Source organism: Neotabrizicola paludis, from assembly GCF_044142105.1.
Classification (GTDB): Bacteria; Pseudomonadota; Alphaproteobacteria; order Rhodobacterales; family Rhodobacteraceae; genus Pseudogemmobacter.
Genome location: NZ_JBGTYM010000005.1, coordinates 55,547 through 165,402, shown reverse-complemented (window position 1 = coordinate 165,402; position 109,856 = coordinate 55,547). Strand labels below are relative to the sequence as shown.

Genomic DNA, 109,856 nt, shown 5'->3' with positions numbered 1-109,856 from the left:
AGGCCGAAGTGATTTCCGAGGCCAATGTCGGCTTGATGCAGGCGGTCAAGCGCTTCGATCCCGAAAAGGGCTTCCGTCTGGCGACCTACGCGATGTGGTGGATCCGCGCCTCGATCCAGGAATATATCCTGCGGTCCTGGTCGCTGGTGAAGCTGGGCACGACCTCGGCGCAGAAGAAGCTGTTCTTCAATCTGCGCAAGGCCAAGGCCAAGGTCGGCGCGCTGGAAGAGGGCGATCTGCGGCCCGAAAACGTTGCCCAGATCGCCAAGGACCTTTCGGTGACCGAACAGGAAGTGGTCGAGATGAACCGCCGCCTTGCGGGTTCGGATGCCTCGCTGAACGCCACCGTCGGCGGCGATGGCGAAGGCGCGACCCAATGGCAGGACTGGCTTGAGGATGAAGACAGCGATCAGGCTGCCGACTATGCCGAACGCGACGAGCTGGACACCCGTCGCGCGCTTTTGGCGCAGGCCATGTCGGTCCTGACCGATCGCGAGAAGGATATTCTCGTCCAGCGACGCTTGTCGGACGAGCCGGTGACGCTGGAGGATCTGTCCGAGAATTATGGCGTTTCGCGCGAGCGGATTCGTCAGATCGAGGTGCGGGCCTTCGAGAAATTGCAGGGCAAAATGCGCGAACTGGCCAAGGGCAAGGGGATGGTCGTCCCCGCCTGAGGCCGGGTCCGATTTTTCGTCGAAAAATCGGGCGCCCTCGGTGATCAAAGGTCGCGCTCCTTACTGGGGCGCGGCCTTTTTCATTGCCCGCCGGGGTTGCAGCGTCTATCAGGCGCGGTCAAAGGAAAGGTACCCATGTCCGTCTCGATGCTCTCGACCTTCGTCAAGCCGATGCACCGCGAAGGCATTCCCTTCGTCGCTGGCTTCGCCGCCGCCACGCTGGTGCTGTTCTGGATCTGGGAACCTCTGGGCTGGCTGGGCCTCGGCCTGACCGTCTGGTGCTATTACTTCTTCCGCGACCCCAAGCGCGCGGTGCCGTTGAACCGGGGTCTGGTGGTCAGCCCCGCCGATGGGCTGGTAAGCCTGATCGGCCCCGCGGTGCCGCCGCCCGAGCTGGGCCTTGGCCCCGAGGCGCTGACCCGCGTTTCCGTCTTCATGTCGGTCTTCAACTGCCACGTGAACCGCGCGCCTGTCGCGGGCCGGGTGACCGCCGTGGCGTATCGCCCGGGCAAATTCCTCAACGCCTCGCTCGACAAGGCGTCCGAAGACAATGAGCGCAACGCGCTGGCGATCGAGTTGGACGATGGCCGCAAGCTGGCCGTCGTGCAGATCGCGGGCCTGGTCGCCCGGCGCATCGTCTGCTGGACAAAGCCCGGCCAGACCCTGCGCACCGGGGAACGCTTCGGACTGATCCGCTTCGGCTCGCGTCTTGATGTCTATCTGCCCGCCGGAATCATGCCGCAGGTGGCGCTGGGGCAGACCTGCGTGGCGGGCGAGACTGTGATCGCCGTGCTGGGCCAGGACGCCCCGCAGCGCATGGCAAGCGAAGACTAGGCCGACAGCGAGGGCAAGCGCATGGATGACGACCTGACAGACGAGGGGCGGCGCGATCCGCAGCTTCTGCTGATCCGGCTCTTGCCGAATTTCGTCTCGATCCTCGCGCTCTGCGCCGGGCTGACCGCGATCCGCTTTGCCATCGCCGGCAATATCAGCCTCGCGGTCTTTCTCATCGCGCTGGCCGCCGCGCTTGACGGGGTCGATGGCCGCCTGGCCCGCATGCTGCGCAGTGAAAGCGCCATCGGCGCCGAACTCGACAGCCTGTGCGATTTTGTCAATTTCGGCGTGGTGCCGGGGCTGGTCCTTTACCTCTGGAGCCTCAAGGCCGAGGTCGGCCTTGGCTGGATCGCCGTGCTGATCTATGCGGTCTGCTGCATGTTGCGGCTGGCGCGGTTCAATGTCGGCAACCGCAAGGCCCAGCCGGAAGAGAAGACCAGTTTCACCGGCGTGCCCTCGCCTGCGGGCGCGCTGCTGGCGCTGTTCCCGATCTACCTGACCCATGTGCTGCATTGGGAAATGCCGCCGCTGGCGGTTGCCATGTGGATGGTCGGTGTCGGCGCGCTGATGATAAGCCGGTTGCGCACCCCCAGCCTAAAGCGCATCCGCATCGCGGCAAGCCTTGCGCGCTATGCGCTGGTGCTGGCCGTCGCGGCGGTGGCGGCTTTGATCACCTATCCCTGGCAGACGCTCTTCCTTTTGTCGCTTGCCTATCTCGCGGGCATCGCCGCATTGGCGCTGCGCAACCTCTGGCGCGGGGCCTGATCGCGCTGGCCTTGCGCCAGACCGCCCGCAGGCATAGCCTTTAGCGCAAACATCACCTGAGGAGGGCGGGCATGGCACCGGTGCGTTGGGGCATTCTTGGGGCTTCGAAATTCGCCCGCGACCATATGGGTCCCGCGATCCATGCCGCTCATGGGGCGGAACTCGCAGCGCTGGCCACCTCGTCCGCGGAGAAAGCGGGGGGGTTCCGCGCCTTTTGCCCTGCGCTCCGGGTTCATGACAGCTATGAGGCGCTGCTGGCCGATCCAGAGATCGACGCGCTCTATATCCCGCTGCCGAACCATCTTCATGTCGACTGGACGCTCAAGGCGCTGGCGGCGGGCAAGCCCGTTCTGACTGAAAAACCCATCGCGTTGAAAGCCGAGGAGATCGACCGCATCATCGCCGCCCGCGATGCGGCCGGGCTCTTGGCCGCCGAGGCCTATATGATCGTCCACCACCCGCAATGGCAGCGGGCGCGCGATTGGTGCGCGGCGGGCGAGATCGGCGAGATCGTCCATGCCGATGCCCAGTTCAGCTTTCGCCTGACCGATCTGGAGAATATCCGCAACCGGCCCGAGGCGGGCGGCGGGTCCTTGCGCGACATCGGCGTCTACACTTTCGGATCGGTGCGTTTCGTCACCGGGGCCGAGCCGGTGGAAATGTCGTCCCGGCTGATCCGCGACAACGGGATCGACAGTTTCGCCCATGTCTTCGGCACGATGCGCAATGCGAAGGGCAGCTTCACCTATGCTTCGACCACGTCAATGCGGGCCTATAACCGTCAGGTCGTGACGATCCAGGGCACGACGGGGATGATCCGGGTCGAGGGCGGGCCGTTCAATGCCAATGTCAACGATCTGGCCCGGGTCGAATTGCATCAGAACGGCAATCGCGTGATCACCGACCGCTTCCCCGGCGTGAACCAGTACAAGCTTCAGGTCGAGGCCTTCGGCCGCACGCTTCGCGAGGGGGCCGCCTGGCCCTGCCCGCTGGAATTCGTGCGCGGCACACAGGTGATGATGGACATGGCCTATGCCAACGCGGCCGAGGTCTGACGGCAAGTCTGTGCCGCGCTAGGCTTGCCCCGGAGGGGGCTTGCCCCCCTCCAGACCTCCCCGCAGGATATTCGCGCCTCGGTGAAGGGCCCGGCGGAAGGGCGCGTCAGGTGCCCGCCGCCTTTGCCGGGCCGGTCGCCGGGGCAGGGTCGATTTCGCGCACATGCAGAAGCTTGGGCGCATCCTTTGCACCTGCCGTACCCCGCCCCGAAAGCGAGGGGTTCTTCATGAAGAAGTGGTGGCAGTTGAACGGGATTTCGCCGGCCGCCGGCAATTCGCGCGCATAGCTGCCATCCGCCGCCAGCACCCAGCTCTGCGCCTCGTCGGCAAGGTTCGCCGCCATGATCTGGCTCAGGATCTGAGTCTTGACCGTGGGGTTCAGCGCCTCGACCAGGGTTTCGACCCGGCGGTTGAGATTGCGCCCCATCCAGTCGGCCGAGGAAAAGAAGACCCGTGCCTTCATCGAGGGCAGGGGGTGGCCATTGGCGAAACAGACAATGCGGGAATGTTCCAGGAACCGTCCGACGATGGATTTCACCCGGATGTTCTCGGACAGGCCTTTGATCCCCGGCCGCAACCCGCAGATGCCCCGGATGACAAGGCTGATCTTCACGCCCGCCTGGCTTGCGGCGTACAGCGCGTCGATCACCTCGGGGTCGATGACCGAGTTCATTTTGGCCCAGATTTCGGCGGGCTTGCCCGCACGGGCATGGTCCGCCTCACGCGCGATCAGCTCCAGCAGGCGCGGCTTGAGCGTGGTGGGCGAGATCGCCAGATTCTCCAGCCCCTCGGGCTGCACATAGCCCGACAGGAAGTTGAACACCTTGGTCGCATCGCGGCCAAGCGCTGCATCGCAGGTGAAGAACGAAAGGTCGGTATAGATCCGCGCGGTGATCGGGTGATAGTTGCCGGTGCCGTAATGGGTATAGGTGACCAGCGTATCGCCTTCGCGCCGCACGACCGTGCTGATCTTGGCATGGGTCTTGAGATGCATGAAGCCATAGACGACATGCGCGCCCGAGCGTTCCAGGCGCCGCGATTGGCGGATATTCGCGGCCTCGTCGAAGCGCGCCTTCAATTCGACCAGTGCCGTTACCGACTTGCCGGCTTCGGCCGCCTCGCAGAGCGCGCTGACGATGGGGCTGTCCCAGGACGTGCGGTACAGCGTCTGCTTGATCGCGACGACATTCGGATCGCGTGCCGCCTGTTCCAGATAGCGGATCACCATGTCGAAGGTTTCATAGGGGTGATGCAGAAGGATGTCCTTCTGCTTGATCGAGGCGAACATGTCGCCGTCATTGTCCTGCACCCGTTCCGGCACGCGCGGGGTGAAGGGCGGCCACAAAAGGTCGGGGCGCGAGCTGAGGACCAATTCCTTGAGGTCGGCCACGCCCAACATGCCCTTGACCTCGACCACCTCGTCGGGGGCGATGTGCAGCTCTTCGTTGATCATCGCCTGCAGGTCGTCAGGCGCGCCCGAGGACAGGGTCAGCCGGATCACCTCGCCGCGGCGGCGGCGCTTGAGCGCGGTCTCGAATTCGCGCACCAGGTCTTCGGCTTCCTCTTCCACTTCAAGGTCGCTGTCGCGCAGCACGCGGAAACTGCAATGGCCGCGGTCAGCATAGCCGGGGAACAGCATCTCGAGATGCAGGAGAAGCAGTTCCTCGAGCGGCAGGAAGCGGTGCTCGCCCTCTTTGTCGGGCAGGGGGATGAAGCGGCGGACCTGCTGGGGAATCGGCAGCAGCGCCTTGAGCGGGCGGTGGTCGGCGACGCGCTCCAGCGACAGCGCCAGGCAAAAGCCGAGATTCGGGATGAACGGGAAAGGATGCGCCGGATCGATTGCCAGCGGCGACAGGACCGGGAAGACATTGGACAGGAAATGCTGTTCCAGGAACTTCAGATCCTTCACCCCCAGCTTCGAGCGGGTGAGGATGGTGATGCCCGCCTCTTCCATCTCCTTGCGCAGCGCGTTGAAGGTGGTCTGCTGGCTTTGCATCAGGCGGCGCGCATCGGCATGGATCAGCGTCAGCTGTTCCGCCGGGCTGCGGCCATCTTCGGAATGGCCGGGCGTGCCGTTGCGGATCAGGGCGCGCAGGCCCGCGACGCGCACGGTGTAGAACTCGTCCAGGTTGGTGGCCGAGATCGACAGGAAGCGCAGCCGTTCCAGAAGTGGTACCGCGGGATTGTCGGCCTCTTCCAGAACCCGCCAGTTGAAGGCAAGCCAGGACAGCTCACGGTTGAAGAAGCGACGCGGGCCGGTGATTTCCTCCTGGGAAATCTCGATCGGCGCGGGGAACGGGGATTTAAGGAAATCTGCCTGGGTCATGGTGTCTGGCTTATGCCGCAAGGGGGGTGACTCTTTTGTGACAGATCACCATTCCGGCGCATCCATGTCCAGAATCTCGGCGGCTAGGCGCAGGGTGATCGGGCGGGCCTGGGCCAGAGAGCGCGCATCCAGCTCTGCCACGATGGCCCGCGCGGCGGCAAAGCTGCGCGGCATCCGCGCGACCAGCCAGGGCAGCAGGGCGGGCTGAACCGCAAGCTGGCGGTCAGCGAAGAGTTTGGCCAGCAGTTTGGCCAGCAGCGCGTCGTCCGGCGGATCCAGCCTTGTCAGAGGGGCGGCCTGCATCCGGCTGAGAAGATCGGGCAGGCGCAATCCCCAGTCGCGCGGCGGGGTGCGGGCCGTCAGCAGCAGATGACCGGCCCGCGTCGCGATATTGTGCAGGTGGAACAGGGCTTCCTCGGCGGCAGGATCGCCCGCGACGCGGTCGGCATCCTCGACCACCACGGCCCGCCCTTCATCCAGCCGGGCCAGATCGGTGGCGACAAGATCGGCCCCGGTCAGCGGCAGCGCAGCGGTATCGGCGGCCCAGATCGCCGCCAGATGGGTCTTCCCCGCGCCTTGCGGCCCGACCAGCAGCATCTTGCGCCCCGGCCAGTCCTGCCATTGGTCCAGCGCCGCCAGTGCCAGCGCATTGGCACCGGAAATGGTGAAATCCGCCCGCGTCAGGTTTTCTTGCGCGGGCAGGTCGAAGGTCAGTTGACGGATCACGCCCCGCTGCCCTTTTCTGCTGCTTTGCGCGGCGGCGCGGCCCGTTTGGCCGCAGGCTTGCGGCGCGGAGCCGGCTGCGGCGCGGCCTCGTCGGTCGTCACCGTCGCGCCCTGGGGCGCGACCGAGACGATCACCTTGCCCTCGGGCGGCACGTCAAGTTTCAGCGCCAGATGCGCGGGCGCGGACTGCGACGCCGCGCCGGTGAAGAGCCGGCTCTCGCGATATGTCTCGACGGCGAAGCGGATGAACACGCCAATCGAGGCCGCGACTGGCACCGCGACCAGCATGCCGACAAAGCCGAAAATCGAACCGAAAACCGACAGTGCGAACAATAGCCACACCGGGTGCAGCCCGACCGATTTCCCCACGAGCTTGGGGGTCAGGATATTGCCCTCGATGAACTGCCCGGCGGCGAAGATCGCGCCGACGATGCCGATCGACACCCAGTCGCCCCAGAACTGGAACAGCGCCAGCCCGATGGCCAGAACGCCCCCGACCAGCGCGCCGACATAGGGAATGAAGGTGATCGTGCCCGCGATGGCGCCGACAATCAGGCCGAATTGCAGCCCCGCCAGCATCAGCGCGACCGAGTAATACAGGCCAAGTAGCAGGCAGACCGAGACCTGCCCGCGCACGAAGCCCGCCAGAACCGCGTCTATCTCGCGTGCGAGGCGGCGGATCACCGGCGCATGATCGCGCGGCAACAGGCTGTCGACCCGCTCGATCATCTGGTCCCAGTCAAGCAGCAGGTAGAAGGCCACGACAGGAACGACCAGCAGGAAGACCACGGCCGAGACGACGCTCAGGGCCGAGGAGAAGACGGCATTGACCAGCTCGCCGCCCTTCGACTGCACGGTCGCGCCGATGTCGGACAAGGCTTGCCGCAGGGTCGAGGTGCTGTCGGCCAGCTGCGGGAATTTCTCCAGGACAAAGCCCTGCATCCGCTTGGAGATCTCGGGCGCCGCGTTCACCAGCGCGACCGCCTGGTTGATCAGCGTGGGAATGATCGCCAGCACTGCCAGCACGACGATCAGCGCCGCGCCCAGCGCGATCGCCGCCGTCGCCGCCGTGCGCGACAGGCCCATCCGCTCCAGCCTGTCGGCGACCGGGTCCAGGAAATAGGCCATCGCCCCGCCGACAAGGAAGGGCAGCATCACATTGCCAAGCGCATAGAGCAGCAGCAGCAGGACCACCGCCACCACGCCCCAGTACTTCGCTTGTTCCCGGACCGGCAGGGCCATGACGTCTCCTTTTCCTTTCAGATGGCAGAGCGATGGGCATGGCGCAAGGCCCATGGCCAATGGGCGGCAAACCGCCGTCAGCCCTTGCTTATGCCCCCCGCCGTAATCCCTCCTCGGATCGACGGGCGCGGCAAGGCAGGGCATCTGACCGGCAACCGGGGCGCGGTGCCCCGGTCCCGAGCAGCGACTGATTGAAAGGCTGAACCAGATGACCCGCATGATTGCCCTTGCCCTTGCCCTGACCGCCGCGCCCCTTGCGGCGCTGGCCATGCCCGTGGTGGGCGATGTGGTCGGCACCAACCCGACCGACGCGACCGCCGCCCTGAAGGAAAAGGGCTGCACCGTGACGGAATTCGAGGCCGAGGACGGCAAGATCGAAGCCAAATGCACGGACGACGCCACCGGCAAGGCGATGGAAGTCTATATCGATCCCGCCTCGGGTGCCGTCGCCGAGATCAAGGGCAACGACTGATCCCGTAAGGAGGGTTCAAAGATGACCGTGCTTCCCCTTCGCAAGACCGACGCCCTGCCCGAAACCCAGTCGCCCCCTGCGCTCTGGGACCCCGTGGTGCGGCTCACGCATTGGTCCGTCGCCGTGATCGTGCTGGCCAATGCGCTGTTCACACGGGGGGGAAGCACGCTTCACGTCTCTTTGGGCTGGGCGGGCATGGCGATCCTGGGCCTGCGCCTGATCTGGGGCCTGATCGGCCCCAAAGAGGCGCGGTTTTCCGCCTTTCCGCCCAATCCGGTTGCGGCGCTGCGCCATCTGGGGCAGCTTGCGAAAGGGCAGCCCGAGACGCATCCCTCGCACAACCCGGCAGGGGCGGCGATGGCCTATGCGCTCTGGGCCTGTCTTGCCGTGGTGATCGCCACGGGCCTTGTGATGACCCATGGCCGCACGCCGATGCAGGTGGCGGCGGATCAGGCGGCGGTGGCCAGCGGCGACTGGTCGGCGCTGGTCAAGGACGGCGGCGGGGCGGAGGAAGACGATGGCGCGCTGCGCCATCTTGCATGCGAGGTGCATGAAGTGGCGGCCAATCTGATCCTGTTCCTGGCCTTTCTGCATGTGGCGGGGGTGGCGATGGAAAGCCGTGCGATGCGGCGCAATCTTCTTGCCCCCATGCTCACCGGACTGCGTGGCCGTCACAAATGAGCGCCGATCTTTCCGCGGCCGCGCGGCGGCAAAGCGTTGCGCTGACCGGCTTTCTGGCGGTGCAGTCGCTGGCCGCGGTGTTCTTCATCGGCGACGTCGTGGCCGATTTCCGCGCCGATCCGGCCTCGGTGCATGTCATCTTCGAGGGGCTGGTGACGCTGGCTCTGGCCCTGGGCGTGATCTTCGGTGCCTTCGCGCTGCGCCGCACGCTGGAAACCCTGCGCGCCCAAGAGGCCGCGCTGGACGTGGCGCGCGGCGCGCTGGGCGCGGTGATCGAAACCCAGTTCCAGGCCTGGGGCCTGACCCCGGCCGAGCGCGACGTCGGCCTTCTGGCGCTGAAGGGCCTCGACGTGGCCGAGATCGCCGAACTGCGCGGCGCGGCGCAGGGCACGGTGCGGGCGCAACTGACCCGGATCTATTCCAAGGCGGGAGTGTCCGGCCGCGCCCAGTTCGCCGCCTTCTTCGTCGAGGATCTGCTGGGCGAGGGCTTGCCCAAGGCGCAGGCGGTGTAGGGCGGGGTACGTCCGGTCTCAGCGTGGTCTCAGGCCGGTTTGCCCGCCGCCGCGACCAGCCGCCGGAACGACGGGCATTCCATATGCGACGGCGCTGTGCAGGCGACCATATGCTCCAGCGTGTCGCGCAGCGCCGTCAGCTCCGCGATCTTCGCCCCGATCTCGGCGGCTTTGCGCTGCAACACTGCCCGCGGCAGGTTGGGCAGGCCGTCACAGCCGAACATTCCCCTGATTTCGTCCAGCGTGAAGCCTGCGGTCTTGCACAGGGCGATCACCCGCAATTGCAACAGGACCTCGGGCGGAAACTGCCGGCGCAGCCCCTTGCGCCCGACCGAGGCGATCAGCCCCGCCGCCTCGTAATGCCGCAGCGCTGAGGGCGCGGTGCCTGAGGCGGAGGCGACTTCGCCGATATCCAGATAGCGCATGTTGACCTCAAGTTGGCTTCAAGTGGCACGATGCTGGCGAATCGAACCACAGGCAAGGACCACTTGGATGGACAAGGTCACCCCCGGGGCGCGGGATGCGAGGGCGGCAGGGGCGCAGGATGGCGCGGGGCGCGGCGGCGGCGGGGCAGGACCGATGGCGGCGCTGGCGCTGGCCATGCTGCTGGCGGCACTGGGCACCAGCATCGCCAATGTCGCCCTGCCGGCGCTGGCTCAGGATCTGCACGCCCCCTTCGCCCGGGTTCAGGCGGTTGTCACCGCCTATCTGGCGGCGCTGACCCTGTCGGTGGTGGTGGCGGGGTGGCTGGGCGACCGGCTGGGCATGCGACGGGTGCTGGCCGCGGGCCTGTCGCTCTTCGCGCTGGGCACCTTGGCCGCTGCCCTGGCGCCGGGTCTGGCCGGCCTCGTCGCCGCCCGGGCGGTGCAGGGCATGGGGGCAGCCGTGATGATGGTTCTGGCCATGGCGCTGATGCGCCAGACCGCCGGCGCCGGGGCGGTGGGCCGCGCCATGGGGCTTCTGGGCACCGTCTCGGCCCTTGGCACGGTGCTTGGCCCGGTTCTGGGCGGGGCACTTCTGCCGCTGTCCGGCTGGCGGACGCTGTTCTGGCTTCAGGTGCCGCTGGCGCTGCTGGCGTTGGGCATGACGCTTGGTCTGCTGCCGCGGGGCAGGGGGGTGCCCGCCCGGCCGGGCCAGGGCCTGTTCGCGGGATTCGACCGCGCGCTCCTGCCCAATCTGGCGGTCAACCTTCTGGTCGCAGCGGTGATGATGGCGACCCTGACCGTCGGCCCGTTCTATCTGACTGGTGCGCTGCATCTGACCGCGCCACAGGCCGGTTTGGTGATGGCGGTCGGGCCGGCGCTCTCGATCCTCAGCGGATTTCCCTCGGGCCGGCTGGTGGACCGTCTCGGCCCGGCGCGGGTGCTGACAGCGGGGCTTATGCTTCTGGCCACCGGTGCGGCGGCCCTGGCCTTGCTGCCCGGCCTGGCGGGTGTTGCCGGCTATGTGGTGGCGCTGGCGCTGCTGACTCCGGGCTATCAGTTGTTCCAGGCGGCGAACAACACCAGCGCCCTCGCCGACCTGCCCGAGGGTCGGCGCGGCACCGTCTCGGGCCTGCTCGCGCTGTCGCGCAATCTGGGCCTGATGGCAGGGGCTGCGGGGCTGGGCGCCGTCTTCGCCCTAGCGGCGGGCGATCCGGTCCAGGCCAGCGCCGCAGCGCTGACCCATGGCCTGCGCCTGACGTTCCTGACCGGGGCCGGACTGGCCCTGATCGGCCTAGCGCTGACCCGACCGCCCTGGCACAAGGTCCGCGCCTGACCGGGTGCGGGCGGCAGGGCGGGGTTAAGAAATGATGAATCGCCTAGTGCTAACTCATTGAAATATATCGCACCTACCCGCCGTCCCACCGTGGGACATCGCCGCCTTCTTGCCCGGCGCTCCGCTTCCCGCTAGGAACACCTCCGACCCTCATGCTCATAAGGCCGCGACCCATGCGTCTGACCCGCTACTTCCTGCCCGTCCTCAAGGAAAACCCCGCCGAGGCGCAGATCGTCTCGCACCGCTTCATGCTGCGGGCGGGGATGATCAAGCAGCAGGCGGCCGGCATCTATTCCTGGCTGCCCTTGGGCTACCGCGTGTTGCGCCGGATCGAGCAGATCGTGCACGAGGAACAGCAGCGCGCCGGGCATATCCCGCTTCTGATGCCCACGCTGCAACCCGCCGATCTGTGGCGCGAGTCGGGCCGCTATGACGATTACGGCCAGGAAATGCTGCGCATCAAGGACCGGCACGAGCGCGACATGCTCTACGGCCCGACCAACGAGGAGATGATCACCGACATCTTCCGCGCCAACGTGTCCTCCTACAAGGACCTGCCGCTGACGCTCTACCACATCCAGTGGAAATTCCGCGACGAGATGCGGCCGCGTTTCGGCGTCATGCGCGGGCGCGAGTTCCTGATGAAGGACGGCTACAACTTCGACCTCGACCGCGACGCCGCCCTGCATGCCTACAACCGCCACATGGTCAGCTACCTGCGCACCTATGAACGTATGGGCCTGACCGCGATCCCGATGCGCGCGGCCTCGGGCCCGATCGGCGGGGACAACACCCATGAATTCCTGGTCCTCGCCTCGACCGGCGAGAGCGAGGTCTTCTATGACGACCGCGTCACCGCGCTGAAGCTGGGCGCGCGCGAGATTGACTATGATGACCGCGCGCAGGTGGCGAAGGTCTGCGAGGAGTTCACCACCCTCTACGCCCGTACGGACGAAACCCATGACGGCGCGGTCTTCGACCAGGTCCCCGAGGCGCACCGCAAGGTGGCGCGCGGGATCGAGGTCGGGCAGATCTTCTACTTCGGCACGAAGTATTCCGAGGCGATGGGGGCCACGGTCACCACGCCCGACGGCGCGAAAGTGCCGGTCGAGATGGGCTCGCACGGGATCGGCGTCTCGCGGCTGCTGGGCGCCATCATCGAGGCCAGCCATGATGAGAAGGGCATCATCTGGCCCGAGGGCGTGACGCCCTTCCCGGTCGGCATCGTGAACCTGAAGCAGGGCGACGCGGCGGCGGATGCGGCCTGCGAGGCGCTGGAGAAGGCGCTGCTGGCCAAGGGGCTGGAGCCGCTCTACGACGACCGCGACGAGCGGGCCGGGGCCAAGTTCGCGACGATGGACCTGATCGGCCTGCCCTGGCGGATCACCGTCGGCCCGCGCGGCCTGGCCAATGGCGTGGTGGAACTGACCAGCCGCCGCACCGGCGAAAGCGAGGAGATGTCGCCCGAGGCGGCGGTGGCCAAGGTCGCCGAAATCTACGCGGCCCATCCCTGAGCGGTTTGACGAGGGGAAGTGTCCCACGGTGGGACATTTCCCGCCGCAAGGGATTTCAAGGGCTTGGCCCGGCCATATTAACCCGGCCTTAATCTTCGGCGGCGGGACCCCCGCGACGCTAGTCCGGCTGGTTGCGCTGAATGAGGCCGGTTATGGCGGCGGCGGCAAGGGCGGTGACGATCCATCCCCAGACCGCCAGCACCATGGTCAGGACCCGCGTTGTCAGGCCCTGCCATGTGACGGTGGACTCGGTCCAGGCCGCTTGCTGCCCGATATCGACCAGGGGCACGAAAACATCGAAGGCATAGGCGAGCGAATAGAAGGTCTCGTAATGCTGCGCCGGGGCGGTTCCGGTCCAGCCCGGGGTGGGGGCCGTGGCGTCCTGGTCCATCGCCTGCCGCCAGTCGGGCGAGGTCAGGATGACATCGGAATTCGGCACCATGACCCCCGCCTGCCAGCCGGCCCCGTAGACCAGCGCCATGAACCCGACCGTCAGGGCCATGACGTACAAGGCCCGGTGCGGCGCGTGGCCATGCCCGACCACGGCGGAAAGAAAACCGCTTCTGATCCGGTTTGTCAGGTTCGCGAGGCGGCACGATATCGCCCGGCCAAGCATCCGGTTGCGGAAATCCTGCCGGGCCAAGGCCAAGTCGGTCGATGCCGGTGGAGCGGGCGCCCCTTGCGGCTGCGCCAGCGGGGCGTGGAGCAGTTTGAACAGGTCCAGCACTCTGGTCGCGTCGTCAGCATCGCTGGCGGGCAGGGCTTTGGCTGCCTGCACGACCTTTTCCCATCGCTCTGCCGTGATGGTCCGGCTCAGCAGCCGAATTTGTCGGGCAAAGCGGCGGCGGGCGCGATTGGCCTGGCGGCTATGCCGCGCCTCGGCCTCGGCCTGCGCGATCAGCACCCTGCGCGCCTCGGCCGCGTGGCCCGTCTGCCGCAGCACCCGGGCGAGTTGGCTGTAGGGCTGGGGTCGGAATTCCCCTTGCCAGACCGAGCCTATTTCCAGCCATCTGCGGCGGGCGGCGAGGCCGGTGTTGTTGCCCCCATCGATCCGATCATAGGTGAAACCGTCGAGGATCAGGTTGTCAGTCACCGTGGGCCAGCTCGACGCGTCATCCACCAGATCGCCCACATGAGCGCCGGACAGGCTGACAAGGCCCTGTGGCGGTCCAGCAAGGTGGCGGAAGAACAAGCCTTCAGTCACGCGCATCCGCTGCGCGCTCAGCGCTAGGTCGCCGCGACCGTCAAAATGTGCGCCAGTGCAGTCAAGCTGCCCACCGATCTTCGCGCCGTTTAGGGCAATGGTGCCCTTCGCGGTCACGCTGTCGAAGATGAGGTTTTCTTCGACCTCCATCCCTTGCGCGCTCAGCGCCTTGCTGTCGGCACCGTCAAAATTGGCGCCGGTGCAGTCAAGCTGACCGCCGATCCTTGCGCCGTTTGCGTCAATGGTGCCCTTGGCGGTGAGGCTTCTAAGGAAAAGGCTTTCTACAGTCTTGACCCCTTGGGCCGACAGCGCCGCGCCGCCGCCACCGTCAAAACTGGCGCCGGTGCAGTTTAGCTGTCCGCCAATCTTTGCGCCGTCTAGGGCAATGGTGCCCTTCGCGGTGAGATCTTTGAGGAAGATGCCTTCTCCAGTCTCGACCCCTTGCGCTTTCAGTGCCGGTTCGCTGCCACCGTCAAACTTCCCCCCGTTACAGGAAAGCTGGCCGCTGATCTTGGCGCCAGTTAGGTCCAACGTGCCTTTTGCGGTCAACTTGTTGAGAAAGAGATTCTGCCCGGTCGCAACCCCCTGCGCATCCAGAGCTTCGACCCCGGCACCGTCGAAGGCAGCGTCCGAGCACGAAAATTGCGCGCCAATTGTCGCGCTGTTCACCGAAACAGAGCCCGTCGATCGGGCACGGCGCAGGAACAGGCTGGCGTCGATTTTCGCCCCTTGCGCCGTCAGGCCGGGAAAAGCGCTGTCTTCAAGGTCCAATTGCCGAAGGTGGGCGTTGTAGAAGCTGGGTTTCGTGTCGAACCGGCAGAAATTGAGCAGCGTCTGGCCGCGCGCGGCGCAATAAGAGAGGTCGAGTTCGCCAGCGATCCAGCCGCCTACCACGCAGACGCCGGTTTCATGCAGCCCGCATTCCGGCGTGCCGCCCGTGATCAACAGGCGCAGCAGGGGCGCACGGATGCTTGTGGCGTCTGTCGCGGCACTGGGAAGGGAGGGGTTTTCGGGGTCGCAGAGGACGCAGGGTTCCCCGGCCCGCATGGCGCTGATCAACTGGCGCTCGGCTTTGGTCGGGGCATCGGCGCCGGACAGCGCCTCGAACTCGGCTAGATTTCTGAACATCGCGACCGCCTTTGCTGCGCCGGGCAGCGTCGCCAATTCGGGCGCGTCACGCAAGGGTCGGCTGGGGAAGGGAAGGCCCGGGGGGTGACCCTGCGTCAGGGGCGTGCGTGCCGCCTTGCGGCAGGGCCGGGCGCGGGTCATCTTCTATCGACCCTTCGCCTTGAAACTGGATGCCATGACGCTCGACGCCCGCCATCCGCGCCTGTTCAAGCGCCCCTTCTCGACCGGAGAACTGCTGGCCGACGGGATCGTGCACGCGCTGGCGCTGCTGGCCGGGCTGATCGCCTTTCCGCTGTTGCTGTTCCACGCGCTTCAGACCTCGGGCCTGGGCGTCGTGGCGGCGCTGTCGGTCTATGCGGCGGGGTTCTTCCTGATGTTCGGCTTCTCGCTGGCCTATAACATGACGCCGCCTTCGGCGCTGAAATGGCTGCTGCGGCGGTTCGACCATTCGATGATCTATGTGATGATCGCGGGCACCTACACCGCGGTGATCCCGCATCTGGAGCATGCGGCCTGGGCCTGGGCGCTGGGCATCGTGGTCTGGACCGGGGCGGCGCTGGGGATTCTGGTCAAGGTCGTGCTGCCCGGTCGCTATGACCGGCTGTCGATCCTGGCCTATATCCTTTTGGGTTGGGTGGGCGTCATCGCGATTGGCCCGGTCTCGGCGGCGCTGCCTGCCGTCTCGTTCTGGCTTCTGGCGGCGGGTGGGCTGACCTATGTGGCGGGGGTGGGCTTCTATGTCTGGAAGGGGCTGAAATTCCACAACGCCATCTGGCATATCTTTGTCGCCATCGCTGCGGGGCTGCATTTCGCTGCCATCGCTGTGTCGGTGGCCTGATCAGGGCCGATCGTCTGCCGCCATCACCACCACGACCGAGCCGCGCTTGTGGCCACTGTCGCACAGCGCATGGGCCTGGGCGATCTGGTCAAGGGACAGGGGGGCCGAGACGACGGGCCGGATTGCCCCCTGCCGGTGCAGATCGAGCAACCTGTCCAGCGCCTTCGGCCCGTCATCGGTGGTCGACGCGGTGATCCGATGCGTTCCCCGGCGCGGGCGCAGGGCGCCGCCCAGCATCGCGCCAAGGCTTGCTGTCGCGGGCATCAGCACACCGCCGGGGGCCAAAAGCGCCTTTGATCGCGCATAGGGCAGGGTGCCCGCAAGATCGAGGATGCCGTCCCATCGGCCCTGGGGCGGGCCTTGCCGATAGTCATGGCAGGCGGATGCGCCAAGGCCGCGGGCGAATTCGTGGTTCTCGGTCCGGCAGATCGCGGTGGACACAAGGCCCAGGTGGCGGGCGATCTGCAGGGCGGCACAGCCGACCTCGCCCGTCGCGCCATTGACCAGCAGGCTTTGGCCCGGGCGCAGCGCGGCCTTGTCCAGCAGGAAATCCGCCGCAGTGAGCCCGCCGAACATCAGGGCGGCGGCCTCGGCCTCGCCGAGAGATTCAGGGGCGGGTCGCAACCGGGCAGGGTCGATCTGAAGGTGGGTGGCATGGGCGCCCATTGCCATACCGGTATTGCCCATGACGCGGCTGCCTGCCGCCAGGCCGGGCGCGGGTTCGATCAGCCTGCCGCAGAAGAACATGCCCAGCACCGGCTGGCGCGGGCCGGTCAGGCCGAAGGCCAGGCGCAGCATGGGGCCAAGGCCGCCGGGTGCGCGGGCGGCGCGGATGCGGGCGTCCCCCACCGTGACCGCGGCCGCCAGAACCTGCACCGGAACCAGTCCGGGTTTGCGCGGGGGCAGGAGCTGCGTCTCAACCCGGATCGCCTCGGGCGGGCCATAGCGGCGCAGAAGGGCGGCCTGGCGCAACGAGGGGCAAGGAATGGGGCTGTCCTGCATGGCCCTTCCTGCCCTGGCTGCGTGGCGCGGTCAGGTCTGGAATGCGTGACCCGGGCGGCGCGACACGGCAGGGCCGCGACGCCCGGGCTTCGATCACTTGGACAGTTCGGCCATCATCGCGTCCATCGCCTTGCAGGCGGCCGCCAGATCTTCGCCGGCGCCCTTGGCCTTTTCCGTTACCTCTTGCAGCTTCGGCGTCAGGTCCAAGAGCTTGCCCGGATCGGCCGCGCCGACCTCGGCCACCTTTACGGCCAGATCGGCGACTTTCTTCTGTGCTTCCGACGGGGTGCAGGCGGTCTCTTCGGTGCAGGCGCCAAGCGCTGCGACGGTGGCAAGGGCCGCAAGAAGCGGAAGGATACGCATGTCAGTCTCATGTCGGGCTGGGAACGCCGCGCGATGGCGGTGAGGCGGGTGATGGCACGGATAAGTGACCGGGCAAAGACAGGCTTTCCTTGGCGCGCGGGACGTCGGCAAAGTGCCGCCGCGCGGCGGGTTCCTTGACCTTTCGCCGCCGAGAGGCCAGTTTGCGCCCAATCAGAATGGGCGGGCAGATGGCAGGCAGGACGGCACCCTTTTCGGGCTTCGAATGGATGATCGCCTGGCGCTATCTGCGCGCAAGACGGGCCGAGGGCGGCGTCTCGGTGATGACTTGGATCAGCCTGATCGGCATCACCCTGGCCGTGTTCTCTCTGATCGTGACGCTGGCGGTGCGGGCGGGGTTCCGCGCCGAATTCGTCGACACGATCCTTGGCGCCAATGCCCATGTCACCGTCTACACGACCGACCGGATCAATGAACAGGGCGTGCGCGAAACCGGCTTTGCCGATTACGATGCCGCGGCGGCGGCGCTGCGCCAGGTGCCGGGCGTGACCCAGGCCGCGCCCCTGATCAAGGGCCAGGTCATGGTCACCGATGGCGAGCGCACCAATGGCGCCGAGGTTTTCGGCATCCGCCCCGAGGATCTGGCCGAGATCCCGCGCGTGGGCAAGGGGGCCCAGGCCGAGGGCGATCTGGCGCGCTTTCCCGAAGGCATCGCGCTGGGATCGGTTCTGGCGCGCGAGCTGGGGGTGACGGTGGGCGACCGGGTCAGGGTGATCTCGCCCTCCGGCACCAAGACGGCGATGGGCTCCTCGCCCCGCGTCAACGCCTATGAGGTGGTCTATATCTTCACCGCCGGGCGCTATGACATCGACAAGGTTCGCATCTACATGCCCTTCACCGAGGCGCAGAGCTTCTTCAACCGCGAGGGTTTCGCCGATGAGTTCGAGGTCATGGTGCAGGACCCCGAGCATATCGAGCAATATGCCGCCGACATCCTGAACGCCGCGCCGCGCGATGCGCTGTTGTGGAGCTGGAAGGACAGCGCCGGGTCTTTCCTGCGGGCGCTGGATATCGAGGATAATGTAATGTTCATCATCCTTTCGGTCCTGGTGCTGATCGCCTCGCTCAACATCGTTTCGGGCCTGATCATGCTGGTCAAGAACAAGGGCCGCGACATCGGCATCCTGCGCACCATGGGGCTGACCGAAGGATCCGTGCTGCGGGTGTTCTTCATCTGCGGGGCGTTCACCGGGGTGATCGGCACGTTCTGCGGCGTGGTTCTGGGCTGCCTTTTCGCCTTGAACATCGATTCCGTGATGGGGTTCCTCAACTGGATCAATGGCTCGCCGGTCTGGGATGCCTCGGTCCGCGGCATCTATGCCTTGCCCGCCAAGCTGCAGATGAAGGATGTGGTCTCGGCCATGGCGCTGTCGCTGGGCCTGGCCTTCGTGGTGACGATCCTGCCCGCAAGGCGGGCGGCGCGGATGAACCCGGTGGAGGCCCTTAGATATGAATAGGGGCGCTATGAGTGACGCGCTGGTTCTGGACGGGGTCGAGAAGGGCTATAACCGCGGCAAGCCGTCGGAAGTGCTGGTGCTGCGCGGGGCGTCCCTGCGCGTCGCGCCGGGCGAGGTGGTGGCGTTGGTGGCGCCTTCGGGGGCGGGCAAGTCGACGCTTCTGCACATTGCCGGGCTTCTGGACACGGCGGATGGCGGCAAGGTGGCTTTGGGCGGGCGCGAAATCGCCGGCCTGTCGGACCGCGCGCGCACCGAATTGCGGCGCGGCGAGGTGGGGTTCATCTATCAGTTCCACCATTTGCTGCCCGAGTTTTCTGCACAGGAAAACGTTGTAATTCCGCAGCTTGCCAATGGCGTGGCTAAGGCGGAGGCGCAGGCGCGGGCGGCGGATCTGCTGGCGCGCGTGGGGGTGGGGCATCGGGCGGGGCACCGCCCGGCGGCGCTGTCGGGGGGCGAGCAACAGCGCGTCGCCTTTTGCCGGGCACTGGCCAATGCGCCGCGGCTGCTGCTGGCGGATGAGCCGACCGGGAACCTGGACCCCGCGACCTCGGACCAGGTGTTCGGGGCGCTGATGGATCTGGTACGATCGACCGGAATGGCGGCGCTGATCGCGACGCATAACCTTGATCTGGCCGCGCGGATGGACCGGATCGTGCGGCTTGAGGCGGGCCGTGTGGTGGAGAATAAGACATGAGAAAACTGGCGGTTCTGGCGGTTCTGGCGCTGGCGGCGGGCTGTGTGCCCGAGGAAAAACAGCCGACGGGCGCGGAAGATTTCGCAACCTTTTGCGCGGGTTGCCATGGCGCGGGGGGCAAGGGCGACGGGCCGGGGGCGGAAGGATTGCCGCGGCATCCGGCCAACCTGACGACGCTGGCCAAGCGGCATGACGGCACCTTCCCGAAGCTGCGGGTCATGGCCAAGATCTGGGGCTATACCGGAAAATATGGCGATACGCCGATGCCGAATTTCGGGCCGCTGCTCGACAGCCCGCTGGTGCCCTATGACGCGGGCGACGGCATCAGCAGCCCGACGCCACTGCGGTTGGTGCAGCTGGCGGAATATGTCGAAAGCCTGCAGGTGAAGTGAAGCGCGCGCCGGGGCGGCGGGGGGCCGCAACGGCGGCGGCGCAAGGGGCCGATTGCGCTGCGTTAATCCCCGGAGCGGCCGGGAAGAGACTGTCTTCCGAACGTCTTCCGATTGTCTTCCACAGGTCTTCCGCGCCGTCCCGGGCCAAGGGCCGGCGGCGGCTTTAACCATTCGCCCATGACTCGGGGCCGGTGACGCGGTTGGGCGCGCGGGTGAGGCCCGTCGCGGCCACGGTCACTTGACCTTCTTGCCCGCGATGGTGGGGGTGTCGCGCGTCGAGGGGGTGCTTGCCACAGTCACCACCTTCGGCGCCTCACGCTTGGGCTTCTTGGCTTCCTTGTTGCCCTTGTTCCTGCCTTTGGCCATGTCCGGGATCCTTTGTGCCGAGGGTTCCGCCCGGCCCATGCCAGGGGGATCGCTGCCGGGGGGCCGCAAGGGACGCCGGGGCATCAGGGGCGGACCGCGCAAGATGCGGGGGCGGAGCCTGTGGGGGGAAGATGGGCCTTGGTCGGGGGGAAGGCAAGGGGGTGAGGCGTGGTCCCCGGCCATGCCGGGGAGGAAACGGTCCGGTGGGCCGGGGAGTCCGGGGCTGGCCAAGGTATGGCGATGGTCTGGCAAAGGTCGGGCGCGCCGGGCCAGGCCGTGGCGTTAACCATGTGGCGAGAATCGGGGGTGGTGCGTGCGAGCACGCCCCCTACGAATGGCGGCTTTGGCGATGCGGGCGGATCGGCGGGCCATGGGGACGCCGCCGGGGGTTTTGCACCCCCGGACCCCTGCAGGATATTTTTGGACAGATGAGGGGGCACCTAATACTAGCTTCGGTCCGGTTCTGTTGATGCCTCGCGTAGCATCGCTGCAGCTGAAACTGTATGATCTTCGACTTGTGCTTGCGCACGATGATCTCGCTCAGGAGAAAGTCTCGAGAAAAGGGCCTCAGAGCGAGAATAGTTTCTAATTCTGTAGGAAGCCCATGGTGCAAATCCTGTTTTTTCGAGAAAAGCAGTCAAAGATATTGGAATAATGAAAAATATGGCAAAGAAAATAATTAAATAGATCACTGCCCAAGTCGCGGCGGTCAAATCAATATTGCGCAGGTCTGTCAGAAACTGTGCATTTCTAGTGCTATAGAGCAATCCAGCTTCGGCCAAGAGGCAAATAAAATAGGTGTTTCCGATATCGTGCGGTTCAAGAGGGCGGAGACGTATCTTAGGCAAGGATTTTGTTAGGCCTGCGACGTTCTCCAAGAGGCAGCCATCGTGAAGAATTTCGAACGAAAGTGCCTCGTCTTGAGGTATTCTAAGATCGATAAATTCGATCTTATCCTCTGAGATGCGAGGAAAGGCAGAGAAGCCGTTAAAGCCGCTTATTGGTGTGATGCTATAGATCACTCCGTTTGGTCGGATAGCGGCGCTTAGATTCGTCACAAAATCATCATCGGTTAGAGTCACATGTGTCCTATTCGAGAATAGAATAAGTGTTCGATGTATCCCGCCCCCAGTCTTTCCATTCCCCCTAACCTCCATCGTAAAGCCAGCAGGGAGCTTTGAAGACGCTAGCTGCATGCTCTTAATGGAGAATGTCACGCGACTCGATCTTGTCTTTCTCCATTTTGCAATCGCAAATATCGCCCCGATGAATGTGAGCATCGAAGCTGCGCCGGAGACATAATCTGAATTCAATAGTTCGAGCACAGAAAAAACCTCTTGGAGTGCGCGTTTCTATCGCGCATCCTCACACATCCAACTCCTCCACGAACCGCGCGTTCTCCTGGATATACTGGAAGCGCAATTCCGGCTTCTTCCCCATCAGGCGCTCGACCAGATCGGAGGTATCCCCCGGCTCGTCCTCGTCGATGCTCACCCGGATCAATTTCCGGGTCTCGGGGTTCATCGTGGTGTCCTTCAGGTCCTTGGCGTCCATTTCGCCCAGGCCCTTGAAGCGCTGCACGTCGATCTTGCCCTTGCCGCCCAGGCCCTTTTCCAGCCAGACCTCTTTCTCGGCATCGTCGGCGACGTAGAGGCGGCGCGCGCCTTGGGTCAGGCGGTAGAGGGGCGGGCAGGCGAGGTAGAGGTGGCCCTTGTCGATCAGGGGCCGCATCTGGGTGAAGAAGAAGGTCATCAAGAGCGAGGCGATATGGGCGCCGTCGACATCGGCGTCGGTCATGATGATGATCTTGTCATAGCGCAGGTCATCGACGCGGAACTTGGTGCCCATGCCGACGCCCAGCGCCTCGCAGATGTCGCGGATTTCGGAATTGTCGTTCAGCTTGTTGGACGCGGCCCCCAGCACGTTCAGGATCTTGCCCTTGAGCGGCAGCAGCGCCTGGTAGTTGCGGTCGCGCGCGCCCTTGGCCGAACCGCCGGCCGAGTCGCCCTCGACGATGAAGATCTCGGTGCCGCGGCGGTCGGTGGCGGAGCAGTCGACCAGCTTGCCGGGCAGGCGCAGTTTCTTGGTCGCGGTCTTGCGCTGGGTTTCCTTTTCGGCGCGGCGGCGCAGGCGTTCCTCGGCCCGCAGGACCAGGAAATCGAGGATGGCGCCGGCGGATTTGGGATCGGCGGCAAGCCAGGTGTCGAAATGGTCGCGCACCGCGCCTTCGACCCATTTCGCGGCTTCCTCGGTCGCCAGCCGGTCCTTGGTCTGGCCGACGAATTGCGGTTCGCGGATGAAGACCGAGATCAGGGCGCAGCCGCCGGTGAGCATGTCGTCGCGGGTGATCTGGTCGGCCTTGCGGTTCTTGATCCGCTCGCCATAGGCCTTGATGCCCTTGAGGATGGCGGACCAGAAGCCCTGTTCATGCGTGCCGCCTTCGGGCGTGGGGACGGTGTTGGTGTAGGAAGAGATGAAGCCGTCGCGTTGCGGTGTCCAGTTGATCGCCCATTCGACCGAGCCGGGGACGCCGTATTTCTCCTTGAACGACACTTTGCCGGTGAAGGGGCGGTCGGCATAGGTGCTGTCTTTGTCGAGCTGGGCGGTGAGATATTCGCCCAGGCCGCCGGGATAGTGGAAGGTGGCTTCCAGCGGCATGTCGCCATCGGGGATGGCGGATTTCCAGCGGATTTCCACGCCCGAGAAGAGATAGGCCTTGGACCGCGCGGCGCGCATCAGCCGGGCGGGCTTGAAGGATTGGTGGCCGAAGATCTCGGCATCGGGGTGGAAGGTGACGGTGGTGCCGCGGCGGTTGGCGGTGGGGCCAAGCTTTTGCAGCGGGCCAAGCGGTTTGCCGCGCGAGAATTCCTGGGCGAAAAGCTCGCGGTTCTTGGCGACCTCGACCCGCAGGAAATCGGACAGGGCGTTGACGACCGAGGAGCCGACGCCGTTCAAGCCGCCCGAGGTTTCATAGGCGTCGCCGTTGAACTTGCCGCCGGCATGGAGGGTGCAGAGGATGACCTCGAGCGCGGATTTGTCGGGGAATTTCGGATGCGGGTCGACGGGGATGCCGCGGCCATTGTCGCGGATGGTCAGGCTGCCATCGGCGTGAAGCTCGACCTCGATGCGGGTGGCGTGGCCGGCGACGGCCTCGTCCATCGAGTTGTCGAGGATTTCGGCTGCGAGGTGGTGATAGGCGCGCTCGTCAATGCCGCCGATATACATGCCAGGCCGCATCCGCACCGCCTCGAGCTGGTCGAGAACCTGGATCGACGAGGCATCATAGGTGGTTGCGGCCGGAGAGAGGAGGTCGTTGGGCATGGGCGGCCTTTGTGAGGAGGTGGCCGCCATTAGACCATTGCTGCGGGGGGAGACGCAAGATGTGGGGGAGGGGGACCGGAGGTTTCGCGGCTCCGGTCCCGGCCCGGTCAGCGCCAGCCCAGCGCCGGGGCAACCTGCTTCAGGATCGTCTCGATGACATGGGCGTTATAGTCGACGCCCAGCATGTTCGGGACGGTCAGGAGAAGCGTGTCGGCCTCGGCAATGGCGGTGTCTTCGCGCAGCTGTTCGATCAGCCGGTCGGGCGCGGCGGCATAGCTGCGGCCAAAGACGGCGCGGGTGTTGTCGATCACGCCGATCTGGTCGCCCTCGGGGCGGCCCTGGCCGAAATACATGCGGTCCTTGTCGGTGACGAGCGCGAAGATCGAGCGGCTGACCGAGACGCGCGGTTTGCGCTTGTGGCCAGCCTTGTCCCAGGCCTCGCGGAATTTGCGGATCTGGGTGGCCTGCTGGATATGCAGGGGTTCGCCCGACTCGTCCCATTTCAGGGTCGAGCTTTGCAGGTTCATGCCCATTTCGGCCGCCCAGATCGCGGTCGCATCCGAAGCCGCGCCCCACCAGATGCGGTCGCGCAGGCCTTCGGAATGCGGCTCGAGCCGCAGAAGACCGGGCGGATTGGCGAACATCGGGCGCGGGTGCGGTTTGGCGAAACCTTTCCCTTCGAGGAGTTGCAGGAAGACCTGGGCATGGTTGCGCGCCATGTCCTGATCGGTCTCACCCTCGGCGGGCTGATAGCCGAAATGGCGCCAGCCATCGATCACCTGTTCGGGCGAGCCGCGCGAGATGCCCAGTTGCAGCCTGCCGCCCGAGATGAGGTCGGCGGAACCCGCATCTTCCAGCATGTAGAAGGGGTTCTCGTAGCGCATGTCGATGACGCCGGTGCCGATCTCGATCTTCTTCGTCCGCGCGCCGACGGCGGCCAGGAGCGGGAAGGGCGAGGCGAGCTGGCGGGCGAAATGATGGACGCGGAAATAGGCGCCGTCGGCGCCCAGTTCCTCGGCCGCCTCGGCCAGTTCGATGGATTGCGTCAGCACGTCGCGCGCCGAGCGCACGGCCGAGCCGCGTTCATCGGCCCAATGGCCGAAGGACAGGAAACCGATCTTCTTCATGGCGGGACTCCGCGAATTGGGTTGCCGGCAATTTAGGGTTTCGCCCGAAACCGCACCAGTGCCCCCGCCCGCACAGGGAAGGTGCGCCTATGCCGGTTCGGAGGCGCGCGCCGTCCACATCGCCTGGAAGGCCGGGCGGCCCTGGCAACGCTTGAGCCAGGCGGCGGTGGCGGGAAATTCCGCCATCAGCCCGGCATGGCCCTGGGCATAGCGCAGGCATTCGGCGACCATGACCTCGGCCACGGTGAAGCGGTTGCCCACCAGCCAGTCCTGGGTCTTGAGATGCGCTTCAAGCCGGGCGAGCGGACGGCGGAGTTTTTCGGCAAGGACGGCAATGGCGGCCTGGCCCTCGGGCGTCTTGTCGCCGCCATCGGCCTGAATATACATCATCTCGAGCGCGGGGCCTTCGACGGCGGTGGCGGCGAAGAGCGCCCATTGGTCGATCAGGGCCGCCTCCGCGGCATCGGCGGGACCAAGCGCGCCGCCATGGACGCGGGCGAGATGCAGGCAGATCGCGAGTGATTCCGTCAACACCAGATCACCGTCCTTGAGCGCGGGGATCTGGCCCAGCGGGTTGACCGCAAGGAACTCAGGCGAGGCGGTGTGCAGGGTGGCGTCGCGGGCCGCGCCTTCTGGCAGGCGATAGGCCTGGATCACCGGCACATGGTCATAGGGGATGCCGGCCTCGGCCAGCAGCCACAGGGGGCGCGAGGCGCGCGAGCGGTAGACGCCGTAAAGCGTGAGCATGGTCTTCCCTCCGGGCGCGGGCGATTCCCGCGCCATCCGGCCCAAGTCTTGCCGCAAAGCGCGGTGAAGTTGAACGGGTCCGGCCACGAAAATCCTTGCCCGGCGCGGGCGGCAGCGGCAAAGAAGGGCCATGTCGAAAGGACCCACATCCAGATCCTCGGCAGAATTCGCCGATGGCGGCCAGCGCGCAGAAATCGTGGACCGGCTCTACGATGTAGCGCTGGACCCGATCCGGCTGGAAGAATTGCTGGATGTCTGGGAGGGCCGCGCGGGACCGCTGCGGGTTGGGCCGGTGGAACAGGCGATCCCGCTGGAAGATCCCGAGATCGAGGCGCATATGCAGCGCGCCACCGTGTTCCTGGACCGTTTCGAGGCCACGAAGAAGGATGGAGGCTATCGCTCGGTCCTGGCCGATATTCCGCGCGCGGCGGCCTTTCTGTCGGATGGCGGTGCCACGATCCATGCCGCCAACCGCGCAGCGGATCTGGCCTTCGGACTGCGTGAAGGCATGGCTTTCGCCACGCTGCCCTTCGACGCCGGGGACAAGGTCTTGCTGGCCGAAGTGATCCGCAAGGTCGCGGGCGGCCGGGCGGCGGAAAAGGTGATGACGCTGCGCATCCGGTCGACCGTGACGCAGGGGCCGGTGATCGTGCGCGTCTCGCCCATTGAAAGCGATGCGCCGCGGCCCCTGGCGCTGGTTCTTTCGACCGAGCTGGTCTGGCCCGAGGGATTTGCCGCCATGGTGCAGGAGGCCTTTGGCCTGACCCTGGCCGAGGTGGAGATCGTGCAGGGCATCACGCTGGGCCTGCCGGTCAAGGATATTGCCGAGGCGCGGGGACGATCGCCCGAGACGGTGCGCACGCAGCTGCGCAGCATCCTGGCCAAGACCGAGACCCACAGCCAGTCGGAACTGGTGCGGGTGGTGCTGGGGCTGATGGATGTGGCGCTGATCCCGGTGGTGCCCGAAGAGGACCGGCCCGAGGGCCTGCGGCTGGAGCCGCGGCCGCTGCACTGGCTGCGCTCGTCCGATGACCGGCGGCTGACCTGGATCGAATATGGCGATCCGCGCGGGCGGCCGGTGCTGTTCATGCATCTGGATTACGGGCTGGTGCGCTGGCCCGCCGCGGCGGAACGTGCGGCGCGGCGGCGGGGGTTGCGGGTGATCACGCCGGTGCGGGCGGGCTATGGCAAGACCGACCTGCATCCCAAGGGCGCCGATCATCTGCGCGAGGTGGTGCTGGATTATGCCGCCGTGCTGGACCATCTAGGGGTGAAGGGCGCGGTGGTGCTGCCGCAGGGGGCGGACCTGCGCTTTGCCATGCATCTGGCAAACACGCGGCCCGATCTGGTGCGCGGCATCGTCGGCGCCTCGTGCCAGCTGCCGATCCGCACCGGCGCGCAATATGAGCGCATGGACAAGTGGCAGCGCTTTATCCTGGCCAATGCGCGCTATGCGCCAAAAGTCCTGCCTTTTCTGGTGCAGGCAGGCTTTTCGCTGGCGCGGCGGCTGGGCAAGGAGGCCTTCTTCCGCACGGTGAACGGCGGCAGCCCTGCCGATATCGACGCTTTCGCGCGCCCCGAGATCCGCGAGGCGGTTCTGGAGGGGTCAGAGGTCTGCATGACGCGGAAATGGGCGGCGCATGAGGCCTTTACCCGCGAATGCATTGGCTCTGAGAAGGATTGGTCGGGGGTGGTCCGGGCCTGCCGGGTGCCGGTTCTGCTGCTTCAGGGCGATCAGGACCCGCAGTCGCCAGTGCTGACGATCCGCGAGCTGGCGGCGGATTATCCGCATCTCGCGCTGCGGTTCCTGCCCTTTACCGGCCAGTTGCTGTTCTTTGCCGAATGGCCACAGGTTCTGGACGAGGTGGAGGCGATGTTCGAGCAGGTCGGGAAAGCCTGACCCGAGGGCGGGATTTCTGGGCCTCTACCGCAAATAGGGTATGCGGCGACTCGGGAGATCGCGGTAACCAGTTCGTGTTGAAGTTGCACATAGAACTGTCTGTTTTCAGGACGAAGTTTTCATCGATCAGACCAGACGGCACCCTGAGCTTCAGGGTGCCGTTTTGTTTTGCTGGGCCTTGTTCTTTTCCTGCCCAAGGATTAGGCGGAAATCATGATGCCGCAGATGTCTCTTTCCACCCACGCGAGGGCGACCCTTGCGTTGGGGCTGCCCCTGATCGGGTCAAGCCTCGCCCAGATGGCGCTGCACGTCACCGATACGGTGATGGTGGGCTGGTATGGCGTCGTCGCGCTGGCGGCGGTGGTGCTGGGGTCCTCGACCTTTTTCGTCCTGTTCATCCTGGGCGCGGGATTCGCCAAGGCGATCCTGCCCATGGTTGCGGCGGCGCGAGCGGCGGGGGACGAGGCGCAGGTGCGGCGCGATGCCAGGATGGGGCTGTGGCTGTCGGCGGGGTTCGGGCTGCTGATCTATCCGGTCTTCTGGTGGTCGGAGCCGCTGTTGCTGGCCTTGGGACAGGAGCCCGAGGTCGCCCGGCTGGCGCAGGACTACCTGCGCATCGCGGGCGCGGGCATGGTGCCGGCGCTTTGGGTCGCGGTTCTGCAAAGCTGGCTGGCGGCGCTGGGGCGCACGCAGGTTGTGCTGTGGGTCACGCTGGCGGCGGTGGCGGTGAATGTCGTCATCAACTGGGCGCTGATCTTCGGCAATTGGGGCTTTCCCGAGATGGGGGCGGCAGGGGCCGCAGTGGCGACGCTGACGGTGCAGGTCGTGTCCTTCATCGGACTGGCGGTTTATGCGGCCCTGTTGCCGAGCCTGCAGCAATATCGCCTCTTCCAGCGCTTCTGGAAGCTGGATGCCCCGGCGCTGGTGCAGGTGTTCCGGCTGGGCTGGCCGATCGGGCTGACCGGTATCGCGGAGGGCGGGCTGTTCCAGGCCAGCGCGCTGATGATGGGCTGGGTCGGCACGGCGCAGCTTGCGGCGCATGGCATCGCGCTTGAGGCGGCCGCCGTGGCCTTCATGGTGCATGTCGGCCTGTCGAGCGCGGCGACGATCCGCATCGCGGGTTTTGCCGAAAAGGGCGAGGCACGCAGCTTGCGCGACGCGGCGGTGGTGTCGCTGGGCCTGTCTTTCCTGGTGGCGCTGGCGGTGATCGCGGTTTTCGTGACCCTGCCCGAGCCGGTGATCGGCCTCTTTCTGGACGAGACCAAACCGGAAAGCGCGGCGATCCTGGCCTTTGGCGTGACGCTTCTGGCGGTGGCGGCGCTGTTCCAGCTGGCGGATGCGATGCAGGTCATGGCCTTGGGCCTGCTGCGCGGGTTGCATGACACCAAGGTGCCGATGGTGCTGGCGGCGGTGAGCTATTGGGTCATCGGCGTTCCGTCCAGCTATGTGCTGGCCTTCCCGCTGGGTTTTGGCGGCGTGGGGCTGTGGTTCGGGCTGGTGATCGGGCTGGTCGCGGCCGGGGCCAGCCTGATGCTGCGCTTCTGGGCGCTAGCGCCAAAGCCCGGCATGGCTGGCGAACCGGCCCTGTAGCTTTGACAGGAGCCGGTTGAGGCGGCCCGGATGCGGGATCGCGCCCGTGGCGAGCCGGTCCAGCGCGACTTCGGGCGGGCAGGGGCGGCGCGAGACCGGGTCCCAGTAGCGCGGATAGGCGATCAGCGCGGCATGGATCAGATGCAGAAGGTCGGGCCGGGGCTGAAGGCTGCCATCCTCGCGCCGCAGGCGGCGGCGTGGCACGGGGCCAAGATCGGTGGTCAGGCCCCAGCCGGCATAGAAGGGCGCACCGAGCGTGGTGACCTTCTTGCCGCGAAGCAGCGCTTCGAACCCGGTCAGCGAGGTCAGCGTCCAGACCTCGTCGATCTCGGGCAGGAGCGCCGCCATATTTGCATTGTCAAGAATGACATCGGCATAGGCGCGGACCTGATCGGGCGGGACGGCACCGGGGCGCAGGCCGGCTTCGACATCGGGATGCGGTTTGTACAGGATCACGGCTTCGGGATTCGCCTCCCAGGTCGCTTTGAGCAACCCGAGATTGCTGGCGATCTCGCCGCAGCCGAGGCGGATCGAAGCGTCATCCTCGACCTGACCGGGGACAAGGATGCGACGCCCGGCAGGCAGGGCGGGCAGGGCGCCGCCGAGACCGTATTTGGTCAGGCTGGCGGCGGTGAGGTTTTCCAGCAGGCGTTCCGCGCGGGCGCGGCCGCCGGGGGGCAGAGCGGCAAGGATCAGGCGTTCCAACTGCGATGGACGGGTCGGATCGTAGTAGATGCCGCTGTCATCGGTGACGAGCGACAGGGGCGGCACCAGTTCGGCACCCAGGCCACGCGAGCGCAGGAAGCCGTCTTCCACCCGCAGGGCTGGGGGGGCGAAGCCCGGCGGTTCCTTGCCGGCCCAGAGCAGCAATCCGCGTGACTTGTCATTGGCAAGTTTTGCGGCCTTTTCGGGATCATCCTTGAAGATCAAGGGTTTCGTGGCGCCGAAGAAGGCTTGTAGCCGGGGGCGTTTCCACAGGCGCATCCCTGCTGCAACATGGCCGCGGCGGTCGGCCCGGAAGGCGTGCGTCTCGGACTCGAGCTGGTCGAGCACCTGCTCGAATGTGGCAAGACGGTCGCGGCAGGGGTCGTACCAGGTTGGTGCGAGGATCATGGCAGCGGCGAAAAGCTGCGGCCTTGTCAGCACGCGGCCCCGGCGCGGCGGCGGGCTGCGATCCTGTGTCAGACCCCAGCCGGCATAGAAGGGCTGACCCCAGACATGCGGTTTGTGACCCGCAAGAATGGCCTCGAACCCCATCTGCGACGAGACGGTGTAGACGGCAATCGCGCCGTCCAGAAGCGACCATGGGCTGTGCGCTTCGGGGACCAGCATGACGCCCGCCGTGGCGTGGCGCGGGCCGTAATGGCCGGGGCGCAGGCCAAGCGCGGTTTCGGGATGGATCTTGATCAAGATCCGCGCGCGGGGATGGACCTCGCGGGCGGTGGCGAGCATCTCGTCAAACGTCGCCTGCGTGGCGCGCGATGCGCGGAGCGAGGCGTCGCCGGCGGTCTGGTCGATCACCATGACATAGCCGGGTGGTGGTGGCGGCAAGGCGGGGTCGTGGAGATTGTATTTTGACAGGTTATGGTAACGGAGACGTTCAATCCCCTCGCGTGAGCGGGCAAGAATGTTGGAATTGTCCAAGGGATCGGTGGCGAGAATATGCTCGAGACGCGACGGGCGGGCCGGATCGAAATGCAGGCCCATAGGGTCGATCAGGAGGCCGAGCGGCGCATCGCCCATCCGGCCGGGGCGCACGGCGCGCAGGAAGGCGTCTTCCAGCCGGACCAGCGGCACTTCCGCCCGCGCCGCGGTCCTTACGCCGCGCCAGGCGGTGGGGCTGGCACCCCAGACGGCCACGCCATCGCCGGGGCCGGGCAGACCGAAGCGCAGCTCATGCCCGGCCAATGCGAGGATGCGCTTGAGGCGGGCGTCGCGCAGGAAGGAGAGGTTCTGATGGAAAAGCCGCCGCGGGATTTCCGCGACGGCCGGGCCTTTCGGATCGCGCTCGACCGCCAAGGCGCGGCCTAGTTGCCGATATTGTTGGCGGTGGAGGCGAGGTCGGATGTGGCGGCGGTCGCGCCGGTCAGGGCTGCAAGCGTCTTGTTCCACTGCACATAGGGCGCTTCGGTGACATAGACGGTGTCGCCATCGCGGATCAGGAAATCGCGGGCCTCGAACATGCCGGTCGGTGCCGTCAGGTTGAGCACATAGACCATGCGCTGCGCGCCCTGAAGATCGGTGCGGCCCAGGACGACATTGGCGATCTCGGCCGGTTCATTGCGGAAGACGAAGACGCCGGTCGGATCGGCGGCGGCGGTCTGCAATCCGCCGACGGTGGCCAGCGCCTCGATGGCGGAGAGGGTTTCGGATTCGAACGGCACCAGCGACTGGCTGCCGGTCGCGCCCATGGCGGTGAAGCGGCGCTGGTCCTGTTCGATCACGATCATGTCGCCGGGGCGCAGCGCGATGTCGAGCCGGGGGTTTTCCCACAGATCCTTGAGCCAGACCTTGCCGGTCTGGCCGTTGCGGGTGACGCGGACGATGGCGACGGCGGGGTCGATCGCGACGCCACCCGCCTTGGCCAGCATCGAAGCGAGGGTGCGGGTGGGGCGTTCGATGGGATAGGTGCCGGGGGCGGTGACCATGCCCGACAGCGTGACCGAGGAGCCGTCGCCCGCCAGCCGCGCGACCGAGACCTGCGGATCCGGGGTCTGGGCGTCGAGCTTGCGGGTGATCGCCTGGCGGATGCCTTCGGGTGTCTGGCCCGCGGCCTTGATGCGGCCGGCATAGGGGATGAAGATATAGCCTTGGCCGTCGACCTGCACTTCGGAGAGTTGCGAGACGCGCTGGCCGGTATTGCCCAGAAGCGGGTCGTCCTTGACGTTCTCGAAGACGGTGATGCCCAGCGTGTCACCGGGTGAAAGCGTGTCGGAGCCGACAAGGCCGGCCTTGCGGAAACTGTCCGAGAAGCCCAGCGAGGGCAGGACGGAGGTGGCGCGGGTCACGCGGGCATTCACGGTGACGATGAAGGCGTCGCCCTGTTCCAGCACGGAGCCCGCGAAGATTTCGCGCTTGTTCGGGCCGGGACGGGGCAGGCCGCAGCCGGCGACCGTGGTGACGGATGCCAGCAGAGAGAGGACTGCCGCCCTCCGGGTCATTCTTTGATTCACTGCTCGGGCTCCTTTTCGGATTTGCCTCAAGTTTTGCCCGCAACACTAGGGAAGCCGCGGTGAAATTGGAAGCAAAGCCTTTTGTGGCCTTCAGGTCACAAGTCGCAACTGTTGCCGGGGTGCCGCGTTTCCGCTGGTCAGCGCGTCGTAGGGGTCCTGCGAATCGAGCATCATGTCCACTACCTGTCGCATCAGCCTGCGCCTGCCCCGCGAGGAGTAGTAGCCGCCAGCGACCTGACTGGTCTCGAGAAGGTAGTGGCGGAAAACGCGATAGGCGCGGATATCGGGGCGCTGGGCCTGGGCGAAGAATTGCTCGACCGGCTGCGACGAGACGAATTCCGGCTTGGAATAGACCGCGCGGCCAAAGGCCTTGAGCGGCAATCCGCGCCACAAGACCTGCTGGCCGGCGGTGGAATTCACCGTCACCGCCGAACGGGCCTGGTTCAGCAGCTGGGCCAGCTTGCCGCCGCGCACGAAATGGACCCGGTCGGCGATGCCATGCGCGCGGGCGAGGCGGCGGATTTCCTGTTTCACCGCGACGCGGCCATCTTCAAGCGGATGGGCCTTGAAGACGAGGTGGTGATGCGGCGGCGCGCCCCGGGCGAAGCCCTCGGTCACCAAGGCCAGGAATTCGGTCATGGTCGCGAAGGGCGAATGGTCGCGGAAGCTGGCGTCATGTTCCAGTTGAAGGATGGCGAGGTGGAAGGGAAAGCCGCCAAAGCGGATGCGCCAGGTGGCGAGGCGGCGCTCCAGCGCGTGAAAGGGCAGAAGCAGCAGGCGGCGGAGATAGAGCCGGAATTCCTGCGCCACGGTCAGCTTGCGATGGGGGCGGAAATTGCGGAATTCGCGAAAGCCGGTCAGCACGAACCAGTGATAGAGCGCGCCCCAGACCATGTGCTGGCGCATCTCGCCCCAGCGGGCCGGGGCATCGGGCAGCTCGGCATCCGTATCGGCCAGGGCGCTGCGCATCTGGGCAAGCGACAGGTCCATCAGCCGGGAATGGCCGTTCGATCCGCCGCGCTCATAGGTGACCCAATAGGGCCGCAGATAGCCTTCTTCAAAGACATGCACGGTCAGGCCGCGGGCGCGGGCGGCGGCGATGGCCTGGGCATGGATCGGGCGCGTGTCGCCATAAAGCACAAGGTCGGTGACGGCGTGTTGGTCAAGGATCGCCGCACAGGCGGCGGGCCAGTCTTCCGGGCGGCCCTGGAAGGGGAGGAAGCTGGCACGGTCCGACCAGAACACCCGGTCGCCCCGGTTGAAACCCACGCGCAGCGTGGTGGCGCCTGCCCGGCGCAGCATGGCGGACAGGCGGCTGAACCAGGGGCCATGCGGTCCCTGGAGGAAAAGGAATGTCTTGCCCTGTCCCGTGATGCGCATCTGTGCCCCTTGCCCCCTTATGGCGCGGGCGGTGCGCCAGAGTGAAGGGGGGATGCTTTCCAATCGGTTTACCGTGACCTGCCCGCAGGGCGAAACTTGGGCGCTCTTGCGTCGGGGGGCGGTTTGCGCTTGGGTTCAGGCGGCAATGAAGGAGCAGGCGGATGTTCACCGGGATCGTGACGGATATGGGCGAAGTGCTGGCGCTGGAACAGCGCGGCGATCTGCGGGCGCGGATCGGCACGGCCTATGACGTGGCCGGGATCGACATCGGCGCTTCGGTCTGCTGCGACGGGGTCTGCCTGACGGTGGTGGCCAAGGGCAAGGCGAACGCGCGCGACTGGATGGATTTCGAGATTTCGGCCGAAACCCTGGGCAAGACCAATCTGGGCGGCTGGGCCGTTGGGCGGCGGATCAATCTGGAGCGGTCGCTGAAAGTGGGCGATGAGCTGGGGGGCCATATCGTCTCGGGCCATGTCGATGGCGTGGCCGAGGTGGTTGGGTTGCAGCCGGAAGGCGACAGTCTGCGGCTGCGGTTCCGCGCGCCCGAGGCGCTGGCGCCCTATATCGCCTCGAAAGGTTCGGTCGCGCTGAACGGCACTTCGCTGACGGTGAACGAGGTCGAGGGGCTGGAGTTCGGCATCAACCTGATCCCGCATACCCGTGCGGTGACGACCTGGGGGCAGGTGGCGCTGGGCGACCGGGTGAACCTGGAGGTGGACACGATGGCGCGTTACGTCGCGCGCTACATGGCGCGGCTGCGGGAGTTTGAATGAGCGGGATCGGCCATAATGGCGGACCCGCGCTGGAGCGGGCGACCGGCTGGAAGCGGCATTGCTGGACGGCGGCGCGCGCGGCGCTGTTGCCGACGCTGCCGATCGAGGTGGTTCGGCTGCGGGTGAAGCGGGCGGCGGAACTGGGGCTGGATTACAAGACCTATGCCGGAGTCCGGGCGCAGACCGGGCATGACGTGGTGGCCTTCCTGTTTTCGTCCAATGCCTTGCGCGTCACCGCGCTGCGGCCCGTGGCGCCGGATGCGGTGGCCGGGAAGCTGGCGGCGGTGAAGGCGGGGCGGCTGGGCCTTGCGGTGGCGCCGCTGTCGCCGGGGGTGCTGGAGGCGGCCAATCCGGCGCTGGACGGGGCCTCCGCCGCGCCCTATGCGCTGGCGCCCTGGGGGGCGGCACGGGCCGCGATCCGCGCGGCTTTGGGCAAGCTGCCGGGGGATGGCGTGCTGCTGGTGGGCACACATGGGCTGGAAGCCGAGTGGTGCGCGGCGGGGCGGCTGGCGGGATATGTTCCGGCGGAGCGGTATTTCGCAGGATAGACGGGGGGCGGATGGCTAAACCTGTCAAGGCGGCAAGACCCGGCACGGACAGGGGCAGGCTGGACCAAATCCTCGCCTCCTGCTCGGACGCGCTGTTCCCGGCCCAGCTTGGCGTGGCCCCCGTGGCGCTGAGGACAACCGACTGCAACGGCGACACGCCGCTTCATGTCGTGCTGTGGCGTCGCGACAGGGATGCCGCGCTGACCCTGATTGCGGCGGGGGCGGATGTGAATGCCGTCGGCGACATGTCGGAAACGCCGCTGCATGTCGCGCTGCGGTGGGGAGATGGCAGGACCATCGCGGCGCTGATCGAGGCGGGCGCTGATCCGGAGGCGATGTCCGAGTTTGGCGAGACGCCCCGATCCATGGCGATTGACCGCAGCATCAAGCTCGGCCGGTGAAATGAAAACGGCGGCCCCGGGGGACCGCCGTTTCCTTAATCCAACGGGTCAGAGCTTCAGGCCGCGCGCGACAGGAGGACCTCGTCCACCTTCTTCTGCGCGCCCGCCTCATCCGTGCCCGCAACAGCCGCGACTTCGCGGGTCAGGCGTTCCAGCGCGGCTTCGTAAAGCTGACGCTCGGAATAGCTTTGCTCGCGCTGGTCGTCGCTGCGGTGCAGGTCGCGGACCACCTCGGCGATCGCCATCAGGTCGCCCGAATTGATCTTCTGTTCATATTCCTGGGCGCGGCGCGACCACATCGCCCGCTTGACCTTGGCCTTGCCCTTCAGCGTGTCCAGCGCCTTGGTGACCACATCGGGGGCCGAAAGGGCGCGCATGCCGATCTCGGTCGCCTTGTGGGTGGGAACGCGCAGCGTCATCTTGTCCTTCTCGAAGGTGATGACGAACAGCTCAAGCTTGTGGCCGGCGATTTCCTGATCCTCGATCGAGATGATCTTGCCGACGCCATGGGCCGGATAGACCACGAATTCGTTGGGGCGGAAGTCAGGCTTCTTCGACTTGGTCATTCAGTCTTTCCTCGGGTCGGCCCATTTTCGCGACAGATGCCGCCCCCGCTGGCAAGGCCCAGCGGCGAAGCGGCAGGATTGTCACGAGAATATCTGTCCCGGGCAAGCAGCGGGGGATCAGAGGGCAGGGGTCCATGTTTGTCTGTAAAAGGAACATAACACAGAATCACCCCGATTCCAACTGTCGCGGGGGTCGGTGCGGGGTCGGAAACAACAGGTTACCCCAGCGATTCCGCCGGTTTTCGGGGGTTTACACGATTCGCTGATGCGCTGTGCCCGAATCGTGAGCGGCCGCGCGGGGCTCAGTCGCCGGCGCCGGGGGCCTCGGAGAAATACTTCTCGCGCTTGCCGGTTTCGCCATCGCGCTCTTCATAGCCCGGCAGCGGGTCTTTCTTCTGGGTGATGACCGGCCATTGCACCGAATATTTCCGGTTGAACTCGACCCAGTCCTCCATGTCCGGCTCGGTATCCGGGCGGATCGCATCGGCGGGGCATTCCGGTTCGCAGACGCCGCAATCGATGCATTCGTCGGGATGGATCACCAGCATGTTCTCGCCCTCGTAGAAACAGTCCACGGGGCAGACCTCGACGCAATCGGTGTATTTGCAGGCGATGCAGTTGTCGATGACGACATAGGTCATGGGATTAACCGGCTTGGTTCATGGCTCTTGCGCCTGTTAGCCCCTGCGCGCGGATCATTCAAGCGGGTCGGGGGTCGCAGGTGGCGCGTCGAGGTCAAGATACAGCGTCTGTGCTTCGGTCGCGGGGCCGCGGCGCAGGCCAAGGGCGGTGACGCGGATCAGCCTGATCCGCCCGCCCTGCGGGAAGGTCAGGGTGTCGCCGGGCGCGATTTCGCGCCCGGGCTTGGAGATGGGCTGGCCGTTCACCCGCAGATGGCCGGTCTCGACCAGTTCGGCCGCCAGGCTGCGCGATTTGCAAAAGCGCGCTTGCCAGAGCCATTTGTCGATGCGGAGCCGTCCCGGTGTGGACATGGGGCAGGCGCCGCGCGGGTCAGACCTTGCCCTTCAGCGCCAGCAGGGCCGCGAAGGGGTTGTCGGGGTCGATGGGCTTCTCGGCGCGGGGCGGGCGGGCCTCATATTTGCGCTCGCCGCCCTTGGTGTGATCGCGCGGGCCGTCCTTGCGGTCGTCGCGCTTGCCCTGCGGCTTGCCATGGGGTTTGCTCTGCGGCTTGCCTTGCGGACGGTCGCCCTGCGGGCGTTCGCCACGGGGGCGGTCGCCTTGCGGACGGTCGCGCCGTTCGCCCTGCGGACGGTCGCCTTGTGGGCGCTCACGGCGGCCCTGGCCTTCGGGGCGGGGGCCACGCTCGGGGCGCTGGAAGCGCGGCTTGGGCGCCCAGGTGAAGGTGTAATAGGCCTCCATCTCGACCGGGGCGGCCTCGGCGACGGGCGCGTCGCTGCCCGCGTCTTCACCCGCGGCCGCTTCGGTCTCGACGGGGGCCGGTTCAGGCTCGGGCGCGGGGGCGAGGAGCGAGACCTCTTCCGGGATCGGCTGGCCCGCGGCGATGGCGGCCTGGATGGCCGCATCCACGGCGGCGGCGTCGGCCGCAGGGGCGGCGGCGGTCTCGGCGGGTTTTGCCTTGGGCCGTTCGGCCTTTTCACCCTTGTAGCCCAGCCCGCCCATCAGGTCGGCGAACTGGTCCAGCGTCATGCCGGTGATCGACAGCATGTCGGGCGTGGCTTCGAAGCCGGCGCGGCTGTCGCGGGTGCGCAGGATATCGGCCAGACGTTCCAGCATGTCGATGCGGATCGCGCGGGTGCCCGCCGGGTGATAGCCCGACAGCGTGTAATGCTGCTTGGGCACTTCGGCGATGTTCGGGATGGTGACCAGGCCGGGGGGCGGGCTTTCGGGGAATTCCGACAAGCCATTCCACAGCGACCATAGAACCAGCCGCAGCCTTGTGGGCGCGGGCTTCAGCAAAGCGGGCAGGAAGACGGTGAACTGGCCGAAGCGGATGCCATGCTTGCGCAGTGCGCCGCGGGCCTCCTGATCCAGTTCCTTCACTTCTTGCGCCACGCCGTCGCGCGGCAGGACGCCCAGGGCTTCGGTCAGGCGGAAGGCAAAGCCGCGGGCGAGGCCGGTCAGCGTTTCGTCGCGGCCCATGGCCAGCAGCGGCTCGTACAGCGCCGCCACCTTGCGGTCGATGAAATGTTGCAGGCGGCGGCGAACCTTTTCGGTCACATCCTCGCCCGCCTCTTCATCGACGAAGGGCTCGACGCCGGGGCGCAGCGGATCGGCGCCCTTCACCAGTTTGCCCACCGCCGAACTGCCCCACATCAGGCCACCCTGTTCGGTGAAATCCATCTCTGTGTCGGGCGCGTTGTAGAAGCGGTCGGCGCGCAGCGACAGTTCGGGGCGCAGCGCGGCCATCGCGGCCTGACGCAGGGTGCGGGCGGCATCGGGTGAGCCGGTCACGTCCTGCTGGAAACGGAAGCCTTCCAGCTTCCCGGCGAATTCGCCCTCGACGGTGACTTCGCCCTTGTCGTTTACCTCGGCCACGAGGTCCTCCTTCTGTTTCAACCGGCGCAGAAGCACGGATGTGCGCCGGTCGACAAAGCGTTGTGTCAGTGCCGCGTGCAATGCGTCTGACAGGCGGTCTTCTACAGCGCGCGTCTCGTCTCGCCAATGGGCTTCGTCATCGACCCAGCCCTTGCGCTGCGCGACATATGTCCAGGTGCGGATATAGGCGAGCCGCTTGGACAAAGTGTCGATGCCGCCATCGGTCTTGTCGATCTGGGCGATGCGCTCGGCCAGCCAATCGGTGGGAATCCGCCCGCCGCCAATGCCGCGTCCGCAGAGGAATTCGAAGATGCGGGTCAGGAGATGGGCATGTTCGGATTCGGAGGCCGAGCGGAAATCGGGAATGCGGCAGACATCCCAAAGAAGCTGCACCCGTTTCGGTCCGGTCAGGCGGTCTTGCACCTCGGGCAGCGCGGACAGGGTCTTGAGCGCGATGACATCATCGGCGTCACGGGCACGCGACAGCCATTCGTCAGAAGTCGGCGCCTCGAGCGAGCGGATCAGGCGTTCGGCCGATCCGAAATCGAGATCGCTGTTGCGCCACATGAGCTTCTTGACCGGCGCGAAGCGATGGCCCTCGATCGCTTCGACCATATCTTCGTCGAAGGGCCGTGCCTCGCCGGTCACGCCGAAGGTGCCGTCTTCGGTGTGGCGCCCGGCCCGGCCCGCGATCTGGGCGATTTCCTGCGACGTCAGGTGGCGCATCCGGCGGCCGTCGAATTTCGCGGTCGAGGAGAAGGCGACATGCTTGATGTCGAGGTTCAGCCCCATGCCGATGGCATCGGTGGCGACGAGGTAATCGACCTCGCCTTCCTGATAGAGCGCGACCTGGGCGTTGCGGGTGCGGGGCGACAGCGCTCCCATGACCACGGCGCAGCCGCCCTTTTGCCGCCGGATCAGCTCAGCGATGGCATAGACATTCTCGACCGAGAAGCCGACGATGGCCGAGCGCGGCGGCATCCGGCTGAGCTTCTTGGACCCGGCGTAGGAGAGCGTCGAAAAGCGGTCGCGTTTGACATAGGTGTGGTGCGGCACGAGGCCCGCGATGGCGCCCCGCATCGATTCGGCGCCCAGGAACAGGGTTTCGTTCAAGCCGCGCGCGCGCAGCAGCCGGTCGGTGAAGACATGGCCCCGGTCGGGATCGGCGCAAAGCTGGATCTCGTCGACGCAGACGAAATCGGCGCCGATGTCCAGGGGCATCGCCTCGGTGGTGCAGACCCAATACTGGGTGCGGTCGGGGACGATGCGTTCCTCGCCCGTGACCAGCGCCACGACCGAAGGCCCGACTTTCGCGACGACGCGGTCATAGACCTCGCGTGCAAGCAGGCGCAAAGGCAGGCCGATGACGCCCGTCCGGTGCATCAGCATGCGTTCGATCGCATGATGGGTCTTGCCGGTGTTCGTCGGCCCGAGGACCGCCGAAACCCGCCGCGTGGCATCCATCGGGCTTAAAGCTCCTGCCCCTCGAGTTTGGTCTCAAGACGCTCGATGGCGTCGTTGACGGGCTGGATATAGGGGTGAATCGCCTGCGCGGCCAGATAGGCCTTGAGCGCACGCTTCTCGTCTCCGGTTTCCTCAAGGATCGTGCCCAGGCCTGCGAGCACATCGTAATGCCGGGGATCGGCGGCAAGGACATGGCCCATATCGGCAAGTGCGGGGCCGATCTCGCCATTGGCATAATAGGCGCTGGCGCGGGAATCCCAGGCCAGTAGGAAATCGGGGTCATGGTCGATGACGGCGGTGTAATGTTCGGCTGCGGCGGCGAAATTGCCGGCCTGCATCGCATCGTCACCGCGCTGCATCAGAAGATCCATCGCCGGAGAGCCCGAGCGCGCCCATTCGATCTGGATCTCGGCCTCGATCCGCCCGGCCTCGCTCGCATCCTTGGCGGATTTGAGCCGGGTGAACAAATCGTCCAGCTTGGCCGCATCGACCGCCCAGGCGGGCGAAAGCGCCAGCATCAGCGGCAGAAGTGCCGCCACGACACAATTGTGAAACCTTGGCCGGTTTTCCATAACGGGATCGTAGCCGATTGGTGCGAGATTGCCAGCGGCCTTTGGGTCACGAAAGGGAGACTTGGAAGCGATGAGCGAAGTGGTGGATGCTGCGGTCGAGGCCTTGGGCAAGAAGCTTGCGGGCGGGTTCGACGGGGTCGCGAAATTCGTGATCGAGGGCGAGGGAGCGATCATGCTGGACGGCACGGGTGTGCATGCGGGCGATGAGGAGGCGGATGTGACGTTGACGGCCTCGGCCGAGACCTTCAAGGCGATCCTTGACGGCGAGATGAACCCGACCATGGCCTTCATGACCGGCAAGCTGTCGGTCGATGGCAGCATGGGCATGGCGATGAAGCTGGGTTCGGCCCTGTCATGAGCGAGCCCGCCCCCTTTTTCGCCGATCTGGCCGACGGGCCTGCGGGCGGGCGCGCGGTCTGGCTGCGCACGCGCGATCAGGTCCGTATCCGCGCCGCGATCTGGGGAGGGGGCAGCCGCGGCTGGGTTCTGCTGATGCCGGGCCGCACCGAATATGTCGAGAAATACGGCCGGGCGGCGGGCGATCTGCTGGCGCGGGGCTGGTCGGTCGTCTCGGTCGACTGGCGCGGACAGGGTCTGGCCGACCGGATGCTGGCCGATCCGATGGCGGGCCATGTGCAGGATTTCGACGAATATCAGCGCGATCTGGACGCGGTGCTGGATTTCGCGCGCGGCGAGGCGGGGCTGACAGGCCCGATGATGCTGATGGCGCATTCGATGGGCGGTTGCATCGGGTTGCGGGCGCTTTATCGCCAGCTGGGCTTTCGCGCGGCGGTGTTCTCGGCGCCGATGTGGGGGATTTCCATGGCGGCCTGGCTGCGGCCGGTGGCCCATGTCGTCTCGCGTCTGGCCGGGCCGTTTGGACAGGGCCATCGCTATGCGCCGGGCACCGGGGCCAAGACTTATGTGCTCGAGGCGCCGTTCGAGGGCAATGTCCTGACCACCGACCGCGCGATGTGGGATTACATGCGCGCGCAGGTCACGGCGCATCCCGAGATGAGCCTGGGCGGGCCGTCGATGGTCTGGCTCAAGGCGGCGCTGAAGGAATGCGGGGCGCTGATGCGGATGCGCCCGCCCGCCCTGCCCGCGGTGGTGGCGCTGGGCACGCAAGAGAAGGTGGTCGATGTGCCGCCGGTGCATCTGCGTATGGCGGGCTGGGGGCGGGGGGAACTGGACCTTTACCCGGGCTGCGAGCATGAGATCCTGATGGAGGGTCCGGCGGCGCGGAAGCGGTTCTTCGACCGGGCCGTGGCGCTGTATGAGGCGCATCGGGGATAGCGGCCGGCCACCGGGAGAGGTGGGGTGAACGCCGGTCTGCGCGACTGCGCCTAGCCCTGGCAGCTGTAGCAGAGATCGTCCTCGGGCTTGGCGCTGAATTCCAAGACGCGGCCTTCGGCGCGGATCAGGAAAAGATGGGTCTCGGCCTGTTCCATACGCTGCATGGCCGCCAATGCCTCGAAATAGGCTTGTTCCACCGCCAGATCCGGGCAGGCCATCTTGGTCGCGCCGATCCCTTGCAGCGCCAGGGCGGGCAGCGTGGCGCCATTGGCCGCGAACCACCTGTTGCACGGGGCTTTACCGGTGACCTTGCCATCCTCGGCGAAGATCAGCGAGAGGGGTGCGGGGGCGCGCTGGCCCTCGATCCCGACCAGATGCCATTCCGTGCCGGTCAGGGGTTCCGCCTGTCCGGGCGCGACGCAGGCGGTGGCGGCCAGAAGGGCGGCGAGGGCGATAGGGGCGGGGGGCTTTATCGTCATCAGGTCTTCCTTTCGGTTTCCCTTGTGACGCGTCAGAAGGCCTGCGGCTTGGCCTCGCGCGCCAGATGGTCCAGGACGGCATTGACGAATTTAGGCTCTTTCCCGTCGGGGAAGAAGGCCTTTGCCACATCGACATATTCGGTGATCGCCACTTTGGGCGGGGTGTCCATCCGGGTGATCTCGGCCGCAGCGGCGCGGAAGAGCGCGCGCAGCACAGGGTCGATGCGGTCGATCGGCCATTTCGCCACCAGGGCGCGGTCAGTCAGCTGGTCGACCTGGGCCTGCCAATTCACCGCGTGGTCCATGATGGCGCGGAAATGGTCGACATCGCCCTCGGCGAACTCGCCCTCGTCATAGGTTGCGCCGAAGCGGTGCGTCTCGAATTCGCGCGTGACGGCCTCGACCGTCTGGCCGGAGGATTCCATCTGGAACAGCGCCTGAACGGCATAGAGGCGGGCCGCCGATCTTGCCCGCTGTTTCGGCGTGGGGTCGCGGCTCATGCGCGGAACCCGATGCCCTTGGTCTTGGCGGCCCAGCCGCGCGACAGCGCGATCAGGTGCAGCGCCGCCGCGGCGGCCCCGCCGCCCTTGTCCTGGCCCGCCGCTTCGGCCCGGACCACGGCCTGCTGGCGATTTTCCACCGTCAGGATGCCATTGCCTACCGCCGCGCCTTGCAGGCCCAGCATGGTCAGCCCGCGCGAGCTGTCATTGCAGACCGTGTCGTAATGCGTGGTCTCGCCGCGAATCACGCAGCCCAGCGCGACATAGCCGTCGTAATCCGCCAGCCGATGCGCCAGAGCGATGGCGGAGGGAATCTCCAGCGCGCCCGGAACCTCGATCACCTCGGCTGTCGCCTCGGCCTTTTCGGCCATGGCGCGGGCGCCGGCAACCAGCTCGTCCGCGATGTCGCGGTAATAGGGCGCGACCACGATCAAGAGCTTCACCGGCTTGTCGAAGACCGGCAGCGGCAGGGTGTAATGGGTCTCGGCGGTGGCCATGGCTTACTCCGGAATGGCGCGGGTGCCTGCGATCGACAGGCCATAGGCGTCGAGACCGATGAATTTCGGCGCCTTGGAATTGGTGACAAGGGTGATCTGCGACAGCCCGAGCGTCGAGAGGATCTGCGCCCCAAGCCCGTATTGCCGCAGGGTCTGGGGCGAATGTTCGCCCGCCTCGACCATCTTCATGGTGGTGTCGCGCAGCAGGACGATGACGCCGCGCCCCTCGGCCCCGATCAGGCGCATGGCGGCGGGCAGCGATCCGGTGCCGATGCCCAGCACGTCCTCAAGTGGGTTCAGCGCGTGCACGCGCACCAGGACCGGCTCGGGGGTGGTCAGGTCGCCCTTGCACAGTACGACATGGTCGGCGCCCTGGGTGTCGTCGGTGAAGACGCGCATCAGCCAATCGCCGCCATGGGTGGAATGCACCGGCTTGACCGAGGTTTCGTTGACCAGATTGTCATGGCGGCGGCGATAGGCGATCAGGTCGGAGATGGTGCCGATCTTGAGATTGTGCTTCTGCGCGAAGGCCACAAGATCGGGCAGGCGGGCCATGGTGCCGTCATCGTTCATGATCTCGCAGATCACGCCCGAGGGGTTCAGGCCGGCAAGGCGGCTGACATCCACCGCCGCCTCGGTATGGCCGGCGCGCACCAGCACGCCGCCATCGCGGGCGCGCAGCGGGAAGATATGGCCCGGCGTGGCGATATCGGCGGCGCCGCGGGTCGGGTCGATCGCCACGGCCACGGTCAGGGCGCGGTCGGCGGCGGAGATGCCGGTCGTCACGCCTTCCCGCGCCTCGATCGACAGAGTGAAGGCGGTCTCGTGGCGCGACGAGTTCTTCGGGCTCATCAGCGGCAGACCAAGCGCATCGATGCGGCTGCCGGGCAGGGCGAGGCAGATCAGGCCGCGGCCATGGGTGGCCATGAAATTGATCGCCGAAGGCGTACACATCTGGGCGGGGATGACGAGATCGCCCTCGTTCTCGCGGTCTTCATGGTCGACCAAGATGAACATGCGCCCGTTGCGGGCATCTTCGATGATCTCGTCGATTGATGAGATGGCGTCGGAGAAATCGGTGCGGTCGGACATTTGGGCCTCGGATGCGATCTGGCTGCGGCATAGCGAAAGCGGCGGGCAAAGGCCAGAGCCTGCGGGGATGCGGCGCGCGGCTCAGGCGCAGAGCGACAGTGCGGCGGCGAACGAAAGCGCCTGGGCGGCGCCAAGGATGTCGCCGGTCTGGCCATGGATCAGCCGCAGGGCGGCCTGGCCAAGAAGGGCGGTGAGCAGGGCAGTGGCAAAGGCGGCAGGGATCGCGGCCCCGCCGCTGAGAAGGAGGGCGAGAAGACCGGCGATGGCGGCGGCAAGGGCGGCATTGGCGGTGCTGGGCCGGCCGCTTCGCGCGGAAAGCCCGCCGGGCCGGGCCGGGGGCAGGGCGGCCATGAGGGCGGGCATGGCGGCGCGTGACAGGGCTGCGGCGGCGGGCAGCGCTGTCCAGTGATGACCGGCGGCCAGCGCCTGCGCCAGCGCCGACCAGGCGGCAAGGCTGACAAGGATCAGGGCGATCGCGCCGAAACTGCCGATGCGGCTGTCCTTCATGATCTCGAGCCGCCGATCGACGGTGCGGCCGCCCAAGAGCCCGTCTGCCGTATCGGCCAGCCCATCCTCGTGCAGCGCGCCGGTGGCCAGGGCCAGCGCGGCCAGCGCGAAGGCGGCGGCGGGGCCGGGTGCCATGCCGCAGGCCAGGAGAAGAGACCCAAGTGCTGCCACGCCAAGTCCCAGCCCGGCGCCGATCAACGGCCAAGCCCAGGCCGAAGCCGCCCCGCGCGGCATGTGGTCGGGGACGGGCAGCCGGGTCAAGAGCGCCGCGGCGGAGAAAAGATCGTTGCGCAGACGGGTGGCGAGGTCGGGTTCCATGGCGGCTTCTTTGTCGTGTTCCGGGGCGGGGGCGTCTTTTCCGCGCTGGTCTTGTTCTGGCCAAGGGGGTAGCCCTTCGGCGCTGATGCCGCAACCCGGAGAGTGCCATGCCTGCCCCGACGACCCTTGCCGATTTCCGCGCCTGCCTTGCGGCCCTGCCGCAGCCTGATTCTGCCGCCGAGGGCGCGGCGCGGGCGCGCGATGCGGTGCTGACCAAACCGCCGGGGGCGCTGGGGCGGCTTGAGGAGCTGGCGATCTGGCTGGCGGGCTGGCAGGGGCGCGCCGTGCCCAAGCTGGATCTGGTGCAGGTCGCGGTCTTCGCCGGCAATCATGGCATCGTCGCGCGTGGCGTTTCGGCCTTTCCGGCCGAGGTGACGGTGCAGATGGTGGCGAATTTCGAGCAGGGCGGCGCGGCGATCAACCAGCTGTCGCGGGCTTTCGGGGCCGAGATGGCGGTGCATGCGATTGCGCTGGACCGGCCCACGGCGGATTTCACCACTGGCCCGGCGATGACCGAGGCGGAGCTGGTCGAGGCCCTGACCGTGGGCTGGAACGCGGTCGATCCCAAGGCCGACCTTTTCGTTGCGGGCGAGATGGGGATCGGCAATACCACCACGGCGGCGGCGCTGGCGGCGGCGTTTTTCGGCGGCAGCGGCTGGGCCGGGCGCGGCACCGGGGTCGATGATGCGGGTCTGGCGCGCAAGGAGGCGGCGGTGGCGGCGGGCCTGGCCGCCCATGCGGGGCAGCTGGACGATCCTCTGGAGGTTCTGCGCCGTCTGGGCGGGCGCGAGATCGCGGCGATGACCGGGGCCTATCTGGCGGCGCGGATGCATCGCGTGCCGGTGGTGCTGGACGGGTTCATCTCCGGCGCGGCGGCGGCGGTGTTGCTGCAGGCTGCGCCGGGCGCGCTGGACCATTGCGTCGCGGGGCATCTGAGCGCCGAGGGCGCGCATGGGCGGTTGCTGACCGCCTTGGACAAGGCGCCGCTTTTGTCGCTTGGGCTGCGGCTGGGCGAAGGATCGGGCGCCGCGCTGGCGCTGGGGGTGATCCGGGGGGCCGTGGCCTGCCATGGCGGCATGGCCACCTTTGCGGAAGCAGGGGTCAGCGACGGCTGATCGACGACGGGTCAGACCGACGGAGGGGCGGGCCGACTATTCGGCGGCTTCGACCCGCTGGCCGGGACGCGCCAGCTCCAGCTCGTCGATCAGCGCGGTTTCGAGATCGCGGTCCAACTGGCGGGCGCGGGCGATATAGGCGTCGTTCAGATGCACCGGCTGGCCGGGTTGCCACAACTCGGCCAGATCGCGCATCGCGGCGCGGTCAAGGCGCCAGTAGGTCTGGGAAAGCTGCGCCGCCTCATATTCCGTGAAGCCCATGTTCTCGAGCACATAGCGCCCGGCGCGGACCGACGAGTCGAAGGTCTCGCGCACGATGTCATCGGCCCCGGCCTGATACATCTCATAGACATGCACCCGGTCTTGGGCGCGGGCGACGATGTGCAGGTCGGGCCGCGATGCGCGCGCATGCCTGATGATGCGCAGGGCATTGTCGCGATCGTCGACCGCCACGACCAGAACGTCACATTCGGTCAGACCCGCCGCATCCAGCAATTCGGGGCGCGAAGGATCGCCGAAATATCCCTTCACGCCGAAGCGGCGCATGGTCTGGATCGTCGCCATGTCGCTGTCGAGCACGACCGTCGTCAGCCCGGCCGAGCGGGCCAGCCGATTCACCACCTGACCGAAGCGCCCGATCCCGGCAATGAGCACGCGGCCCTTCTCGGTCACCTCATCGGGGGCCGGGGCGGCAGTGGCCGCGGCAAGCTGATGGGCAAGCCGGTCATAGAGCAGGAAAAGCAGCGGCGTCAGCAGCATCGACAGGCTGAGAACCAGCAGCACGGTCTGGCCCGTGGCCAGCGACATCACCCCTTCGCTGCGGGCAAAGGAGACCATGACGAAGCCGAATTCCCCGCCTTGGGCAAGGCTGAGCGAGAACAGGAAGCGGTCCTGGCCCTTGAGGCGGAAGGCAACGGCCAGGGCGAACAGAACGGCAGCTTTGACCAGTATCAGGGCGAAGGTCAGGCCCAGGATGGTGAAGGGCGCGCGCTCCAGCACCTGCGGGTTGATGCCGATGCCGACGGTCATGAAGAAAAGGCCCAGCAGCAGGCCCTTGAAAGGTTTGATGTCGGCCTCGATCTGGTGGCGGAATTCCGAGTTGGCCAGCACCACCCCCGCGATGAACGTGCCCAACGCGGGCGAAAGGCCGACCATCGACATCAGGAAGGCGATGCCGATCACGATCAGAAGCGAGACGAAGGTCGACATCTCGGGCAGGCGCGAGGCATGGACGAAGCGGAACAGCGGCCGTGACAGGAAATGTCCCGCCGCGATGATGATGCCGATGGCGAGCAGCGTCAGCGCTGTGGCTGCCCAGCCAGGCAAGCTCTGGAAGAAGGTCAGGATCGGCTCGACCGCGCTGTCGGCATGGGCACCCTCGGTCACCGGGTTGACCACGCCGAACAGATCGGCGCTGTAGCTGGTCATTGCGGGCAGGGTAAGCAGCGGCAAGAGCGCCAGGATCGGGATCACCGCGATATCCTGCGTCAGCAGCACCGAAAAGGCGGCCCGCCCGCCCTGTCCGCGGGCAAGGTTCTTTTCGCTCAGGGTCTGCAACACGATGGCGGTGGAGGAGAGGCTGAGGATCATGCCCAGCGACAGCGCGACGCGCGGATCATGGCCGAAGCCCCAGAGCAGCAGGAAGATCGCCAGCGCGGTCAGGATGACTTGGCTGCCGCCCAGGCCGATCAGCTTGTGCCGCATGTCCCAGAGCGTACGCGGCTCCAGCTCCAGACCGATCAGGAACAGCATCATCACCACGCCGAATTCGGCGACATGCTGAAGGTCCTGGGTCTCGGCACCTGCCAGGCCGAAGACCGGCCCCAAGAGAATACCGGCCGCCAGATAGCCCAGGACCGAGCCCAGGCCCAGGCGCACGGCAAGCGGTACCAGAAGCACCGCCGCGCCCAGGTAGATGCTAGCCTGGAACAGGAAGCCTTCCATCAGCCGCGGCCCCGGGGGCGGGGCGCGCGGCGCGCGGCGGGAAAGGCGGAAACGGGGGGCTGGAGCACGGGCAATCCGGTGAAATGGCGGAGAAGGGCAATGGGGGAAGGGGCGGATGGGGTAGAGACGCGACGGCATCGTGGCCGGGGCGACAGGATCAGGTTCCCTTTCCAGTGCGCGAGCCGCAAGGTGGAAAAGCCGGAAATCGAATCACTTGTCTGCAATCTGCCGTAACAGCGCTGTGCGATGGGCGGCAGCGACCGGCTTTCGAACAGATTGGGCGCCGGCCGCGTGTCGAAGCGGTCGCGCAGCGCTGTTGCCCAAGTCGGAAATCAGCCCTTCGGCATGGCGAGAACCATCAGGCGTCCGCCCTTCTGATAGCGCAGTTCGGTCTGGGTGATCGCCTGGATGGTGCCGCCGTCGATGCGGTCGCCGACCTTGACCTTCTTGTATCGGCCATTCGACTGGCGGATCAGCGCATAGCGCTTGGACTGCGTGCCATAGACGCCGATCAGGTTGGTCTTCTTCAGGTTGATCGCGTTCTTGAACGTGGCCTGCTTGGCGACCGAAGCCTTGGTCGGGATCTTGGGCGCGACGCTGGCCGCCACTTCGGGCTCGTCGATCTCGGCCTGCTCATCGGGCTTGGCCTTGCCGCTTGGGGCTGCGGCGGCGGTCTGTTCCGGTTCCGGCGCAGCTTCGGGCAGGGGGGCGCGCACTGCGGCGGCGACCGCAGCCTCGACCGCGCGCGAAAAATCACGTGGCTTTTCGGCCGGTCGGCGCGAAATCGCCAGAAGGGCAGGGTTACCGCTGTCGGATGCGGCCATGGCGGCGGGTTCGACCACAGCCGTCCCTTCCGGGCTGGCGAGCGAAGCGCCCGCCGTCTCTGCCCGGGCGCGCTCGCCAGCCGCAAGCACGGTCGGCGGGCGTTCGCGCGGGCGCAGGCTGGCGAATTGCGGTGCAAGATCATCCGACAGCGCGGCATCATCCTCGGCGGTGGCGGGGGCCAGTTCCGCCGGACGCGCGCGTGGGCGGCGGTCGGCAAGCTCGGGATCGGGCTGGGCCTCGGGACCGGCGGGCAGAGCGGCGGCGGCAGGCGCGGCGGCGTCGGCCGGCGGTAGCGCGGCTGCGGCAGCTTCGGCAGCCAGCGCTTCTGCCGCCTTGGCGGCGGCCTCTTCGGCAACGGCGCTGCGGACAGGTGGTACGCGGTCGGGCTTGCCCGCAAAAATCATGAAGCCCGCCGGGCTGGGAATGCCGTCGGGCGTGGGGACAATCAGACCATTGGCGTCGAAGCGATAGACCGTGCCGGGCGGCGGCGGCGGCATCGGTGGGGCGGGCATGGAATCGACGGCCGGGTCGGGATTGGGCAGGGACAGCGCATCAAAGGCCGGTGGTGGGGCCTCGGATGTGGCGAGGAAGATCTCGTCCTGCCCATCGTTCAGCGCGACTGCGGCTGGCGCGTCGGCGGCCAGGCCGGTGTCTGGCGCGGCCTCTGCGGTGCCCTCGGGGGCGAGCGCGGTTTCGTCTGCCGGCTCTGCGGCGGGTGCGGCCCCGTCCGAGGCTGAAAGGGCAAGCGCATCTTCCTCAGCCGGATTCGCCGCGTCCGCAGGCATCGCCGGATCTGCGTCAGGGGCCAGAGCTGCCTCGTCGACGGGCTGAGCCTCGAGCGCGTCGGGATCCTGCGAATCTGCCAGCATCTCGTCTTCGATCGCGGGGATGTCAGCCTCGTCGGTCGCCTCTGGCGCCGAGGCGATGACGGCTGTGTCCTGGTCCTCGGTGGCGGCGAGGTAGAGCGAGGACCAGGCCGCGACGAGCGCGAGGCATAGAAGCAGGATGACCGTCAGGATCAGCGCCAGATGGCGCGGCTTGCCGCGCGGCGGGCTGGCGAAGGGCGAACGCGACAGGCTGCGGGCGGCGTCGCTGGCGGCGGCAACCGGGGCCGCCGCGGCTGCGCCGCCTGTCGGGGCAACAGGGCTTCGAGCCGCAACGGGGGCGGGCTTCTGCTTGCTCTTGCGCGCGCCTGCGATCGCCTGGCCTTTGACCAGGGCACCCAGACCGCCGCGCACGGCAGCCGGGGCAGCAGGCGCCGATTTCAACCCGGCCAGGCCCGAGACGCCCGCCGCCGCACCAGCAGCGGCCGCAGAGCCGGCTGGTGTCGGACGGGGCATCGGCGGCAGGTCCTCGACCGGCTTGCCGCGCGCGGCCCGTGCCAGCGCGGCCGCATCGGGACGGGCGGAAGTGTCGGCCGCGCCCGACGGCTCGCCCCCCGCGCGGCGATTGGCAAGGACGGCCATGGCGGCGGCAGAGGGTGCCGGGGGAAGGTCATCCCGCTCGTCGGGCAGCGAAGGCGCGGCTATTCCGGTAGGGCGTCCCGACAGCGCGGCGATCCGCGCTGCGGCCCCGGCGGGCATCGGCGGAATATCGTCATCCAGACCTGGCACCGAAGCGTCGGCGACATGGGTGAAGGGCGCTTCCTCGGCAAGACCGGGATCGGCTTTGGGGTCGGCTGTGGCGGCCCCAGCGGTGGGAAGGCCCCGGCTGGCTCCGAGCGGCGGCGGTGGCGGCACCGGGGTTGGTTCATCGCGCAGCGCCGCTGCCATCGGCGGGACCGGAGACGCAGGACCGGCAGGCGTCGCAGGCTGGGTCTGCTCGGCGGCGGCGGGCGCGCCAGCGGTTGAACCCTTCTCCGGATTCTTGGCCAAGTCTGCGGCTTTTGCCATAGCCATATCTAGAGTGGCAGGTTCGGATGGCACTGCGGGCTGCGGCGGAGTCGCCATGGGCGGGGCTTTTGCCGGACCCTTGACCGGCGCTCCGGCCATGTCGGCAGAATCGCCATGCGCCTTTTCCACGGTCGTCCGGTCATGCTCTTCGGCCTGCCCCGTCTCTCCCGCTGCGGGCGGGGCATCTTTGGGCTTTTCGTCCTTGTCTATGGAAGGCGGCGGCGCGGCAGGCGACAGGGTCGAGGGCGGCAGGGTGATCGCATTGCGGTCACGTTCCACGATCTCGCCCGCGGCAAGCATGGCCTTGGCGGCGCCAGTTGGACCGAACCACGGCTCGCCCGAATAATTGCCCTCGGGCATGGCCACAAAGGAGACCGGGTTGAAGCGATGTTCGGCGGCAAAGGCCTCGGCCTCGGCCAACGTTTCGCGCGCCACCGCCGCGACCTTTACCACCTTGCCGCGGCCCGAGAAATCGAAGGCGATCTCGTCGCCCTTGTAGGGGGTGCGCCCCTCCAGCTCGGCGAGGATCTGGTCGCGGCGTTCCTGCTCGGACGGGCCGGGGGCTGCGATCTCGGCATATAGGATCTGGCTGTTCGGGATGACCAGCTTGGTCGAGATGCCGCCAGGTTCCAGATCCAGCGCGGTCTTGCGCAGGTAGTCCAGCGCTTCGGCCAGATCGGGGGCATCAAAGGGCGTCTCGCCCACCAGCGCCCAGCCTTTGGCGGTGCGGTGCAGAAGCGCGATGCCGGTATCAGAGAGATTGAGCGCGAAGTTCGGTTTCATGCGGTCGGGTCTAGCACATTGAAACGGGACGCGGAAACGCGCCCGGCCGGGGTGGCGCCTTCCTAAAGCAGAAATCTGCCGAAAGAAAGAAAAACACCCGTGAAGCGCCAAGGAAGCCTGTGCGGCGTGCGTCACACATGCGAAAACTGTCAGCACAAAAAGGAGCAGACCATGCGTGCGATCCCTTCGACCCTTCGTTTCCTGCCGGTGGCGGCGCTGGCCGCGGCCTGCCTGGCCACGGCGCTGCCCGCCTGGGCCGAGACCCCGGCTTTCCCGACAATCACGGTGACCGGCGAGGGCAGTGTCGAGGCCGCGCCTGACCTGGCCACGATCCAGATCGGTGTCACGACGGTCGGCGACAGTGCGGCCGAGGCCCTGGCCGGAAACAGCACTGCGATGCAGGCGGTGATGAAACGGCTGACCGAGGCAGGGGTCGCTGCGCGTGACCTCCAGACCTCGGGTCTGTCGGTCAATCCGAATTGGACCGGCTATGACAGCTCGTCCTCGGGCGGGCCGAAGATCTCTGGCTATACCGCGACCAATATGCTGACGGTGCGGGTGCGCGCACTGGACGGGCTGGGATCGGTTCTGGATGCCTCGGTGAGCGATGGCGCCAATACGCTGAACGGGCTGACCTTCGGCCTGGCAGAGCCCAAGCCCGCCATGGATGAGGCCCGCAAGGAGGCGGTTGCGGATGCCAAGGCCAAGGCCGCGCTGATTGCCGAGGCGGCGGGGGCCAAGCTGGGCCCGATCGTGTCGATCACCGAGGGCGGCACCGTGATGGACCCGCAGCCGATGTATCGTGCGGCGGCCGACTCGGGCGCAGCGCCGGTGGCGGGGGGCGAGATCGGCTATTCGGCCTCGGTCACCATGGTCTGGCAACTCGCCGAATAACTGGCGTGGCGGGCAACCCGCCGTGATGGCTGCAAGAAGCGGGGCCGGGGGCAACCCTGGCCCCGAATTCCTTGCAGCTTTCGTCTTTCCGGCACCTTTCCGCCCCAATCGCCCCCTAGTTGAGAGGCGCAGGTCTGGAAAGGATGAGATTGCCGATGGTGCGTGGTCCGGTAAGCATGGTGGTGGCGGGGGTGATCTCGTTGACCGTCGTGGCCCTTGTGGTCGGCGGCGGGCCGAAGGTCTTTGAGAATGTCCTGCCCGACGCGGCCGTGTCCTGGCTGGACGAAATGGGCAATGCCACCCTGATCAGCTCGGGGGGCGGTGGGGCAGGTTCGGCGAACGGCGGCGATCCGCTGGAGCACTTGCAGGATGTCAGCAGCGGCTGGCGGGCGGATGACAAGATCGCGGCCCTGCCGGGCGGCGGTGCCGCCTTCATCTCGGATGTGCTGACCACCCAGACGACCCGGCTCAAATCCGCGAAGCCGGCCGATGTGCAAGGACTGGAAGAGGTTGCAGGCTGCGCCTTCACCCCGCCCGCGCCGGGGTCGGTCGTGGGTCACGCCCGGATCAGTGGCGACAGCGGCATGGATCTTGGCCTTGCCACTTATGGCGATGCCGACCTGGCTGCGGCGATGCAGGTCCTGGTCAATGTCTATCGCAGCGGCGGCGGATTGCACAAATCCAGCCTGTCGGAGCTGCGCTACCAATCCTATGACATTGTGGTCACGGAAACCTCGTCTCCGGTCTATCTGGTGCTTGAATCCGGCCCGCAATCGCGCGTCTTCAACATCCATCTCGCCCCCGGTGCGCGTCTGGATCGCGTGGTGTTGATCGGCGGCGACCAGCTTGGCGTCGCCAATCTGCCCGCCGAAGTGCCGGTCGAGGCGATGCGCGGGGCCAAGGCGGCGGACTGTGGCTTCACCCCCTTCTATGCCCTGAACCCGGGCCATCTTTTCTACCAATCCGTCGCTTCGGGGGCGATCCGCAGCGATGAGGCCGAAGAGAAGAAACGCCATTTCGCCGAGCTTGAGGCCGCCTGGGAGGCAACCTTCCGCCAGGCCTTCGGCGTCGGTGCCAAGGAAAGCCTGGCGGGGGGCTGGGACAGCGGCACGGTTGCGGTGGCGGGCGGGGTTCCGGCCGCGCCCGAGGGGCGGGCGGTCTACGCATCCGTCGATGGTGCGCTGTTGCGGGTGACGATGGATCGCTACGTCGAATTCGAAGGGCAGGACCCTGAGCAGAGCTTTGACGCCCGCGTCAAGGCAATGGCGACGGCTTTCGCCTGGGGAGACCTGCAAAACCTGCGGCAAGGGGTGGCCTGGTGATGATCGTCCGCATCGTCCTTTTCCTGGGCATCGCGCTCATTCTCCTCTCGGCTGGCGCGATGGGCTGGCAATACTGGCAGGGCCTTCCGGTGACGGCATTGCAATTTGCCGCGGTCCAGGCCCCAGAGGCCGCAGGGCCAGAAGCCGAGCCTGCGGCGCAGAAACCCGCGCTGCCGCAACAGAACTGGCTGATCTCGCCCGGCGGAAGCCTGGTCGACCGCGATACGGTGAATGCCTATCTGCGACAGGATCGCTTTGCCGAGAGCCGCACCGTGGACGCCCGGTTCCGCGCCCCGATCACGGCGCTGTTGGGCCAAGGTGACGCCTTGCCCGAGCCGGCCTATCGCGAGGTCTTCGCCGATATCCGGGCCAGCGCCTTGATGAAGGGATTTTGTGCCGAGTTGACGCAGCGCTGGGCCAGCGATTGCGCGCCCGACCGCTCCCGGGTCGTCGAGGGCAGTTATGACGAGGCGTCGGGCACGGCAGAGTTTTCGGCCAGCCTGGCCTATTCCGAACTGCCGCGCGGCGCTTTGCCCGACCTGACCACGCAGGTCCTCTACACCGGATATGGCGCCTTGCCCCTGGACCAGGCCGAGGTCGCGACGCCCGAGGCGCTTTTGGCGCTGGCTGCCGATGCCGCGGCCAAGGATTGTGCGGCCAAGGCGCCGGACCCGGCCCTGTGCCGCATTCTCAGCCTTGCGATCACCTGGGGCGGCCCGCAGGAGGCAGGGGCGCGCTGGCAGATCGCCTGGCTCGCGCCCCTGCCCAAGGGGATGTTTCCGGCGCCGCCGCTGTTCTGACAGCGATCCGGCAGCGCCGAAAACCTGTCAGGCCGTGGCCTTGGCGATGGCCTGATCCAGATCGGCAATGATGTCGGCGGGGTCCTCGATCCCGATCGACAGGCGCACCACATTCGGCGCGGCGCCGGCCTTGACCTGTTGCGCCTCGGTCAACTGACGGTGGGTAGTTGAGGCCGAGTGGATGATGAGGCTGCGCGTGTCGCCCAGATTGGCGACATGGCTGAACAGCTTCACATTGTCGATCAGCTTGACGCAGGCGTCATAGCCGCCCTTCAGCGCAAAGGTGAACAGCGCACCCGCGCCCTTGGGCAGCAACGCCTTGGCCCGGCCATGCCAGGGCGAGGATTTCAGGCCGGCATAGGTCACGGTCTCGACGCGCGGATCCTGTTCCAGCCATTCCGCGACGATCTGCGCATTCTCGACATGCTTGGCCATGCGCAGGCCCAGCGTCTCGATTCCCATGAGCGTATAATGCGCGCCCTGCGGGTTCATCGTCATGCCCAGATCGCGCAGGCCGACAGCAATGGAATGGAAGGTGAAAGCCATGCCGCCCAGCGTGGGGTGGAAGACGAGGCCGTGATAGGCGGGTTCCGGTTGCGACAGCGAGGGGAACTTGTCGCTGGCCGACCAGTTGAACTTGCCGCTGTCCAGCACGATGCCGCCGGTGACGGTGCCATTGCCGGTAAGATATTTGGTGGCCGAATGGACCACGATGGTCGCGCCCATCTCCATCGGCTTGCACAGCCAGGGCGTGGCGGTGGTGTTGTCGACGATCAGCGGCACGCCTTTCAGATCGGCGATGCGCGCCAGCGCCGGGATGTCGCTGATATAGCCGCCCGGATTGGCGATGGTTTCGCAGAAGACGGCGCGGGTATTGTCGTCGATGGCGGCCTCGACGGCGTTCAGATCGTCAGTGTCGACGAATTTCGCCTCCCAGCCGAAACGCTTGATCGTCTGGCTGAACTGGGTCAGCGTGCCGCCGTAAAGCCGTGTCGAAGCGACGACATTCTTGCCCGGTCCCATCAACGGGAACAGCGCCATGATCTGCGCCGCATGGCCCGAAGAGCAGGCGATCCCGCCTGCCGCGCCTTCCAGCGCCGCCACACGGTCGGCAAGCGCCGAAACCGTCGGGTTGGTCAGCCGCGAATAGATATAGCCGATCTCTTGCAGGTTGAAGAGCTTGGCGGCGTGATCGGCATCGCGGAAGACATAGGCGGTGGTCTGGTAGATCGGCACCTGCCGCGCGCCGGTGGCGGGGTCGGGCGCGGTGCCAGCATGGATGGCCAGCGTGTCAAAGCCAAGTTGTCTTTCGGTCATCGGATTCTCCCGTGTTCATTGCCGCGGAGGGTAGGCCGGGACCGCGTGTCGGGCAATGGGCGGCGGGGTCGCGGCCGATCGAGTTTCTCAGCAGGATTATGCGGTTTTTTCATCTCCGCACCAGGCGGGGCAGGGATGTCCTGCACGCCCGGTGCGCGCGACCTTTGGCCGAAAGATCGGCCTTCAAAGGCCCAGACGCGGGACCTCGATGGCTGGGCAGCGGTTCATCACCGCCCAAAGCCCCGCCGCCTCGGCCCGTGCCGCCGCCTTTTCGTCGATCACGCCCAGCTGCATCCAGACGCCCTTGGCGCCGATGGCAATCGCCTGATCGACCACGCCGCCCGCTTCTTCGCTGCGGCGGAAGATATCGACCATGTCGATGGGGCCGTCCTTTTCCATCACCTCGGCCAGAGAGGCCCGCACCACGCCGCCAAGTGCGGCCTGCCCGGCCTGTCCGGGGTTCACCGCGATGACCTGATAGCCCTGGCGCCGAAGGAAAGCCGCGACGCCGTGGCTGGGCCGGTCCGGCTTGGGCGACCAGCCGACCACGGCGATCCGCTCCACACGGCGCAAGAGGCTGCGCAGGCTTTCGTCATCATGTCCGGGCATGGGAAACTCCAGATGAAAAAGGCGCCCGTACCTTGCGGCCGGGCGCCAAGTCGCGGAACGAGGGACAGTGAATCAAGGACGGGGGTTCCGGGTCCCGTACCTCTGCTCTGTGACATGGAAACCCCAGGGCGCGATTAAAAGTGCTGTCGCGCATTCGTGATCTGTGCCGTCAGCGGTTCGCAGCAGCGTAGAGCGAGACCGCCGCCGCATTCGAGACGTTCAGGCTGCCAAAGGCGCCCAGATAGGGGATGCGGGCCAGGAGATCGCAGGTTGTCCGCGTGCGCTCGCGCAGGCCCGGTCCTTCCGCGCCCAGGACGAGGCCGACCGGTCGCGTTCCCGCCTGGCCCAGAGCGCCCGACAAGGTCTCACCTGCCTCGCCATCCAGACCGATCAGGAAATAGCCGGCATCCTTCAGCTCTTCCATCGCCTCGGCGAGATTGGTGACGCGCAGATAGGGCTGTCGCTCCAGCGCGCCGCTGGCGGTCTTGGCCAGCGCCCCGGTCTCGGGGGCGGAATGGTGGCGCGGCGCGATCACCGCCCTTGCGCCGAAGACCTCGGCGCTGCGCAGGATAGCACCAACATTATGCGGATCGGTCACGCGGTCCAGCAGCACGACCAGCGGCGCGCCTGCACCCGCCACTGCCACGTCGATCATCTTGCCCCAGTTCAGCGGGCGCACTTCCAGCGCCGCGCCCTGATGGACCGAGCCTTCGTCGATCGGGGCGGTGAATTTGCGCGGGTCCATGACTTCGGGTTCGAGGCCCGCCATGGCCACGGCCTCGGCGATCTTGTCCAGCGCGTTGGGCGTCACGATCAGACGGAATTTCTCGCGCGCCGGGTTCACCAGCGCATCGCGCACGGCATGGAGACCAAAGAGCCAGACGGTCTCTTTCGCCTCGGCGCGCTTGCCGCGTTCCTTTTCGACGACCCAGGCCGGTTTCTTCATCGCTGAACCCTTTTCCGCTTCGCTCTTCCTTGCGCGCAAAGCCCGCGCCCGTGCAAGCCCCGCCGCTGCAAATTCCGCTTTGGCCGGGGCGGGCTTCGCGCGAAGAAACAGCCCTTGACGCCCCCCGCCCCCTTGGCTACATCCCGCCCCCATCGGGTGACGAGCTGCAAGGTGCGGCAGCGGACTGTAACTCCGCCGGGGCGACCCACGCCTGGTTCGATTCCAGGGTCACCCACCATTCTCTTCGGGAATGTTGGAAATTGGGCGGCACGGGCTTTGCCTCTGCCGCTCTTTTTCATTGCTCGGCTCGCCACTTCACACTGTGCTGCGAGGCGAGGGACAGCCATGAATTGAATATGTTGCCCATGCGCCGCAGAGTGTTGCCCGTTGGCAAATTTAACCATCTCCGCGTCTTGTGATGGCCGCATTTCCCCGCGACGAGAAGGCTTGCGGCACTGAAGCAGGGCACCGCAGCGCAAGGCCGCCTGGGTTTGGGGGCCAGAACCAAAACGCAGGGCAGACAGGCAATGAACCGTTTCATCTACAGCATCACAGCAGCGATTCTCGCGGCGGGCAGCGCGCAGGCGCAGGATTTTTACGCCCATGGCACGATCCAGTATGAAAGCCTGGATTTCGGCAACGGGATCGGCGACATGCAGTTCTTCTCGGGCGATGTGACCGTCGGGCTGAAGGGGATTGCCGGCACGGGTCTGGGCTTCGAGCTTGGCCTCAAGGGCTATGATTTCAGCGAATTCGATCTGGATGACATCGGTCTGCGCGATCAGGGCCTTTTCCCGGTCGTGTTCTACGACACCGCCTATGGCCGGTTCTCGGCCGGTATCCCGCGTGCGGCCACGGGCAGCTATTTCCGCCTGCCGGAAATCGCGGGCTCGCATCTCGTGTCCGAGTTCGGCGGCGTCCTCACCGCGACGCCCGACTTCTTCCAGACCGTCGTGGGGGATACGGTGGGTCTGCGCTATGACGGCAGTTTCGACAATATCTCGGTCGCCGTGTCCTATCACCGCGCCAACAACATTCTGGGCAGCCCTTTCGATGCCGAAGTGCTGAGCGCGGCGGGCAGCTACAAGATGAACGACTTCACCTTCGCGCTGGGCCTGAACCATGTGTCGGTCGAGGGCTATTCCGACACGGCGCTGATGGCGCGGGCGAATTACGATCAGGCCAGATGGGGCGCGCAGCTGATGTATGCCGAGGCGCCCACCAATGGTGATCCGCTGAACCTGCAGGCCGATCTGGTTGCCCTGTCGGGCTATTACCGCCCGATCGACAAGCTGACGCTCAAGGCTGATGTCGGCGTGCTGAGCGCGGATATCGGCGGGCCCTCGGCGGATGTCACCATCTATGGCGTGAACGCCGAGTATGACGTGTGGAACGGCATCTATGTCGGCGCGGGCCTGGCCGATACCGATCAGAATTCCGACACGATGACCAACGTCTACGTCGGCTACAACTTCTCGTTCTGAGTCTGCCCGCCCCCCCCCCGCCTATGTGCCCGGGGGCGGTTCTTGCCGGGGCTTGCCCCGGCGCCGCCGCCCGTGCCAGATGACGGCATGACCGACGCTTCCTTCCGCTTCACCCATGCGGTGACCCGCCAGCCCGCCGCCTCGATCACCTCAGGTCTGCGCGCCGTCGATACCGGCACGCCCGACCTTGCCGTGATGCAGGCCCATCACGCGGCTTATGTCGCGGCCCTGCGCGCCACTGGCGCCACGGTGATCGAGCTGCCGCCTCTGTCCGCCTTCCCGGATTCGGTCTTTGTCGAGGATACCGCGCTCTGCCTGCCGCAGGGCGCGGTGATCATGCGTCCCGGCGCGCCGTCGCGGCTGGGCGAGGCGGCCGAGATGGCGCCGACGCTGGAAGATCTGTACACGACCGTCCGCCGGATCGAGCGGCATGAAAGCTTCATCGAGGGTGGCGACATCCTTGTGACCGGGCGCGAAGTTCTGGTCGGGCGTTCAGCCCGCACCAACGCCGCCGGCATCGCCGAACTGGCGGCGATCGTCGCCGATTGGGGTCACAGCTTGCGCGAGGTCTTCACCCCGCCGGGCGTCCTGCATTTCAAGACCGATTGTTCGCTGATGGATGCCGACACGGTGCTGTCGACCGACCGGCTGGCCGCCTCGGGCTGTTTCGCGGGCTACCGGGTGATTGCCGTGGCCGAGGGCGAAGAGGCATCGGCCAATGCGATCCGCTTCAATGATGCGGTCCTGTTTCCCGCGGGCTTTCCGCGCACCCGCGACCGTCTGGTCGATGCGGGCTATGCTGTCACCGAAATCGGCAACAGTGAATGTGCGAAGCTTGATGGCGGCATGTCCTGCCTGTCCCTGCGCTTCACGCCGGGATGACCGACGCGGCGGCCTTCAACATCCTTGCCGTGGTGCAAGGCGGGCGGCTGGGATATGAGGCGCTTTTGCTGGCCGCCTCTTTGCAGGCGACGAATCCGGGGTTCGGCGGAAGGCTGTTTCTGGCCGAGCCGCAGCCTGGCCCGCTCTGGGATCGCGATCCGCGCCTGACAGATCAGGTCCTGCGGGCGCGGCTGGAAGAGCTGGGCGCGATCTTCCTGCCCTTCGAGAACCGGGTCTTCGGTGCCAGCTACCCCCATGGCAACAAGATCGAAGCGCTTGCCGCCTTGCCCGAAGCACCCTTCCTGTTTCTTGACACGGACACACTGGTGACGGGCGATCTTGCCAAGGTCGCGTTCGATTTCGCCCGGCCCTCGGCCTCGATGCGGCGTGAGGGCACCTGGCCGCAGATCGAGCTTTACGGGCCGGGCTATGCCGCGATCTGGGCGTCGCTCTATGACCGCTTCGGGCTGGATTATCACGGCTCGCTCGATCTGACGCAGCCGGAGGAATACTGGCAGCGGCATCTATATTTCAACGCGGGCTGGTTCTTCCATCACAGCCCGGCCCAGTTCGGTGCCCGTTTTCTTGGATATGCCCAGGAGATCCGCGACAATCGCCCCGCCGCGCTGACCTGTCAGGAACTCTACCCCTGGCTGGATCAGATCGCCCTGCCTCTGGTGGTCCATGCCCTTGGCGGCGGTCGGCCGGGGCCAGAGCTTGCGGGGCTGGATGGCGAGGTGACCTGCCATTATCGTAACCTCTCGCTGCTTTATGCCCGCGAAAGCGATCTTGCGGTGCGGGTGCTGGAGCAGGTGGCCGAAACCAAGGAGAACCGCCGCCTGTTGCGCGACTGGCCGCAGGTCAAGCAGATAGTCTACCAGAATGGCGGGCGCAAGGCGCGCGCCCTGTTCGACCGCGCCGCCCTGCCGCATCGCGAACAGGCGATCCGCAACACGCTGAAGCGCGAGGGGCTTTGGCTGCGCTGAACCGGGGGGGCGACGGGGAATGACAGCCCTTGTCACGGGCGGCTTGCCGATTTTCGTGCGAAATTGGGCGCATTGATCCATCGCATTCAGGACCCGGCCATGCCCCGCCTTGTTCTTGCTGCTCTTATCGTCTCATCCAGCCTTCTTTCCGCCTGCGGCGCGCATCCGACAGACGGTTCGGGCAGTTCCTCGGGCTACACCGAGCGTTCGCATGACCGGGATGACGGGTGCTGAGTGCAGCATCAGCCGCCGACCGGCATATCCAGCCGCAGAACCGGCCATAGCGATGCGACCAGAAGCACCGCCATGGTCCAGTTGAAGGTCCGCAGCCGCGCAGGGTCTTGCAACCAGCGCCGCAATCCCTGACCGGCTGCCGCCCACACCGCCACCGAAGGCAGGTTGATCGTCGCGAAGGCGACGGCCACCAGAAGGCAGCCAAGCGGCGTCGGATCGGGCAGATAGGCCGCGACCGCGCCCAGGGCCATCGCCCAGGCCTTGGGGTTGACCCATTGGAAACCGGCCGCCTGAAGGAAGGTCATCGGATTTGGCCGCGCCCGCCCCTCGCCCGGGGCGGCTGAATGGGCGATCTTCCAGGCGAGCCAGAGCATATAGGCGACCGAGGCGAGTTTCAGCGCGGTCAGCGCGATGGGCAGGCTGTGAAAGATGCCCGCGATGCCCAGGCCCACCAGAAAGGCCATCAGCGCGAAGCCCACGGATATGCCCAGCATATGCGGCACGGTGCGCCGCAGGCCGAAATTCACGCCCGAGGCGAGAAGCATCATGTTGTTCGGCCCCGGTGTGACCGAGGTGACGAAGGCGAAACCCACAAGGGCAAGGAACAGGTCAAGTGTCATGCCGCAACATTCGCGCGCCGGACGGCGAATAAAATTGCCAAATGATGCGGCGGATGACTATATTCACAATCCATGACGAAGATCGACGCCATAAACGAAAAAATATTGCAAGAGCTGTCCCGCGACTCGGCGCAAAGCAATCTTGCCCTGGCCGAACGCGTGGGCCTGTCGCCCTCGGCCTGCCTGCGCCGGGTGCAGGAGCTGGAGCGCAGCGGCGTGATCAAGGGCTACCGTGCCATCCTTGATCCCGCCAAGCTGGGCGTCGGCTTTGTCGCCTATGTCACCGTCGGCCTTGGCAGCCATACCAAGGTCGCGCAAGAAGCCTTTGAACGCGCGGTCGCGCGGGCCCCGCAGGTTCGGGAATGTCACAACATTACCGGGACAGTGGAATATCTTCTGCGCGTCGAGGTCGCTGATCTGTCGGCCTACAAGCATTGGCACACGGATGTGCTGGGCGTTCTGCCGCAGGTGCGGTCGATCACGACCTTCGTCGTCATGGGCAGCCCCAAGGATCGCGCCTGAGGTCACGACAGCAGATAGCCCTGCGTTTCGGGCAGAAGCTCCAGTTCCCAGACCGGCGGCGGCGGGCAGTCGGGCAGGCGGCGTTCGGCCAGGGCTTCGAAGACCGGGGCGGGGTTGCCGGGAAAGCGGACGAGCTGCGGTTTGCCATCGCGCAGCACGGCAAGAAGGCCCAGGTCGTAATCCAGCAGCCCGCGCAAGAGCGGATCGCCGTCCTCCGATGCCCAACCGGCAAAGGCTGCGGCTTCCAGCGGCGCGTAGAGGCGGGGCGAGACCGCCGAATAGTAGCGCGCCAGAAGCGCCTCGACCGCCTCGCGTTCGCGCAGGATCAGGTATCGGATCGCCCGCGGCAGGGTGCGCGCCAGCATCGAGCCGCGGAAACTGCGGGCGAGCCGGGCGTATAGGGCGACCGCATTGCCATCTTCCTTGTGTGGATGGGCGTCGATTTCGGCCTTCCAGACCGCCTCGGTCAAGGCAGCCTCCCAGGCGGCGACGGAGGGGGATGGTTGTCCGGGCGGTGAAGCAAAGACCGCGGGCCGCGCGTCTGAAACCGAACGGCCCACCCCCTCCCACAGCCCCCGCAGCGTCTCGGCGGTGCGATCCAGTTCCGCCTCACCCATGCGCGGGATGAAGGTGTCATAGACCTCGAAGTTCAGCGCGCCCAGCGCGGGCAGATCGGCCAGGACCTCGCGCGCGATGGCCAGAAGGTCGGGCGGGATCGGCCCGGAATGGGAATCGAGCCAGAAGCCGTCCTGTTCCATGCCGCCGGCCAGATGCATTTCCCAGACCCGGGCGCGTGGCAGGGCGGCAAGGAAATCGTCCAGTTTCAGCCGCCCGTTGCGGGCATTGCACCAGACATTGTGCAGGTCCAGCAGGATGCCGCAATCGGCCCGCTCGGCCACCTTCGCCAGATAGACGCCGTCCGGCATTTCGAATGCCTTGCGCGCCAGATAGGCGACGCCGGTTTCCACCGCCACTGGGCGGCCGACCAGCGCCTGAAAGGCACGGATGTTGCGCGCGGCCAGGGCCACGCCCTCCTCGGTCTGCAAGGGGGGCAGGAAAAAGCCCGCCGCCTGATGCGGTGTGCCGCCGACCGACAGGTGCTCGCTGACCCAGGGGCTGTCCAGCCGCGCTGCGGTGTCGCGGATCAGCGCGCATTGCACCGGATCGGGCATGCGGGTTCCGCCCAGAGGCAGCGAGACGGAATGGACCAGCTTGGCACCGGGCAGGGCGCGGAACAGGTCGATCCCGGCGGTGAACTCGTGGAACGGGCCGGCAAAGGCATCGTCGGCCAGCCACAGGGTTTGCGGTTCGATCTCAAGCAGGTCGAGGGCGGGGGTGGGGCCGGCCATCCGGCGCTCCAGCCAGGGGCGGAGCGCCGGGGCAAAGATCATGCCGACACCCAGCCTTGGGGGCTGGAAGGGCATGGCTCAGCCAAGCCGCATGACTTGCGCCTCGACGGCGAGGTCCTGGTTGATCACGAACAACTCCTCCATGTTCAGGAAGATGTCGCAGCCGGTGGCGCAGGCCGTGTGGCCGGTCATGTCGGCGATCTTGTCGATCATCGCATTCACATCGCGGATCGAGGCCACGGCCTTGCTGCTGACGCCCACCGAGACTTTGCGCACATCGCGCCGCATCCCGGCCCATCCCGCCACGCGGGCGGTTTCGGCAAAGCCCTTGGACAGCGCCAGCTCGCGTTGCAGTTCCAGATGGATGTCATGGCCCGAACAGCAGGCCGGGCAGCCCAATTTTCCCAGCACCTCGGCCAGCGATTTCTTCAGCCCGTCGATATTGCCCGCGACGGAAGCCGGGATCGAGACCCGCACGCAGCGGGCGCTGTCAGGAATATCCTTCATTTGGCAAACTCCGTGGAAAAAGCTCTTCAGGAAAAGAGCCTTCATCCTCGGCCTGACGGCAGAGTCGCGCAACAATCCGCGCGTGAGGAGCGCGTGAATAAATCGCGCTAGCCGCGTGAAGCCTTTTCGGCGATGCCGGATGTGCCCTCGCGCCGATCCAGTTCGGCCAGCACGTCGTCCAGCGTCACGTCGCGGGCGGCGAGCATGACAAGCAGATGGTACAACACATCTGCCGCCTCGGCCGTCAGCTTGGCGCGGTCGCCCTTGACCGCCTCGATGATCGCCTCGACCGCCTCTTCCCCGAATTTCTCGGCGCATTTCTCCGGCCCCTTGGCCAGCAGCTTGGCGGTCCAGGAGGTTTCGGGATCGGCGCCCTTGCGGGCGGCGATGGTGGCGGCAAGCCGGGTAAGGCCCGTGATCTGCGCGGTCATGTCAGCCTCATCGGAATGCCGGCGGCGGCCATATGCGCCTTGGCCTCGGCGATCGTATAGGTGCCGAAATGGAAGATCGAGGCGGCCAGAACGGCGCTGGCGCGGCCTTCGGTGATGCCCTCGACCAGATGGTCCAGCGTGCCGACACCGCCCGATGCGATCACCGGCACGTCGACCGCATCGGCGATGGCGCGGGTCAGGGGCAGGTTGTAGCCGCCCTTTGTGCCATCGCGGTCCATCGAGGTCAGCAGGATTTCCCCCGCCCCCTTTGCCGCGACCTTGCGGGCAAACTCGACCGCGTCGATCCCGGTCGCCTGCCGCCCGCCATGGGTGAAAATCTCCCACCGGCCCGGAGCCACGGTCTTGGCGTCGATGGCGACGACAATGCACTGGCTGCCGAAACGGTCGGCGGCCTCGGCCACGACATCGGGGTTGGCGACGGCGGCCGAGTTGAACGACACCTTGTCCGCCCCGGCCAGCAGCAGCGCCCGCACATCATTATGGCTGCGCACCCCGCCGCCCACGGTCAGCGGCACATAGATCTGTTCCGCCGTCCGGGTGACCAGATCGAACATGGTGCCGCGGTTTTCATGGGTGGCATGGATGTCGAGAAAGCAGATCTCGTCGGCGCCCGCGCGGTCATAGGCCTTGGCGGCCTCGACCGGATCGCCCGCATCGACAAGATTGACGAAATTGACGCCCTTGACCACGCGGCCATCGGCCACGTCAAGGCAGGGGATGAGGCGTGTCTTCAGCATGGGGCGTGAATGCCCTTGCGGCCATCAAAACGCAAGCCCGGCTTAGCCTGCCATGCGCCGGATCGCGCCCCGCACGATCAGGATGTGAAAGGGCAGCACGAGCCGCAGATAGGTGCGGCCCCAGAGATTGTGCGGATGCACCCAGGTTGACAGATAGATCCGCGCGCCTTGACGCAGAACGGCGATGCGGAAGTTCAGGTGCCGGTCGTCGAAGCCAAGGACGAACTCGTCGCGGCTGTCGATCTGGACCGGGAACATGCCCATCGCCCTGACCCCGGCGGGGGCTTCAGTCGTCAGGCCAAGCGGGCGCACCAGCGCGTTGCGCAGGCACAAAAGGCCGCGCGCCCAGGCGGGCATCGACAGGCCACGGGTGGCGGCATCCTGAGGGGTCAGAGCGCTTTCAACCGAATAGCAGTCGAGGAAATCGCCGGCCCGGTGATGCGCCCAGAGCGTCGAGGTGTGCGGAAGCTGATCAGCGCGGGCCTGTGCCATGCGATCACTCTGTCACAAAGGTCCCGGCCCGACATGGGGCGCTTCGTCGCGGAGGGCGGCCGACAAGGCGCAGCCCTGTCAGGCCTTCAGCGCCTTCAGTGCCGCCGTCAGGTCAATCGCCCCGTCATAGAGCGCCCGTCCCGAAATCGCGCCCGCGATCACGCCAGTGTCGCGCAGCGCGGTCAGATCTTCCATCCGGCTGACCCCGCCCGAGGCGATCACCGGGATCGACACGGCGCGGGCCAGCGCCTCGGTCGCGTCGATGTTCGGGCCCTGCATCGCGCCATCGCGGTCGATATCGGTATAGATCACCGCGGCCACGCCCGCATCCTCGAAGCTGCGGGCCAGGTCGGTCGCCATGACATCGGTCTCGGTCGCCCAGCCCTTGGTCGCGACCCGGCCCTTGCGGGCGTCGATCCCCACCGCGACCTTGCCGGGGAAGGCCTTCGCCGCCTGGCGCACCAGGTCCGGGTTCTCCACCGCGACCGTGCCCAGGATCACCCGGGCCAGACCTTTCGACAGCCACATCTCGATCGTCGCAAGATCGCGGATGCCGCCGCCCAACTGGCAAGGCACCGTCACGCGCGACAGGATCGCCTCGACCGCCGCGCCATTGACCGGGGCGCCCGCGAAGGCGCCGTTGAGGTCCACCAGATGCAGCCAGTCGCAGCCCGCCGCCTGAAACTTGGCCGCCTGCGCTGCCGGATCGTCGCCAAAGACGGTCGCCGCCTCCATCTCGCCGCGCAAGAGGCGGACGCATTGGCCGTCCTTCAGGTCGATGGCGGGATACAGGATCATGGTCGGGCCCCTTCGCAAGCTGCGCGGTCTTTGGCACGCGGCGGTGGCGATGCCAAGGGGCGCCCGTCGGACAAGCGACCCAACGTCACGCTTGATCGGCGCAGGGCCGGGCGCAAAGGATCACCGGCAGAGGAGCTTTGTGGGAGGAGGACCCCGATGAAGACATTCACCCTGGCAGGCGTGCTGGCACTGGCATTCGGCGGCGCGGCATTCGCCGACCCGATCGAGGGCACCTGGAAGACCAAGACCGACGACAATGGCAATTACGGCTATGTCCAGATCAAACCCTGCGGCGCGGCCTTCTGCGGCACGCTGATCAAGGCCTTCGACGCCAAGGGCCAGATCGAAAGCCCGAACATCGGCAAGCGCATCGTCTGGGACATGGTGGCTTATGAAGACGGCCATTACGACGATGGCAAGATCTGGTCTCCCGACCGCGACAAGACCTACAATTCCGAGATGGACCTCTCGGGCAACAGCCTTAAGGTCTATGGCTGCGTGATCGGCATCTGCCGCGACGGCGGGACCTGGACACGCGTGAACTAGGCGCCTTGCCGCAGGATCCGGGTCGCCCGAGCGGCCCGGATCGGGCAGAACCGGCGCGAAGGAGATGTCCATGCGCCGTTCCGACTGGGTCCTGCTGATCGTCCTGTCCTTTCTCTGGGGTGGCTCTTTCATCTTTGTCGAGGTCGCGCTTCAGGGCCTGCCGCCGGTGAGCGTGGTCTTCGGCCGGGTGGCGCTGGCGGCGCTGATCCTTGGGGGCGTTCTGGCCGCGCGCGGGTTGGCGCTGCCGCGCCGGGCCTGGGGCGCCGCGCTGGTGATGGGGTTGCTGAACAACGCCGTACCCTTCACGCTCTTCGCCCTGGCGCAGGGCCGCATCGACGGCGCATTGGCCGCCATCGTCAATGCGACAACACCCTTGTGGACCGTGGTCGTTGCGCATGTCTTCACAACGGACGAAAGGATCACCCCGGCAAAGGCGGCGGGTCTGGCCTTTGGCATCTGCGGCGTGGCGGTGATGGTGGGCGGAGCCTCGGGCGGCGAGGCGCTGGCGATCCTCGCCTGCCTTGGGGCGGCGCTGAGCTACGGTTTCGCAGGCGTCTGGGGGCGGCGGTTCAAGCGCATGGGCGTGCCCCCCCTGGCGACGGCCTTCGGTCAGGTCACGGCGGCAAGCCTGCTTCTTTTGCCAGTCTGGCTGCTGCATGACCGACCTTGGGCGATGGCCGCGCCGGGCGCGGGGCCCCTTCTGGCCGTTCTCGCCATGGCGACACTTTCGACCGCGCTGGCTTATCTGATCTTCTTCCGGCTGCTGGCCAGCGCCGGGCCGACCAACCTGTCCCTTGTCACCTTCCTGATCCCGGTCAGTGCGGCGGCGATGGGGGTTCTGTTCCTGAACGAGGCGCTTCTGCCGCGGCACCTTGCGGGCTTCATTCTGATCGCGGCGGGGCTTGTGGCGATGGATGGAAGGGGGGCGCGATGGCTGGCACGGCAGCGCGGCGCGGCACGGGACGCGAAGTAAGCGATGCGGAATGGCAGGCGTTCCAGGCGGGGGCGGCGACGAGCCTGGTCTGGGCGGTGGTGACGACCGGTATCCATTGCCGCGATGGCTGTCCGGGGCGGCCCCTGCGGCAGAACCTGCGCGTGGCCGAAAGCCGGGCGGCCGCCGAGGCGGCGGGTTTCCGCGCCTGCAAGCGCTGCGGCGGCGGTTGACCTGCCACAAGGTCGCGCGCAGGCTGAAGCCATGCGCCCCTCAGCCGTGCTCGAATCTGCCCTTTATGCCGAAGACCTCGCCGCTGCCGAGGCTTTCTACAGCGGCGTCATGGGCCTTGACGTGCTGGCGAAAGTGCCGGGCCGCCATGTCTTTTTCCGGGTCGGTGCAGGCATCCTGCTGATCTTCGATCCGCGCGCGACCGAAACCGCCCATTCGGGCGCCCGCTTGCCCGTGCCGCCCCATGGCGCGCGCGGCCCCGGCCATCTGTGCTTTGCCGCGACCCGGGCCGAGATCGACGATTGGCGCGCAAGGCTGACCGCCGCCGGCGTCGCCATCGAGGCCGAGTTCGACTGGCCCAACGGCGCCCGTTCGCTTTATTTCCGCGATCCGGCCGGCAACTCTCTGGAACTGGCCGAGCCGCGCCTCTGGGCCTGACCGGGCTTCGCGCTGTCACCAAGGCAATAATACTCTGCGGTGAGGCCCGGTGGGATACAAAACCCGTTTGGGGGTTCAGCCAAAGACCGACCAGCCCGTCGCACGCACCAGATGTTCCATCGCCAGCGTCCCCAGTGCCGAATTGCCGCGCGCGTTCAACCCCGGCGACCAGGCGGCGATTGCCGCCCGTCCCGGCGCGATGGCCAGGATGCCGCCACCCACGCCCGATTTGCCGGGCAGGCCGACGCGATAGGCGAACTCGCCCGAGCCGTCATAATGGCCGCACATCATCATCAGCGCATTGATCCGCCGGATGCGTGCGGGTGACACCAGGCGCGGGCAGCCTTGTGTGCCGACCAGGAACAGACCGGCGCGGGCAAGTTGCGCGCAGGTCATCTCGACGGCGCATTGATGGACATATGTGCCGATGGTCAGCGCGGCTGGGTTTTTCAGATTGCCATGGGCCGCCATGAACTCGGCCAGCGCGATGTTGCGATGTGCCGTAGCCTGTTCGCTGGCCGCGACCGACTTGTTGATGTGGATGTCGTCATCCTCGGCTGCGAGGCGGATGAAGCGCAGCAACTCCCCCAGCACCTCGCGCGGCTGATGGCCGGCAAGGATCGCATCCGTCACCGCGATTGCCCCCGCATTGATCAGCGGATTGCGCGGGATGCCATTTTCATGCTCGAGCTGGAGGATCGAGTTGAAGGCATGGCCCGAAGGCTCGCGCCCGACGCGGGTCCAGAGTTGGTCGCCCAGCCGCCCCAGGGCGATGGCAAGGGTGAAGACCTTCGAGATCGACTGGATGGAAAAGCCGGTGGCGCTGTCGCCTGCCTGAACCACCTGTCCGCCGGGCAGGGCGACGGCGATGCCGAAGGGGGCGGTCGACTGGCGGGCCAGTTCCGGGATATAGGTCGCGACCTTGCCGCGATCCGTCACCAGTGCCATATCAGCGGCGATCCGGTCCAGGATCGCCTGCATCCCCTCGGGCGAGGGGGCGCTGCTCACGGCGTCCATTTCAGGAAATTGGCGATCAGCCGCAGCCCGGTGGCCGAGGATTTCTCGGGGTGGAACTGCGTGCCGACGATTGTGTCGCGGCCGACGATGGCGGTGACCGGGCCGGCATAATCGACATGGGCCAGCAGATGTGCCGGATCGGCCACGCGGAACTGGTACGAATGGACGAAATAGGCGTGATCGCCCGTAGCAATCCCCGCCAGCACCGGATGCGGCTGGCCCAGGATCAGGTCGTTCCAGCCCATATGCGGCACTTTCAGTGCACGGTCTTCCGGCGTGATCCGCGTGACCTCGCCGCCGATCCAGTCGAAGCCCGGCGTCTCGGTATATTCCAGCCCCCGCGTGGCCAGCATCTGCATGCCGATGCAGATGCCAAGGAAGGGGCGGGCGCGGCTGGTCACCGCCTCGACGATGGCTTCATACAGCCCATCGCGGGCGGTCAGCGCGCTGCGGCAGGCCGGAAAGGCGCCGTCTCCGGGCAGGACGATGCGGTCGGCGCGGGCGACATCCTCGGGCCTCGAGGTGACGATGACCTCGCCCGCATCGCCCTCAAGCGCCATGCGCTGAAAGGCTTTCTCGGCAGAATGCAAGTTACCGGAATCGTAATCGACAAGGACGGTCAGGCTCATGCCGGGGCACCCCTCACAGCGCGCCCTTGGTCGAGGGCAATTGCCCCGCCATGCGCGGATCGGGCTCCACTGCCGCGCGCAGGGCGCGGGCGACCGCCTTGAAACAGGCCTCGGCGATGTGGTGGCTGTTCAGCCCATGCACCAGATCGACATGCAGCGTGATGCCGCCATGGGTCGCGAAGGCCTGAAAGAACTCGCGTACCAATTCGGTGTCGAACGTGCCGACCTTGGCGGTCGGGAAGGGCAGGGACCAGACCAGATAGGGCCGGGCCGACAGGTCCAGCGCGCAGGCGACTTGGGCATCGTCCATCGCCAGGTTGAAATGGCCATAGCGGCCGATGCCGGTCTTGTCGCCCAGGGCCTTGGCCAGCGCCTGACCCAGCGCGATGCCGCAATCCTCGACCGTATGATGATCGTCGATATGGGTGTCACCCTTGGCCTTGACCACCATGTCGATCAGGCTGTGGCGGGCCAACTGATCCAGCATGTGGTCAAAGAACCCGACGCCGGTCGCCATCTCGGCCTTGCCGGTGCCATCAAGGTTCACCGCCACCTCGATCGCGGTTTCCTTGGTCTTGCGGGTGATCTCGGCCTTGCGCATCGCCATCTTCCTTCGCCTTGCGCCTTGGCCAGTAACCCGGGAAGCCCGGACCGGGCAAGCGCCAGATATGCGAAAGGGCAGCCGAAGCTGCCCTTTGTCGCTGGAGCGGGCGATGAGATTCGAACTCACGACCCTAACCTTGGCAAGGTTATGCTCTACCCCTGAGCTACGCCCGCACTCCGTGGCGCGGCTGATAGCGCATGGGCCGGGCGGGTGCAAGCGGCAATCGGCGGCGGCGCCAGGCCTGGCCAGGCGCCGCTGCACCACGGCCCGAAACGCAAAAGGGCGCCCTGACAGGCGCCCTCTGGCTGGTCCGACTGGAGCGGGCGATGAGATTCGAACTCACGACCCTAACCTTGGCAAGGTTATGCTCTACCCCTGAGCTACGCCCGCGCCGGTTGGACAGGCGGGGATTTATGAGACCCGCGCAGGGGCCGCAAGAGGGAAATGCGGAGAGCGGCGAAAATTTTCTGGCAGGATGCCGGGCGCGCGCGCGGCACGCCTCGACTCAGGCGCGGAACAGGGTGGATCGTGCTATCCTGAACAGGATCGCAACTTCTGGGGGAGCGCAGATCATGACAGCCATGAACATCGTGCATATGCGGATCAAGCCGGGGCAGCAGGACGCCTATGTCGCCATTCATCGGGAGATGACGCTGAACGGCATGGCGGGCGCGCGCAACTTCTGGCTCGTGAAAACGGGCGAGCGCAGTTTTATCGTTGTGGGGGAATGGGAAAGCCTGGCCGCGATGGCCGAAGCACGCCCGGCCATGATCGCCAATCTCGACCGCCTGCGCCCGATCCTTGAAGATCTGGGCGGGGGCAGGGGCGTGACCGAGCCCTGGTCGGGCGAGGTCGCCCTGCATCTGGCGCCCTGACGGCAGCCAGAGTGCGGGTTTGTGGCTGGCGACGCTGCCGCCGCCAGCGCTGGTTCTGTCGCGGCTGGTCTACTCCAGCTCGATCAGCAGGTCCTTCGCCTCGATCTGGCTGCCGGGCTGGGCGTGGATCGCCTTGACCACCGCCTCGCGGTCGGCATGTAGCCCGGTCTCCATCTTCATCGCCTCGATGGTCAGCAAGAGATCGCCCGGTCGCACCTTCTGGCCCACCGTCACCGCGACCGAAGCCACCGCGCCGGGCATCGGCGCGCCGATATGGTTCGCATTGCCGTCGGCCGCCTTGGGCTTTGCGGCGGTCTTGGCCTTGACCGCGCGGTTCGCGACGCGGATCACCCGTGGCTGACCGTTCAGCTCGAAGAAGACCCGGACCTCGCCATCCTCGCCCACTTCGCCCACGGTCTGCAGGCGCAGTTCCAGCGTCTTGCCGGGATCGATCTCGACCGCGATCTCCTCGCCCGGTTCCATGCCATAGAAGAAGGTGCGTGTCGGCAAGGTGCGCACCGGGCCGTACAGACGATGGCGGCCCATATAGTCGAGGAAGACCTTCGGATACATCAGATAGCCGTTCAGGTCCTCGTCATCGACCTTGAAGCCGTTCAGCTCCTCGGACAGCTTCTTGCGCGTGGCTTCGATGTCGACCGGCGCGGCCAGCAGGCCCGGCCGGTCGGTGAAGGGTTTCTCGCCCTTCAGCACCTTGGCCTGGATGCCCTTGGGCCAGCCGCCATGCGGTTGCCCCAGGTTGCCCTTCAGCATGTCGACGACCGAATCCGGGAACGCCACGTCGGTCTTGGGGTCCTCGACCTGCGCCCGGGTCAGACCCTGCGACACCATCATCAGCGCCATGTCGCCCACGACCTTGGACGAGGGCGTGACCTTCACGATATCGCCGAACATCTGGTTCACATCAGCATAGGTCTGGGCAACCTCATGCCACCGCTCTTCCAGCCCCAGGCTGCGCGCCTGGGCCTTGAGATTGGTGAACTGCCCCCCTGGCATCTCGTGCAGATAGACTTCCGAGGCCGGGGCCTGAAGCCCGCTTTCAAAGGCCGCATATTGGGTGCGGACATGTTCCCAGTAATTCGACATCTCGCGGATCGCCGCCATGTCAAGGCCGGTGTCGCGCTCGGTATGCTTCAGCGCCTCGACGATGGAGCCGAGGCAGGCCTGCGAGGTGCCGCCCGAGAAGGCGTCCATCGCCGCATCGACCGCATCGACGCCCGCATCGCAGGCGGCCAGAACCGTGGCCGCCGCCGCGCCCGATGTGTCATGGGTGTGGAAATGCACCGGCAGGCCCACTTCCTGGCGCAGTGTCTTGACCAGCACCCGCGCCGCGGCGGGTTTCAGCAGCCCCGCCATGTCCTTCAGGCCAAGAATATGGCTGCCCGCCGCCTTCAGTTCCTGCGCGCGGTCGACATAGTATTTCAGGTCGTATTTGGACCGGTCCGGGTCCAGCATGTCGCCGGTATAGCAGACGGTGCCCTCCAGGATCTTTCCGGTCTCCAGCACCGCGTCCATGGCGACGCGCATGTTCTCGACCCAGTTCAGGCTGTCGAAGACACGGAAGACATCGACCCCGGTCTTTGCCGCCTGGGTGACAAAACCCTGCACGACATTATCGGGGTAATTGGTGTAGCCGACGCCATTCGCGCCGCGCAGCAGCATCTGGGTCATCAGGTTGGGCATGGCGGCACGCAGGTCGCGCAGGCGCTGCCAGGGGCATTCTTGCAAGAAGCGGTAGGCCACGTCGAAGGTGGCGCCGCCCCAGCATTCGACGCTGAAGAGCTGCGGCAGGTTGGCGGCATAGGCAGGGGCGGCCTTGATCATGTCGATCGACCGCATCCGCGTGGCCAGCAGCGACTGATGGCCATCGCGCATCGTGGTGTCGGTGATGAGCACCTTCTTCTGCGCCTTCATCCAGTCAGCCACCGCCTGCGCCCCCTTCTGTTCCAGAAGGTTGCGCGTGCCCATCGCCGGTTCGCCGCGCGCCTTGGGCGCCTTGGGCGCCCGCGCCTCGGCCGGAGGCTTGGCGCGGCCGGCCGTCTCGGGGTGCCCGTTCACCGTGATGTCGGCGATATAGGTGAGGATCTTGGTCGCCCGGTCGCGCCGCTTCTTGAAGGTGAACAGCTCGGGCGTCGTGTCGATAAACTTGGTGGTATAGCTGTAATCCAGGAAGGTCGGATGCTTCAGCAGGTTGATGACGAATTCGATGTTCGTGGCCAGCCCGCGGATGCGGAATTCGCGCAGCGCGCGGTCCATCCGGCTGATCGCCTTTTCCGGCGTCTGGGCATGCGCCGTGACCTTGACCAGAAGCGAGTCGTAATAGCGGGTGATCACACCGCCCGCATAGGCGGTGCCGCCATCGAGACGGATGCCATTGCCGGTCGCGCTGCGATAGGCGGTCAGGCGGCCGTAATCGGGGATGAAGTTGTTCAGCGGGTCTTCGGTGGTCACACGGCACTGCACGGCATGGCCGTTCAATTTCACCTCTGCCTGGCTGGTCACGCCCGTCGCTTCGGCGAGCGTCTTGCCTTCCTCGATCAGGATTTGCGCCTGCACGATGTCGATGCCGGTCACTTCCTCGGTGACAGTATGCTCGACCTGGACGCGCGGGTTCACCTCGATGAAGTAGAACTTGCCCGAATCCATATCCATCAGGAATTCGACCGTGCCGGCGCATTCATAATTCACATGCTGGCAGATGCGCTTGGCCATGGCGCAGACATCTTCGCGCTCTTCTTGCGTCAGATAAGGGGCAGGGGCGCGTTCGACGACCTTCTGGTTGCGGCGCTGGACGGTGCAGTCACGCTCCCACAGGTGCCAGACCTCGCCCTGCTTGTCGCCCAGGATCTGCACCTCGACATGCCGAGCGCGCAGGATCATCTTTTCCAGATAGCCTTCGCCATTGCCGAAGGCGGCCTCGGCCTCTCGGCGGCCCTCGCGCACCTTCGCCTCAAGCTCCTCCTCGTTCAGGATCGGGCGCATGCCCCGCCCGCCGCCGCCCCAGGACGCCTTCAGCATCAAGGGATAGCCGATCTTCTTGGCCTCGGCCTTGATCGCCGCGAAATCCTCGCCCAGCACTTCGGTCGCCGGAATGACCGGCACGCCGGCCGCGATGGCCACCTTGCGGGCGCTGGCCTTGTCGCCGAGGGCGCGCATCGTCGCGGCCTGCGGCCCGATGAAGGTGATGCCTGCTGCGTCGCAGGCCTCGACGAAATCGGGGTTCTCAGACAGAAGGCCATAGCCCGGATGGATCGCATCGGCGCCCGCCATGCGCGCCACGCGGATGATCTCGGGGATCGACAGATAGGCGCCCACCGGCGACAGGCCCTGACCGATCAGATAGGCCTCGTCAGCCTTGAAGCGGTGCAGCGAGAGCTTGTCTTCCTCGGCATAGACGGCGACGGTCTTCTTGCCCATCTCATTGGCCGCGCGCATCACCCGGATGGCGATTTCGCCGCGGTTCGCGATCAGGATCTTCTTGAATTCAGGCATCGGACACGTCCCCTCCGTGGATGCAGTGCGGCGCACATCGGGGGGCACTGTAAGGGTGCTGCGGTGCGGCGCAAGGGCACCATGTGACGGAATTGCAAAGTTTGCGAAATATTCAGACGCGACTTTGCGGCTGCGAAGTCGGGGGGATGCGGGGCCCGAGACGCGACAGAGGAAGGGCCCGGGGGCGCTTCGGCCATCCCCGGACCGCCAGAGAGTCTTCGGACAAAGTGGAAAGGGGGACCCCGGGGCGGGCGCGCCCTTCACTCGCCGCGCGGCGCGATGCGGTTCACGAGCAGCACCTCTTCCAGCACGAAGGTCAGGGCAAGGCCCGCCAGCGCCAGACCCAGAGAGATCCAGAATACCGGATGCAGGCTGGTGCTGACCGCCTGGCCGATCGCCTCGCGCGCGGCGGCGTCAAGCCCGGACATCATCTGCGGTCCCAGCTCGGCCACGTTCACCGCGCCCGCACCGGCCGCGATCTTCGCCGCCGCCATGCCGCCCGCGAAGATCGCGCCGTAAAGCGCCACCGCGACCGAGCCGCCAACCTGGCGGAACATCAGCCCCGCCGCCGTGGCGGTGCCGATCTGCTGGCGCGGCACGGTGTTCTGAACCGCCGTGGTCACCACCGGGAAGATCGTGCCCATGCCGCCCCCCACTAGGAACAGCGCCAGCCACAGCAAGGGCGCAGGCGTTTCCGGCGAGATCTGCGTAAGGATCAGCAGACCCACCGCCGAAAGCGACAGCCCGATCTGCGGAAGTATCCGGTATTTGCCGGTACGGCCCATGTAGCGCCCCGACAGCGTCGACAGCGCCAGAATGCCGGCCGTCATCGGGATCATCTCCCAGCCCGATTGGGTGGGCGTCGCACCCTTGGCGATCTGAAGATAGACCGGGATGAAGGTCAGGGTGCCGAACATCATCGCGCCCGCAACAAAGCCGATGGCCGAAGTAACGTTGAACACATTGCCCTTGAACAACGACAGCGGCAGGACGGGTTCCGCCGCCCGCGTCTCGACCCAGAGGAACAGGGCCAGCGCCACCAGCGCCAGCGCGATGAGCCCCAGCGCCTGCGGGCTGCTCCAGGCAAAGCTGCGCCCGCCCAGCGAGGTCACCAGCACCAGCGCCCCCAGCGTGACGGCCAGCAGCGCCGCCCCGGCATAGTCGATCTTGTGGTTCACCCGCGCGGTATTGGCGTGGAAGAACAGCGTGAACCCGGCCAGCGCCAGCAGGCCGAAGGGCAGGTTGACATAGAAGATCCAGTGCCAGCTTGCGACTTCGACGAACCAGCCGCCGATCAGCGGCCCGATGACCGAGGAAATCCCGAACACGCCGGCGAAGACGCCCTGGATCTTGCCGCGATCCTTGGGCGGGATCACATCGGCGATGATCGACAGGGCCAGCACGAACAACCCGCCGCCGCCAAGGCCTTGCAGCGCCCGCGCCGCGATCAGGAAGCCCATCGACCCGGCCATTCCGCAGAGGACCGAGCCCAGAAGGAAAATCGAGACCGAGACGATCACCATGGTCCGGCGGCCGTACAGGTCGCCCAGCTTGCCATAGATCGGCGCCACCACGGTCGAGGCCAGGATATAGGCTGTGACCACCCAGCTCAGATGCTCCAGCCCGCCCAGATCGGCGACGATGGTGGGCAGGGCTGTGGCGACGATGGTCTGGTCCAGCGCCGCCAGCAGCAGAAGCACCGCGACCGAGGCGATGACGACACGGGTCGAGGACGCGCCCTGGACGGCGGACGAGGCAACGGCGGAGGGGGCGGGCGCCGCCTCGGGCGCCGGGGCAGAGGAAGGGCCGGACATGGGAACCTGCAAGGGTTTCGGACGGGCGAGCGGGAACGTCCTCGCGACTGCGGCAAGAAATGCCGTTGCAGAAGATGTATGTCAATGGCATATATTTGCGGTAAGCAGTTTATTGACAAGGGCAGGACTTTGCCCCATCTGCGCAGGCCATGACCGGACCCTCAGCCCCCAACAAATCCGCCGCCCATCGCGCCGAAGCCGCCCGCGCCTTGACCGAGGCCGGGTTCACCCCCGAGGCGATCGAGGCGCTGCTGGCCTTTGATGCCGAGCATTTCCTCTATGTCCGCCGGGTGATGAAGGGAGATATCCCGCAATCGCTGATGCGCGAGCTGGATGCAGGGATCGAGATTTCCCAATTCCACGCCCTGTCCGCGATCCTGCGCATCCGCTCGGGCTATGGCCGGGCCGAACCGGCCGAGCCGACCGTCGGGCTTCTGGCTGAGGAGCTGTGCCTTGACCCGTCCCGCGCCAGCCGCATCGCCGCCGACCTGGTGGACCGCGGCCTTGTCACCCGCGGCGTCAGCCAGGAAGACGGCCGCCGCTCGATCCTTCTGCCGACCGAGGCCGCCACGGCGCTGATGCAGGATTTCCTGCGCGCGAAGTGGCAGCACAATGTCCGCATATTTCAGGATTGGAGCGCCGAGGACATCGCCGCTTTCTCGCGCCTCTTCGCGCGCTATAATGACGGCGTGCGCAAAAGCTATCCGTTGTAGCGCAGACCCTCGAAAGGACCGCTGTGACCATCACCCATGAGGACGAGCTTGACGGGCTGAAAGCCATTGGCCGCATCGTCTCTACCACGATGCATGCCATGGCGCGGGCGATGGAGCCGGGCATGACCACGCGCGAGTTGGACGGGATCGGCAGGGCGCTGCTGGAGAAAGAAGGCGCGGTCCCCGCGCCCGAGGCGACCTATGGCTTCCCCGGCGCCACCTGCATCAGCGTGAACGAGGAAATCGCCCATGGCATTCCGGGCAGCCGGGTTCTGGCGCGCGGCGATCTGGTGAATATCGACGTATCCGCCTCGAAAGACGGCTTCTTCGCCGATACCGGCGCGACCTTCCGGCTGGGCACGGTGAAACCTTCCCTCGACCGGCTGTGCCGTGATGGCAAGCGCGCGACCGAGATCGGCATCGCCCAGGTCGGCGCGGGTCGGCCGCTGGCGGGGATCGGTGCCGCTGTGGGCCGTTTCGCCCAGGCGCGCGGGTATACGCTGATCCGCAACCTGGCCAGCCACGGCACCGGCCGCGCTTTGCACGAGGCGCCCGAGGCCGTGCCGACCTGGCCCACGCGCGGCGACCGGCGGCAGATCAAGCGCGGCCTTGTCCTGACGGTCGAACCCTTCCTGTCGAAAGGCGGCCTCTGGGCGCGTGAGGGCGGCGATGACTGGACGCTTTACGCCGAACCGACCGCTCCGGTTGTGCAATATGAGCATACGGTGGTCGCAACCGAGCGCGGTGCCATCGTCGTGACCCTGCCGGTCTGACGCCCGTATGGAGACAATCCGCGGCATTGTCCGCCGCAAGGGTGCTGATATTAACGGAAATTCCGCGTATAACGGGCCTGTCGACCCTAAGTCTCGTGTTGCATGATGAGTTATATCCGTTTCGTTTGCCCCGGCAGAAGGGAAGGCCTGTCCGCGCCAGAAGGCATCTTCGGCGCCGCCTATGCCCTGCGCGATGCCCATCGGGTCAGCCCCGCCACGGAAGAGCGGCTTGAAACCCTGCTGGCCTGGTTCCGCCACAACATGTCGATGCCCGGTGGCGGGGCGCTGCCCGGTTCGGGCCGCGAAGCCGAAGCGGCGCTGGGGCTGAGCTGGTTCAAGGATGACGCCTCGGACGCGCTGGCCCGGGCCTATGACCTGACGCGCCTGCTGCAGGGCCAGGGATACCGGATCGAGATCCTGCACAGCCGCCGCATCGGCGCGATCCTGTATGAGGATGACCATCAGGTCGTCGCCGCGCCGCTGGTCGGGCGCTGGCACTGATTGCCGCACCCGCGGCTGAAATCCTGAACAATTCAAGAACAATGCTTTTCACCGCCCGCAGGGGCGGCTAAACTCGCGCCCCATGAGCGCCTGGGACGATCCCGATTCCGAATCCGCCGCCTTCGCGGCCGCCGTGCCCCTTTCTCAGCGCGCCGTCGCGGCGCGACCCGCCCCCTATCTGGACGGGCTGAACCCGGCGCAGCGCGCGGCGGTCGAGGCGCTGGATGGCCCGGTGCTGATGCTGGCGGGGGCGGGCACCGGCAAGACGCGCGCCCTTACCGCGCGGATCGTGCATCTTCTGCATCTGGGCAAAGCGCGGCCCCATGAAATCCTTGCGGTGACCTTCACCAACAAGGCCGCGCGCGAGATGAAGGACCGTGTGTTCCGCATGCTGGGTGAGGCGGTCGAAGGCATGCCCTGGATGGGCACCTTCCACTCGCTCTCGGTGAAAATCCTGCGCCGCCATGCCGAACTGGTCGGGCTGAAGCCCAGTTTCACCATCCTCGACACTGATGACCAGCTACGGCTGCTGAAGCAACTGATCGCCGCCCGCAACATTGACGACAAGCGCTGGCCCGCGCGGATGCTGGCCGGGCTGATCGACGGCTGGAAGAACCGCGCGCTGACACCCGATCGGGTGCCGTCCTCGGAAGGCGGCGCCTATAACAACATCGGCACCGAGCTTTACGCCGAATATCAGGACCGCCTGCGCAGCCTGAACGCCACCGATTTCGGCGACCTGCTGCTGCATTGTGTCGAGATCTTCAAGAAGCACCCCGATGTGCTGGCGCAGTACCAGCGCTGGTTCCGCTATATCCTGGTCGACGAATATCAGGATACCAATGTCTGCCAGTATCTCTGGCTGCGGCTTCTGGCCCAGGCGCATCAGAACATCTGCTGCGTGGGCGATGACGACCAGTCGATCTATGGCTGGCGGGGGGCCGAGGTCGGCAACATCCTGCGCTTTGAGAAGGATTTTCCCGGGGCAAAGGTGATCCGGCTTGAACAGAACTACCGCTCCACCCCCCATATCCTTGCCGCCGCATCAGGCGTGATCGCGGCCAATGCCGGGCGTCTGGGCAAGACCCTGTGGACCGAGGCCAAGACGGGCGAGAAGGTCCGCCTGATCGGCCATTGGGATGGCGAGGAAGAGGCGCGCTGGATCGGTGAGGAAATCGAGGCCATCCAGCGCGGCACCCGCGGCTGGGCGCCGGTTGGTCTGAACGGCCAGGCGATCCTCGTCCGCGCCAGCCACCAGATGCGCGCCTTCGAAGACCGCTTCCTGACCATCGGTCTGCCTTACCGGGTGATCGGCGGGCCGCGCTTTTATGAACGGCAGGAAATCCGCGACGCCATGGCCTATTTCCGTCTGGCAGTCAGCCCCGACGACGATCTGGCCTTCGAGCGGGTGGTGAATGTCCCCAAGCGCGGCCTGGGCGACAAGGCGGTGCAGTCGATCCAGCGCGAGGCGCGGGCCAATGGCCTGACCCTGGTCGATGGGGCGCAAAGCCTGCTGGCGGCGGGCGGGCTTGGCGGCAAGGGCGCCAACCAGTTGCGCGCCTTCACCGAGGGGATCGAACGCTGGCACGCCGCGATCCGCGATGCCCGGCCGGTGGTGGCCGATGCGGTGATCGAACCCCTGCTGCCCGACACCGCCCCGGCCAATGACCTTAGCCATGTCCGGCTGGCCGAGGTGATCCTTGAGGAATCGGGCTATGTTTCGATGTGGCAGAACGACAAGACGCCTGAGGCGGAAGGGCGGCTTGAGAACCTCAAGGAACTGGTGAAGGCGCTGGAGCAGTTCGACAGCCTGCAGGGCTTTCTCGAGCATGTCAGCCTGATCATGGACAACGACAGCGAGGATGCGACCGAGAAGGTCTCGATCATGACGCTGCACGCTGCCAAGGGGCTGGAATTTCCGGTCGTTTTCCTGCCGGGCTGGGAAGACGGGCTGTTTCCCAGCCAACGCAGCATGGACGAATCCGGGCTGAAGGGCATCGAGGAGGAACGTCGCCTCGCCTATGTCGGCATCACCCGTGCCGAGGAGCTGTGCACTATCTCCTATGCGGACAATCGGCGCATTTATGGGCGCTGGGAGACACAGCTTAGAAGTCGCTTTGTTGACGAACTGCCGCGAGAGCACGTCGAGGATTTGACGCCGCCGGGCCTGATGGCGGGCGGCTATGGCGCGGCACCCGGCTTTGGCGGATCGGCGCTGGAAGAGCGCGCCACCAAGGCCGATGTCTACAACTCGCCGGGCTGGCGGCGGCTGCAGGATCGCCAGAGCAGCCGCCCGGTCAGCCAGCCGCGCGAGGCCAAGAATGTCACCATCGACCTGCAAGCCGAAAGCGCCTATGCGGTGGGCGAGCGGGTCTTCCATGTGAAATTCGGCTATGGCCGCGTCACCGGGATCGAAGGCGACAAGCTCGACATCCGCTTCGACAAGGCGGGCGAGAAGAAGATCGTCGCGCGCTTCGTTATGCCCGCCGACATGGGCGACGAGATCCCGTTCTAAGACCCGTTCCGATGCCTGCGCCCGCGCCCCGGAGGTTTCGAAAAATCCGGTCAGTCTTCCGCGCAGGAATTTTCCGCTATCGCCGCGCCGCAGTACGCTCCATCAGGTACAGCCCGACCCCGGCGACCAGCCCCCAGAAGGCCGCGCCGATGCCCAGGAACGGTACTCCCGCCGCTGTGACGCCCAGCGTCAGCACCGCCGCAAAGCGTTGCTCGGGGATCGCCATCGCCGTGGCCAAGGCGCCGGTCAGCGCCCCCAGCAGCGCCAGCGCCACCAGGGCCAGCATCACCTGCGGCGGCAGGGCGGCGATCAGCGTCAGGATCACCGGCGAGAACAGGCCCAGCATCAGCCAGAAGAAGGCATAGGCCAGGCCGACCTTCCAGCGTTCCTCCTTCACCGGATGCACATCCGGCCCCATGCAGATCGCGGCGGTGATCGCCGCCATGCTGACCGTATGGGCGCCGAAAAAGGCGAAGATGCTGGACACCAGCCCCGTCACCCCCAGCGCGCTGCGCACCGGCGGCTCATAGCCCGCCGCGCGCATCGTCGCGAAGCCGGGCAGGTTCTGGCTGGCCATGGTGACAAGATACAGGGGCAGGACCAGCCCGATCACCGTGCCCATCTGGAACTCGGGCCAGATCAGCACGAGCTTGGGAAAGGGCAGGGTCAGCGCAGGCCATTCGGTGCCGGTGGCGAAGGCCAGGCCCAGCCCCGCGGCCAGCGCCGCGATCACCGCGACGGCGGGGTTCTTCAGCCGCACCAGCGCAAAGACCGCCAGCATCGGCAGGACCAGAACCGGCGCCGCCTGCGCCGCCCCCGCGCCCTTCAGCACGAAGGGCAACAGGACGCCGGCCAGCATCCCGCCCGAAATCCCGTCGGGAATCATCGCCACGGCCCGGCCCAGCGGCCGGATCAGCCCGGTCAGCGCGATCAGCAGCCCCGTCAGCACGAAGGCCCCGACCGCTTGGTGGATGCTCAGCCCCTCGGTCGCGGCGATCAGCGCGGTGCCCGGCGTCGACCAGGCCAGCACCACCGGCACGCGATGCCAGGTCGACAGCACCGCCGCCCCCACCGCCTTGGCCAGACAGACCGCCAGCACCCAGCTTGCGGTCTGCTCGGCACTTGCCCCCACCGCCGCCGCCGCCGCCAGCACCAGCGCGATGGTCGAGCCGTAGCCGACAAGGGCAGCAACGAAAGCTGCTGAAATCACGGAAATGCGCATCGGTCCTGCCCGTCCTGTGGCGGCGGACTATCGGTGCGGGTTTTGCGAAGTTCAAGGGGGAGCGGACAGAAGCTGCGGCGGTGCCGAGGGAGGAGGAGAGGCACCGCCGCCACTGTCCAACGGCCCGAGGGAGGAGGAGAGGGCCGCTGATCGGTCTGGCCCGTTGCCGGGCCGGAAAGGGGTGCGGCGATGCCCAGGGAGGAGGAGGGGCACCGCCGCTTTGCTCCAGCGGCCCGAGGGAGGAGGAGAGGGCCACCGAATGCCATGGCCCGTCGCCGGGCCAGAAAGGGGCGCGACGATGCCCAGGGAGGAGGAGGGGCACCGCCGCTTTGCTCCAGCGGCCCGAGGGAGGAGGAGAGGGCCGCCGAATGCCGTGGCCCGTCGCCGGGCCGGAATTTGGTGCGGCGACCCCAGGGAGGAGGAGGGGGTCGCCGCGGTTTCGAGGGCCCGAGGGAGGAGGAGAGGGCCACCGAAATCATGTGGGGATTGAAGCCCCGGATAGAAAGTGCGGCGCCACCAGGGAGGAGGAGCGATGGCGCCGCTTTGCCAAGGGTCCCGAGGGAGGAGGAGAGGGACCCAGCAATCGAATTCGTCTTGGCCTCAGCGGCCGTAGGCTGCCTCGCGGGCCACATCCACGATCGACACACGCGAGATACCCAGATCGGCAAGTTCGCGGTCGGTCAGCTGGCGCAGTTCCGTCAGCGTGCGGCTATAGGCCCGGCGGCGGGCCAGCGCGGCACCCAGACCGGCGAAGAAGCCGGAGAACCGCTCGGTGGGTTGGGCCGCGGCAACGCGGGAGGTGTTCACATAAGCCATGATACTCTTAGCCTCGTCGTCAGTTTCATCTGCCAGCGATCTGCTGTGCTGTTAGGGGTAACATGCGCCTTTTGCTGCACCTGCACAATACCCGGGTCTCGCAATGCTGCCATGCGGCAACGTCATGGCTGAATGTCAAGAAATTGTGATTATTTTCAGCATCTTTGCCGAAATCTTGATCGTTTGGTAAACGCACCCTTGCCCTTGCCGTGTTTTTCCAGACTTTAATTGCAGAGGAATTTGGGGGCGCGCGCCGCAAAGGCAAGGGCCGGACCGGACAGGAAGGGCAGACACCATGCAGCCGACGCGGGACCAGGTGATTGAGGTGTTGCAAGGCATCGCCGTGCCCGGCGGCGGCACGCTTGTCTCGCGCGACTTGATTCGCGCGCTGACGGTCGAGGGGGGCGAGATTCGCTTCGTGATCGAGGCGGCCAGCGCTGACGAGGCGCGCAGCCTTGCCCCGCTCGAAGCCCAGGCTCAGGCCGCTTTGCGCGTCCTGCCGGGGGTGGCTTCGGTCAAGATCGTGATGACCGCCCATGGCCCCGCCGCCAAAGCGCCGCCGCCCAGTCTCAAGATCGGCGGCCATCCGACCCCGCAAGAGGGCGGGCCGCAGAGGATTTCGGGGATCGACCGCATCCTTGCCGTCGCCTCGGGCAAGGGTGGCGTCGGCAAATCCACCGTTTCCTCGAACCTCGCCGTCGCCCTGGCACGTCAGGGGCGCCGTGTCGGGCTTCTGGATGCCGATATCCACGGCCCCAGCCAGGCCAAGATGATGGGCGTCTCGCAGCGCCCGGCCAGCCCCGACGGCAAGATCATCGAGCCGCTGCATGCCCATGGCGTCACCATGATGTCGATGGGGCTGCTGCTCAAGGAAGGCGAGGCCGTCATCTGGCGCGGGCCCATGCTGATGGGCGCGCTTCAACAGATGCTCAGCCAAGTGAACTGGGGGCCGCTCGACGTGCTGATCGTCGACCTGCCGCCCGGCACCGGCGATGTGCAGCTTTCGCTCGCGCAGCGCGCGCGCCTGACCGGGGCGCTGGTGGTCTCGACGCCGCAGGATGTGGCGCTTCTCGATGCGCGCAAGGCGCTTGATATGTTCGACAAGCTCAAGACCCCGGTGCTGGGTCTGATCGAGAACATGTCCACCTTTGTCTGCCCGAATTGCGGCCATGAAAGCCATATCTTCGGCCATGGCGGCGTCGCGGCCGAAGCCGAGCGGCTGGGCTTGCCCTTCCTGGGCGAATTGCCCCTGGCGCTCGAGGTCCGCGTCGCGGGCGATGCCGGCACACCCATCGCCGCAGGCGAGGGGCCGAATGCCGAGGCCTATGCCCGCCTCGCCCACCGCCTGATCGCGGGTGGCATGGCCTGACGGCCGCCCCTTTCCTGACCTTCCTCAGCCCTGTCGTGCGGATCCTCGCCCCGCACGGCACGTTTTCGCGCATCCGCCGGTCAACGCCGGAGGGGCGGAAAAGAATCATTGGCAAACATACCGACTGGTTGGTACTTATGTACCATCGCACAGAGGAGGACGCCATGACACATCCCATCCGCACCGTATTGTGGTTCAACGGCAGGGGCCGCGAAGCGGCCGAGTTCTATTGCAGCCTGATTCCTGACAGCCGGATCGAAAGCGGCTTTGCGAGCGACAAGGGCGGCCCCGACGGCAAGTCGCATTTCGAGGTGATTAACCTTCTGCTCGGCGGGGTGCCCTATCAAATCCTTGATGCCGGGCCGATGTTCCCGCTGTCCGAATGCGTCTCCGTGATGATCGAGACTGCCGATCAGGCCGAAACCGACCGGCTCTGGACGGCTCTGGTCGAAGGCGGCGGCAGCCACGGCCCCTGCGGCTGGTTGAAGGATCGCTTCGGCCTGTCCTGGCAGGTGGTGCCCAGGCAGATTTCGGCGATGTTGGCCGGGCCGAATGCCGACCGCGCCATCGCCGCAGTGATGACAATGGGCAAGATCGACCTTCAGGCCGTGATCGCTGCCACCCGCGCCGCCGCCTGAACCCCCGCGCCAACGAAGGAGCACCGAAATGTCCGCTGACACCACGCAGGACCACCGTTATCGCCCCGAAGACCGCATCATGCAGGGCGTGATCCCCTATCTCTGTCTCCCCGGCAAATGCGGCGCCGCCGCCGACTTTTACATCAAGGCCTTCGCCGCGCGCGACATCGGCCGCATGCCGATGGAAGACAAGCCCGGCCAGTTCATGCATCTGCAACTGGAAATCAACGGCGGCGCGCTGATGCTCACCGACTATGCCGAGATGTCGAGCGCCCAGGGCGGCGAGGATCCGATCCCGCGCGGCCATCTGCAACTGGTCGTGCCCGAGGGCCAGCTGTGGTGGGACCGTGCCCTGGCGGCGGGCTGCACCGTCATCGCCCCCTATGAACGGCAGTTTTGGGGCGATACATGGGGCCTGCTGTCCGATCCCTTCGGCCTGAAATGGGCCATCCTCACCCCCGACCCCGCCCTGTGGGAGAAGCCTTGACCGACACGACCGTCCCCAAGACAGGCAAGACCCGCGCCCCGAGGGGCGAGGCCCGCGCGCGGCTGATTGCGGCCGCGCGCGATCTGGTGCGCCGGCGCGGTTTCGCCGGCACCAGCGTCGACGATCTCTGCGCCGCTGCCGGCGTGACCAAGGGCGCCTTCTTCCACCACTTCGCCTCGAAAGAGGCGCTGGGCGTGGCGCTGGTCCAGGACTGGACCGAGACGACAGGGGCGATGTTCAGCGCCCATCCCTACAATGACCTGCCCGACCCGCTCGACCGCGTCTTCGCCTATCTCGATCTGCGCCGCGCGCTTCTTGACCTGCCGCTGCCCGAGTTCAGCTGCGTCGCGGGCACCACCGTGCAGGAAAGTTTCGAAACCTTCCCCGCCATCCGCGCCGCTGCGGGTGACAGCGTCCGTTCGGGCCTTGGCCATGTCCAGGCCCATCTGGCCCAGGCACTTGCGGCGCATCCGGTGCGCGGCGTCACGGCCGAGGGGCTTGCCGCACAGTTTCAAGTGGCGGTGCAGGGCGGCATCATCCTGGCCAAGGCGCTGAACGACCCGACTCCGGCGCGCGACGCCTTCGATCATCTGGAACGCTATCTGCGGCTTCTCTTCGACCGCCCCGCTGTCTAGGCGCCGCGCGCGGCGGGGCAGGGGGCGGCAGAGTCATCGTGTCATGGGTATTCATGGGCGCCGCGTGGGAAACGGGATGATCCCCGCGTGGATTCCGTGGTGATTCGAGAGATTCTAGGGAATTTCAGCTCGATTTGGCCGCCAATCTCCGGCTGTAGCCGCGAGGTATGGGCGCGGGGCAAAAAAACTTTGTCCCGTCACTCAACCACCCGCCGACTGCTCTCGGCGCTATATCTAGGCAGTCGCGGGTCCGTGATGGCTAGAGATTGACGCGTGAGGCGCAATTTCCCCACTAGATGCGCGATTTCACGCCATACCGCCACAGCATCTTGGGTGTTTTTCCCAAGAAATCCCTTGCCAGACCATGCAGTCCCATGGCATCCCTATCTCACGGAAGATGGGACGGGCCAAAAAGACCGCAGGGGCAGCGCAAGACCCCGAAAAGGCGACTAAGGCAGTTCATACAGGCAGCCCCTTTCATCGGACGACAGAGATCCGGCGCGCGAGCGAGCAGACATCTCCCCCAGGTGGCGCGCGTAGCTGGACGCCCAGCGATGGGACAGCGGCGGATCGGGTAGTGGCAGCAACCCGATCCGCCCATTTCCATTTCCGGGACATGCAATTGGGACAGGCGCACGCCTGGGGGAAGGGCAAGGCCAAGACCTTATGGGCGAGGCATTTCGAGGAGAATTCTACCAGAAGGTAGATGCGAAGGCGAGGGTCTCGGTGCCCGCAGCCTTCCGCCGCATTCTCGAAGCCGACGATCCCGCCAGCGACGCCACCCCCCGCGCACGTCTCTATATGGTCTATGGCGGCAAGAACCGTAATTTTGTCGAATGCTGGTCGAAGACCGGCGCCGATTGGCTGGCCGCCCAGATCGACGCGATGGAACTGGGCTCCAAGGCCCGCGAACGCGCCGAGCGCGACATGATCTCCCGTTCCGTCATGGTCGAGATCGAGCCCGAGGGCCGCATCGTCCTGCCGCCGCAGGTCCGCGCCAAGCTGGGCATCACCGATGCCGCCGAAGCGGCTTTCGTCGGCGCCTCGAACCGCTTCAAGCTGTACCGCAGCGACACCTACCAGGCCGAGCTTGATGCCGATGACGAGGATGACGAAGACGCGGGCCTTGACGCGCTGACCCTGATCGGCCGGGCGCAGAAGGAGCGGGGAATGTGATGCAACCCCGCGACGTGCTGCCCGCGCGAGACCCTCATATCCCGGTCCTTTTGACCCCGCTTCTGGCGGCGGTGGCCCCCGTCGGGGGCCTTTGGCTTGATGGCACCTTCGGCGCCGGCGGCTATGCGCGCGGCCTTCTGGCCGCGGGCGCCGATCGCGTGATCGGCATCGACCGCGACCCTCTGGCGCATCGCATGGCCGCCGACTGGCTGGCCAGCGAGCCGCGCCTCACCCTGATCGAAGGCACGTTTTCCGATCTCGACAGCCTGGCGGGTGAAGCCCTTGACGGGGTGGTCCTTGATCTTGGCGTCTCGTCCATGCAGCTTGACCTGGCCGAGCGCGGCTTCTCGTTCCAGAAGGACGGCCCCCTCGACATGCGGATGAGCCAGTCGGGCGACAGCGCCGCCGATCTGGTCAACACCGCCCCCGAAGATCTGCTGGCCGATATCCTCTATCACTATGGCGAGGAACGCGCCTCGCGCCGCATCGCCCGCGCCATCGTCGCGGCGCGTACGCTGGCGCCCATCGCCACGACACTCCAGCTGGCCGAGATCGTCGCCCGCCAGCTTCCGCGCCCGAAACCCGGCGAAAGCCACCCCGCGACCCGCAGCTTCCAGGCCCTGCGCATCGCGGTGAATACGGAATTCGACCAGCTTGCCGAAGGGCTGGCCGCCGCCGAACGCGCGCTGAAGCCGGGCGGAAAACTGGCGGTCGTCACCTTCCACAGCCTGGAAGACCGCATCGTCAAGCGCTTCCTCCAGCTCGCCTCGGGCGCCGAACCTGCCGCCAACCGCTATGCCCCCGCACGGGCGGAAACCCGGGCGCGCTTCACCCTGACGCCGAAAAAGGCCATCGGCCCCGATGCGGGCGAACTTGCCGCCAATCCGCGCTCGCGCAGCGCCAAACTCCGCGTCGCCACCCGCACCGACGCCCCCGCCATGGCGCTTTCGCCTGCCGCTCTCGGCCTGCCCGACCTTGCCCGCAAAGGACGCCGCTGACCATGCGCCCCGTGCTGTACATCCTGTCCTTCCTGGCCCTCATCGCCCTTGGTTTCTGGGCCTATCGCGAGAATTACGCCACCCAGGCCAGTTTGCGCGAGGTGCGCGGGTTGCAATCCCAGATCGCCGATCTGCGCGAAGCCCTGTCGGTGCAGCGCGCCGAATGGGCCTATCTGAACCGCCCGCAGCGGTTGCGCGAACTGGTCGATCTCAATTTTGACTCGCTCGGTCTTCTGCCGATGGACCCGACGCAATTCGGCACGGCGGCGCAGGTCGCCTTCCCGGTGCCCGAAATCCCGGCGATCACCGGCCCCATCGACACCCAGGGCACCATCGGCGCGGTCGAGGACACGGCCGCCGCCCAGGCCGAATCCGTGGCCCAGGCCCCCGCCGCCCCGGCCTCCGAAGAAGGACTCTGAGCCATGCGCACGCCGCTCCGCCCGCTTGCCCATATCCTTCGCGCCCGGGCCGAGGGCCGCAATCCCGATCTGATCGAGGCCGAGAACCGCCGCCTGCGCCATGAGGCCATGCATGAAAAGGGCCAGAGCCGCGCCTCTGCCCGGCTTGGCCTGATGGCCCTGGTCTTCACTTGCGCCTATGCCACGATCGGCGTGCGCATGGGCCATCTTGCTGCGTCAGAGCCGGTCGAGCCGGTGGCCAGCGCCTCGGGCGCGGAAATCGTCGCGCAGCGGGCCGACATCACCGACCGCAATGGCCGCATCCTCGCGACCAACATGACCACCCATGCCCTCTATGCCCATCCGCGCGATATGGTCGATCCCAAGGGCACGGCGCAGAAGCTGCAAGAGATATTCCCCGAGCTTGACGCTGCCGCCCTTGAACGCCGCTTCACCGATGGCCGCAGCTTCCTCTGGGTGCGCAAGGTTCTCTCGCCCGAACAGATGCAGAAAGTGCATGAAATCGGCGATCCCGGCCTGCTTTTCGGCCCGCGCGAAATGCGCCTCTACCCCAATGGCGACCTTCTCGCCCATGTGCTTGGCGGCTATTCCTTCGGCGCCGAGGGCGTGCATTCGGCCGAGGTGATCGGCACTGCCGGAATCGAGAAGGCGATGGATGCCCGCCTGCGCGACCCGGCCGAAGCCGGCGCGCCGCTGCAACTCTCGATCGACCTGTCCGTCCAGGCCACGGTGGAAGAGGTTCTCGCCGCCGGCATTTCCATGATGAATGCCAAGGGCGGCGCCGCGATCCTGATGGATGTGCGCACCGGCGAATTGCTGGCGCTGGCCTCTGCCCCCACCTTTGATCCCAATGACCGCCCGGTGCCCCTGGTCTCCAAGGATGCCGAGCCTTCGGACAGCCCCTTGTTCAACCGCGCGGTGCAGGGCGTCTATGAGCTGGGCTCGACCTTCAAGATCTTCGCCGCGGCCCAGGCGATGGAGCTGGGCCTTGTCGGCCCGGACACCATGGTCGATGCCAATGCGCCGATGGTCTGGGGCAAGCACCGCATCAAGGAATTCGAAGGCCACAATTACGGACCTTTGCTCTCGGTCTCCGATGTCATCGCCAAGTCCTCGAATGTCGGTACCGCCCATATCGCGCTGATGATCGGCCCGCTGCGCCAGCAGGCCTTCCTGAAATCCATGGGTCTTTTCGATCCGACCCCGGTCGAACTGATCGAGGCGCCGGGCGCCAAGCCGCTCATCCCGAAGAAGTGGCCCGAGATCGTCACGATCACCACCTCTTACGGCCATGGCATGTCGGCCAGCCCGCTGCACCTTGCCGCTGCCTATGCGGCGATTGCCAATGGCGGCATTTACATCAAGCCGACGCTGCTAAAGCAATCCGGCCCCGCCAAGGGTCGCCGCGTCCTGTCGGAAAAGGTCGCCGCCGAGGCCCGAACCATGCTGCGCCGTGTGGTGACCGACGGCACCGCCTCCTATGGCGAGGTCAAGGGCTATGAGGTCGCGGGCAAGACCGGCACCGCCGACAAGCCCAAGAAATCGGGCGGGTATTACAAGGACAAGGTGATCAACACCTTCGCCTCGATGTATCCGGCCTCGAACCCGAAATATGTGCTGATCGTCACCCTGGACGAGCCGGTGAACACCATGGGCCCACTGCCGCGCCGCACTGCGGGCTGGACGGCAGTGCCCGTTGCGGCCGAGATGATCCGCCGCACCTCGCCCCTGCTTGGTCTGCGGCCGCAGGTTGAAGTCCCGGTCCAAACTACGCTAACAGCCGCCAGCAACTGAACGGGGACGGACCATGCCTGCCGCAAGGCGATTGTCGGAACTGGGCCTGAAGGCGCGTCAGGGCCGCGATCCGGTTCTGTCGGGCCTCACGCTCGACAGCCGGGCCGCACGCGGGGGCATGCTGTTCGCCGCCTTGCCCGGATCGGCGCGTCACGGGGCCGAGTTCATCGCCACGGCTCTGGAACAGGGTGCCGCCGCCATCCTGACCGATACTGCCGGGGCAGCGCTCGCCGCCGAGGCACTGGCCGCCTCCGAAGCGGCTCTGGTCGTGACCGACGACCCGCGCGAGGCGCTGGCCTATGCCGCCGCCCTGTGGTTCGGCGCCCAGCCCCCGGTGATGGTGGCGGTGACCGGCACCAACGGCAAGACCTCCGTCGCCACCTTCACCCGCCAGATCTGGCAGGCGCTGGGCCATAGTGCGATCAACATCGGCACCACCGGGATCGAGGGCGACTGGGCCGCCCCGTCCGCGCATACCACGCCCGACACGATCACCCTTCAGCGACTTCTGGCCGATGCGGCGGCGGCGGGCGTGACCCATGCCGCGATGGAGGCGTCAAGCCACGGGCTCGACCAGCGCCGTCTTGAAGGCGTGCGGCTGGCGGCGGCGGGCTTCACCAATCTGACGCAGGACCATCTCGATTATCACGGCACGATGCAGGCCTATTTCGAGGCCAAGGCCGGGCTTTTCGACCGTCTCCTTCCCCCCGAAGGCGTGGCGGTGATCAATCTCGACGGCGCCAAGGGCTCGCAGATGGCCGAGCGCGCGCTGGATCGCGGCCTTGCGGTGATGACCGTCGGCAAGGGGCAGGGGGCCGATCTGCAAATCGCCGCCACCCGCGCCGATGCGACCGGACAGGAGGTGCGCTATCTCTGGCAGGGACGCGCCTTCCAGACCCGCCTCAACCTGATCGGCGCCTTCCAGGCCGAGAATGTCGCCCTTGCCGCTGGCCTCGTCATCGCCGCGGGGGAAAAGCCCGAAACCGTCCTCACGGCGTTGCCGCGCCTGATCGGCGTGCGCGGCAGGATGCAGCTCGCCGCGACCCGCCGCAACGGCGCCGCCGTCTTCGTCGATTACGCCCATACGCCCGATGCCATCGCCACCGCGCTCAAGGCCCTGCGCCCGCATGTCATGGGCCGCATCCTGATTGTCTTCGGTGCGGGCGGCGATCGCGACCGGACCAAGCGCCCGCTGATGGGCGAAGCCGCGCGCGACAATGCCGATGTCCTTTTCGTCACCGATGACAATCCGCGCGGCGAAGACCCGGCGACCATCCGCGCCGCCATCCTTGCCGCCTGCCCCGACGCGAATGAGGTCGGCGACCGCGCCGAGGCCATTCTGCGCGCCGTTGATGCCCTGCAACCGGGCGACGCCCTGCTGATCGCGGGCAAGGGGCATGAGACGGGCCAGATCATCAAGGGCGATGTCTTCCCCTTCGACGATGTCGAACAGGCCTCCATCGCCGTCGCCGCGCTGGATGGGGTGATCTGATGCCCGCGCTCTGGACCGCCGCCGACGCCGCCGCCGCCACACAGGGCCGCGCGACGACAGACTGGACCGCCAGCGGCGTCTCCATCGACACCCGCACGCTCCAGCCCGGCGACCTGTTCGTCGCGTTGAAAGACGCGCGCGACGGCCATGACTTCGTCGCCCAGGCGCTTGCCAGGGGCGCCGCCGCCGCGCTGGTCAGTCGCATCCCGGAAGGCCTACCCGCCGACGCGCCGCTTCTGATCGTCGATGACGTACTTGACGGCCTCGGCCGTCTTGGAGCCGCGGGCCGCGCCCGCGCGAAGGCGCGGGTTGTCGGCGTCACCGGCTCGGTCGGCAAGACCTCGACCAAGGAAATGCTGCGCGATGTGCTGGCGGGGCAGGGCCGCGTCCATGTCGCCGAAGCCAGCTACAACAACCATTGGGGCGTCCCGCTGACGCTGGCGCGGCTGCCCGCCGATGCCGATTACGCCGTGATCGAGATCGGCATGAACCACCCGGGCGAGATCGCGCCGCTCGCGCGCCTTGCCCGCCCGCATGTCGCGATGATCACCACCATCGCCCCGGCGCATCTTGAGGCCTTCGACAGCCTCGCCGGGATCGCCGCCGAAAAAGCTTCGATCTTCGAAGGGCTTGAACCCGGCGGTGCGGCTGTCATCAATGCCGATCTCGACACCACCCCCCTGATGTGCGCCGCCGCCGCCCGGCTGGGCGCGCGCATCGTCACTTTCGGCGAAAACGCTGAAGCCGACTGGCATCTGACCGAGGCGCGGCTCTGCGACAGCACAACCGTCCTGCGCGCCAGCCATGGCGGCCAGACCACCGTCTTCAAGGTCGCCTCGCCCGGTCGCCATTTCGCGCTGAACGCCCTTGGCGCCCTGGCCGTGGCCGAGGCGCTGGGTGCCGACCCGATGATCGCCGCCCATGATATCGGCCGCTGGCAGCCGCCCGCAGGCCGCGGGCTGCGCCAGCGCATCCAGCTCGACATCGTCGAAGAAACCTTCTTCGACCTCATCGACGATGCCTTCAACGCCAATCCGGTCTCGCTTGCCGCCGCGCTGGACGTGCTGATCGCCGCGCACCCGACCGACGGCATCGGCCGCGTCGGCGGCGGACGGCGCATCGCGGTTCTGGGCGACATGCTGGAACTTGGCCCCGACGAGATCGCGATGCACAGCGCCATTGCCCGCCATCCCGGCCTGGCCGGGATCGCGCAGATCCATTGCGTCGGCCCGCGGATGCGCCATCTCTGGTCGGCCCTGCCACGCCGCCAGCAGGGGCTCTGGGTCGAAACCGCGCCGGAACTTGCCGCCCGGGTGCGCGGGCTGATCGACGCGGGGGATGTGGTTCTGGTAAAGGGCTCCAAAGGCTCCAAGGTCAGCCTCGTGGTCGAGGCATTGAAGAAGCTGGGACAGGCCCAGCCGTCACGGGAAGGAAGCGAGTAAATGCTGTTCTGGCTCACCGAGCTTTCCGATAGCGGCGGCTTCTTCAACCTGTTTCGCTACATCACCTTCCGCGCCGGCGGGGCCTTTGTCACGGCGCTGGTCTTCGGCTTTCTCTTCGGCCGGCCGCTGATCGATCTTCTGCGCCGCAAGCAGGGCAAGGGCCAGCCGATCCGCGATGACGGCCCGCAAAGCCATTTCGCCAAGGCGGGCACGCCCACCATGGGGGGGCTTTTGATCCTGTCGGCGCTGATGGTCTCGACGCTCCTCTGGGCGCGGCTCGACAGCCCCTATGTCTGGATCGTGGTGCTGGTGACGCTGGCCTTCGGCCTGATCGGCTTTGCCGATGACTATGCCAAAGTGTCGAAGCAGAACACCAAGGGCGTGTCCTCGCGCGTCCGCATGCTGCTGGGCCTTCTGATCGCAGCGCTTGCCACCTATGCGGCGGCGCGCTTCCACCCGGCCGACCTGACCAACCAGCTGGCCTTCCCCTTCTTCAAGGATGCGCTGCTAAATCTGGGCATCTTCTTCGTGCCCTTCGGCATGATCGTCATCGTCGGCGCCGCCAATGCGGTGAACCTGACCGACGGTCTTGACGGGCTTGCCATCATGCCCGTGATGATCGCCGCCGGAACGCTCGGGATCATCGCCTATACCGTGGGCCGGGTCGACTATACCCAGTATCTCGAGGTCCATTACGTCCCCGGCACCTCCGAGCTTCTGGTCTTCTGCGCCGGGCTGTTCGGCGCGGGGATGGGATTCCTGTGGTACAACGCCCCCCCCGCGGCGGTGTTCATGGGCGATACCGGCAGCCTTGCCCTGGGCGGCGCGCTGGGCGCCATCGCCGTCTGCACCAAGCACGAGATCGTGCTGGCCATCGTCGGCGGGCTGTTCGTGGTCGAGGCGCTGTCGGTGATCATCCAGGTCGCCTATTTCAAGCGCACCGGCAAACGGGTCTTCCTGATGGCGCCGATCCACCACCATTTCGAAAAGAAGGGCTGGGCCGAGCCGCAGATCGTGATCCGCTTCTGGATCATCTCGCTGATCCTGGGCGCCATCGGCCTGGCCACGCTGAAGGTGCGGTGACTGCGGCACCCGCCCCGATCTTTCGTCGAAGGATCGCCGCCGTCGCAATGGCCCGCCAGGAGGCCGGATGTCCGTCGAAAGCCTGATCCAGAGCTTCGGCCTGCCCGCCCTTTTCCTGGGCGGGCTGGTCGAGGGCGATGGGGCGGGCCTTGTCGGCGGCGCGCTGGCGCATCGCGGGGCCTTCCCGGTGTGCGCCGCCTGGGCCGCCCTCAGCCTGGGCGCGCTCCTCGCCGATCAGGCCTGGTTCGCCCTGGCCCGCAGCCATCGCGACAGCCCCCGCCTGGCCCGTCTGGTCGCCCGCCCCGCTGCGCAGCGCTTCCTCGGCCTCGCTGACCGCCGTCCCGCGCTGGCGAGCCTGGCGTTCCGCTTCGTCTTCGGCCTGCGCACGCTTGGCCCCGTCGCGCTGGGCCTGTCGCAAGTGCCCGCCCGCATCTTCATCCCCTGCAACGTGATCGCCGTCGCGATCTGGGGCGCGCTCTTCACGGCGCTGGGCTATGGCGCAGGGCAGATTCTGCATCGGATCTTCGGCCGCCTCGCGCCCGGCGTCCATCTTGGCCTCGTCCTCGGCCTTGTCGCCGCGGCGCTGGTCATCGTGGCGCTGGTGCATCACCTTCGCAGCCGCCGCCTGCCGCCCGGCTAATCCGGCCTTTTCCGCGCCTGCCGGACCGCCTATCTCCCGCTCAGGGCGCGTCTCGCGCCCAAACGGAGCTTGTTTGACAGAGACTGTGTCCAGAGCCTGACGCCAGGGCCAAGTGGCGTTCGTGATCCTGCCGATCCCAGACCGGGTCGTGCGGCAGGCCCAGTCACGCCCATTCCGGACACAGAATATGAACATCTCCCGCGCCGAACAGCGCGTCCTTCACGTCCTCGCCCTTGGCGGCGAGATCCGCCATCACTTCGATGACCGCGGCCGCATCGCCGAAGTCCTTTGCCACACCCGCGAGGGGATGGTCCTGTCGGACCTGACCCTGCCGCTGTTCCAGCGGCTCAGGCGGCGCAGGCTGATCGCCAGCAAGCAGGGCGGTCCCTACCGCATCTCGCTTCTGGGCCGTCGATCGGTCCGCGCCCAGTTGGACAACCGGGGCTGAAACAGCCGGAAGGGGCGGCTCGCCTCTTCCCCTTTCTTCCGTTTCTAAATATCCCACTTGGGTCCGGGGGCGTGAAACCCTCGGCATCCAACGCCGGAGGCCCGCGATGATCCCCGTACTCGGCTACAAGGGCGCCAAGGTCGCCGTTCTGGGCCTTGGCCGCTCTGGCCTCGCGACCGCGCGCGCGCTCCAGGCCGGGGGCGCCGCGCCGCTCCTCTGGGATGACAGCCCCGAATCCCGCGCCAAGGCCGAGGCCGAGGGTTTCGCCCTGACCGACCTCACCCGCCAGGCCGCCTTCGACGGCGTGGCAGCGCTGATCACCAGTCCCGGCATCCCGCATCTCTACCCGCAGCCCAACCGGATCATCGCCCGGGCGCTCGAACTGGGCATTCCCGTCGACAATGACATCGGCCTCTTCTTCCGCAGCTTCGCCACCCCCGCCTGGGACAATTTCGAAACCGCCCCCCGCGTCGTCACCGTCACCGGATCGAACGGCAAGTCGACCACCACCGCGCTGATCCACCACATCCTTCAGGTCGCCGGGCGCCCGACCCAGATGGCCGGGAATATCGGCAAGGGCGTGTTGTCGATCGACCCGGCGCAGGATGGCGAGGTCGTGGTGCTGGAACTCTCCTCCTACCAGACCGACCTCGCCCGCGCGCTGACCCCGGATATCGCCGTCTTCACCAATCTCTCGCCCGACCATCTCGACAGGCACAACGGCATGGGCGGCTATTTCGCCGCCAAGCGCCGCCTCTTTGCCGAAGGCGGCCCCGACCGCGCCGTGATCGGCGTGGATGAGGTCGAGGGCCGCTTCCTGGCCAATCAGATGGCCGAAGGCCCCGCCGATGACCGGGTGATCCGCATCTCTTCCGACAGCAAGCTCGAAGGCTTCGGCTGGTCGGTCTTCGCCCGCAAGGGCTTTCTCGCCGAATGGCGCAAGGGCCGCCAGGTCGCGGCGATCGACCTGCGCGCCATTGCGGGCCTGCCCGGCGCGCATAACCACCAGAACGCCTGCGCCGCCTATGCGGTGTGCCGCAGCCTCGGCCTTGCGCCCAAGCTGATCGAACAGGCGCTGCACAGCTTCGCGGGCCTGCCCCATCGCAGCCAGCTGATTGGCGCCCGCGGCGGCGTGCGGTTCGTCAATGACAGCAAGGCCACGAATGTCGACAGCGCCGCCAAGGCGCTGCAGGCCTTCCCGAAGATCCGCTGGATCGCCGGGGGGCTGGGCAAGGAAGGCGGCATCGCGGCGCTGGCCCCCCATCTGTCCTCGGTCGTGAAAGCCTATCTGATCGGCCATTCCGCCCGCGATTTCGCCCTGCAACTGGGCGAGACCCCGCATGAGATCTGCGAGACCATGGACCGCGCCGTCGCCCGCGCGGCGGAAGAGGCGCAGGAGGGCGAGGTCGTGCTCTTGGCCCCGGCGGCGGCAAGTTTCGACCAATATCCGAATTTCGAAAAGCGCGGCGAGGATTTCACCGCCCGCGTCACGGCGCTGATCGGCTAGCGGGGACCGGGACCGGGGGCGCTGCCCCCGGCCTGCGGCCTCCCGCCGGGCTATTTCAGGCCGCGAGGAAGGGGCAGGGTGGGACAGGACGATCATGGCCATCGCGCCACCTATGACCGCAGCGCGCCGCACTGGGACGCGCAGCGCGGCGGGCTGGCGCATGAGGCGCCCTGGCTTGACCTGCTCCTTGAGGGTGCGCCTGCGGCGGCGGCGGTGCTCGACCTTGGCTGCGGCACCGGCTGGCCGCTCGCCGCGCATCTGATCGGGCAGGGCCGCGCCGTCACCGGGATCGATGCATCCGCCGGAATGCTCGCCCTTGCCCGCGCCCGGCTGCCGCAGGGCAGATGGCTTCAGGCCGACATGCGCGACCTGGCCCTGGACAGCCGCTTCCACGCCATCCTCGCCTGGGACAGCTTCTTCCACCTCACCGCCGCCGACCAGCCTGCGCTTCTGCCCCGGATCGCCGCCCATCTTCGGCCTGGGGGGCGATTTCTCGCTACGGTCGGCCCCGCCGCGGGCGAGGTCTGGGGCCGCGTCCCGGGCGGGCCGGTCTTTCATGCCAGCCTCTCGCCCGAAGGCTATGCCAGTGCCCTGTCCGTGGCCGGGTTGCGCCTGATCTCTTTCACGCCCGAAGATCCGGCGACCGCCGGGCGCAGCGTCCTTCTGGCCGAGAGGCCCTAGAGCGGCAGCGCCGCCGTCTCGGCCGGCCCGAGCGCATCCCCCCACCGCTCCGGGCCGGGGCAAGGGGATCCTCCGCTGCCCCGCCTGCCCGGTGGCGCTCTATGTCCTTTGCGCCACCGCGACGAAACGGCCCCGGTATTCCTTTCCCATGGACCCGCCCACCGTGCCGGATTGCTCCGTCCACAGCGCCTGTTGGCACGACGCGGCACAGCTGCGCCGGGTGGTGGCGCGCGTCCTGACCGAACGGATCAAAGCAGCGCCTCCAGCCGGTCGAAGGCCCCCTCCATCCCCTCGGCCATGCCGCTGGCCCCCACGCTTTCCCGTGCTTCGGGCGAGGCATAGATCACCTGCATCCGCAGGATCGTGCCGCCCGCGCCATCATCGTCGAAATCGGTGATCACGCGGGCCTCGCCGCCGGTCCAGTCGGGATCGAAACGCTCGACATGCACGATCCGGCGGGCGGTGATTTCTTCGAATGTGCCGGAGGCCGAAAAGCCGTTCACCCCGGTCCAGTCATAGCGGAAGCTGCCGCCCGCCCTGCCGTCCACCTGACACTCCGTCATCGGATGCGCGTCCGAGCCGATCCAGCGGCGCAGCGTCGCGGCGTCCAGATGGGCGCGCAGCACGCGGGCCGGGGGGTGGGCGAAGCGACGGGTGAAGCTCAGGCTTCTCGTGCCTTCGGTGGCAAGGACGGTGCGGCTCATGCCGCACCCGCCAAGTGCGCCTCGAGCCGGGCGTAACTCGCCTCCATCCCTTCATCCATTCCGGTCGCCAGCATCGCCGCCCGGGCCTCGGCATTCGGCAATTGCATGACCAGCCGCAGCAGCGTGCCGGTCCCGTCGGGGGTGAAGGTGGTCGTGACCCGGTTGTCGGGCGTCGGATCGGGCAGATGCATCCGCTCGACATGGACGATGCGGCGGCCCGGATCGATCTCAAGATATTCGCCGGTCAGGAAGAAGCCCGCCGTCCCGTCACTCCATTCAAACCGGATACGGCCGCCCGGATGGGGTTCTGAGATGCAGACCGGCATGGTCCAGCCGTCGGGACCGGTGCACCAGCGCTGCAACAGCGCGGGCTCGACATGGGCGCGGTAGACCCGCTCGGGCGGGGCGGCGAAACGGCGGGTGACGATTACCCCGGTCTCGCCCTCGGTCGTCAGGTCAAGCCTTGTCGTGCTGCTCTGTGCCATCCTGCATCTCCTCCTGCATCATCTCGTCCAACACCGCGTCAAGACGCGCGTAGCGCGCCTCCATCTCGCGGCGAAACTCGCTCATCCAGCCCCAGATCGCCTCCACCGCCTCGGGCCGCAGCCGCCGGGGCCGCGCCGTGCCCGCCACCCTCGTCTCGATCAGCCCGGCCTCTTCCAGCACCTTCAGGTGATGCGAGATCGCGGGCTGGCTGATCGCAAAGGGGCGGGCAAGGACCTGCACCGTCGCCTCGCCTTGCGCCAGCCGCGCCAGAAGCGCGCGGCGCGTCGGATCCGACAGGGCGGCAAAGGCGGAATCGAGCGGTGACATAGCTGAAAGGCTCCTTTATATAAGTAAGTTATTATATAATTGAGCGCTTGTCAACCTGACTTCCGCGCCCCTGATTTTCGGCGAAAAATCGTGCCGCGCCACAGGGATGCAAGGGCGATCCCTGACCTGCGGCCACAAGAAAGCCGCTTTCCACGCGAGGGAAATCGGTCTAGAGTTTCGGCCAAGAGCCCGGGGGGAACATCCGGGCCAGAGGCAGAAAAATCGAGGCGGTTTCCCCATGACTGAAATGGTCTATGGCTCGTCCCCTGTTGCAGTCCGTGATCCGGTCCTGCCGCGCTGGTGGCGCACGATCGACATCTGGTCGCTGACTTCGGTCTTCGTCCTGTTCGGCATCGGGCTTCTGCTTGGCCTCGCCGCTTCGGTGCCGCTGGCCAGCCGCAACGGGCTTGAACCCTTCTTCTATGTCCAGAAGCAGGCGACCTTCGGCGCGCTGGGCCTTGCCGTGATGCTGGCGATCTCGATGATGCCGCCGGGCCTTGTGCGCCGCCTCGGCATCATCGGATTCGCCGTGGCGCTGATCCTGGTGATGGTGCTGCCCCTCGTCGGCCAGGATCATGGCAAGGGCGCGGTGCGCTGGCTTTCGCTGGGCGGGCTTTCGCTGCAGCCTTCCGAATTCCTCAAGCCCGGCTTCGTCATCGTCACCGCCTGGCTGATGGCGGCCTCGCAAGAGGTCGGCGGCCCGCCCGGCAAGCTGATCTCCTTCGTCCTCTTGATCGCGGTGGTGGGCTTTCTCGCCCTGCAACCCGATTTCGGCCAGTCGGCGCTTGTCGTCTTCGCCTGGGGGGTGATCTATTTCACCGCCGGCGCGCCCATGCTGCTGATCGGCGTGGTCGGCGGCCTTGTCGCCTCTGCGGGCGTCGTCTTCTACAATTCCTCCGAACACTTCGCCCGCCGCATTGACGGGTTCCTCTCGCCCGATGTCGATCCGCGCACCCAGCTGGGCTATGCTGCCAACGCCATCCAGGAGGGCGGCTTCTTCGGCGTCGGCGTGGGCGAGGGCCAGGTGAAATGGTCGCTGCCCGATGCGCATACCGATTTCATCATCGCTGTCGCCGCCGAGGAATACGGCCTCGTCCTTGTCCTTCTCATCCTCAGCCTCTTCTCGGTCATCGTCCTGCGCTCGCTGATCCGCCTGATGGCCGAACGCGATCCCTTCACCCGCCTCGCGGGGGCGGGGCTGGCGGCGGTTTTCGGCGTGCAGGCCATGATCAACATGGGCGTTGCCGTCCGCCTGCTGCCCGCCAAGGGCATGACCCTGCCTTTCGTCTCCTATGGCGGCTCTTCGATCATCGCTGCGGGCATCACCGTCGGCATGTTGCTGGCCCTCACCCGCTCGCGCCCGCGCGACCGCATGGCCGAGATCTTCCGCCGGGGTCCCGGCACGGGCGGGCGCTGATGGCGCGGCTTCTTCTGATTGCCGCAGGCGGTACGGGCGGGCATATGTTTCCCGCCCAGGCGCTGGCCGAGGCGATGCTGGCCCGGGGCTGGCGGGTCAAGCTTTCAACCGACGAGCGTGGCGCGCGCTATGCGGGCGGCTTCCCCCAGGCGGTCAAGATCGAGAAGCTGTCCTCCGCCACTTTCGCCCGTGGCGGGCTGCTGGCCAAACTCGTCGTGCCGCTCCGCATCGCTGGCGGCGTGGTTTCGGCGCTGTGGTCGCAACTGACCGACCGGCCCGCCGTGGTGGTGGGCTTCGGCGGCTATCCTTCGATCCCCGCGCTCACGGCGGCCTTTCTGTTGCGCCGCCCGCGCATGATCCATGAACAGAACGGCGTGCTGGGCCGGGTCAACCGCCTCTTCGCCTCCCGGGTCCAGACCATCGCCTGCGGCACCTGGCCTGCAACCTTGCCCGACGGGATCGAAGGCGTCGCCACCGGCAATCCCGTCCGCCAGACCGTGCGCGACCGGGCAGGCGCCCCCTATATCCCGCCCGGCGACTATCCGATGAGCCTTGTGGTGATCGGCGGCAGCCAGGGCGCCCGCATCCTGTCGGACGTGGTCCCCGCCGCCGTCGCGCTGCTGCCGCAAGCCCTGCGCGACAATCTCCGCGTCGCCCATCAGGCCCGCGACGAAGATGCCACCCGGGCCGAGGCCGCCTATGCCGCAGCGGGCGTCGCCGCCGAAATCGCCCCCTTCTTTGCCGATATCCCGCGCCGGCTTTCCGAAGCGCAACTGGTGATCTCGCGCTCGGGCGCCTCCTCCATCGCCGATATCTCGGCCATCGGCCGCCCTGCGATCCTTGTCCCCTTCGCTGCGGCCACGGCCGATCACCAATCCGCCAATGCCCGTGGCCTGGCCGAGGCCGAGGCCGCCATCGTCATCCCGGAAAACCGGCTTGACGCCGCCACGCTTGCGGCGCAGATGGCGGCGGTTCTCGAAAACCCGCGCGGGGCCGAGATCATGGCCGCCAATGCCCTTGCCCAGGGTCGGCCCGATGCGACCGAACGTCTGGTCGCGCTAGTTGAAGATCTGGCAGGAGACCCGACATGAACGCCGCCACGAAACTGCCCTTGGAACTTGGCCCGATCCATTTCGTCGGCATCGGCGGCATCGGCATGTCGGGAATCGCCGAAGTGCTGCTGACGCTGGGCTACACCGTCCAGGGCTCTGACGCCAAAGCCTCGAAGATCACCGACCGGCTGGTGAAACTGGGCGCGCGCTTCTTTGAAGGGCAGAGCGCCCAGAATCTGGGCGAGGCCGCAGTGGTGGTGATCTCTTCCGCCATCAAGAAGGGCAATCCCGAACTGGAAGAGGCCCGCCGCCGCAAGCTGCCCGTCGTCCGCCGCGCCGAAATGCTGGCGGAACTGATGCGGATGCGGTCGAACATCGCGGTCGCGGGCACCCATGGCAAGACCACCACCACCACCATGGTCGCGACCTTGCTGGACAAGGGCAATTTCGACCCCACCGTGATCAATGGCGGCGTCATCCATGCCTACGGCTCGAACGCGCGGGCCGGGGCAGGGGAATGGATGGTGGTCGAGGCCGATGAATCCGACGGCTCCTTCAACCGCCTTCCCGCGACCATCGCCATCGTGACCAACATCGACCCCGAGCATATGGAGCACTGGGGCACGATCGAAGCCTTGCGCAAGGGCTTCCTCGATTTCGTCTCCAATATCCCCTTCTACGGCCTTGCGGTCTGCTGCACCGATCACCCGGAAGTTCAGGCCCTGGTTGGCCGCGTCACCGACCGCCGCGTCGTGACCTTCGGCTACAATGCCCAGGCCGATATCCGCGCCGTGAACCTCAGCTTCGATGGCGCCACTTCGAAATTCGACATCCTGCTGCAAAGCGAAGGGCCCGAGGCGATGATCGAGGGCTGCACCCTGCCCATGCCCGGCAATCACAATGTCTCGAACGCGCTGGCCGCCGTCGCCGTCGCCCGCCACCTTGGCATGAAGAAAGACGAGATCCGCGAGGCGCTGGCGGGCTTTGCGGGCGTGAACCGCCGCTTCACCAAGGTCGCCGAAGTGAATGGCGTGACCATCATCGACGATTACGGCCACCACCCGGTGGAAATCGCCGCCGTGCTCAAGGCGGCCCGCCAGGCCGTGTCGAACACGCCTGGCGCGCGGGTGATCGCCGTCCACCAGCCGCATCGCTACACCCGCCTCTCGAACCTGTTCGAAGACTTTTGCACCTGTTTCAACGAGGCCGATGTCGCCGCCATCGCCGATGTCTATGCCGCCGGTGAAGACCCGATCCCCGGCGCCAGTCGCGACGATCTGGTGGCGGGGCTGATCGCCCATGGCCACCGCCATGCCCGCGCCTGCATCGACGAGGCCGATCTCGCCCGCCTCTTCCGGGAGCAGGCCCGGCCCGGCGACATCTTCGTCTGCCTGGGCGCGGGCACGATCTCGGCCTGGGCCAATGCGCTGCCCGCCAAGCTGATCGGGAAGGCCGCATGACCGGCAGCCGCCCCGGGAAAAGACCACAGACCCCTGTCAAGACGGGTACCCCAACCCCAGGCGGGGTGGCCGGATGAGCGGCGCGCTGATCGCCGCCATCTTCTGGGCGCTTACCGCCACGGTCACAGCGCTTTTGCCCATGCGCCGCCAGATGGTGCCGGGCCTCGCGCTGATGATCGCCGCGCCGCTGCTGATCATCTGGATCGGCTATGTCCATGGCTGGCTCGCCTGCATTCTCGCCCTTCTTGCCTTCGTCTCGATGTTCCGAAATCCACTTCTCTATGTCTTCCGCCGCATGACCGGCCGCGCCGCGCCCGTTCCGCCCGAACTGGAGCGCCGCAAATGAGCCTGCCCCTGACCTTTGCCTTCCTCTGGCTGGTGGCCGCCAATCTGATCGCCATGCTGCCCACGCGCGACCACCACTGGCGCGCCGCCTATGGCCTCATCGCCATCGGCATCCCGCTTCTGGGCTGGCTGACCTGGGCGGCGGGGCCGCTCTGGGGCATGGCCTTCCTCGCCGCCGGCTGTTCCGTCCTGCGCTGGCCGGTGATCTATCTGTGGCGCTGGATGCGGCGGGTGGACCCGGCCGAGTAGGCCGGGGTGAAATCCGCTTCATCGCTGTCGATTCGCCCCAGATACCTGATCCCCCGGCCGTTGCTCTGGCCGGAAGACGTTCGGAAGACATTGGGAAGACCTTCGCAAGACATGATTTTCTCTACGATTCCAAAGGGCTAATTCGGCCCTCCGCCACTCTTGCGGCCCCCCTGTCTTCCCGGCTACCAACCCTCATGACCACGCTTCCTACCCCCCGCGGCACGCTGACCCCGAACCGTCCGCTCGCCGATCTCACCTGGCTGCGCGTCGGCGGCCCGGCGGATCATCTTTTCCTGCCCGCCGACGAGGCCGATCTTGCTGATTTCCTTGGCAAACTCGATCCCGCCATCGCGGTCTTCCCGATGGGGGTCGGCTCGAACCTGATCGTGCGGGACGGCGGGTTGCGTGCTGTGGTCATCCGCCTGGGGCGCGGCTTCAATGCCATCGAATTTCAAGGGGACAGGGTGATCGCCGGTGCCGCCGCGCTTGACGCCCATGTGGCGCGCAAGGCTGCCGAGGCCGGCCGCGACCTCACCTTCCTGCGCACCATCCCCGGCTCGATCGGCGGCGCTGTGCGGATGAATGCGGGCTGCTACGGCCATTACACGGCTGATTTCCTTGAGGAAATCCGCATCGTCACCCGTCAGGGCCGGACCGAGATCCTGCCCGCCAGCGCCCTAAACATGCGCTATCGCCAATCCGATCTGCCCGAAGCCGCGGTAGTCGTCTCGGCCACCTTCCGCGCCCCCGCAGGCGACCCGGCCGCCCTGGCCGCCCGCATGGAAGACCAACTCGCCAAGCGCGACGCCAGCCAACCCACCAAGGACCGCAGCGCCGGCTCCACCTTCCGCAATCCGGTGGGATACTCCTCTACAGATCGTGACGATGACAATCATGACCTCAAGGCCTGGAAGGTCATCGACGAGGCCGGAATGCGCGGCGCCACCCGCGGCGGCGCGCAGATGTCGCCCATGCATTCGAATTTCCTGATCAACGCAGGCGGCGCCACGGCGGCCGATCTGGAAGATCTGGGCGAGGAAGTGCGAAAAAAGGTTTTCCAAAACAGCGGCATCACGTTAGAGTGGGAAATCATGCGCATAGGCGAACGCGCAGAATAACAATCGAGGGGCGGCAAAGCCCCCGTGAGGCAGTAATGGCGGCGGGATCGAGCAGATTTCCCCGCGTGGCGGTTCTGAAAGGCGGCATGTCCGCCGAACGAGAGGTCTCCCTTTCGTCCGGCACGGAATGCGCAAAGGCGCTGCGCGATGCGGGGTACACCCAGGTGATCGAGGTCGATGCCGGCCGCGATCTCGCCGCGCAACTGGTTGAAATCAAGCCGGATATCGTCTTCAACGCCCTGCATGGCCGCTGGGGCGAGGATGGCTGCGTCCAGGGCATCCTGGAATGGCTGTCCATTCCCTATACCCATTCCGGCGTCCTTGCCTCGGCCATCGCCATGGACAAGGAGCGCACCAAGGCCGTCTACCGCGCCGAGGGCCTGCCTTGCGCGACGGGCGTTCTTGCCAGCCGCGAGGCGGTCGAGGCGGGCCATGTCCTGCCGCCGCCCTATGTGGTGAAGCCCTATAACGAAGGCTCTTCGGTTGGGGTCTATATCGTCCATCCCGGCTCGAACGCGCCGCGCCTGGCCGCCAGCATGCCCGAGACGGTGATGGTCGAAACCTATGCGCCGGGCCGCGAGTTGTCGATTTCCGTTCTGGGCGAACGCGCGCTGGCCGTGACCGATATCCTCACCGACGGCTGGTATGATTACGACGCGAAATACAAGCCGGGGGGCAGCCGGCACCAACTGCCCGCGAACATGCCCGACGAGATCACCGAGGTCTGCCTCGACTATGCGCTGCGCGCCCACAAGGCGCTGGGCTGCCGGGGGCTGAGCCGCACGGATATCCGCTGGGACGAAGATCGTGGCCTTGACGGTCTGATCCTGCTGGAAACCAACACCCAGCCCGGCATGACGCCCACCTCGCTTGCACCCGAACAGGCGGCGCATTGCGGGATGAGTTTTGCCGCGCTGTGCGACTGGCTGGTGAGGGATGCCTCATGCAACCGCTGACCGCCCCGCCCCGCTACGGCCAGTCGCGGCCCGCGCCTTCAGTCGCCTCGCTGCCGATGCGCGACCCGGCGCCGTCGCGCTGGGCCTACCGGATGCAGCGCATCATGCTGACGCCGCATCTGCGCCGCCTGATCCGCGTCGGCCTGCCCATGCTGGCCGTGGCCACCTGCGTCGGCATCTATTTCTCCTCGGAAACCCGCCGTGCCGCGATCATCGACACATTCGTCGATCTGAAAGAGAAATTCGAGCACCGGCCTGAATTCATGGTCACGCTCGCCTCGATCGAGGGCTGTTCCAAGGAACTGGCCGAGGCGGTACGGGCGCGGATGGATGTAAACCTCCCTCAATCCTCGTTCGATCTGGATCTTGAGGCCGCCCGTGCGCGGATCGAGGGGCTGGATGCGGTGAAATCGGCCGAATTGCGCGTGCGGTCGGGCGGGGTGTTGCAGGTCATCGTGACCGAACGCCAGCCCGTCGCCATCTGGCGCATGGATGAGGGGCTGACCCTGGTCGATGACACAGGCCATCGCGTCGCCAGTCTGATCTCGCGCGGCGACCGGCCCGACCTGCCGCTGATCGCCGGGGCAGGGGCGGACAAGGCCGCTGCCGAGGCCCTGCAGATCCTCGCCGCCGCCGGTCCGCTGGCGCCGCGCATCCGTGGCCTTGTGCGCATGGGCGAACGGCGCTGGGATCTGGTGCTTGACCGCGACCAGCGCATCCTTCTGCCGACCGACAATCCGGTCCGCGCCGTCGAGCGCCTGCTCGCCCTGGATCATGCGCAGGACATCGTGAACCGCGACCTTCTGACGGTGGACCTGCGTCTGCCGAACCGCCCGACCCTTCGCCTTTCGCCCTATGCCCTGACCCAGCTGCGCAGCGCGCAGGGCGTCGCAACCGTGGAGTCCGACCTGTGACCGACCTCTACCAGACCCAGCGTGCCATGCGGAACATGCGCCGCGCCGCCATGCAGCGGGGCGTGATCGCCATTCTGGACGTCGGCACATCCAAGATCGCCTGTCTGATCCTGCGCTTTGACGGCGAGGCCCGGCTGCGCGAACAGGATGGCGTCGGCCCGATGGCGGGCCAGTCGCAATTCCGCATCATCGGCGCGGCCACCACGCGCTCTCGCGGCGTGCGCTTCGGCGAAATCTCGGTGATGAACGAGACCGAACGTGCCATCCGCACCGCCGTTCAGGCGGCGCAGAAGATGGCCAATGTCCGTGTCGACCATGTGATCGCCTGCTTCTCGGGTGCCGATCCGCGCAGCTATGGTCTTGCGGGCGATATCGACCTGGCCGACTCGGTCGTCACCGAACAGGACGTGGCCCGGGTGCTCGCCGCCTGCGACACGCCCGATCTGGGGCAGGGGCGCGAGGTCCTTCATGCCCAGCCGGTCAATTTCGCGCTGGATCACCGCACCGGCCTGGGCGATCCGCGCGGGCAGATCGGCAACCGGCTGGCCTGCGACATGCATCTTCTGTCGGTCGATGGCAGCGCGATCCAGAACCTTCTTTATTGCATCCGCCGCTGCGACCTGGAGCTCGCCGGCATCGCCTCTTCGGCTTATGTCTCGGCGATCTCCTCGCTGGTCGAGGACGAGCAGGAGCTGGGGGCGGCCTGCATCGACATGGGCGGCGGCGCGACCGGCCTGTCGATCTTCATCAAGAAGCACATGATCTATGCCGATTCCGTGCGCATGGGCGGCGATCATGTGACCTCGGACATCTCGAAGGGCCTTCAGATCCCTCTGGCCACGGCCGAACGGATCAAGACCCGCCATGGCGGGCTTTTCGCCACCGGCATGGATGATCGCGAGATGATCGAGATCGGCGGCGACTCGGGCGACTGGGACAAGGACCGCCGCCAGATCAGCCGGACCGAGCTGATCGGCATCATGCGCCCGCGCGTCGAGGAGATCCTTGAGGAAACCCGGGCGCGTCTTGACGCGGCGGGCTTCGACCACCTGCCCAGCCAGCAGATCGTCCTGACGGGCGGGGCCAGCCAGATGCCCGGGCTTGACGGGCTTGCGGCCCGCATCCTGGGCCAGCGCGTCCGCCTGGGCCGTCCGCTGCGTGTTCAGGGCTTACCGCAGGCCGCGACAGGGGCCGCTTTTGCCAGCGCCGTCGGCCTGTGCCTCTTCGCGGCGCATCCCCAGGACGAGTGGTGGGATTTCGAAGTTCCCTCAGAGCGCTACCCGGCGCGCTCGTTGAAGCGGGCCTTCAGATGGTTCAAGGACAACTGGTAACCCCAATATCCTGCGCTATGTGCGAAATCCCGCTTAGGGCGGGCTTTGGTAACCCACATTTTGTGGGTTTTCGATGTTTTTTTGGTGACCTTGTTCGCCGATGTCGATAGAATCGACTGCAATTGGCGGAGTCGTGGCCCGGGACAGGCCTGCTCACGTCGAACCAACATGCGGCGGCAAGAAAACTCGGGACGGGCGGACACAATGGCACTCAATCTGACGATGACCCCTCAGCGCGAAGAGCTTAAGCCGCGCATCACGGTGTTCGGCGTGGGGGGCGCTGGCGGCAACGCGGTCAACAACATGATCGAGAAGCAGCTTGAGGGCGTGGAGTTCGTCGTCGCCAATACCGACGCACAGGCGCTGCAACAGTCGCGTGCCGAAGCCCGCATCCAGATGGGCGTGAAGGTGACCGAGGGTCTGGGGGCGGGGGCCCGTCCGACCGTCGGCGCCGCGGCGGCCGAGGAAACCATCGAGGAAATCGTCGATCACCTGGCCGGCGCGCATATGTGCTTCATCACCGCCGGGATGGGCGGCGGCACCGGCACGGGCGCGGCGCCGATCATCGCGCAGGCCGCGCGGGAGCTGGGCGTTCTGACCGTCGGTGTCGTGACCAAGCCCTTCCAGTTCGAGGGCAACAAGCGGATGAAGCAGGCCGAAGAGGGGATCGAAGCCCTTCAGAAGGTCGTTGATACGCTGATCATCATCCCGAACCAGAACCTGTTCCGGCTGGCCAACGAACGCACCACCTTCACGGATGCCTTCGCCATGGCCGACGATGTGCTCTATCAGGGCGTCAAGGGCGTGACCGACCTGATGGTGCGCCCCGGTGTCATCAACCTCGACTTCGCCGACGTGCGCTCGGTTATGGACGAGATGGGCAAGGCCATGATGGGCACGGGCGAGGCCGAAGGCGAGAGCCGCGCCGTCCAGGCCGCCGAGAAGGCCATCGCGAACCCGCTTCTGGATGAGATCAGCCTCAATGGCGCCAAGGGCGTGCTGATCAACGTCACCGGCGGCCATGACCTGACCCTGTTCGAACTGGATGAAGCCGCCAACATCATCCGCGAGAAGGTCGATCCCGACGCCAATATCATCGTCGGCTCGACTCTCGATGCCTCGATGGAAGGGCGGATGCGCGTTTCGGTCGTCGCCACCGGCATCGACGCCTCGGCGCAATCGAAGCCCGAAGCCCCGGTGGCCCGCCGCTCGATGGCGCAGCCGCTGACCCTGCATCCGGCTCCGGCAGCCGAAA

At 66.8% G+C, this 109,856-nt stretch carries 110 protein-coding genes and 3 tRNA genes (2 of these 113 running past the window's edge); 64 read left to right on the top strand and 49 right to left on the bottom strand.

Annotated features, from left to right (window positions below):
• From rpoH to ACED67_RS12875, 4 genes are all read left to right on the top strand, one after another.
• Positions 1–674, top strand: the 3' portion of a protein-coding gene (rpoH, locus tag ACED67_RS12890; RefSeq protein WP_395542059.1) for an RNA polymerase sigma factor RpoH. Its footprint begins 223 nt before the window's first position; only the last 674 of its 897 coding nucleotides appear in the window; its start codon lies off the left edge, out of view; it ends in the stop codon at positions 672–674.
• A gap of 135 nt (positions 675–809) precedes the next feature.
• Positions 810–1,508 (top strand): phosphatidylserine decarboxylase, encoded by a 699-nt coding sequence (locus tag ACED67_RS12885; protein WP_395542058.1) that lies wholly within the window; start codon positions 810–812, stop codon positions 1,506–1,508.
• Between the two features lie 21 nt (positions 1,509–1,529).
• Positions 1,530–2,273 carry a CDP-diacylglycerol--serine O-phosphatidyltransferase gene (gene pssA, locus ACED67_RS12880; protein WP_395542057.1) on the top strand — a complete coding sequence of 248 codons (744 nt, stop codon included), beginning with the start codon at positions 1,530–1,532 and terminating at the stop codon, positions 2,271–2,273.
• 71 nt (positions 2,274–2,344) lie between these two features.
• Entirely contained in the window at positions 2,345–3,328 is a 984-nt protein-coding gene (locus ACED67_RS12875; protein ID WP_395542056.1) for a Gfo/Idh/MocA family protein, read from the top strand.
• A 106-nt stretch (positions 3,329–3,434) separates the two neighbouring features.
• On the opposite strand, the gene ACED67_RS12870 is transcribed toward ACED67_RS12875, so the two are convergent.
• Genes ACED67_RS12870 through ACED67_RS12860 form a run of 3 tightly spaced genes read right to left on the bottom strand, consistent with a single transcriptional unit; the run spans position 3,435 to position 7,621 of the window.
• Positions 3,435–5,654, bottom strand: coding sequence for an RNA degradosome polyphosphate kinase (locus ACED67_RS12870; protein ID WP_395542055.1), 2,220 nt, complete (start codon positions 5,652–5,654; stop codon positions 3,435–3,437).
• A 45-nt stretch (positions 5,655–5,699) separates the two neighbouring features.
• The gene (locus ACED67_RS12865) at positions 5,700–6,380 is read right to left on the bottom strand and encodes a P-loop NTPase family protein (RefSeq protein ID WP_395542053.1); all 681 of its coding nucleotides are present in this window, start codon (positions 6,378–6,380) and stop codon (positions 5,700–5,702) included.
• Positions 6,377–7,621: an AI-2E family transporter gene (locus tag ACED67_RS12860; protein ID WP_395542052.1), complete on the bottom strand. Its 1,245-nt coding sequence runs from the start codon at positions 7,619–7,621 to the stop codon at positions 6,377–6,379. Before ACED67_RS12860 ends, ACED67_RS12865 begins: the two co-directional genes overlap by 4 nt.
• 208 nt (positions 7,622–7,829) lie before the next feature.
• Between ACED67_RS12860 and ACED67_RS12855 the strand changes: the two genes are divergently transcribed.
• The 3 genes from ACED67_RS12855 to ACED67_RS12845 are packed head-to-tail and all read left to right on the top strand — an operon-like array spanning position 7,830 to position 9,286.
• Positions 7,830–8,093 carry a PepSY domain-containing protein gene (locus tag ACED67_RS12855; RefSeq protein WP_395542051.1) on the top strand — a complete coding sequence of 88 codons (264 nt, stop codon included), beginning with the start codon at positions 7,830–7,832 and terminating at the stop codon, positions 8,091–8,093.
• Between the two features lie 21 nt (positions 8,094–8,114).
• Complete coding sequence (locus ACED67_RS12850) at positions 8,115–8,774, top strand: cytochrome b/b6 domain-containing protein (protein WP_395542050.1); 660 nt, start codon at positions 8,115–8,117, stop codon at positions 8,772–8,774.
• A complete protein-coding gene (locus ACED67_RS12845) occupies positions 8,771–9,286 on the top strand; it encodes a helix-turn-helix transcriptional regulator (RefSeq protein ID WP_395542049.1) in 516 nt (171 codons plus the stop codon). Before ACED67_RS12850 ends, ACED67_RS12845 begins: the two co-directional genes overlap by 4 nt.
• Positions 9,287–9,315: 29 nt before the next feature.
• On the opposite strand, the gene ACED67_RS12840 is transcribed toward ACED67_RS12845, so the two are convergent.
• The gene (locus ACED67_RS12840; RefSeq protein ID WP_395542048.1) at positions 9,316–9,711 is read right to left on the bottom strand and encodes a helix-turn-helix domain-containing protein; all 396 of its coding nucleotides are present in this window, start codon (positions 9,709–9,711) and stop codon (positions 9,316–9,318) included.
• A 67-nt stretch (positions 9,712–9,778) separates the two neighbouring features.
• On the opposite strand from ACED67_RS12840, the gene ACED67_RS12835 reads away from it, so the two are divergent.
• Both ACED67_RS12835 and proS read left to right on the top strand, forming a co-directional pair.
• Positions 9,779–11,044: an MFS transporter gene (locus ACED67_RS12835; RefSeq protein ID WP_395542047.1), complete on the top strand. Its 1,266-nt coding sequence runs from the start codon at positions 9,779–9,781 to the stop codon at positions 11,042–11,044.
• Between the two features lie 173 nt (positions 11,045–11,217).
• Positions 11,218–12,558, top strand: a complete 1,341-nt coding sequence (proS, locus tag ACED67_RS12830) for a proline--tRNA ligase (RefSeq protein WP_395542046.1) — start codon at positions 11,218–11,220, stop codon at positions 12,556–12,558.
• A 118-nt stretch (positions 12,559–12,676) separates the two neighbouring features.
• On the opposite strand, the gene ACED67_RS12825 is transcribed toward proS, so the two are convergent.
• Complete coding sequence (locus ACED67_RS12825; protein WP_395542045.1) at positions 12,677–14,926, bottom strand: hypothetical protein; 2,250 nt, start codon at positions 14,924–14,926, stop codon at positions 12,677–12,679.
• A gap of 67 nt (positions 14,927–14,993) precedes the next feature.
• Here ACED67_RS12825 and trhA point away from each other — a divergent pair, with 67 nt between their 5' ends.
• Entirely contained in the window at positions 14,994–15,728 is a 735-nt protein-coding gene (trhA, locus tag ACED67_RS12820) for a PAQR family membrane homeostasis protein TrhA (protein ID WP_395542043.1), read from the top strand.
• Here trhA and ACED67_RS12815 read toward each other — a convergent pair whose 3' ends face one another.
• Together ACED67_RS12815 and ACED67_RS12810 are read right to left on the bottom strand one after the other, a co-directional pair.
• Positions 15,729–16,730, bottom strand: coding sequence for an NAD(P)-dependent alcohol dehydrogenase (locus ACED67_RS12815; protein WP_395542042.1), 1,002 nt, complete (start codon positions 16,728–16,730; stop codon positions 15,729–15,731).
• Positions 16,731–16,823: 93 nt separating this feature from the next.
• Entirely contained in the window at positions 16,824–17,093 is a 270-nt protein-coding gene (locus ACED67_RS12810; RefSeq protein WP_395542041.1) for a hypothetical protein, read from the bottom strand.
• Positions 17,094–17,281: 188 nt separating this feature from the next.
• On the opposite strand from ACED67_RS12810, the gene ACED67_RS12805 reads away from it, so the two are divergent.
• The 3 genes from ACED67_RS12805 to ACED67_RS12795 are packed head-to-tail and all read left to right on the top strand — an operon-like array spanning position 17,282 to position 19,654.
• Positions 17,282–18,568, top strand: coding sequence for a lipoprotein-releasing ABC transporter permease subunit (locus tag ACED67_RS12805; RefSeq protein WP_395542039.1), 1,287 nt, complete (start codon positions 17,282–17,284; stop codon positions 18,566–18,568).
• A gap of 7 nt (positions 18,569–18,575) precedes the next feature.
• Complete coding sequence (locus ACED67_RS12800) at positions 18,576–19,262, top strand: ABC transporter ATP-binding protein (protein ID WP_395542038.1); 687 nt, start codon at positions 18,576–18,578, stop codon at positions 19,260–19,262.
• Positions 19,259–19,654, top strand: coding sequence for a c-type cytochrome (locus ACED67_RS12795; protein WP_395542037.1), 396 nt, complete (start codon positions 19,259–19,261; stop codon positions 19,652–19,654). The genes ACED67_RS12800 and ACED67_RS12795 overlap by 4 nt, the downstream gene beginning before the upstream one ends.
• 234 nt (positions 19,655–19,888) lie before the next feature.
• Here ACED67_RS12795 and ACED67_RS12790 read toward each other — a convergent pair whose 3' ends face one another.
• The 5 genes from ACED67_RS12790 to ACED67_RS12770 form a co-directional block, all read right to left on the bottom strand.
• Positions 19,889–20,020 carry a hypothetical protein gene (locus tag ACED67_RS12790; RefSeq protein ID WP_395542036.1) on the bottom strand — a complete coding sequence of 44 codons (132 nt, stop codon included), beginning with the start codon at positions 20,018–20,020 and terminating at the stop codon, positions 19,889–19,891.
• A 446-nt stretch (positions 20,021–20,466) separates the two neighbouring features.
• Positions 20,467–21,102, bottom strand: coding sequence for a hypothetical protein (locus ACED67_RS12785; protein ID WP_395542035.1), 636 nt, complete (start codon positions 21,100–21,102; stop codon positions 20,467–20,469).
• A 283-nt stretch (positions 21,103–21,385) separates the two neighbouring features.
• Positions 21,386–23,341, bottom strand: a complete 1,956-nt coding sequence (gene parE / locus ACED67_RS12780) for a DNA topoisomerase IV subunit B (protein WP_395542034.1) — start codon at positions 23,339–23,341, stop codon at positions 21,386–21,388.
• 107 nt (positions 23,342–23,448) lie between these two features.
• The gene (locus tag ACED67_RS12775; protein WP_395542033.1) at positions 23,449–24,468 is read right to left on the bottom strand and encodes an LLM class flavin-dependent oxidoreductase; all 1,020 of its coding nucleotides are present in this window, start codon (positions 24,466–24,468) and stop codon (positions 23,449–23,451) included.
• Between the two features lie 87 nt (positions 24,469–24,555).
• Complete coding sequence (locus ACED67_RS12770; RefSeq protein ID WP_395542032.1) at positions 24,556–25,215, bottom strand: glutathione S-transferase family protein; 660 nt, start codon at positions 25,213–25,215, stop codon at positions 24,556–24,558.
• A gap of 130 nt (positions 25,216–25,345) precedes the next feature.
• Between ACED67_RS12770 and ACED67_RS12765 the strand changes: the two genes are divergently transcribed.
• Together ACED67_RS12765 and ACED67_RS12760 are read left to right on the top strand one after the other, a co-directional pair.
• The gene (locus ACED67_RS12765; protein ID WP_395542031.1) at positions 25,346–27,115 is read left to right on the top strand and encodes a bifunctional helix-turn-helix transcriptional regulator/alpha/beta hydrolase; all 1,770 of its coding nucleotides are present in this window, start codon (positions 25,346–25,348) and stop codon (positions 27,113–27,115) included.
• Positions 27,116–27,328: 213 nt separating this feature from the next.
• Complete coding sequence (locus tag ACED67_RS12760; RefSeq protein ID WP_395542030.1) at positions 27,329–28,705, top strand: MATE family efflux transporter; 1,377 nt, start codon at positions 27,329–27,331, stop codon at positions 28,703–28,705.
• On the opposite strand, the gene ACED67_RS12755 is transcribed toward ACED67_RS12760, so the two are convergent.
• From ACED67_RS12755 to ACED67_RS12745, 3 genes are all read right to left on the bottom strand, one after another.
• Positions 28,664–30,724: a capsule polysaccharide biogenesis protein gene (locus ACED67_RS12755; RefSeq protein ID WP_395542029.1), complete on the bottom strand. Its 2,061-nt coding sequence runs from the start codon at positions 30,722–30,724 to the stop codon at positions 28,664–28,666. The genes ACED67_RS12760 and ACED67_RS12755 overlap by 42 nt on opposite strands.
• 8 nt (positions 30,725–30,732) lie before the next feature.
• On the bottom strand, positions 30,733–31,866 hold the full coding sequence (locus ACED67_RS12750; protein ID WP_395542028.1) for a polysaccharide biosynthesis/export family protein: 1,134 nt from the start codon (positions 31,864–31,866) through the stop codon (positions 30,733–30,735).
• Between the two features lie 102 nt (positions 31,867–31,968).
• Positions 31,969–33,258 carry a capsule polysaccharide biogenesis protein gene (locus tag ACED67_RS12745; RefSeq protein WP_395542027.1) on the bottom strand — a complete coding sequence of 430 codons (1,290 nt, stop codon included), beginning with the start codon at positions 33,256–33,258 and terminating at the stop codon, positions 31,969–31,971.
• Between the two features lie 161 nt (positions 33,259–33,419).
• Between ACED67_RS12745 and ACED67_RS12740 the strand changes: the two genes are divergently transcribed.
• From ACED67_RS12740 to ACED67_RS12730, 3 genes are read left to right on the top strand one after another with little or no spacing between them, the layout of a single operon-like run.
• The gene (locus tag ACED67_RS12740; protein ID WP_395542026.1) at positions 33,420–34,031 is read left to right on the top strand and encodes a riboflavin synthase; all 612 of its coding nucleotides are present in this window, start codon (positions 33,420–33,422) and stop codon (positions 34,029–34,031) included.
• Positions 34,028–34,579, top strand: a complete 552-nt coding sequence (locus ACED67_RS12735) for a hypothetical protein (protein WP_395542025.1) — start codon at positions 34,028–34,030, stop codon at positions 34,577–34,579. The genes ACED67_RS12740 and ACED67_RS12735 overlap by 4 nt, the downstream gene beginning before the upstream one ends.
• 11 nt (positions 34,580–34,590) lie before the next feature.
• A complete protein-coding gene (locus ACED67_RS12730; protein ID WP_395542024.1) occupies positions 34,591–34,980 on the top strand; it encodes an ankyrin repeat domain-containing protein in 390 nt (129 codons plus the stop codon).
• A gap of 56 nt (positions 34,981–35,036) precedes the next feature.
• Here the strand turns inward: ACED67_RS12730 and ACED67_RS12725 are convergent, their stop codons facing one another.
• From ACED67_RS12725 to ACED67_RS12705, 5 genes are all read right to left on the bottom strand, one after another.
• The gene (locus ACED67_RS12725) at positions 35,037–35,546 is read right to left on the bottom strand and encodes a CarD family transcriptional regulator (protein WP_395542023.1); all 510 of its coding nucleotides are present in this window, start codon (positions 35,544–35,546) and stop codon (positions 35,037–35,039) included.
• 302 nt (positions 35,547–35,848) lie between these two features.
• A complete protein-coding gene (gene fdxA / locus ACED67_RS12720) occupies positions 35,849–36,187 on the bottom strand; it encodes a ferredoxin FdxA (protein WP_395542022.1) in 339 nt (112 codons plus the stop codon).
• Between the two features lie 54 nt (positions 36,188–36,241).
• The gene (locus ACED67_RS12715) at positions 36,242–36,538 is read right to left on the bottom strand and encodes an RNA-binding S4 domain-containing protein (protein WP_395542021.1); all 297 of its coding nucleotides are present in this window, start codon (positions 36,536–36,538) and stop codon (positions 36,242–36,244) included.
• Between the two features lie 19 nt (positions 36,539–36,557).
• Complete coding sequence (locus tag ACED67_RS12710) at positions 36,558–39,527, bottom strand: helicase-related protein (RefSeq protein WP_395542020.1); 2,970 nt, start codon at positions 39,525–39,527, stop codon at positions 36,558–36,560.
• A gap of 5 nt (positions 39,528–39,532) precedes the next feature.
• Complete coding sequence (locus ACED67_RS12705; protein ID WP_395542019.1) at positions 39,533–40,066, bottom strand: tetratricopeptide repeat protein; 534 nt, start codon at positions 40,064–40,066, stop codon at positions 39,533–39,535.
• A 103-nt stretch (positions 40,067–40,169) separates the two neighbouring features.
• On the opposite strand from ACED67_RS12705, the gene ACED67_RS12700 reads away from it, so the two are divergent.
• Together ACED67_RS12700 and ACED67_RS12695 are read left to right on the top strand one after the other, a co-directional pair.
• Complete coding sequence (locus ACED67_RS12700) at positions 40,170–40,457, top strand: SCP2 sterol-binding domain-containing protein (protein ID WP_395542018.1); 288 nt, start codon at positions 40,170–40,172, stop codon at positions 40,455–40,457.
• Positions 40,454–41,395, top strand: coding sequence for an alpha/beta fold hydrolase (locus tag ACED67_RS12695; protein WP_395542017.1), 942 nt, complete (start codon positions 40,454–40,456; stop codon positions 41,393–41,395). The genes ACED67_RS12700 and ACED67_RS12695 overlap by 4 nt, the downstream gene beginning before the upstream one ends.
• Positions 41,396–41,445: 50 nt before the next feature.
• On the opposite strand, the gene ACED67_RS12690 is transcribed toward ACED67_RS12695, so the two are convergent.
• The 5 genes from ACED67_RS12690 to ACED67_RS12670 all read right to left on the bottom strand — a co-directional run bounded on the left by ACED67_RS12690 (position 41,446) and on the right by ACED67_RS12670 (position 44,788).
• Positions 41,446–41,874: an META domain-containing protein gene (locus ACED67_RS12690; protein WP_395542016.1), complete on the bottom strand. Its 429-nt coding sequence runs from the start codon at positions 41,872–41,874 to the stop codon at positions 41,446–41,448.
• Positions 41,875–41,906: 32 nt separating this feature from the next.
• Positions 41,907–42,374: a transcription antitermination factor NusB gene (gene nusB / locus ACED67_RS12685; RefSeq protein WP_395542015.1), complete on the bottom strand. Its 468-nt coding sequence runs from the start codon at positions 42,372–42,374 to the stop codon at positions 41,907–41,909.
• Positions 42,371–42,871: a 6,7-dimethyl-8-ribityllumazine synthase gene (locus ACED67_RS12680; protein WP_395542014.1), complete on the bottom strand. Its 501-nt coding sequence runs from the start codon at positions 42,869–42,871 to the stop codon at positions 42,371–42,373. Before ACED67_RS12680 ends, nusB begins: the two co-directional genes overlap by 4 nt.
• Before the next feature lie 3 nt (positions 42,872–42,874).
• Complete coding sequence (ribB, locus tag ACED67_RS12675) at positions 42,875–43,963, bottom strand: 3,4-dihydroxy-2-butanone-4-phosphate synthase (protein WP_395542012.1); 1,089 nt, start codon at positions 43,961–43,963, stop codon at positions 42,875–42,877.
• An 81-nt stretch (positions 43,964–44,044) separates the two neighbouring features.
• Complete coding sequence (locus tag ACED67_RS12670; protein ID WP_395542011.1) at positions 44,045–44,788, bottom strand: adenosylcobinamide-GDP ribazoletransferase; 744 nt, start codon at positions 44,786–44,788, stop codon at positions 44,045–44,047.
• A 107-nt stretch (positions 44,789–44,895) separates the two neighbouring features.
• Between ACED67_RS12670 and cobT the strand changes: the two genes are divergently transcribed.
• Positions 44,896–45,903 (top strand): nicotinate-nucleotide--dimethylbenzimidazole phosphoribosyltransferase, encoded by a 1,008-nt coding sequence (cobT, locus tag ACED67_RS12665; protein WP_395542009.1) that lies wholly within the window; start codon positions 44,896–44,898, stop codon positions 45,901–45,903.
• A gap of 36 nt (positions 45,904–45,939) precedes the next feature.
• On the opposite strand, the gene ACED67_RS12660 is transcribed toward cobT, so the two are convergent.
• Together ACED67_RS12660 and ACED67_RS12655 are read right to left on the bottom strand one after the other, a co-directional pair.
• Positions 45,940–47,847 carry a cation:proton antiporter domain-containing protein gene (locus ACED67_RS12660; RefSeq protein WP_395542008.1) on the bottom strand — a complete coding sequence of 636 codons (1,908 nt, stop codon included), beginning with the start codon at positions 47,845–47,847 and terminating at the stop codon, positions 45,940–45,942.
• A gap of 332 nt (positions 47,848–48,179) precedes the next feature.
• The gene (locus ACED67_RS12655) at positions 48,180–51,347 is read right to left on the bottom strand and encodes a hypothetical protein (protein ID WP_395542007.1); all 3,168 of its coding nucleotides are present in this window, start codon (positions 51,345–51,347) and stop codon (positions 48,180–48,182) included.
• A gap of 171 nt (positions 51,348–51,518) precedes the next feature.
• Between ACED67_RS12655 and ACED67_RS12650 the strand changes: the two genes are divergently transcribed.
• From ACED67_RS12650 to ACED67_RS12640, 3 genes are all read left to right on the top strand, one after another.
• Positions 51,519–52,241, top strand: a complete 723-nt coding sequence (locus ACED67_RS12650; RefSeq protein WP_395542006.1) for an SIMPL domain-containing protein — start codon at positions 51,519–51,521, stop codon at positions 52,239–52,241.
• 155 nt (positions 52,242–52,396) lie between these two features.
• Positions 52,397–53,563: a hypothetical protein gene (locus tag ACED67_RS12645; RefSeq protein ID WP_395542005.1), complete on the top strand. Its 1,167-nt coding sequence runs from the start codon at positions 52,397–52,399 to the stop codon at positions 53,561–53,563.
• Positions 53,560–54,363, top strand: a complete 804-nt coding sequence (locus ACED67_RS12640; RefSeq protein WP_395542003.1) for a hypothetical protein — start codon at positions 53,560–53,562, stop codon at positions 54,361–54,363. Before ACED67_RS12645 ends, ACED67_RS12640 begins: the two co-directional genes overlap by 4 nt.
• A gap of 27 nt (positions 54,364–54,390) precedes the next feature.
• On the opposite strand, the gene ACED67_RS12635 is transcribed toward ACED67_RS12640, so the two are convergent.
• From ACED67_RS12635 to rlmB, 3 genes are all read right to left on the bottom strand, one after another.
• Positions 54,391–55,680, bottom strand: coding sequence for an O-acetylhomoserine aminocarboxypropyltransferase/cysteine synthase family protein (locus ACED67_RS12635; protein ID WP_395542002.1), 1,290 nt, complete (start codon positions 55,678–55,680; stop codon positions 54,391–54,393).
• A 183-nt stretch (positions 55,681–55,863) separates the two neighbouring features.
• Positions 55,864–56,289, bottom strand: a complete 426-nt coding sequence (locus ACED67_RS12630) for a CoA-binding protein (RefSeq protein WP_395542000.1) — start codon at positions 56,287–56,289, stop codon at positions 55,864–55,866.
• A 169-nt stretch (positions 56,290–56,458) separates the two neighbouring features.
• The gene (gene rlmB / locus ACED67_RS12625; protein WP_395541999.1) at positions 56,459–57,235 is read right to left on the bottom strand and encodes a 23S rRNA (guanosine(2251)-2'-O)-methyltransferase RlmB; all 777 of its coding nucleotides are present in this window, start codon (positions 57,233–57,235) and stop codon (positions 56,459–56,461) included.
• Between the two features lie 154 nt (positions 57,236–57,389).
• Here rlmB and ACED67_RS12620 point away from each other — a divergent pair.
• The 5 genes from ACED67_RS12620 (at position 57,390) to ACED67_RS12600 (ending at position 60,821) form a co-directional block, all read left to right on the top strand.
• Positions 57,390–57,473: transfer RNA gene (locus tag ACED67_RS12620), tRNA-Tyr, on the top strand.
• A gap of 289 nt (positions 57,474–57,762) precedes the next feature.
• Complete coding sequence (locus tag ACED67_RS12615; protein WP_395541998.1) at positions 57,763–58,719, top strand: porin family protein; 957 nt, start codon at positions 57,763–57,765, stop codon at positions 58,717–58,719.
• An 87-nt stretch (positions 58,720–58,806) separates the two neighbouring features.
• Positions 58,807–59,601, top strand: coding sequence for a dimethylarginine dimethylaminohydrolase family protein (locus ACED67_RS12610; protein WP_395541997.1), 795 nt, complete (start codon positions 58,807–58,809; stop codon positions 59,599–59,601).
• Positions 59,598–60,587: a GT-B fold glycosyltransferase domain-containing protein gene (locus ACED67_RS12605; RefSeq protein WP_395541996.1), complete on the top strand. Its 990-nt coding sequence runs from the start codon at positions 59,598–59,600 to the stop codon at positions 60,585–60,587. The genes ACED67_RS12610 and ACED67_RS12605 overlap by 4 nt, the downstream gene beginning before the upstream one ends.
• 99 nt (positions 60,588–60,686) lie before the next feature.
• Positions 60,687–60,821 carry a hypothetical protein gene (locus ACED67_RS12600; protein WP_395541995.1) on the top strand — a complete coding sequence of 45 codons (135 nt, stop codon included), beginning with the start codon at positions 60,687–60,689 and terminating at the stop codon, positions 60,819–60,821.
• A gap of 8 nt (positions 60,822–60,829) precedes the next feature.
• On the opposite strand, the gene ACED67_RS12595 is transcribed toward ACED67_RS12600, so the two are convergent.
• Positions 60,830–61,441 (bottom strand): LysE family translocator, encoded by a 612-nt coding sequence (locus tag ACED67_RS12595; RefSeq protein WP_395541994.1) that lies wholly within the window; start codon positions 61,439–61,441, stop codon positions 60,830–60,832.
• Between the two features lie 72 nt (positions 61,442–61,513).
• Between ACED67_RS12595 and ACED67_RS12590 the strand changes: the two genes are divergently transcribed.
• Positions 61,514–61,963, top strand: a complete 450-nt coding sequence (locus ACED67_RS12590) for an Lrp/AsnC family transcriptional regulator (protein ID WP_395541993.1) — start codon at positions 61,514–61,516, stop codon at positions 61,961–61,963.
• 2 nt (positions 61,964–61,965) lie between these two features.
• Here ACED67_RS12590 and ACED67_RS12585 read toward each other — a convergent pair whose 3' ends face one another.
• The 6 genes from ACED67_RS12585 to hisA all read right to left on the bottom strand — a co-directional run bounded on the left by ACED67_RS12585 (position 61,966) and on the right by hisA (position 66,298).
• Complete coding sequence (locus ACED67_RS12585; RefSeq protein ID WP_395541992.1) at positions 61,966–63,387, bottom strand: MbnB/TglH/ChrH family RiPP precursor modification enzyme; 1,422 nt, start codon at positions 63,385–63,387, stop codon at positions 61,966–61,968.
• Between the two features lie 3 nt (positions 63,388–63,390).
• Positions 63,391–63,819: a hypothetical protein gene (locus ACED67_RS12580; RefSeq protein ID WP_395541991.1), complete on the bottom strand. Its 429-nt coding sequence runs from the start codon at positions 63,817–63,819 to the stop codon at positions 63,391–63,393.
• 107 nt (positions 63,820–63,926) lie between these two features.
• Positions 63,927–64,238 (bottom strand): phosphoribosyl-ATP diphosphatase, encoded by a 312-nt coding sequence (locus ACED67_RS12575; RefSeq protein ID WP_395542179.1) that lies wholly within the window; start codon positions 64,236–64,238, stop codon positions 63,927–63,929.
• 8 nt (positions 64,239–64,246) lie between these two features.
• Positions 64,247–65,008: an imidazole glycerol phosphate synthase subunit HisF gene (gene hisF / locus ACED67_RS12570; RefSeq protein WP_395541990.1), complete on the bottom strand. Its 762-nt coding sequence runs from the start codon at positions 65,006–65,008 to the stop codon at positions 64,247–64,249.
• A gap of 42 nt (positions 65,009–65,050) precedes the next feature.
• Positions 65,051–65,500, bottom strand: coding sequence for a DUF2867 domain-containing protein (locus tag ACED67_RS12565; protein ID WP_395541989.1), 450 nt, complete (start codon positions 65,498–65,500; stop codon positions 65,051–65,053).
• A 78-nt stretch (positions 65,501–65,578) separates the two neighbouring features.
• Entirely contained in the window at positions 65,579–66,298 is a 720-nt protein-coding gene (gene hisA, locus ACED67_RS12560; protein WP_395541988.1) for a 1-(5-phosphoribosyl)-5-[(5-phosphoribosylamino)methylideneamino]imidazole-4-carboxamide isomerase, read from the bottom strand.
• Between the two features lie 156 nt (positions 66,299–66,454).
• Here hisA and ACED67_RS12555 point away from each other — a divergent pair, with 156 nt between their 5' ends.
• The 4 genes from ACED67_RS12555 to ACED67_RS12540 all read left to right on the top strand — a co-directional run bounded on the left by ACED67_RS12555 (position 66,455) and on the right by ACED67_RS12540 (position 68,444).
• The gene (locus ACED67_RS12555) at positions 66,455–66,844 is read left to right on the top strand and encodes a DUF2147 domain-containing protein (RefSeq protein WP_395541987.1); all 390 of its coding nucleotides are present in this window, start codon (positions 66,455–66,457) and stop codon (positions 66,842–66,844) included.
• Positions 66,845–66,914: 70 nt separating this feature from the next.
• Positions 66,915–67,817 (top strand): DMT family transporter, encoded by a 903-nt coding sequence (locus tag ACED67_RS12550; protein ID WP_395541986.1) that lies wholly within the window; start codon positions 66,915–66,917, stop codon positions 67,815–67,817.
• The gene (locus ACED67_RS12545) at positions 67,775–68,008 is read left to right on the top strand and encodes an Ada metal-binding domain-containing protein (RefSeq protein WP_395541985.1); all 234 of its coding nucleotides are present in this window, start codon (positions 67,775–67,777) and stop codon (positions 68,006–68,008) included. The genes ACED67_RS12550 and ACED67_RS12545 overlap by 43 nt, the downstream gene beginning before the upstream one ends.
• A 31-nt stretch (positions 68,009–68,039) precedes the next feature.
• On the top strand, positions 68,040–68,444 hold the full coding sequence (locus tag ACED67_RS12540; RefSeq protein ID WP_395541984.1) for a VOC family protein: 405 nt from the start codon (positions 68,040–68,042) through the stop codon (positions 68,442–68,444).
• Between the two features lie 75 nt (positions 68,445–68,519).
• Here the strand turns inward: ACED67_RS12540 and ACED67_RS12535 are convergent, their stop codons facing one another.
• The 5 genes from ACED67_RS12535 to ACED67_RS12515 all read right to left on the bottom strand — a co-directional run bounded on the left by ACED67_RS12535 (position 68,520) and on the right by ACED67_RS12515 (position 71,084).
• Positions 68,520–69,425: a glutaminase gene (locus ACED67_RS12535; RefSeq protein ID WP_395542178.1), complete on the bottom strand. Its 906-nt coding sequence runs from the start codon at positions 69,423–69,425 to the stop codon at positions 68,520–68,522.
• Between the two features lie 23 nt (positions 69,426–69,448).
• Positions 69,449–70,090 (bottom strand): imidazole glycerol phosphate synthase subunit HisH, encoded by a 642-nt coding sequence (gene hisH / locus ACED67_RS12530; RefSeq protein ID WP_395541983.1) that lies wholly within the window; start codon positions 70,088–70,090, stop codon positions 69,449–69,451.
• Between the two features lie 13 nt (positions 70,091–70,103).
• On the bottom strand, positions 70,104–70,691 hold the full coding sequence (hisB, locus tag ACED67_RS12525; RefSeq protein ID WP_395542177.1) for an imidazoleglycerol-phosphate dehydratase HisB: 588 nt from the start codon (positions 70,689–70,691) through the stop codon (positions 70,104–70,106).
• A 101-nt stretch (positions 70,692–70,792) separates the two neighbouring features.
• A tRNA-Gly gene (locus tag ACED67_RS12520) sits at positions 70,793–70,867 on the bottom strand.
• A 142-nt stretch (positions 70,868–71,009) separates the two neighbouring features.
• Positions 71,010–71,084 (bottom strand) — tRNA-Gly (locus ACED67_RS12515).
• A gap of 182 nt (positions 71,085–71,266) precedes the next feature.
• Between ACED67_RS12515 and ACED67_RS12510 the strand changes: the two genes are divergently transcribed.
• Positions 71,267–71,569, top strand: a complete 303-nt coding sequence (locus ACED67_RS12510) for a putative quinol monooxygenase (RefSeq protein ID WP_395541982.1) — start codon at positions 71,267–71,269, stop codon at positions 71,567–71,569.
• A 69-nt stretch (positions 71,570–71,638) separates the two neighbouring features.
• On the opposite strand, the gene ACED67_RS12505 is transcribed toward ACED67_RS12510, so the two are convergent.
• Positions 71,639–75,079: a pyruvate carboxylase gene (locus tag ACED67_RS12505; protein WP_395541981.1), complete on the bottom strand. Its 3,441-nt coding sequence runs from the start codon at positions 75,077–75,079 to the stop codon at positions 71,639–71,641.
• Positions 75,080–75,339: 260 nt separating this feature from the next.
• Positions 75,340–76,893 carry an MDR family MFS transporter gene (locus ACED67_RS12500; RefSeq protein WP_395541980.1) on the bottom strand — a complete coding sequence of 518 codons (1,554 nt, stop codon included), beginning with the start codon at positions 76,891–76,893 and terminating at the stop codon, positions 75,340–75,342.
• Between the two features lie 149 nt (positions 76,894–77,042).
• Between ACED67_RS12500 and ACED67_RS12495 the strand changes: the two genes are divergently transcribed.
• From ACED67_RS12495 to ACED67_RS12480, 4 genes are all read left to right on the top strand, one after another.
• Positions 77,043–77,606 carry a MarR family winged helix-turn-helix transcriptional regulator gene (locus tag ACED67_RS12495; RefSeq protein ID WP_395541979.1) on the top strand — a complete coding sequence of 188 codons (564 nt, stop codon included), beginning with the start codon at positions 77,043–77,045 and terminating at the stop codon, positions 77,604–77,606.
• A 23-nt stretch (positions 77,607–77,629) separates the two neighbouring features.
• Positions 77,630–78,379: a type I methionyl aminopeptidase gene (gene map / locus ACED67_RS12490; RefSeq protein WP_395541978.1), complete on the top strand. Its 750-nt coding sequence runs from the start codon at positions 77,630–77,632 to the stop codon at positions 78,377–78,379.
• Between the two features lie 105 nt (positions 78,380–78,484).
• Positions 78,485–78,880 (top strand): hypothetical protein, encoded by a 396-nt coding sequence (locus ACED67_RS12485; RefSeq protein WP_395541977.1) that lies wholly within the window; start codon positions 78,485–78,487, stop codon positions 78,878–78,880.
• 82 nt (positions 78,881–78,962) lie between these two features.
• Positions 78,963–81,395: an ATP-dependent helicase gene (locus ACED67_RS12480; protein ID WP_395541976.1), complete on the top strand. Its 2,433-nt coding sequence runs from the start codon at positions 78,963–78,965 to the stop codon at positions 81,393–81,395.
• Positions 81,396–81,471: 76 nt separating this feature from the next.
• Here ACED67_RS12480 and ACED67_RS12475 read toward each other — a convergent pair whose 3' ends face one another.
• Positions 81,472–82,617, bottom strand: a complete 1,146-nt coding sequence (locus tag ACED67_RS12475) for a benzoate/H(+) symporter BenE family transporter (RefSeq protein ID WP_395541975.1) — start codon at positions 82,615–82,617, stop codon at positions 81,472–81,474.
• Positions 82,618–83,217: 600 nt separating this feature from the next.
• Complete coding sequence (locus tag ACED67_RS12470; protein ID WP_395541974.1) at positions 83,218–83,433, bottom strand: DUF1127 domain-containing protein; 216 nt, start codon at positions 83,431–83,433, stop codon at positions 83,218–83,220.
• A 295-nt stretch (positions 83,434–83,728) separates the two neighbouring features.
• On the opposite strand from ACED67_RS12470, the gene ACED67_RS12465 reads away from it, so the two are divergent.
• From ACED67_RS12465 to ACED67_RS12395, 15 genes are all read left to right on the top strand, one after another.
• Positions 83,729–84,802 (top strand): Mrp/NBP35 family ATP-binding protein, encoded by a 1,074-nt coding sequence (locus ACED67_RS12465; protein WP_395541973.1) that lies wholly within the window; start codon positions 83,729–83,731, stop codon positions 84,800–84,802.
• A 164-nt stretch (positions 84,803–84,966) separates the two neighbouring features.
• Positions 84,967–85,440, top strand: coding sequence for a VOC family protein (locus tag ACED67_RS12460; RefSeq protein ID WP_395541972.1), 474 nt, complete (start codon positions 84,967–84,969; stop codon positions 85,438–85,440).
• Positions 85,441–85,468: 28 nt separating this feature from the next.
• Positions 85,469–85,927: a VOC family protein gene (locus ACED67_RS12455; protein WP_395541971.1), complete on the top strand. Its 459-nt coding sequence runs from the start codon at positions 85,469–85,471 to the stop codon at positions 85,925–85,927.
• On the top strand, positions 85,924–86,562 hold the full coding sequence (locus ACED67_RS12450; RefSeq protein ID WP_395541970.1) for a TetR/AcrR family transcriptional regulator: 639 nt from the start codon (positions 85,924–85,926) through the stop codon (positions 86,560–86,562). Before ACED67_RS12455 ends, ACED67_RS12450 begins: the two co-directional genes overlap by 4 nt.
• A 726-nt stretch (positions 86,563–87,288) precedes the next feature.
• Positions 87,289–87,738, top strand: a complete 450-nt coding sequence (locus ACED67_RS12445) for a division/cell wall cluster transcriptional repressor MraZ (protein WP_395541969.1) — start codon at positions 87,289–87,291, stop codon at positions 87,736–87,738.
• On the top strand, positions 87,738–88,736 hold the full coding sequence (gene rsmH, locus ACED67_RS12440; RefSeq protein WP_395542175.1) for a 16S rRNA (cytosine(1402)-N(4))-methyltransferase RsmH: 999 nt from the start codon (positions 87,738–87,740) through the stop codon (positions 88,734–88,736). Before ACED67_RS12445 ends, rsmH begins: the two co-directional genes overlap by 1 nt.
• Before the next feature lie 2 nt (positions 88,737–88,738).
• Positions 88,739–89,155, top strand: a complete 417-nt coding sequence (gene ftsL, locus ACED67_RS12435; protein WP_395541968.1) for a cell division protein FtsL — start codon at positions 88,739–88,741, stop codon at positions 89,153–89,155.
• Between the two features lie 3 nt (positions 89,156–89,158).
• Positions 89,159–90,949: a peptidoglycan D,D-transpeptidase FtsI family protein gene (locus ACED67_RS12430; RefSeq protein ID WP_395541967.1), complete on the top strand. Its 1,791-nt coding sequence runs from the start codon at positions 89,159–89,161 to the stop codon at positions 90,947–90,949.
• Between the two features lie 13 nt (positions 90,950–90,962).
• Positions 90,963–92,441 carry a UDP-N-acetylmuramoyl-L-alanyl-D-glutamate--2,6-diaminopimelate ligase gene (locus ACED67_RS12425; RefSeq protein WP_395541966.1) on the top strand — a complete coding sequence of 493 codons (1,479 nt, stop codon included), beginning with the start codon at positions 90,963–90,965 and terminating at the stop codon, positions 92,439–92,441.
• Positions 92,441–93,883: a UDP-N-acetylmuramoyl-tripeptide--D-alanyl-D-alanine ligase gene (locus ACED67_RS12420; RefSeq protein WP_395541965.1), complete on the top strand. Its 1,443-nt coding sequence runs from the start codon at positions 92,441–92,443 to the stop codon at positions 93,881–93,883. Before ACED67_RS12425 ends, ACED67_RS12420 begins: the two co-directional genes overlap by 1 nt.
• On the top strand, positions 93,884–94,966 hold the full coding sequence (gene mraY / locus ACED67_RS12415; protein WP_395541964.1) for a phospho-N-acetylmuramoyl-pentapeptide-transferase: 1,083 nt from the start codon (positions 93,884–93,886) through the stop codon (positions 94,964–94,966).
• 67 nt (positions 94,967–95,033) lie between these two features.
• Positions 95,034–95,606, top strand: coding sequence for a DedA family protein (locus tag ACED67_RS12410; protein WP_395541963.1), 573 nt, complete (start codon positions 95,034–95,036; stop codon positions 95,604–95,606).
• 187 nt (positions 95,607–95,793) lie between these two features.
• On the top strand, positions 95,794–96,054 hold the full coding sequence (locus ACED67_RS12405; protein WP_395541962.1) for a YjhX family toxin: 261 nt from the start codon (positions 95,794–95,796) through the stop codon (positions 96,052–96,054).
• A gap of 106 nt (positions 96,055–96,160) precedes the next feature.
• Positions 96,161–97,561: a UDP-N-acetylmuramoyl-L-alanine--D-glutamate ligase gene (gene murD, locus ACED67_RS12400; protein ID WP_395541961.1), complete on the top strand. Its 1,401-nt coding sequence runs from the start codon at positions 96,161–96,163 to the stop codon at positions 97,559–97,561.
• A gap of 78 nt (positions 97,562–97,639) precedes the next feature.
• Positions 97,640–98,242: a class I SAM-dependent DNA methyltransferase gene (locus ACED67_RS12395; protein WP_395541960.1), complete on the top strand. Its 603-nt coding sequence runs from the start codon at positions 97,640–97,642 to the stop codon at positions 98,240–98,242.
• Positions 98,243–98,490: 248 nt separating this feature from the next.
• On the opposite strand, the gene ACED67_RS12390 is transcribed toward ACED67_RS12395, so the two are convergent.
• From ACED67_RS12390 to ACED67_RS12380, 3 genes are read right to left on the bottom strand one after another with little or no spacing between them, the layout of a single operon-like run.
• Positions 98,491–98,946: an SRPBCC domain-containing protein gene (locus tag ACED67_RS12390; RefSeq protein ID WP_395541959.1), complete on the bottom strand. Its 456-nt coding sequence runs from the start codon at positions 98,944–98,946 to the stop codon at positions 98,491–98,493.
• The gene (locus ACED67_RS12385; protein ID WP_395541958.1) at positions 98,943–99,431 is read right to left on the bottom strand and encodes an SRPBCC domain-containing protein; all 489 of its coding nucleotides are present in this window, start codon (positions 99,429–99,431) and stop codon (positions 98,943–98,945) included. The genes ACED67_RS12390 and ACED67_RS12385 overlap by 4 nt, the downstream gene beginning before the upstream one ends.
• Positions 99,403–99,759, bottom strand: a complete 357-nt coding sequence (locus tag ACED67_RS12380; RefSeq protein ID WP_395541957.1) for an ArsR/SmtB family transcription factor — start codon at positions 99,757–99,759, stop codon at positions 99,403–99,405. The genes ACED67_RS12385 and ACED67_RS12380 overlap by 29 nt, the downstream gene beginning before the upstream one ends.
• Positions 99,760–99,997: 238 nt before the next feature.
• Here ACED67_RS12380 and ACED67_RS12375 point away from each other — a divergent pair, with 238 nt between their 5' ends.
• From ACED67_RS12375 to ftsZ, 10 genes are all read left to right on the top strand, one after another.
• Positions 99,998–101,176, top strand: a complete 1,179-nt coding sequence (locus ACED67_RS12375; protein ID WP_395541956.1) for a peptidoglycan glycosyltransferase FtsW — start codon at positions 99,998–100,000, stop codon at positions 101,174–101,176.
• On the top strand, positions 101,176–102,267 hold the full coding sequence (locus tag ACED67_RS12370) for a UDP-N-acetylglucosamine--N-acetylmuramyl-(pentapeptide) pyrophosphoryl-undecaprenol N-acetylglucosamine transferase (RefSeq protein ID WP_395541955.1): 1,092 nt from the start codon (positions 101,176–101,178) through the stop codon (positions 102,265–102,267). Before ACED67_RS12375 ends, ACED67_RS12370 begins: the two co-directional genes overlap by 1 nt.
• The gene (gene murC / locus ACED67_RS12365) at positions 102,264–103,688 is read left to right on the top strand and encodes a UDP-N-acetylmuramate--L-alanine ligase (RefSeq protein WP_395541954.1); all 1,425 of its coding nucleotides are present in this window, start codon (positions 102,264–102,266) and stop codon (positions 103,686–103,688) included. The genes ACED67_RS12370 and murC overlap by 4 nt, the downstream gene beginning before the upstream one ends.
• Positions 103,689–103,761: 73 nt before the next feature.
• Positions 103,762–104,034 carry a DUF2484 family protein gene (locus tag ACED67_RS12360; protein WP_395541952.1) on the top strand — a complete coding sequence of 91 codons (273 nt, stop codon included), beginning with the start codon at positions 103,762–103,764 and terminating at the stop codon, positions 104,032–104,034.
• A complete protein-coding gene (locus tag ACED67_RS12355) occupies positions 104,031–104,282 on the top strand; it encodes a DUF2484 family protein (RefSeq protein ID WP_395541951.1) in 252 nt (83 codons plus the stop codon). Before ACED67_RS12360 ends, ACED67_RS12355 begins: the two co-directional genes overlap by 4 nt.
• 194 nt (positions 104,283–104,476) lie before the next feature.
• Entirely contained in the window at positions 104,477–105,400 is a 924-nt protein-coding gene (gene murB, locus ACED67_RS12350) for a UDP-N-acetylmuramate dehydrogenase (RefSeq protein WP_395541950.1), read from the top strand.
• A 35-nt stretch (positions 105,401–105,435) separates the two neighbouring features.
• Positions 105,436–106,356 (top strand): D-alanine--D-alanine ligase, encoded by a 921-nt coding sequence (locus ACED67_RS12345; protein WP_395541949.1) that lies wholly within the window; start codon positions 105,436–105,438, stop codon positions 106,354–106,356.
• A complete protein-coding gene (locus ACED67_RS12340) occupies positions 106,344–107,270 on the top strand; it encodes a cell division protein FtsQ/DivIB (RefSeq protein WP_395541948.1) in 927 nt (308 codons plus the stop codon). Before ACED67_RS12345 ends, ACED67_RS12340 begins: the two co-directional genes overlap by 13 nt.
• Positions 107,267–108,601: a cell division protein FtsA gene (gene ftsA, locus ACED67_RS12335; protein ID WP_395541947.1), complete on the top strand. Its 1,335-nt coding sequence runs from the start codon at positions 107,267–107,269 to the stop codon at positions 108,599–108,601. Before ACED67_RS12340 ends, ftsA begins: the two co-directional genes overlap by 4 nt.
• A gap of 204 nt (positions 108,602–108,805) precedes the next feature.
• Positions 108,806–109,856 carry the 5' portion of a cell division protein FtsZ gene (gene ftsZ / locus ACED67_RS12330; protein ID WP_395541946.1) on the top strand. Its footprint extends 620 nt past the window's final position, so the window shows 1,051 of its 1,671 coding nt (coding positions 1–1,051); its start codon is at positions 108,806–108,808; its stop codon lies off the right edge, out of view.

Bases quoted from the DNA above. Each gene is read 5' to 3' on its own strand.
- ACED67_RS12340 (WP_395541948.1), top strand. From the start codon at position 106,344: ATGCAACCGCTGACCGCCCCGCCCCGCTACGGCCAGTCGCGGCCCGCG.
- ACED67_RS12740 (WP_395542026.1), top strand. From the start codon at position 33,420: ATGTTCACCGGGATCGTGACGGATATGGGCGAAGTGCTGGCGCTGGAA.
- murC (WP_395541954.1), top strand. From the start codon at position 102,264: ATGAACGCCGCCACGAAACTGCCCTTGGAACTTGGCCCGATCCATTTC.
- ACED67_RS12715 (WP_395542021.1), bottom strand. From the start codon at position 36,538: ATGTCCACACCGGGACGGCTCCGCATCGACAAATGGCTCTGGCAAGCG.
- ACED67_RS12815 (WP_395542042.1), bottom strand. From the start codon at position 16,730: ATGCAGGACAGCCCCATTCCTTGCCCCTCGTTGCGCCAGGCCGCCCTT.
- mraY (WP_395541964.1), top strand. From the start codon at position 93,884: ATGCTGTTCTGGCTCACCGAGCTTTCCGATAGCGGCGGCTTCTTCAAC.
- ACED67_RS12745 (WP_395542027.1), bottom strand. From the start codon at position 33,258: ATGCGCATCACGGGACAGGGCAAGACATTCCTTTTCCTCCAGGGACCG.
- ACED67_RS12885 (WP_395542058.1), top strand. From the start codon at position 810: ATGTCCGTCTCGATGCTCTCGACCTTCGTCAAGCCGATGCACCGCGAA.
- hisB (WP_395542177.1), bottom strand. From the start codon at position 70,691: ATGCGCAAGGCCGAGATCACCCGCAAGACCAAGGAAACCGCGATCGAG.
- ACED67_RS12385 (WP_395541958.1), bottom strand. From the start codon at position 99,431: ATGGCACAGAGCAGCACGACAAGGCTTGACCTGACGACCGAGGGCGAG.
- ACED67_RS12360 (WP_395541952.1), top strand. From the start codon at position 103,762: ATGAGCGGCGCGCTGATCGCCGCCATCTTCTGGGCGCTTACCGCCACG.
- ACED67_RS12855 (WP_395542051.1), top strand. From the start codon at position 7,830: ATGACCCGCATGATTGCCCTTGCCCTTGCCCTGACCGCCGCGCCCCTT.
- ACED67_RS12870 (WP_395542055.1), bottom strand. From the start codon at position 5,654: ATGACCCAGGCAGATTTCCTTAAATCCCCGTTCCCCGCGCCGATCGAG.
- ACED67_RS12845 (WP_395542049.1), top strand. From the start codon at position 8,771: ATGAGCGCCGATCTTTCCGCGGCCGCGCGGCGGCAAAGCGTTGCGCTG.
- ACED67_RS12725 (WP_395542023.1), bottom strand. From the start codon at position 35,546: ATGACCAAGTCGAAGAAGCCTGACTTCCGCCCCAACGAATTCGTGGTC.
- hisH (WP_395541983.1), bottom strand. From the start codon at position 70,090: ATGAGCCTGACCGTCCTTGTCGATTACGATTCCGGTAACTTGCATTCT.
- ACED67_RS12760 (WP_395542030.1), top strand. From the start codon at position 27,329: ATGATGCCGCAGATGTCTCTTTCCACCCACGCGAGGGCGACCCTTGCG.
- hisA (WP_395541988.1), bottom strand. From the start codon at position 66,298: ATGATCCTGTATCCCGCCATCGACCTGAAGGACGGCCAATGCGTCCGC.
- cobT (WP_395542009.1), top strand. From the start codon at position 44,896: ATGCCTGCCCCGACGACCCTTGCCGATTTCCGCGCCTGCCTTGCGGCC.
- ribB (WP_395542012.1), bottom strand. From the start codon at position 43,963: ATGTCCGACCGCACCGATTTCTCCGACGCCATCTCATCAATCGACGAG.
- ACED67_RS12545 (WP_395541985.1), top strand. From the start codon at position 67,775: ATGGCTGGCACGGCAGCGCGGCGCGGCACGGGACGCGAAGTAAGCGAT.
- ACED67_RS12480 (WP_395541976.1), top strand. From the start codon at position 78,963: ATGAGCGCCTGGGACGATCCCGATTCCGAATCCGCCGCCTTCGCGGCC.
- ACED67_RS12695 (WP_395542017.1), top strand. From the start codon at position 40,454: ATGAGCGAGCCCGCCCCCTTTTTCGCCGATCTGGCCGACGGGCCTGCG.
- ACED67_RS12670 (WP_395542011.1), bottom strand. From the start codon at position 44,788: ATGGAACCCGACCTCGCCACCCGTCTGCGCAACGATCTTTTCTCCGCC.
- murB (WP_395541950.1), top strand. From the start codon at position 104,477: ATGACCACGCTTCCTACCCCCCGCGGCACGCTGACCCCGAACCGTCCG.
- ACED67_RS12735 (WP_395542025.1), top strand. From the start codon at position 34,028: ATGAGCGGGATCGGCCATAATGGCGGACCCGCGCTGGAGCGGGCGACC.
- ACED67_RS12655 (WP_395542007.1), bottom strand. From the start codon at position 51,347: ATGAAACCGAACTTCGCGCTCAATCTCTCTGATACCGGCATCGCGCTT.
- ACED67_RS12505 (WP_395541981.1), bottom strand. From the start codon at position 75,079: ATGCCTGAATTCAAGAAGATCCTGATCGCGAACCGCGGCGAAATCGCC.
- ACED67_RS12600 (WP_395541995.1), top strand. From the start codon at position 60,687: ATGCCCCGCCTTGTTCTTGCTGCTCTTATCGTCTCATCCAGCCTTCTT.
- rsmH (WP_395542175.1), top strand. From the start codon at position 87,738: ATGCAACCCCGCGACGTGCTGCCCGCGCGAGACCCTCATATCCCGGTC.
- ACED67_RS12605 (WP_395541996.1), top strand. From the start codon at position 59,598: ATGACCGACGCGGCGGCCTTCAACATCCTTGCCGTGGTGCAAGGCGGG.
- fdxA (WP_395542022.1), bottom strand. From the start codon at position 36,187: ATGACCTATGTCGTCATCGACAACTGCATCGCCTGCAAATACACCGAT.
- ACED67_RS12470 (WP_395541974.1), bottom strand. From the start codon at position 83,433: ATGGCTTATGTGAACACCTCCCGCGTTGCCGCGGCCCAACCCACCGAG.
- ACED67_RS12680 (WP_395542014.1), bottom strand. From the start codon at position 42,871: ATGGCCACCGCCGAGACCCATTACACCCTGCCGCTGCCGGTCTTCGAC.
- ACED67_RS12585 (WP_395541992.1), bottom strand. From the start codon at position 63,387: ATGCCCTTCCAGCCCCCAAGGCTGGGTGTCGGCATGATCTTTGCCCCG.
- ACED67_RS12875 (WP_395542056.1), top strand. From the start codon at position 2,345: ATGGCACCGGTGCGTTGGGGCATTCTTGGGGCTTCGAAATTCGCCCGC.
- ACED67_RS12840 (WP_395542048.1), bottom strand. From the start codon at position 9,711: ATGCGCTATCTGGATATCGGCGAAGTCGCCTCCGCCTCAGGCACCGCG.
- ACED67_RS12375 (WP_395541956.1), top strand. From the start codon at position 99,998: ATGACTGAAATGGTCTATGGCTCGTCCCCTGTTGCAGTCCGTGATCCG.
- ACED67_RS12590 (WP_395541993.1), top strand. From the start codon at position 61,514: ATGACGAAGATCGACGCCATAAACGAAAAAATATTGCAAGAGCTGTCC.
- ACED67_RS12790 (WP_395542036.1), bottom strand. From the start codon at position 20,020: ATGGCCAAAGGCAGGAACAAGGGCAACAAGGAAGCCAAGAAGCCCAAG.
- ACED67_RS12485 (WP_395541977.1), top strand. From the start codon at position 78,485: ATGAGTTATATCCGTTTCGTTTGCCCCGGCAGAAGGGAAGGCCTGTCC.
- ACED67_RS12690 (WP_395542016.1), bottom strand. From the start codon at position 41,874: ATGACGATAAAGCCCCCCGCCCCTATCGCCCTCGCCGCCCTTCTGGCC.
- ACED67_RS12555 (WP_395541987.1), top strand. From the start codon at position 66,455: ATGAAGACATTCACCCTGGCAGGCGTGCTGGCACTGGCATTCGGCGGC.
- ACED67_RS12390 (WP_395541959.1), bottom strand. From the start codon at position 98,946: ATGAGCCGCACCGTCCTTGCCACCGAAGGCACGAGAAGCCTGAGCTTC.
- ACED67_RS12800 (WP_395542038.1), top strand. From the start codon at position 18,576: ATGAGTGACGCGCTGGTTCTGGACGGGGTCGAGAAGGGCTATAACCGC.
- ACED67_RS12635 (WP_395542002.1), bottom strand. From the start codon at position 55,680: ATGACCGAAAGACAACTTGGCTTTGACACGCTGGCCATCCATGCTGGC.
- ACED67_RS12460 (WP_395541972.1), top strand. From the start codon at position 84,967: ATGACACATCCCATCCGCACCGTATTGTGGTTCAACGGCAGGGGCCGC.
- ACED67_RS12465 (WP_395541973.1), top strand. From the start codon at position 83,729: ATGCAGCCGACGCGGGACCAGGTGATTGAGGTGTTGCAAGGCATCGCC.
- ACED67_RS12775 (WP_395542033.1), bottom strand. From the start codon at position 24,468: ATGAAGAAGATCGGTTTCCTGTCCTTCGGCCATTGGGCCGATGAACGC.
- ACED67_RS12770 (WP_395542032.1), bottom strand. From the start codon at position 25,215: ATGCTCACGCTTTACGGCGTCTACCGCTCGCGCGCCTCGCGCCCCCTG.
- ACED67_RS12810 (WP_395542041.1), bottom strand. From the start codon at position 17,093: ATGCGTATCCTTCCGCTTCTTGCGGCCCTTGCCACCGTCGCAGCGCTT.
- ACED67_RS12550 (WP_395541986.1), top strand. From the start codon at position 66,915: ATGCGCCGTTCCGACTGGGTCCTGCTGATCGTCCTGTCCTTTCTCTGG.
- ACED67_RS12730 (WP_395542024.1), top strand. From the start codon at position 34,591: ATGGCTAAACCTGTCAAGGCGGCAAGACCCGGCACGGACAGGGGCAGG.
- ACED67_RS12370 (WP_395541955.1), top strand. From the start codon at position 101,176: ATGGCGCGGCTTCTTCTGATTGCCGCAGGCGGTACGGGCGGGCATATG.
- ACED67_RS12540 (WP_395541984.1), top strand. From the start codon at position 68,040: ATGCGCCCCTCAGCCGTGCTCGAATCTGCCCTTTATGCCGAAGACCTC.
- proS (WP_395542046.1), top strand. From the start codon at position 11,218: ATGCGTCTGACCCGCTACTTCCTGCCCGTCCTCAAGGAAAACCCCGCC.
- ACED67_RS12630 (WP_395542000.1), bottom strand. From the start codon at position 56,289: ATGCCCGGACATGATGACGAAAGCCTGCGCAGCCTCTTGCGCCGTGTG.
- ACED67_RS12355 (WP_395541951.1), top strand. From the start codon at position 104,031: ATGAGCCTGCCCCTGACCTTTGCCTTCCTCTGGCTGGTGGCCGCCAAT.
- ACED67_RS12455 (WP_395541971.1), top strand. From the start codon at position 85,469: ATGTCCGCTGACACCACGCAGGACCACCGTTATCGCCCCGAAGACCGC.
- ACED67_RS12425 (WP_395541966.1), top strand. From the start codon at position 90,963: ATGCCTGCCGCAAGGCGATTGTCGGAACTGGGCCTGAAGGCGCGTCAG.
- ACED67_RS12345 (WP_395541949.1), top strand. From the start codon at position 105,436: ATGGCGGCGGGATCGAGCAGATTTCCCCGCGTGGCGGTTCTGAAAGGC.
- ACED67_RS12410 (WP_395541963.1), top strand. From the start codon at position 95,034: ATGTCCGTCGAAAGCCTGATCCAGAGCTTCGGCCTGCCCGCCCTTTTC.
- ACED67_RS12500 (WP_395541980.1), bottom strand. From the start codon at position 76,893: ATGTCCGGCCCTTCCTCTGCCCCGGCGCCCGAGGCGGCGCCCGCCCCC.
- ACED67_RS12510 (WP_395541982.1), top strand. From the start codon at position 71,267: ATGACAGCCATGAACATCGTGCATATGCGGATCAAGCCGGGGCAGCAG.
- ACED67_RS12795 (WP_395542037.1), top strand. From the start codon at position 19,259: ATGAGAAAACTGGCGGTTCTGGCGGTTCTGGCGCTGGCGGCGGGCTGT.
- ACED67_RS12535 (WP_395542178.1), bottom strand. From the start codon at position 69,425: ATGCAGGCGATCCTGGACCGGATCGCCGCTGATATGGCACTGGTGACG.
- ACED67_RS12660 (WP_395542008.1), bottom strand. From the start codon at position 47,847: ATGGAAGGCTTCCTGTTCCAGGCTAGCATCTACCTGGGCGCGGCGGTG.
- ACED67_RS12430 (WP_395541967.1), top strand. From the start codon at position 89,159: ATGCGCACGCCGCTCCGCCCGCTTGCCCATATCCTTCGCGCCCGGGCC.
- ACED67_RS12610 (WP_395541997.1), top strand. From the start codon at position 58,807: ATGACCGACGCTTCCTTCCGCTTCACCCATGCGGTGACCCGCCAGCCC.
- ACED67_RS12700 (WP_395542018.1), top strand. From the start codon at position 40,170: ATGAGCGAAGTGGTGGATGCTGCGGTCGAGGCCTTGGGCAAGAAGCTT.
- rlmB (WP_395541999.1), bottom strand. From the start codon at position 57,235: ATGAAGAAACCGGCCTGGGTCGTCGAAAAGGAACGCGGCAAGCGCGCC.
- ACED67_RS12650 (WP_395542006.1), top strand. From the start codon at position 51,519: ATGCGTGCGATCCCTTCGACCCTTCGTTTCCTGCCGGTGGCGGCGCTG.
- ACED67_RS12475 (WP_395541975.1), bottom strand. From the start codon at position 82,617: ATGCGCATTTCCGTGATTTCAGCAGCTTTCGTTGCTGCCCTTGTCGGC.
- ACED67_RS12380 (WP_395541957.1), bottom strand. From the start codon at position 99,759: ATGTCACCGCTCGATTCCGCCTTTGCCGCCCTGTCGGATCCGACGCGC.
- ACED67_RS12405 (WP_395541962.1), top strand. From the start codon at position 95,794: ATGAACATCTCCCGCGCCGAACAGCGCGTCCTTCACGTCCTCGCCCTT.
- ACED67_RS12860 (WP_395542052.1), bottom strand. From the start codon at position 7,621: ATGGCCCTGCCGGTCCGGGAACAAGCGAAGTACTGGGGCGTGGTGGCG.
- pssA (WP_395542057.1), top strand. From the start codon at position 1,530: ATGGATGACGACCTGACAGACGAGGGGCGGCGCGATCCGCAGCTTCTG.
- ACED67_RS12580 (WP_395541991.1), bottom strand. From the start codon at position 63,819: ATGAAGGATATTCCTGACAGCGCCCGCTGCGTGCGGGTCTCGATCCCG.
- ACED67_RS12710 (WP_395542020.1), bottom strand. From the start codon at position 39,527: ATGGATGCCACGCGGCGGGTTTCGGCGGTCCTCGGGCCGACGAACACC.
- ACED67_RS12565 (WP_395541989.1), bottom strand. From the start codon at position 65,500: ATGGCACAGGCCCGCGCTGATCAGCTTCCGCACACCTCGACGCTCTGG.
- ACED67_RS12595 (WP_395541994.1), bottom strand. From the start codon at position 61,441: ATGACACTTGACCTGTTCCTTGCCCTTGTGGGTTTCGCCTTCGTCACC.
- ACED67_RS12420 (WP_395541965.1), top strand. From the start codon at position 92,441: ATGCCCGCGCTCTGGACCGCCGCCGACGCCGCCGCCGCCACACAGGGC.
- parE (WP_395542034.1), bottom strand. From the start codon at position 23,341: ATGCCCAACGACCTCCTCTCTCCGGCCGCAACCACCTATGATGCCTCG.
- hisF (WP_395541990.1), bottom strand. From the start codon at position 65,008: ATGCTGAAGACACGCCTCATCCCCTGCCTTGACGTGGCCGATGGCCGC.
- ACED67_RS12615 (WP_395541998.1), top strand. From the start codon at position 57,763: ATGAACCGTTTCATCTACAGCATCACAGCAGCGATTCTCGCGGCGGGC.
- murD (WP_395541961.1), top strand. From the start codon at position 96,161: ATGATCCCCGTACTCGGCTACAAGGGCGCCAAGGTCGCCGTTCTGGGC.
- ftsL (WP_395541968.1), top strand. From the start codon at position 88,739: ATGCGCCCCGTGCTGTACATCCTGTCCTTCCTGGCCCTCATCGCCCTT.
- ACED67_RS12850 (WP_395542050.1), top strand. From the start codon at position 8,115: ATGACCGTGCTTCCCCTTCGCAAGACCGACGCCCTGCCCGAAACCCAG.
- ACED67_RS12805 (WP_395542039.1), top strand. From the start codon at position 17,282: ATGGCAGGCAGGACGGCACCCTTTTCGGGCTTCGAATGGATGATCGCC.
- ACED67_RS12765 (WP_395542031.1), top strand. From the start codon at position 25,346: ATGTCGAAAGGACCCACATCCAGATCCTCGGCAGAATTCGCCGATGGC.
- ACED67_RS12645 (WP_395542005.1), top strand. From the start codon at position 52,397: ATGGTGCGTGGTCCGGTAAGCATGGTGGTGGCGGGGGTGATCTCGTTG.
- ACED67_RS12495 (WP_395541979.1), top strand. From the start codon at position 77,043: ATGACCGGACCCTCAGCCCCCAACAAATCCGCCGCCCATCGCGCCGAA.
- nusB (WP_395542015.1), bottom strand. From the start codon at position 42,374: ATGAGCCGCGACCCCACGCCGAAACAGCGGGCAAGATCGGCGGCCCGC.
- ACED67_RS12835 (WP_395542047.1), top strand. From the start codon at position 9,779: ATGGACAAGGTCACCCCCGGGGCGCGGGATGCGAGGGCGGCAGGGGCG.
- ACED67_RS12750 (WP_395542028.1), bottom strand. From the start codon at position 31,866: ATGACCCGGAGGGCGGCAGTCCTCTCTCTGCTGGCATCCGTCACCACG.